The sequence below is a fragment of the Christiangramia echinicola DSM 19838 genome, assembly GCF_000423065.1.
GTDB lineage: Bacteria > Bacteroidota > Bacteroidia > Flavobacteriales > Flavobacteriaceae > Christiangramia > Christiangramia echinicola.
Window position 1 is genome coordinate 1 of record NZ_AUHG01000012.1, and the last position, 115,343, is coordinate 115,343.

The 115,343-nt window shown below is 35.6% G+C and carries 105 protein-coding genes, 3 tRNA genes and 1 pseudogene (1 of these 109 running past the window's edge); 58 read left to right on the top strand and 51 right to left on the bottom strand.

What is annotated here, in order from left to right:
• Positions 1–243, top strand: a pseudogene (locus G530_RS0109255) (IS110 family transposase); the annotation flags it as partial.
• Positions 244–456: 213 nt separating this feature from the next.
• On the opposite strand, the gene G530_RS17620 reads toward G530_RS0109255, so the two are convergent.
• From G530_RS17620 to G530_RS0109325, 13 genes are all read right to left on the bottom strand, one after another.
• Positions 457–612: a hypothetical protein gene (locus tag G530_RS17620; RefSeq protein WP_156888617.1), complete on the bottom strand. Its 156-nt coding sequence runs from the start codon at positions 610–612 to the stop codon at positions 457–459.
• Positions 605–778 carry a hypothetical protein gene (locus G530_RS17625; RefSeq protein ID WP_156888618.1) on the bottom strand — a complete coding sequence of 58 codons (174 nt, stop codon included), beginning with the start codon at positions 776–778 and terminating at the stop codon, positions 605–607. Before G530_RS17625 ends, G530_RS17620 begins: the two co-directional genes overlap by 8 nt.
• Positions 779–835: 57 nt before the next feature.
• Positions 836–1,255: a hypothetical protein gene (locus G530_RS0109270; protein WP_026934266.1), complete on the bottom strand. Its 420-nt coding sequence runs from the start codon at positions 1,253–1,255 to the stop codon at positions 836–838.
• Between the two features lie 538 nt (positions 1,256–1,793).
• Positions 1,794–2,183, bottom strand: a complete 390-nt coding sequence (locus G530_RS0109275; protein WP_026934267.1) for a hypothetical protein — start codon at positions 2,181–2,183, stop codon at positions 1,794–1,796.
• Positions 2,184–2,354: 171 nt separating this feature from the next.
• Complete coding sequence (locus G530_RS0109280) at positions 2,355–3,164, bottom strand: PhzF family phenazine biosynthesis protein (RefSeq protein ID WP_026934268.1); 810 nt, start codon at positions 3,162–3,164, stop codon at positions 2,355–2,357.
• 3 nt (positions 3,165–3,167) lie between these two features.
• Positions 3,168–3,635, bottom strand: coding sequence for a RidA family protein (locus tag G530_RS0109285; protein WP_026934269.1), 468 nt, complete (start codon positions 3,633–3,635; stop codon positions 3,168–3,170).
• Between the two features lie 188 nt (positions 3,636–3,823).
• Positions 3,824–4,258, bottom strand: a complete 435-nt coding sequence (locus G530_RS0109290) for a hypothetical protein (RefSeq protein ID WP_026934270.1) — start codon at positions 4,256–4,258, stop codon at positions 3,824–3,826.
• Between the two features lie 364 nt (positions 4,259–4,622).
• Complete coding sequence (locus tag G530_RS0109295) at positions 4,623–5,156, bottom strand: hypothetical protein (RefSeq protein ID WP_026934271.1); 534 nt, start codon at positions 5,154–5,156, stop codon at positions 4,623–4,625.
• A 152-nt stretch (positions 5,157–5,308) separates the two neighbouring features.
• Complete coding sequence (locus G530_RS0109300; protein ID WP_026934272.1) at positions 5,309–6,037, bottom strand: hypothetical protein; 729 nt, start codon at positions 6,035–6,037, stop codon at positions 5,309–5,311.
• A gap of 169 nt (positions 6,038–6,206) precedes the next feature.
• Positions 6,207–7,157 (bottom strand): leucine-rich repeat domain-containing protein, encoded by a 951-nt coding sequence (locus tag G530_RS0109305; protein ID WP_026934273.1) that lies wholly within the window; start codon positions 7,155–7,157, stop codon positions 6,207–6,209.
• 213 nt (positions 7,158–7,370) lie between these two features.
• Positions 7,371–8,648 carry a DUF2130 domain-containing protein gene (locus tag G530_RS0109310; RefSeq protein ID WP_026934274.1) on the bottom strand — a complete coding sequence of 426 codons (1,278 nt, stop codon included), beginning with the start codon at positions 8,646–8,648 and terminating at the stop codon, positions 7,371–7,373.
• Positions 8,649–8,825: 177 nt separating this feature from the next.
• A complete protein-coding gene (locus G530_RS0109315) occupies positions 8,826–9,566 on the bottom strand; it encodes a hypothetical protein (RefSeq protein ID WP_026934275.1) in 741 nt (246 codons plus the stop codon).
• A 752-nt stretch (positions 9,567–10,318) separates the two neighbouring features.
• Positions 10,319–11,062: a TlpA family protein disulfide reductase gene (locus G530_RS0109325; protein ID WP_026934277.1), complete on the bottom strand. Its 744-nt coding sequence runs from the start codon at positions 11,060–11,062 to the stop codon at positions 10,319–10,321.
• 271 nt (positions 11,063–11,333) lie between these two features.
• On the opposite strand from G530_RS0109325, the gene G530_RS0109330 reads away from it, so the two are divergent.
• Positions 11,334–13,001: a leucine-rich repeat domain-containing protein gene (locus G530_RS0109330; RefSeq protein ID WP_026934278.1), complete on the top strand. Its 1,668-nt coding sequence runs from the start codon at positions 11,334–11,336 to the stop codon at positions 12,999–13,001.
• A 128-nt stretch (positions 13,002–13,129) separates the two neighbouring features.
• Here the strand turns inward: G530_RS0109330 and G530_RS0109335 are convergent, their stop codons facing one another.
• The 8 genes from G530_RS0109335 to G530_RS0109370 form a co-directional block, all read right to left on the bottom strand.
• Positions 13,130–13,978, bottom strand: a complete 849-nt coding sequence (locus tag G530_RS0109335; RefSeq protein ID WP_026934279.1) for a hypothetical protein — start codon at positions 13,976–13,978, stop codon at positions 13,130–13,132.
• 154 nt (positions 13,979–14,132) lie between these two features.
• On the bottom strand, positions 14,133–14,444 hold the full coding sequence (locus G530_RS0109340; protein WP_026934280.1) for a hypothetical protein: 312 nt from the start codon (positions 14,442–14,444) through the stop codon (positions 14,133–14,135).
• On the bottom strand, positions 14,431–16,572 hold the full coding sequence (locus G530_RS0109345; RefSeq protein ID WP_026934281.1) for a hypothetical protein: 2,142 nt from the start codon (positions 16,570–16,572) through the stop codon (positions 14,431–14,433). The genes G530_RS0109340 and G530_RS0109345 overlap by 14 nt, the downstream gene beginning before the upstream one ends.
• Before the next feature lie 386 nt (positions 16,573–16,958).
• Positions 16,959–17,032, bottom strand: a tRNA-Arg gene (locus tag G530_RS0109350).
• 108 nt (positions 17,033–17,140) lie between these two features.
• Entirely contained in the window at positions 17,141–19,336 is a 2,196-nt protein-coding gene (locus tag G530_RS0109355) for a xanthine dehydrogenase family protein molybdopterin-binding subunit (RefSeq protein ID WP_026934282.1), read from the bottom strand.
• Positions 19,337–19,340: 4 nt separating this feature from the next.
• Positions 19,341–20,321: an FAD binding domain-containing protein gene (locus G530_RS0109360; RefSeq protein ID WP_026934283.1), complete on the bottom strand. Its 981-nt coding sequence runs from the start codon at positions 20,319–20,321 to the stop codon at positions 19,341–19,343.
• Positions 20,318–20,908 (bottom strand): (2Fe-2S)-binding protein, encoded by a 591-nt coding sequence (locus G530_RS0109365; RefSeq protein WP_026934284.1) that lies wholly within the window; start codon positions 20,906–20,908, stop codon positions 20,318–20,320. Before G530_RS0109365 ends, G530_RS0109360 begins: the two co-directional genes overlap by 4 nt.
• Positions 20,909–21,158: 250 nt before the next feature.
• Positions 21,159–21,416 carry a hypothetical protein gene (locus tag G530_RS0109370; protein ID WP_026934285.1) on the bottom strand — a complete coding sequence of 86 codons (258 nt, stop codon included), beginning with the start codon at positions 21,414–21,416 and terminating at the stop codon, positions 21,159–21,161.
• Positions 21,417–21,677: 261 nt separating this feature from the next.
• Here G530_RS0109370 and G530_RS0109375 point away from each other — a divergent pair, with 261 nt between their 5' ends.
• The 3 genes from G530_RS0109375 to G530_RS0109385 are packed head-to-tail and all read left to right on the top strand — an operon-like array spanning position 21,678 to position 24,893.
• On the top strand, positions 21,678–22,304 hold the full coding sequence (locus G530_RS0109375; RefSeq protein ID WP_026934286.1) for a lipid-A-disaccharide synthase N-terminal domain-containing protein: 627 nt from the start codon (positions 21,678–21,680) through the stop codon (positions 22,302–22,304).
• A complete protein-coding gene (locus G530_RS0109380; protein WP_026934287.1) occupies positions 22,288–23,904 on the top strand; it encodes an ArnT family glycosyltransferase in 1,617 nt (538 codons plus the stop codon). The genes G530_RS0109375 and G530_RS0109380 overlap by 17 nt, the downstream gene beginning before the upstream one ends.
• A 17-nt stretch (positions 23,905–23,921) precedes the next feature.
• Entirely contained in the window at positions 23,922–24,893 is a 972-nt protein-coding gene (locus G530_RS0109385) for a type I phosphomannose isomerase catalytic subunit (protein ID WP_026934288.1), read from the top strand.
• Between the two features lie 22 nt (positions 24,894–24,915).
• On the opposite strand, the gene mgrA is transcribed toward G530_RS0109385, so the two are convergent.
• Both mgrA and G530_RS0109395 read right to left on the bottom strand, forming a co-directional pair.
• The gene (gene mgrA, locus G530_RS0109390; RefSeq protein ID WP_026934289.1) at positions 24,916–25,911 is read right to left on the bottom strand and encodes an L-glyceraldehyde 3-phosphate reductase; all 996 of its coding nucleotides are present in this window, start codon (positions 25,909–25,911) and stop codon (positions 24,916–24,918) included.
• A gap of 72 nt (positions 25,912–25,983) precedes the next feature.
• On the bottom strand, positions 25,984–26,442 hold the full coding sequence (locus G530_RS0109395) for a hypothetical protein (protein WP_026934290.1): 459 nt from the start codon (positions 26,440–26,442) through the stop codon (positions 25,984–25,986).
• A gap of 1,376 nt (positions 26,443–27,818) precedes the next feature.
• On the opposite strand from G530_RS0109395, the gene G530_RS0109410 reads away from it, so the two are divergent.
• The 6 genes from G530_RS0109410 (at position 27,819) to G530_RS17835 (ending at position 33,937) form a co-directional block, all read left to right on the top strand.
• Entirely contained in the window at positions 27,819–28,601 is a 783-nt protein-coding gene (locus tag G530_RS0109410) for a DUF1206 domain-containing protein (protein ID WP_026934292.1), read from the top strand.
• Between the two features lie 247 nt (positions 28,602–28,848).
• Positions 28,849–29,538 (top strand): TetR/AcrR family transcriptional regulator, encoded by a 690-nt coding sequence (locus G530_RS0109415; protein WP_026934293.1) that lies wholly within the window; start codon positions 28,849–28,851, stop codon positions 29,536–29,538.
• On the top strand, positions 29,525–31,192 hold the full coding sequence (locus G530_RS0109420; protein ID WP_026934294.1) for a peptidase domain-containing ABC transporter: 1,668 nt from the start codon (positions 29,525–29,527) through the stop codon (positions 31,190–31,192). The genes G530_RS0109415 and G530_RS0109420 overlap by 14 nt, the downstream gene beginning before the upstream one ends.
• A 1-nt stretch (position 31,193) precedes the next feature.
• Positions 31,194–32,540 (top strand): HlyD family secretion protein, encoded by a 1,347-nt coding sequence (locus tag G530_RS0109425; RefSeq protein WP_026934295.1) that lies wholly within the window; start codon positions 31,194–31,196, stop codon positions 32,538–32,540.
• Positions 32,537–33,229 carry a TolC family protein gene (locus tag G530_RS17830; RefSeq protein ID WP_051199751.1) on the top strand — a complete coding sequence of 231 codons (693 nt, stop codon included), beginning with the start codon at positions 32,537–32,539 and terminating at the stop codon, positions 33,227–33,229. Before G530_RS0109425 ends, G530_RS17830 begins: the two co-directional genes overlap by 4 nt.
• Before the next feature lie 51 nt (positions 33,230–33,280).
• Positions 33,281–33,937 (top strand): TolC family protein, encoded by a 657-nt coding sequence (locus G530_RS17835; RefSeq protein ID WP_051199752.1) that lies wholly within the window; start codon positions 33,281–33,283, stop codon positions 33,935–33,937.
• A gap of 985 nt (positions 33,938–34,922) precedes the next feature.
• On the opposite strand, the gene G530_RS0109435 is transcribed toward G530_RS17835, so the two are convergent.
• From G530_RS0109435 to G530_RS0109465, 7 genes are all read right to left on the bottom strand, one after another.
• The gene (locus G530_RS0109435; protein ID WP_156888619.1) at positions 34,923–35,582 is read right to left on the bottom strand and encodes a hypothetical protein; all 660 of its coding nucleotides are present in this window, start codon (positions 35,580–35,582) and stop codon (positions 34,923–34,925) included.
• A 1-nt stretch (position 35,583) separates the two neighbouring features.
• Positions 35,584–36,711, bottom strand: a complete 1,128-nt coding sequence (locus G530_RS0109440; protein WP_026934297.1) for a hypothetical protein — start codon at positions 36,709–36,711, stop codon at positions 35,584–35,586.
• Positions 36,712–36,801: 90 nt separating this feature from the next.
• Positions 36,802–37,200 carry a hypothetical protein gene (locus G530_RS0109445; RefSeq protein WP_026934298.1) on the bottom strand — a complete coding sequence of 133 codons (399 nt, stop codon included), beginning with the start codon at positions 37,198–37,200 and terminating at the stop codon, positions 36,802–36,804.
• Positions 37,201–37,364: 164 nt separating this feature from the next.
• Positions 37,365–38,570, bottom strand: coding sequence for a site-specific integrase (locus tag G530_RS0109450; protein WP_026934299.1), 1,206 nt, complete (start codon positions 38,568–38,570; stop codon positions 37,365–37,367).
• Positions 38,571–38,822: 252 nt separating this feature from the next.
• A tRNA-Pro gene (locus G530_RS0109455) sits at positions 38,823–38,897 on the bottom strand.
• A gap of 132 nt (positions 38,898–39,029) precedes the next feature.
• A tRNA-Ser gene (locus G530_RS0109460) sits at positions 39,030–39,111 on the bottom strand.
• A gap of 159 nt (positions 39,112–39,270) precedes the next feature.
• Positions 39,271–40,506, bottom strand: coding sequence for an NAD(P)/FAD-dependent oxidoreductase (locus G530_RS0109465; protein ID WP_026934300.1), 1,236 nt, complete (start codon positions 40,504–40,506; stop codon positions 39,271–39,273).
• Positions 40,507–40,904: 398 nt separating this feature from the next.
• Between G530_RS0109465 and flxA the strand changes: the two genes are divergently transcribed.
• The 17 genes from flxA (at position 40,905) to flxY (ending at position 58,120) form a co-directional block, all read left to right on the top strand.
• Entirely contained in the window at positions 40,905–42,437 is a 1,533-nt protein-coding gene (gene flxA, locus G530_RS0109470; protein ID WP_026934301.1) for a flexirubin biosynthesis tyrosine ammonia-lyase FlxA, read from the top strand.
• 2 nt (positions 42,438–42,439) lie between these two features.
• Entirely contained in the window at positions 42,440–43,171 is a 732-nt protein-coding gene (flxB, locus tag G530_RS0109475; RefSeq protein ID WP_026934302.1) for a flexirubin biosynthesis SDR family reductase FlxB, read from the top strand.
• 4 nt (positions 43,172–43,175) lie between these two features.
• Positions 43,176–44,054, top strand: coding sequence for an LpxL/LpxP family acyltransferase (locus tag G530_RS0109480; RefSeq protein WP_026934303.1), 879 nt, complete (start codon positions 43,176–43,178; stop codon positions 44,052–44,054).
• A 3-nt stretch (positions 44,055–44,057) separates the two neighbouring features.
• Complete coding sequence (locus G530_RS0109485; RefSeq protein ID WP_026934304.1) at positions 44,058–44,507, top strand: hotdog family protein; 450 nt, start codon at positions 44,058–44,060, stop codon at positions 44,505–44,507.
• The gene (locus G530_RS0109490; protein ID WP_026934305.1) at positions 44,504–44,920 is read left to right on the top strand and encodes an acyl-CoA thioesterase; all 417 of its coding nucleotides are present in this window, start codon (positions 44,504–44,506) and stop codon (positions 44,918–44,920) included. The genes G530_RS0109485 and G530_RS0109490 overlap by 4 nt, the downstream gene beginning before the upstream one ends.
• Positions 44,920–46,062, top strand: a complete 1,143-nt coding sequence (locus G530_RS0109495; protein ID WP_026934306.1) for a beta-ketoacyl synthase N-terminal-like domain-containing protein — start codon at positions 44,920–44,922, stop codon at positions 46,060–46,062. The genes G530_RS0109490 and G530_RS0109495 overlap by 1 nt, the downstream gene beginning before the upstream one ends.
• The gene (locus G530_RS0109500; protein ID WP_026934307.1) at positions 46,059–46,664 is read left to right on the top strand and encodes a hypothetical protein; all 606 of its coding nucleotides are present in this window, start codon (positions 46,059–46,061) and stop codon (positions 46,662–46,664) included. Before G530_RS0109495 ends, G530_RS0109500 begins: the two co-directional genes overlap by 4 nt.
• Positions 46,657–46,914, top strand: coding sequence for a phosphopantetheine-binding protein (locus tag G530_RS0109505; RefSeq protein WP_026934308.1), 258 nt, complete (start codon positions 46,657–46,659; stop codon positions 46,912–46,914). The genes G530_RS0109500 and G530_RS0109505 overlap by 8 nt, the downstream gene beginning before the upstream one ends.
• Before the next feature lie 3 nt (positions 46,915–46,917).
• On the top strand, positions 46,918–48,093 hold the full coding sequence (locus G530_RS0109510) for a beta-ketoacyl-[acyl-carrier-protein] synthase family protein (protein ID WP_026934309.1): 1,176 nt from the start codon (positions 46,918–46,920) through the stop codon (positions 48,091–48,093).
• A 1-nt stretch (position 48,094) separates the two neighbouring features.
• Positions 48,095–49,153, top strand: coding sequence for a beta-ketoacyl synthase chain length factor (locus tag G530_RS0109515; RefSeq protein ID WP_026934310.1), 1,059 nt, complete (start codon positions 48,095–48,097; stop codon positions 49,151–49,153).
• Positions 49,150–49,920 (top strand): polysaccharide deacetylase family protein, encoded by a 771-nt coding sequence (locus G530_RS0109520; RefSeq protein ID WP_035716203.1) that lies wholly within the window; start codon positions 49,150–49,152, stop codon positions 49,918–49,920. The genes G530_RS0109515 and G530_RS0109520 overlap by 4 nt, the downstream gene beginning before the upstream one ends.
• Before the next feature lie 28 nt (positions 49,921–49,948).
• A complete protein-coding gene (lolA2, locus tag G530_RS0109525; protein ID WP_240472144.1) occupies positions 49,949–50,530 on the top strand; it encodes a flexirubin biosynthesis/transport protein LolA2 in 582 nt (193 codons plus the stop codon).
• Between the two features lie 28 nt (positions 50,531–50,558).
• The gene (locus G530_RS0109530; protein WP_026934313.1) at positions 50,559–50,924 is read left to right on the top strand and encodes an ApeI family dehydratase; all 366 of its coding nucleotides are present in this window, start codon (positions 50,559–50,561) and stop codon (positions 50,922–50,924) included.
• Positions 50,925–50,986: 62 nt separating this feature from the next.
• Positions 50,987–52,192 (top strand): DUF2062 domain-containing protein, encoded by a 1,206-nt coding sequence (locus G530_RS0109535; protein WP_026934314.1) that lies wholly within the window; start codon positions 50,987–50,989, stop codon positions 52,190–52,192.
• Positions 52,192–55,182, top strand: a complete 2,991-nt coding sequence (locus tag G530_RS0109540; protein ID WP_026934315.1) for an MMPL family transporter — start codon at positions 52,192–52,194, stop codon at positions 55,180–55,182. Before G530_RS0109535 ends, G530_RS0109540 begins: the two co-directional genes overlap by 1 nt.
• On the top strand, positions 55,183–56,844 hold the full coding sequence (locus tag G530_RS0109545) for an acyl-CoA--6-aminopenicillanic acid acyl-transferase (protein WP_026934316.1): 1,662 nt from the start codon (positions 55,183–55,185) through the stop codon (positions 56,842–56,844). It abuts the gene before it with no gap.
• 1 nt (position 56,845) lies between these two features.
• Complete coding sequence (flxY, locus tag G530_RS0109550; protein WP_026934317.1) at positions 56,846–58,120, top strand: flexirubin biosynthesis putative acyl-CoA ligase FlxY; 1,275 nt, start codon at positions 56,846–56,848, stop codon at positions 58,118–58,120.
• Here flxY and G530_RS0109555 read toward each other — a convergent pair whose 3' ends face one another.
• Genes G530_RS0109555 through tsaD form a run of 6 tightly spaced genes read right to left on the bottom strand, consistent with a single transcriptional unit; the run spans position 58,121 to position 63,320 of the window.
• Positions 58,121–59,302 carry a class I SAM-dependent methyltransferase gene (locus G530_RS0109555; protein ID WP_205619196.1) on the bottom strand — a complete coding sequence of 394 codons (1,182 nt, stop codon included), beginning with the start codon at positions 59,300–59,302 and terminating at the stop codon, positions 58,121–58,123.
• Between the two features lie 6 nt (positions 59,303–59,308).
• Positions 59,309–60,397 (bottom strand): AI-2E family transporter, encoded by a 1,089-nt coding sequence (locus G530_RS0109560; RefSeq protein ID WP_026934319.1) that lies wholly within the window; start codon positions 60,395–60,397, stop codon positions 59,309–59,311.
• A 12-nt stretch (positions 60,398–60,409) separates the two neighbouring features.
• On the bottom strand, positions 60,410–60,931 hold the full coding sequence (locus G530_RS0109565) for a TrmH family RNA methyltransferase (RefSeq protein WP_026934320.1): 522 nt from the start codon (positions 60,929–60,931) through the stop codon (positions 60,410–60,412).
• Positions 60,931–61,581 carry a DUF4159 domain-containing protein gene (locus tag G530_RS0109570; RefSeq protein WP_026934321.1) on the bottom strand — a complete coding sequence of 217 codons (651 nt, stop codon included), beginning with the start codon at positions 61,579–61,581 and terminating at the stop codon, positions 60,931–60,933. The genes G530_RS0109565 and G530_RS0109570 overlap by 1 nt, the downstream gene beginning before the upstream one ends.
• 1 nt (position 61,582) lies before the next feature.
• Positions 61,583–62,296, bottom strand: a complete 714-nt coding sequence (locus G530_RS0109575) for a 16S rRNA (uracil(1498)-N(3))-methyltransferase (protein WP_026934322.1) — start codon at positions 62,294–62,296, stop codon at positions 61,583–61,585.
• 1 nt (position 62,297) lies between these two features.
• Positions 62,298–63,320, bottom strand: coding sequence for a tRNA (adenosine(37)-N6)-threonylcarbamoyltransferase complex transferase subunit TsaD (gene tsaD / locus G530_RS0109580; RefSeq protein WP_026934323.1), 1,023 nt, complete (start codon positions 63,318–63,320; stop codon positions 62,298–62,300).
• Positions 63,321–63,444: 124 nt separating this feature from the next.
• On the opposite strand from tsaD, the gene G530_RS0109585 reads away from it, so the two are divergent.
• The 3 genes from G530_RS0109585 to G530_RS0109595 all read left to right on the top strand — a co-directional run bounded on the left by G530_RS0109585 (position 63,445) and on the right by G530_RS0109595 (position 69,295).
• Positions 63,445–67,821, top strand: coding sequence for a translocation/assembly module TamB domain-containing protein (locus G530_RS0109585; RefSeq protein WP_240472145.1), 4,377 nt, complete (start codon positions 63,445–63,447; stop codon positions 67,819–67,821).
• Between the two features lie 117 nt (positions 67,822–67,938).
• Positions 67,939–68,925: a 6-phosphofructokinase gene (pfkA, locus tag G530_RS0109590; protein WP_026934325.1), complete on the top strand. Its 987-nt coding sequence runs from the start codon at positions 67,939–67,941 to the stop codon at positions 68,923–68,925.
• Between the two features lies 1 nt (position 68,926).
• Positions 68,927–69,295, top strand: coding sequence for a methylglyoxal synthase (locus G530_RS0109595; protein WP_026934326.1), 369 nt, complete (start codon positions 68,927–68,929; stop codon positions 69,293–69,295).
• On the opposite strand, the gene G530_RS0109600 is transcribed toward G530_RS0109595, so the two are convergent.
• Entirely contained in the window at positions 69,296–69,679 is a 384-nt protein-coding gene (locus tag G530_RS0109600) for a RidA family protein (protein ID WP_026934327.1), read from the bottom strand. It lies immediately after the preceding gene.
• Between the two features lie 132 nt (positions 69,680–69,811).
• Entirely contained in the window at positions 69,812–72,505 is a 2,694-nt protein-coding gene (locus G530_RS0109605) for a putative LPS assembly protein LptD (protein ID WP_051199753.1), read from the bottom strand.
• Between the two features lie 136 nt (positions 72,506–72,641).
• Between G530_RS0109605 and G530_RS0109610 the strand changes: the two genes are divergently transcribed.
• The 7 genes from G530_RS0109610 (at position 72,642) to bshA (ending at position 81,580) form a co-directional block, all read left to right on the top strand.
• Positions 72,642–73,766, top strand: a complete 1,125-nt coding sequence (locus G530_RS0109610; RefSeq protein ID WP_026934329.1) for an N-acetylmuramoyl-L-alanine amidase family protein — start codon at positions 72,642–72,644, stop codon at positions 73,764–73,766.
• A gap of 56 nt (positions 73,767–73,822) precedes the next feature.
• Positions 73,823–74,776 (top strand): MlaD family protein, encoded by a 954-nt coding sequence (locus tag G530_RS0109615; RefSeq protein ID WP_026934330.1) that lies wholly within the window; start codon positions 73,823–73,825, stop codon positions 74,774–74,776.
• Positions 74,777–74,782: 6 nt separating this feature from the next.
• Positions 74,783–76,123 carry a 4Fe-4S dicluster domain-containing protein gene (locus tag G530_RS0109620; protein ID WP_026934331.1) on the top strand — a complete coding sequence of 447 codons (1,341 nt, stop codon included), beginning with the start codon at positions 74,783–74,785 and terminating at the stop codon, positions 76,121–76,123.
• Between the two features lie 34 nt (positions 76,124–76,157).
• Complete coding sequence (locus G530_RS0109625; RefSeq protein ID WP_026934332.1) at positions 76,158–76,949, top strand: (Fe-S)-binding protein; 792 nt, start codon at positions 76,158–76,160, stop codon at positions 76,947–76,949.
• An 84-nt stretch (positions 76,950–77,033) separates the two neighbouring features.
• The gene (locus tag G530_RS0109630; RefSeq protein ID WP_026934333.1) at positions 77,034–77,519 is read left to right on the top strand and encodes a hypothetical protein; all 486 of its coding nucleotides are present in this window, start codon (positions 77,034–77,036) and stop codon (positions 77,517–77,519) included.
• Positions 77,519–80,446: a serine hydrolase domain-containing protein gene (locus tag G530_RS0109635; protein WP_026934334.1), complete on the top strand. Its 2,928-nt coding sequence runs from the start codon at positions 77,519–77,521 to the stop codon at positions 80,444–80,446. The genes G530_RS0109630 and G530_RS0109635 overlap by 1 nt, the downstream gene beginning before the upstream one ends.
• 3 nt (positions 80,447–80,449) lie before the next feature.
• The gene (bshA, locus tag G530_RS0109640; RefSeq protein ID WP_026934335.1) at positions 80,450–81,580 is read left to right on the top strand and encodes an N-acetyl-alpha-D-glucosaminyl L-malate synthase BshA; all 1,131 of its coding nucleotides are present in this window, start codon (positions 80,450–80,452) and stop codon (positions 81,578–81,580) included.
• Positions 81,581–81,639: 59 nt separating this feature from the next.
• On the opposite strand, the gene G530_RS0109645 is transcribed toward bshA, so the two are convergent.
• A complete protein-coding gene (locus G530_RS0109645; protein ID WP_026934336.1) occupies positions 81,640–82,140 on the bottom strand; it encodes a hypothetical protein in 501 nt (166 codons plus the stop codon).
• A gap of 133 nt (positions 82,141–82,273) precedes the next feature.
• Between G530_RS0109645 and G530_RS0109650 the strand changes: the two genes are divergently transcribed.
• The 5 genes from G530_RS0109650 to G530_RS0109670 all read left to right on the top strand — a co-directional run bounded on the left by G530_RS0109650 (position 82,274) and on the right by G530_RS0109670 (position 89,993).
• Positions 82,274–85,201: an FAD-binding and (Fe-S)-binding domain-containing protein gene (locus G530_RS0109650; protein ID WP_035716206.1), complete on the top strand. Its 2,928-nt coding sequence runs from the start codon at positions 82,274–82,276 to the stop codon at positions 85,199–85,201.
• A 94-nt stretch (positions 85,202–85,295) separates the two neighbouring features.
• Complete coding sequence (locus tag G530_RS0109655) at positions 85,296–86,870, top strand: ATP-binding protein (RefSeq protein WP_026934338.1); 1,575 nt, start codon at positions 85,296–85,298, stop codon at positions 86,868–86,870.
• Positions 86,871–86,873: 3 nt separating this feature from the next.
• Positions 86,874–87,245: a response regulator gene (locus tag G530_RS0109660; RefSeq protein ID WP_026934339.1), complete on the top strand. Its 372-nt coding sequence runs from the start codon at positions 86,874–86,876 to the stop codon at positions 87,243–87,245.
• 330 nt (positions 87,246–87,575) lie between these two features.
• Positions 87,576–88,640 carry a chorismate synthase gene (aroC, locus tag G530_RS0109665; protein ID WP_026934340.1) on the top strand — a complete coding sequence of 355 codons (1,065 nt, stop codon included), beginning with the start codon at positions 87,576–87,578 and terminating at the stop codon, positions 88,638–88,640.
• Between the two features lie 18 nt (positions 88,641–88,658).
• Positions 88,659–89,993: a dicarboxylate/amino acid:cation symporter gene (locus tag G530_RS0109670; protein ID WP_026934341.1), complete on the top strand. Its 1,335-nt coding sequence runs from the start codon at positions 88,659–88,661 to the stop codon at positions 89,991–89,993.
• Here G530_RS0109670 and G530_RS0109675 read toward each other — a convergent pair.
• Together G530_RS0109675 and G530_RS0109680 are read right to left on the bottom strand one after the other, a co-directional pair.
• Positions 89,990–90,406 (bottom strand): thiol-disulfide oxidoreductase DCC family protein, encoded by a 417-nt coding sequence (locus G530_RS0109675; RefSeq protein WP_026934342.1) that lies wholly within the window; start codon positions 90,404–90,406, stop codon positions 89,990–89,992. The genes G530_RS0109670 and G530_RS0109675 overlap by 4 nt on opposite strands.
• Before the next feature lie 3 nt (positions 90,407–90,409).
• Complete coding sequence (locus tag G530_RS0109680; protein ID WP_026934343.1) at positions 90,410–92,593, bottom strand: endonuclease MutS2; 2,184 nt, start codon at positions 92,591–92,593, stop codon at positions 90,410–90,412.
• A gap of 47 nt (positions 92,594–92,640) precedes the next feature.
• On the opposite strand from G530_RS0109680, the gene G530_RS0109685 reads away from it, so the two are divergent.
• Entirely contained in the window at positions 92,641–93,306 is a 666-nt protein-coding gene (locus tag G530_RS0109685; RefSeq protein ID WP_026934344.1) for a uracil-DNA glycosylase, read from the top strand.
• Here G530_RS0109685 and G530_RS0109690 read toward each other — a convergent pair whose 3' ends face one another.
• The 9 genes from G530_RS0109690 to G530_RS0109730 all read right to left on the bottom strand — a co-directional run bounded on the left by G530_RS0109690 (position 93,307) and on the right by G530_RS0109730 (position 103,371).
• The gene (locus tag G530_RS0109690; protein WP_026934345.1) at positions 93,307–93,876 is read right to left on the bottom strand and encodes a hypothetical protein; all 570 of its coding nucleotides are present in this window, start codon (positions 93,874–93,876) and stop codon (positions 93,307–93,309) included.
• 195 nt (positions 93,877–94,071) lie between these two features.
• Complete coding sequence (locus G530_RS0109695; protein WP_156888620.1) at positions 94,072–95,280, bottom strand: ScyD/ScyE family protein; 1,209 nt, start codon at positions 95,278–95,280, stop codon at positions 94,072–94,074.
• A gap of 49 nt (positions 95,281–95,329) precedes the next feature.
• Complete coding sequence (locus G530_RS0109700) at positions 95,330–97,006, bottom strand: hypothetical protein (protein ID WP_026934347.1); 1,677 nt, start codon at positions 97,004–97,006, stop codon at positions 95,330–95,332.
• Positions 97,007–97,257: 251 nt separating this feature from the next.
• Positions 97,258–98,109, bottom strand: a complete 852-nt coding sequence (locus tag G530_RS0109705) for a substrate-binding domain-containing protein (RefSeq protein WP_026934348.1) — start codon at positions 98,107–98,109, stop codon at positions 97,258–97,260.
• On the bottom strand, positions 98,106–100,160 hold the full coding sequence (gene ppk1 / locus G530_RS0109710) for a polyphosphate kinase 1 (protein ID WP_026934349.1): 2,055 nt from the start codon (positions 100,158–100,160) through the stop codon (positions 98,106–98,108). The genes G530_RS0109705 and ppk1 overlap by 4 nt, the downstream gene beginning before the upstream one ends.
• A 73-nt stretch (positions 100,161–100,233) precedes the next feature.
• Entirely contained in the window at positions 100,234–101,103 is an 870-nt protein-coding gene (locus G530_RS0109715) for a nucleoside phosphorylase (protein ID WP_026934350.1), read from the bottom strand.
• A gap of 1 nt (position 101,104) precedes the next feature.
• On the bottom strand, positions 101,105–102,034 hold the full coding sequence (locus G530_RS0109720) for a DUF1835 domain-containing protein (RefSeq protein WP_026934351.1): 930 nt from the start codon (positions 102,032–102,034) through the stop codon (positions 101,105–101,107).
• A gap of 27 nt (positions 102,035–102,061) precedes the next feature.
• On the bottom strand, positions 102,062–102,418 hold the full coding sequence (locus tag G530_RS0109725; protein ID WP_026934352.1) for a translation initiation factor: 357 nt from the start codon (positions 102,416–102,418) through the stop codon (positions 102,062–102,064).
• Positions 102,419–102,420: 2 nt separating this feature from the next.
• On the bottom strand, positions 102,421–103,371 hold the full coding sequence (locus G530_RS0109730; protein WP_026934353.1) for an isopenicillin N synthase family dioxygenase: 951 nt from the start codon (positions 103,369–103,371) through the stop codon (positions 102,421–102,423).
• A 128-nt stretch (positions 103,372–103,499) separates the two neighbouring features.
• On the opposite strand from G530_RS0109730, the gene G530_RS0109735 reads away from it, so the two are divergent.
• The 13 genes from G530_RS0109735 to G530_RS0109795 all read left to right on the top strand — a co-directional run bounded on the left by G530_RS0109735 (position 103,500) and on the right by G530_RS0109795 (position 114,194).
• A complete protein-coding gene (locus G530_RS0109735) occupies positions 103,500–105,506 on the top strand; it encodes an alpha-ketoacid dehydrogenase subunit alpha/beta (protein WP_051199754.1) in 2,007 nt (668 codons plus the stop codon).
• A gap of 132 nt (positions 105,507–105,638) precedes the next feature.
• On the top strand, positions 105,639–105,800 hold the full coding sequence (locus tag G530_RS17520) for a DUF1328 family protein (protein ID WP_026934355.1): 162 nt from the start codon (positions 105,639–105,641) through the stop codon (positions 105,798–105,800).
• Between the two features lie 81 nt (positions 105,801–105,881).
• Positions 105,882–106,361, top strand: coding sequence for a lipocalin family protein (locus G530_RS0109745; RefSeq protein ID WP_026934356.1), 480 nt, complete (start codon positions 105,882–105,884; stop codon positions 106,359–106,361).
• Positions 106,362–106,380: 19 nt separating this feature from the next.
• Positions 106,381–107,085 carry a YiaD family glycine zipper/OmpA-like lipoprotein gene (locus G530_RS0109750; protein WP_026934357.1) on the top strand — a complete coding sequence of 235 codons (705 nt, stop codon included), beginning with the start codon at positions 106,381–106,383 and terminating at the stop codon, positions 107,083–107,085.
• Positions 107,086–107,164: 79 nt separating this feature from the next.
• Positions 107,165–108,292, top strand: coding sequence for an NAD(P)/FAD-dependent oxidoreductase (locus G530_RS0109755; protein ID WP_026934358.1), 1,128 nt, complete (start codon positions 107,165–107,167; stop codon positions 108,290–108,292).
• Positions 108,285–109,013, top strand: coding sequence for a methyltransferase domain-containing protein (locus G530_RS0109760; RefSeq protein ID WP_026934359.1), 729 nt, complete (start codon positions 108,285–108,287; stop codon positions 109,011–109,013). Before G530_RS0109755 ends, G530_RS0109760 begins: the two co-directional genes overlap by 8 nt.
• A complete protein-coding gene (locus G530_RS0109765; protein ID WP_026934360.1) occupies positions 109,010–110,062 on the top strand; it encodes a type III polyketide synthase in 1,053 nt (350 codons plus the stop codon). Before G530_RS0109760 ends, G530_RS0109765 begins: the two co-directional genes overlap by 4 nt.
• A complete protein-coding gene (locus G530_RS0109770; RefSeq protein ID WP_026934361.1) occupies positions 110,056–110,850 on the top strand; it encodes an enoyl-ACP reductase FabI in 795 nt (264 codons plus the stop codon). The genes G530_RS0109765 and G530_RS0109770 overlap by 7 nt, the downstream gene beginning before the upstream one ends.
• Entirely contained in the window at positions 110,851–111,297 is a 447-nt protein-coding gene (locus tag G530_RS0109775) for a 3-hydroxyacyl-ACP dehydratase FabZ family protein (RefSeq protein ID WP_026934362.1), read from the top strand.
• Entirely contained in the window at positions 111,298–112,572 is a 1,275-nt protein-coding gene (locus G530_RS0109780) for a beta-ketoacyl-[acyl-carrier-protein] synthase family protein (RefSeq protein ID WP_026934363.1), read from the top strand. It begins immediately after the preceding gene.
• A gap of 10 nt (positions 112,573–112,582) precedes the next feature.
• Positions 112,583–112,837, top strand: a complete 255-nt coding sequence (locus G530_RS0109785) for an acyl carrier protein (protein ID WP_026934364.1) — start codon at positions 112,583–112,585, stop codon at positions 112,835–112,837.
• Positions 112,834–113,394 carry a 4'-phosphopantetheinyl transferase superfamily protein gene (locus G530_RS17350; protein WP_026934365.1) on the top strand — a complete coding sequence of 187 codons (561 nt, stop codon included), beginning with the start codon at positions 112,834–112,836 and terminating at the stop codon, positions 113,392–113,394. Before G530_RS0109785 ends, G530_RS17350 begins: the two co-directional genes overlap by 4 nt.
• A gap of 83 nt (positions 113,395–113,477) precedes the next feature.
• Positions 113,478–114,194, top strand: coding sequence for a hypothetical protein (locus G530_RS0109795; RefSeq protein WP_026934366.1), 717 nt, complete (start codon positions 113,478–113,480; stop codon positions 114,192–114,194).
• Between the two features lie 128 nt (positions 114,195–114,322).
• Here G530_RS0109795 and G530_RS0109800 read toward each other — a convergent pair whose 3' ends face one another.
• The gene (locus G530_RS0109800) at positions 114,323–114,892 is read right to left on the bottom strand and encodes a hypothetical protein (RefSeq protein WP_026934367.1); all 570 of its coding nucleotides are present in this window, start codon (positions 114,890–114,892) and stop codon (positions 114,323–114,325) included.
• 161 nt (positions 114,893–115,053) lie between these two features.
• Here G530_RS0109800 and G530_RS0109805 point away from each other — a divergent pair, with 161 nt between their 5' ends.
• On the top strand, positions 115,054–115,343 hold the beginning of the coding sequence (locus G530_RS0109805) for an aconitate hydratase (protein ID WP_026934368.1). It continues 1,699 nt past the right edge of the window; only the first 290 of its 1,989 coding nucleotides appear in the window; its start codon is at positions 115,054–115,056; its stop codon lies beyond the right edge, outside the window.

Consider the following 115,343-nt stretch of genomic DNA (forward strand, 5'->3'; position numbering starts at 1 on the left):
GTATTCAAACGAGCTAAAGGTCATCCCATGAGTGATCGGAAGATGAAAAGTCTGCTGAGCATGGCCAGTGTATCAGCCATTCAGCATGATGGTGAATTACGAGAATATTACCAACGAAAAGTAGCTGAAGGTAAACCTAAGATGGTAGCTTTAAATAACGTGCGAAACAAGTTGTTATCCAGAGTATTTGCAGTGATCAAAAGACAAACACCATACGTAGATCTATGTAAATATGCCGCCTAAAATTTTATTGAAAATGGTTTGTTTTTGATCTTGGAATACGGTTATCGCCAGTTGGCGGAGTAAGGGACGCGGATTTGTCGGCTTAGTATTGGTTTGTTGGTCAAGTTAATTATTTTCTTTCTAACGCTGCCGGCTATTGGCGATTAACCGTTGTTACCTGCCGTAGCGACCTGCTGGATTACCTTAGAAATGTATTATTTCTAATTTCTAAGTTTACCACACTTTTTTAATTTTTCCTGTTATAATAAGTGCAATTCCAAATCCCATTATTGCCCCAATCCAAAATCCTCTAAACTCTTTGTCTAAGAAATAATGGCAAGCAATTCCAATAAGAAGTATTAGAACTCCAATAAGTCTTACTTTATTCATCTTTTTTCTCTTTTGTTTTATAGGTCAATGATGCTGAAATAATAAATGCAGGCATTATAAAAATTGAAATTACCAATTTTGGTTCTATCCATTCATACTGTGCAATGATTATAGCAGAAAACAGTAATAAATTTAAAATATGATATCCTATTTTATTGATTTTCATTTCTGAATTTTCGAGTTTTCAATTTTACGTATTTTTTTAAAGTAAAGACTAGTTTAGTTAGCCTAAATAAATATATAGCATTCTAAGTATAACAAACATCAACCCACCAAAAAGTGCTATACTAATAATATATCCTGTGAAATACCTTTTTAATTTTTTTGGATTTTTAGTTTCACCATTAGGAGAGTATTCAAGATTAGGTTTCAAGTAAACTTTTGAAAAGTATATAAATCCAATTATTATAAATCCTAATCCTAAATACAGATAGTAAATTGGAAAATCGGATCTTTTAATTCTGAAGTCAGTAATAAATAAGTCAATCAATGATTGAATAAATATGATAGAAAAAAATAAGAGAACTCCAATTGTGTTTCGAATTGCAGTGTATGCTAATTCTTTTGATATATCAAGATCTTTATTTTGAGTGATATTATAAACTAGAACTAGTTTTGTGTAAATTCTATTTATTATCTGCATTTAGGGTTAATTAATCTTCAAAATATTTTGGGAGCTATTGCAGGTAACGTCCCCGATTAACGCAAGTCGCGGGAGTAGAAACTCGGCTTTGTCGGCTTAATTGTTTAATAATTGATCTCTAAAATAGCAATTTTCGGCATACACCCGCTATTTGGCGTTAATCGTTGTTATTAAAAGTGCCGACTTCTTAAAGCAGGATAGAAAAATTCATATTTTAAAGTTCTAAATTTTTCATTTTTAAATTGTCTTTTTTTAGAAGGCGTTTTAAAGAGAATCTTGAAATTCAGTTTTTCTCATGTTTTTACTTTTCATGATCTAACCTGAGAATTGTCAGTTTGACAAGGATTTTGTTTGAAAGTTATGTGAAGAACAAAAACACTAAATAGGAGGCATTTTTTATAACGGTCTTGGCTATGGTTTCGTTGCGGAATGATTCGGCAGAATTATTCCGCCGTAAACCAAAGTTAGCAAACACGCAGGAATTTCCGAGAGGAAATTCCGCCGCAATGAACTATAGCCGTTGTTGTGTACAGTATTTTTATTTTTTGTATTTATAATATTCAGTTTCTTTTCCGTCTGTTATCAAAATCAGTTTGTTAGAATTCAAGTATTTCAATTCCGAAATCCAATTTTCGTAAGGATAAGTGAATTTAATTTTAAATCCATCGTCATATTTAATTATTTCCACAAATGGTTGGACTTCGAGTTCAATTAATTCGTCTCCATTCTCGGCAATCTCTATTTCCGATAAATGACCTTTCCCATTTTCAAACCAATATTCATAAACAGTATTAGATTCGTCATTTTTTTCTTTCCACTTTCCACTCAAATATTTTTCCACTTCTTTTTCAGATTCGCAACATTTTAAATGCTGTCCGAATGAAATAAATGGTAAAATAGTAAATATTAAAATCAGTATTTTTTTCATTTCGAGCGTTTTGTGGATATTGTACACAACGGTCTCGGTTATCGCCAGTTGGCGGAGTAAGGGACGCGGATTTGTCGGCTTAGTATTGGTTTGTTGAACAAGTTAATCATTTTTCTTTCTAGCGCTACCGCTTATTGGCGATGAACCGTTGTTAGCGGTTGTTTTTTCTATTTATTTCAAATTCATTATTCCTGAAGTAAATATTACCGCATTACTTTCAATAGCAACTGAATCATCTAATATTTCAACCTCCATTTTTCCAGTTCGTTCTGAACTTTGAAAAGCTTTCATCTTTCGTTTCTTAAGTTTTTTAGACCAATATTTAGCTAAAAAACTTTGCACTCCACCGGTAACTGGATCTTCATCGGCACCTGACCAAGGAAAAAAATAACGATATTCATAATCAATATTTTCATTTTCAGATTTAGCAGTGACTAGGACGCCACTAATTGAAGTTTTAATGTTTCTTAATATAGAAAAATCAGGTTTCAGATTTCTTAGTTTTTCGCTGCCTTCTATTTCTAACAATAGCATATTGTGAAATGAATTGTATCTGGAATTTAAAATTTCATTAATTCCTAATGCATCTTTTATTTCCTCGTTATATTGAGAAGGTTCTGTATCGTGCAAAGGAAATTTCATTTCTATTCGATCACCTTTCTGATTTATTTCTAATGTGTCTCCAAAATGGGTGTGAAAAGTGATTTTTGATAGATTAACATACTCTGTAAAAAGAGCTTTTGAAGAAGCTATAGTAGCGTGACCACATAAAGGTATTTCTTGTACTGGGGAAAAGTAACGGATGGAAAAAGTATCTATATCTTTTTTTAAGATAAAAGCTGTTTCCGAAAAGCCAAACTCTTTTGCAATACTAAGCATCGTCTTTTCATCTAAGGCATTTTCGAGCAAACAAACTGCTGCCTGATTTCCTTTGAAAATCTCCGTTGTAAAAGCATCAATTATATATGTTTTTATACTCATTTGTTAATCTTCTATTTCAACAATTACTTCCACTTCTACTGCAAAATTTAATGGTAAAGCGTGCATACTTACAGCACTTCTAGCGTGACGTCCTTTCTCACCAAAAACCGAAAACATTAAATCGCTATATCCATTAATAACTTTTGCCTGGTCAACGAAATCGCTTGTACAATTTACCATTCCAAAAGCTTTTACTATTCTTTTCACTCTGGTCAAGTCTCCTAATTCGTCTTTTAAAACTGCAATATGATCTATTGCGACTAAGCGTGCAGCATCATTTCCCTCATCAATAGTTAAGTCTTTACCTACTTTTCCTGTTACATAAGTTTTATCTTTTTTTAAGGGACCTTTTCCTGATAAGTACAACAAATTACCTGTTCTTACACAATTTACGTAGCTGGCAATTGGTTGTGAAACTTCATTCAATTCAATTGAAAGATCTTTTAATTTTTGTTCTGGACTGGTATTCATTTTTTTGTTTTTAATATAGTCGAAATTTTGTTTAAAAAATAACCGCTAACGGTTGCGGTTATCGCAAGTTGCGGGAGTAGGGACGCGGACTTGTCAGCTTACCGTTTTGTTTCTTGGTTTCTAAAATTACACTTTTTTCCACATCACCCGTAATTTGAGATGAACCGCTGTTGCCCACAGTATTAGTACTATTTGAACATTTCTTTATATTCGTTTCTAAATTTATATTCTTTAGTCCCTAGATTTTTAATCTTTTTTTCAATTATAGGTTTTATTGTTTTATAATTTCTTAGGTAAAATTTTGATAGGCAGGCTATTCTTTTTCCTTTCTGAATTATAAAAATATATTCATAATCTCTATATTCAAAATCTCCATAGGTATTGGGTTGTGAAGAATAATAAAAGCCATCTACGTCTTTAATCTTATAAATTTTTTCTTTTCCAAGTCCGAAATATTCTCTTTTTAGAATTTTATCGTTTAAAATTTCAATTCTATGTGCTCTTGTTCTGAATTCAGTGAGCCAAAAATAAATTACGAATGTTAGGTATAAAGAAGGTAGAATTAGATTTACATCGGGATATTTTATTATTAAGTATAAAAGTCCGAAGGCAGATAATGTCATGAATAGACATACGAAAATTGAAAGAAAAGAAAATTTTGACTTTAGATTCATTTACGAATTTTTATAGATATTGTGGGCAACGGTCTCGGTTATCGCCAGTTGGCGGAGTAGGGGACGCGGATTTGTCGGCTTAGTATTGGTTTCTTGGTCAAGTTAATTGTTTTCTTTCTAACGCTACCGCTTATTGGCGATTAACCGTTGTTGTTGCGCGTTTAAATTTTACGTGATCTTTATTCAAAAACTATTTTCCATAGACTTAGAATAACAGCAATTATCAAAAGTATTGCAGCTATTAATATTTTAAATCGCATATAGTTTGAAATAGTATTCCAAAAAGAATTTTTCTTCATTTAGTTTAATTTTTTTACCAATCATTGTCTTTTGAACTCTTCTCAATCTTTGTCAATTTTGAGAAGGTGAAATCAATTACTTTACTAGGTTTTTTAAGAAAGGATTTTTTTAGTTCCGCATCTTTATTTTTCAATGCAAAGTCTTCTATGTTGGTCAATTCTCCTTCGTCACTAAGTGCATCTTTATACTGCTTAACTAACTTTATATTTTTAATAGTTACTCTATATTTATTATCCTTGAACTCGAATAAAATAAATCCGGTTATATCGTTACTAGCTATATAAATTGGAATTGTGGAATTTGATTCTCCTACTTCTACAAATTTTAATTCCCTTCTTGTAATATTAGCCGAAATTTTATCTCCGAAACTCTCTATTTCTTGAAAATTACCCGAAGCTTTAATTTCATTCAATAATTCATCTTGGTTTAACTCAGTTTCATAAACCTTCTGCCAAATTAATTTACCTTCATCAATACTGAAATTATCATTATTGTTCTGAGAATTTATTAGAAATAAGGAAATAAAAATTAGGTATAAATGTTTCATTCTCTTTCGAATTTAAATGCGCTACAACTGTCTCGATTATCGCAAGTTGGCGGAGTAGGGAACGCGGCGTTGTCAGATTAGACCTGGTTTGTTGGTGAATTTAATTATTTTCTTTCTAACGGTGCCGGCTATTTGCGATGAATCGTTGTTGGCTACTGTTTTAAATTAATCCTTTCTAATTTTGAAGTTGGAATTATCAGACTTGATTCATCTATTTTATCGAAAATAAAAATGTAATTATTTGATTTACCTAAATAAGAATATTCTTGATTTGTATAAGTATGATTTACGGTCTTAATTTTAAAAATTTGCTTTGTTATACCAGATTTTATTTTTTCTGCCTCTAGAAATGATTCACTTATTAGAAATCCTGCAATTAAGAGTCCAGAATACAGTATAAGAGCAGAGTTAAGGTTTTTTAACCAATTCTTATGTGCGGAGTATAGTAATCCTACTGAAAGGAAAGTGAGAATATTTATCTTTATTAGATCAATTTTTATATATAATTCAAAAGTTGATAAAATTACCATTGTAGACAATCCGAAAAAAACAAATATGGCGAGTCCTGCCATTATATTCATATGTCTATTCCATAATTTTTTAGCTTTAGGATCTGACGGAAAATTAAATGTTTGTGGTTCTTTCGAAAGACTGAAATTTGAATAACTTTTTAGTAGTAAGTAAATAATTAATAATACAGATAATAACAATAAATAATATAAAATATCGTCGAAGAAAAGTGTGATTATCTCATTTAGCTCAATGAAATCAAAAATCTTTATATTAAACTGAGAGTAATATATTGACAGCTTTATACCACTAATTATAGTTAAGAATATTGTTCCTAATGGTACGAATTTTATAAATCTTTCTATTTTCATTTTTAAAATTGTAGCCAACGGTCTCGATTATCGCAAGTCACGGGAGTGAGGACGCGGATTTGTCGGCTTACCGTTTTTCTTTATTGGTTTTCTAAATTACACTTTTTCCGGTAGTACCCGTTATTTGTGATGAATCGTTGTTGGCAGCCGTATTTTGTATCTAACTTATCTAAAAAGTACAATCACTAATCACATTTGTATTTTCACCAACCAATGGTGCAATTTGATCTCGTTCTACTTGATTATTATCAATACATATAGTGTTAGGAAATGGATAAAACCATCCTTCACTTCCTGTAGTCTTGTAGATAAATGTTTCAAGAACTGATGAATTCTTGAGTATTAAAGTTTCTACTTGGTTTTCGGCGATATTTAGCCATTTTAAATTCGTTAGGCAATGAAAATCAAAAGGGTCAGGCTCTCCACCTTCTAAGTATTCCATATTTAATTTTTCTAATGACGGTATTTGACAAAAATCTATTGAAAAAAAACTGTTAGTAATATTTAGTTCTTTCAAGTTGGAACATCCATTTAAATCTAAATTTATGAGTTGATTTTCATAATCTCCCTCATAATTAATTGGCCTATTTTGGGATAAGTCTAATGTTGTTAATTCATTAAGTCCAGAAAGGTCTATGTTGTCAAAATGTTCTGTAGCTAAATATTCTATTGATAAATTCTCTAATTTTTCTAAATTTCTAAAGTCATAAGAAATGTTTTCTGTGTTTATGACCTGATCAAAATTTGTCTCGTCTCCACCAATTCCAGAAATATCTAAGTATTTAATATTTATAAAATTTTCTATTCCTTCGAGATCGACAAATTTTATTGGTGCTCCGTAATCAAAATCTAGTATTAATGCTTCTACCTTTTCTGCTTCTGATCTCTGAATTTTATCATCGTTGTTTAGATCTATATTCCTATCAGGAATTAAATCATTATTTGAATCTATACAATCTTCATTTAGTAAGGTATTCCTGAAATTTTCATCGGGAATAAATATGATATCTTCTTCTATAGGATTATCATCTGTTTTATCTGGTTGGTTGTCAGTTGTACACGATAAATTAAATAATACTACAGTGGTGATAAAGAAGATCCTTTTAGTGAATGCAATCATATTATTATAGTATTTATTGTTTATAATGCAATTAAAAATTCTTTTCTAGGAGCATCTTTCAAAATATTGCTGCCAACGGTTACGGTTATCGCAAGTTGCGGGAGTAGGGACGCGGACTTGTCGGATTAACTATTTTCCTTCCTGGTTTCTAAAATTACACTTTTTCGATTAAACCCGTTATTTGCGATGAACCGATGTTGTGGTGTCGTTTTTTTAATCCTCATTATTCTTTAAATCATCAAATTTTGACTTCATGGTTGGATTTCCATAAGTCAATTTTTTAATAGTTAAATCGTCCGCTTTATTATTGGCTAATCTTAAATTGTTCTCTGAAGATAATAAAGCTTGTTTAGTTTTATTCAAATGATTGATTGTTTTGTCAATTTCCTCAATAGCAGTTTTGAATTTTCGACTTGCTAAATCATAGTTATATGCGAATCCTTTTCTAAAAGCGTCTATTTTCTCCTCAAAATTAGTGATGTCGATATTTTGATTTCTCATCAAATTGAGTTCGGCTTTATATTTTAATGAGTTGATCGCAGCATTTCGTAAGAGCGTAATAATTGGAATAAAAAATTGTGGTCTGACTACATACATTTTTTTGAATTTGTGAGAAACATCAACAATTCCAGTATTATAGAATTCATTTTCAGGTTCTAGTAGAGAAACCAAGACTGCATACTCACAATTTTTATCATTACGATCTTTATCAAGTTTGGCGAAAAAATCTTCATTTCTCTTTTTTGTTGCTGTTTCATCATTCTCATTTTTCATTTCAAACATTATGGAAACGATTTCATTTCCCTCGTCATCTGTTTCCTTAAAAATAAAATCACCTTTAGTACCACCTTTAGCATCATTGTCCTTTTCGAAATAAGCATTTTGAAAAGCTGTCGCTCTAATTTTATTAAACTCAGTCTCACAATGTTGTTCCAGAGTTTCACCAACCATTTTTGTTGAGAGCTTTTGCTTAAAATCTTTTAATCTAGCAATCTCATCATCTTTCATTTTTATGGTTTCATCCTTTACTCCAAGTTGATTTCTAAATTGTTCCCTAATCGATTTTTCAAGTAATTGCGTTTCTGTTTCCTTAATTCTTAAATCATTAGCTAAATTATCTCTTTCCTTTTCGATCAATTTGACAGCTTCGGAAACATCTAGTTTTTTCTGAGTTTCTGCATTTTGAATTTGAGATTTCATATCGGCTATTTCTGAATCTTTTTTGGCCAATTGTTCAGCCAGATCTGATGTTGATTTAGCCTTTAGTTCAGTAAGCTCCCTATCTTTTTTTGCTAATTCCTCTTGTAGAGAATTCCTTGTATTGGCTTTGGCAAGTTCTACAGCACTTTCTTTATCCTTCTCCGCTAAAGCAAGACGATTATTAAGTTCTTCTTCAAATTGATGATCCCGAACTTGTTTTAATATATCAGCAAAACCTGCTTCGTCAACCTTAAATGCTTTTTTACAATTTGGACAAATTATTTCATTCATGATTTTAATTTTAAAAGTTCGGAGTTATCTGAAAAATGCACCACAACGGTCTCGGTTATCGCAAGTTGCGGGAGTAAAGACGCGGATTTGTCGGCTTAGTTGTTTTAATAATTGGTTTCTAAAATTACACTTTTTCGGCAATACCCGTTATTTGCGATGAGCCGTTGTTGGCAGCTGTTATAAATCGTTAACAGCTTTAATTAATCCTATGACACTTATTGTACTAATAACGCAAATTTCGGCAAAATGCTTTTGAGCATCCAATTTATGTGTAGTAACGTTCATTAGATCAATTGATTTTTCTGCAAATTCGATAGAAGCAATAGAAAACTTTCTTAATTCTTTATTACTAGAGCCACCTAAATTATGTTTTATATATGTATGCAGTTGATTTTTGAAATTCCCACTACTTACTTTAATATTATCGGGTGCTATGTGAATTTCTTTGTCAAAAATAGTTATTGCTAATTTATTCATAATCGTTCTAGCAGAATTACCAATATTTTGAAAATCTATGGAATTGCTAGCAATCTTCATATTTTCAATAAGATTCTTCTGTAAATTATTTAATTCCGACCATTTAGTTTCTACTATTGAAATTTGAGAATTTAAAACAGTTATTTTATCGTAGTCGGGTTTAATTTCAACATCAGTAATGTTAGTTTCATCTTTATCTTCAACCTTTTGGAAAAGATATAATAACACCCCACTTATTCTGTTTAATTGATCTTCATTTTTTAAATAAAATGTTGGATTTACTTTGAACTTTAATCGGCACTTGATTGCCGAAGATGGCGAAGCGTTTACTGTTGTATAGTAACTTGTGTCTAATTCTGAATTTTCTAAAATTTCAATAGAAGCAATATCATTATTTTTCTTACAAATCTCTGTAACTAAATATTTAAGTTTTTCAATCATTCACAAAATTTATAATTGCTGCCAACGGTCTCGGTTATCGCCAGTTGGCGGAGTAGGGGACGCGGATTTGTCGGCTTAGTATTGGTTTGTTGGTCAAGTTAATTATTTTCTTTCTAACGCTGCCGCTTATTGGCGATGAACCGTTGTTGTGTGCTGCCTTTATCGATTAGCTTACTTGTTAAGGGGTTTTTTGTTTGGTATATATCTTATACAGTAAAAGCAATGTAATAGTAGCTAGAAACGAGAATAAATAAACCCATAAATTTAAGTTTTGAATAAAACCTTCGAAAGGGTTTTCAAACGGATTAGCTTCATTAAAAATTAATATAATTATATAAATTATTTGATAGAGTAAAATAGATCTAGGAATAGTCAAATTATATACCTTTTTAAAAATTATATAAAATACTGAACTAATTATTAATCCAATTAAGGAATAGTATAATATTAAAAATGGTACCATTCCAGTTTCTCCGCCAGGCAAATTTGTAAAGCTTAAATAGAAAATTGAAAGTACAAAGTTGATAACTCCAATTACGATGAAAAGTAAAAATCTTTTTAAAAATTCTATTATTAGTCAGATTTTCTTCTAGTTAATCTCTTTCTGAAGGTTGCATACAACGGTCTCGGCTATCGCCAGTTGCGGGAGTTTGGACGCGGAGTTGTCGGCTTATTTGTTTTATTTCCTGGTTTCTAAGATTACACTTTTTCGATGATACCCGTTATTGGCGATGAGCCGTTGTTAGCTATAGTTATTTTGCAACCAAATCTCTCAATTGTTCTTCTATTTCCTCGACGGAATGTTTCACATTGTCAGATTCTGAATCATCTTCTTTAATTCCATTTGAAATGAAACTTATTTTACCTGATTTATCTACAATTAGAATTTTTGGATAGCTACTAACTTTAAAACCTTCTTTCAAAAGGTTCATTTGATCATAGGCAATTTCGAAGTCGAATGGTTTTCTTTCAATGAAATCCAGAACTTTTTCTTTAGGATCAAATGTTACAGCTATGAAATTTACTTTTTCTCCAAACTCTTTTTTTATCTCATTAAGTTTAGGTATTTCTTTTAAACAGGGCGCACAATTAACAAACCATAAGTTTATAAAGGTTACTTTTCCTTGGATGAATTTATTGTCAATCTTATTTCCTTTTAATGTAACAAATTCTATTGCTGGTAGTTGTTTGTCTTTAAGTTCAAATATTTCTTCTCTTTTGTAATCAACTTTTTGCAAATCAAGACTTAATTGGACCCAAGTAATGGTTGAATCATTTCTTTGAAAAGTTTCTAACAAATTATAGCTTACACTATTGGCAATGTACCCGTATTTTTCAACAGATGTTTTATTGTACCTGTTTTTTACAGTATTCAAATATGGTTGAATAGAATCTTTAGAGGTTAAAATTTTTTCTGTTCCTTGAATGTGGTAATAATCTTGACTACTAGCAATCGTAGTAATAAGTAAAAATAAAATAATTGTAGTTTTTCTCATGATAAAATAATTATAGCTAACTGTCTCGGTTATCGCCAGTTGGCGGAGTAGGGGACGCGGATTTGTCGGCTTAGTATTGGTTTGTTGGTCAAGTTAATTATTTTCTAACTAACGGTGCCGCTTATTGGCGATTAACCGTTGTTGGCAGCTGTTTCTTAACAAAATAATTATATACATTATATATCAAAAGTTGAACTTTTATCGAAAAAAATTTACTGTTAACCGTTTGATATTTAAATAAGTAGTATTTTACTTGTTTAAATTTATTCAGATGAAAATTTTTACCAAATGTTTAATATTAATCTTGATTTGTTTCTATTCCTGTTCCAAAGATAATCCGGAAGCAGAGGAACCAAAACCTAAGAAAGTATTTGAATTGAGTAGTAAGATTATTGGTAAATGGGATGTGGGGCAAGATTCTCGAAATTCACAATTAATTTTTTCAAAGCAAAGTACTGATCCAGGTTGTTTTATCTATTCGTTAGTCTTTCGTTCCGATAATAGTTTTAGAATAAATACTAGGCAGGGAACGGTCGAAGGAAATTATGAAGTAATTAGTGAAACTGAAATTATTTTGACGAACGAAGGAACTATAGGAGAAGTTAGATTTATTGGCGGAGGCTTATCTTTTTATATTGCTCTTGAAGACATTTGTTCTATTCAATTAAATTGTTTTCGTGACCCTGATTATTCTCCCGGAACCTGTTCAAGTTTTCTTGAATGTAATGATCAGGAAATTTGGAAACGGGAAGAGGATGGCATAATTACATTTATTAAGTTCTTCAATCATTTTAATGGCACTTGGTACCGAAAATTTGATTTTTATGAAAATCAAAATTGTTATTATGCTCAAAGTAATCAATTGGAAACCGGTACCTTATTATTAGTAGTTAATGATATAAATGAGCTAGAATTTATAGATAATACAGGTGAAAATAATGATATATATAACTACTCGATAGGTTCTAATAACAATTTAAAATTAACGATCGACTCAAATTCCAATACTACAATTAAACAATTCACTCCTACAAGTCAGGAGGAGTTAGATAACCTATTGAATAAACCTGAATGTGGAGAAAAAACTTACGTTCCAGATGATGGCTTTGAAGAATTCTTAATAGATTCAGGATTTGACCATGTGATGGATGATTATGTGTTATCAGAAAATATTTACTCCGTAGAATACCTTTACATGGAAGACTATTACTATGGCAGTTTCAACGATATGACTGGTATTGAGGATTTTAAAAGCTTAAAATTTTTACAGATTATAGGTTATCATTCTGATAATCTTAGATCTATTGACCTTTCTGGAAATACAAATTTGGAGGGAATTTATTTCGAAATCCCAACACTTGAAGCTATAGACTTATCTCAAAATGATAAACTAGATTATGTTTTTATTCAGGAGGCAAAATTTGAAACAATAGATTTCTCGAAAAATCCACTCTTAAGAGCCTTCGAGTTTAATGGAGGTTCCATAAAAACTATTGATCTATCTTCCAATAAAAAATTAGAAGGATTTCAAATTAATGATAATCCATTAGAATCAATAATGTTAGGAGGAAATGACAAGCTAAGAGAAGTACGCATATATGGACATTCAGCTCCACCTGGTGAATTATCTAAAATTTTATTAGATAATATTGACGTAACAAATTTACCGAATTTAGACCTGTTACACATAACTAATTCAAATATTGAGTCTATTGATCTATCTGGTAATCCAGAATTATACGATCTTATATTGATGGATAATGAATTAAGTAACCTTGATATTTCCAATAATGAAAAATTAAGAGAATTTGATGCCACGGTAAACTCCAATTTAAGTTGCATACAAGTGTCAGAAATTATTTTAGATGAAATTTCGGAATTCCCAAATTCCTGGTCTATAGATGAATCAGCTGAATTTTCTTTGAATTGTAATAATTAAATAGAATAACTATTACTGTAGAAATTGCTGCCAACGGTTCTGGCTATGGCAAGTGCGAGATTTTGAAACCGAATCTTTGTCCGCCAGACCGAATGCTATTTAGTTGTTATATCTTCGTTTTTAAGACGTCAGCCCGCATTTGCTATAGCCGATGTTGGCGTGTCGTGCTTTTTTCTATTTAATTCTCCAATCAGTTTCGGTAAATAATAAAGGTTCAGTCCGTAATGAAAAACCTGAAAATAAATTGCGATAATGAAAACCAATGGAAGTAACCATTCTTGTTTTAAAAGATAAATTGGATAAAACAAAAGTGAAATTCCAAGCTCAATCAATATCTTTTGCTTGATGTTCTTTTTAATGTCCGATATCTCAGATAAGTCTTCATATTCTTTCAAGTAGCTCGAAACTCGATATTGATACCACCAAGTCTCATAAAGTTCAAATAGGATTATGAAAATTGTCGTTGAGATTAGGAATTCTTCTATTTGAATGGCTATCAGCATATAGGCAACCATAATCGAAAATCTTCCTATTGCTGGAAGTATATCTGTTTTTATCCAAATTCTGTCTCTTGTACTTGCAAAAGCTGTTTGTGTCCACCAACCGTCAATTCTGCTTGTGTCAAAGTCTGTAGAAGCCAATTCATTAAAAAGTCGTTTGGAATGGTCATATTTTCTATTGTGATGAAGTCCACGACCAAGTTCAAATTTCACTTCATTTAAATTATCGGAATGTTCAAGTTTATTTTCTATCGGCTGAAATCCTGCTTTGTATAAGTAATAAACAGCAGAATACTTTTCTAGGTCATTGAGCGATTTTGCAAGTCTGTAAATGATATTGGTTGCCGTCTCAAAGTTTGAGTCAGCACTTTTCAACGTTTTCAAAATTCTGATTTGTCGGTTATCCCAATAGCTTAAAACTTGAGCGTCTGTGGTCAAGTCTTTTAAGTCCATCCATATTTTGTCAACTCTGTTCATTGTATGTTTTGCATGCACGCCAACGGTCTCGGTTATCGCCAGTTGGCGGAGTGCGGGACGCGGATTTGTCGGCTTTGTATTGGTTTGTTGGTCAAGTTAATTATTTTCTTACTAACGGTGCCGCTTATTGGCGATTAACCGTTGTTGGGCACAGTTATTCTTCCTCATCAATGTCTTGTAATTCTAATAATTCATAATCTTCAAGTTCATTATAAACATTAGATAATTCTGAATTTAATTGAGATATATATTCCGAACTTATATGATAAAATAAATCTTCATTTGAGTCATCCAATTCGAAATTGAATTCTCCTTTCTTTAGCTCTAAAAGAAGGTGATTAAAAACACTTTTTACTTCGTTAGGTTTATCCTCCGTCAAAACTATTTCTAGAACTTGATCATTAATTGAAAAACAAAGGCTTGTTTTAGGTTCTGTTCGTTGAATTGTTGCTTTATGTATTTCCATATATTTTTCCTCTTTCTCCGAAGGCTTCTTTACCTCCTTCTAATGTTTTCATACTTATTTCTTTCCAGTCTTTATTTTCTTTTGAACCGTAATTGCAAATTAGGCTATTTGAAAATGGATTTCCTTGATAAGTGTAATACCCGTTTATATCATGTTCCCTATAAATTGAATTATATGGTAAAGTTCTTACTGCAATATTAGCGTCATGAGTAGCAATTATAACTTTTTTTCCATTTTGAGCTTTTTCCTTAAGCATCGGTACAATTACTCCACTTATATAATCGTTACCTAAACTTTTTTCTGGTTCATCAATTATATAAATCTCTTTATCTTCTAAAAGCTCATTGTGTAATAATATCATTGATGATTCACCAGTAGAAGGGACGTAAACTTTATCATTTATAGAGAAGTGCCTATGGAAAATAAGTAAATCGCTAAGTCCATTAATATTTTCGGAACCCTCAATTTGAATTAATTCTGTAATTTTCTCAAAAAGTGTATTTTCATATAGATGCTTTGAAATTGATTCAAGACTTGTTGCAAAGTTTCGTTGAGGGTTTTTAGTCACATTTTTAACGGGTGAATAATCACTATTAACAAATTTACCATCTTGAATAATCAAATTGGTTTGGAAATATAGTTCTCCTTTTTCTCCCAGATTTCCCACATACGCAATTTCAGGATCAATCTTCTTAGAAATATTTGCCAATACCTTTTTTAAATCTTTTTCAATTTTTATTCTATTACTTCCATAGCTACTGAAACCAGTCGAGATTGGCTTTTGAGGTTGCCCAGTTTTTTTTGCTATCTGTTCAATAAATACATTTACTATTTGATTAAAAAGAGTTATGCTTCTTAAATCAATAATTCGCTTTTCAGATTCCTTTTTTAATTTTAAATGAATTTTTTCAAGAATCTGTTCAAGTTCTGAAAATAGTTCTTGACCAATAACTTCTTTTAATGTTTCATCAGATTCTAAATTTTCCTTAAAATCCTTTATTAGATCGAAACTCTCAGCAATATTTTCGAAATTCCTTTCAGATGCAGCTTCATCAAGAGGAGTGGAATTCTTTATTTTAAGTTTTTTGGAAATTTTATTTCTTTCATCTACAGAAAAATATCTTTTATAAGAACTCAAACTAGTGATATTATTTTCACTAGAGTTTTTGATATTTTTCAATTCTTGAGAACATTCATCAATGTCATACTCTCCAACATCCGTATTATAATGATGTCCTTTAATATCGTAGGTAGCGTCAAGTTTATTTGAATTGGATTCATAAACCTTGTTTTTAAACCCCAGATCGTTATAATATTTAGATAAAGATTTAAGTATGTCAGATTTCCCTGTGCCCTTGGATCCAAAAAGTATATTAATATCATTATAAATATTAATATCAATCACTTCCGCTGCATTGAAAGGGTTTAATTGTATTTCTTCGTTTGTTTTTTGATCTAAGATTGTGTTGATGGTAGTGTTATCTTTTTCAAGTAATAAACAAAATTGATCAAAAGACTCAACAGGCAATCTCAAATCTGGTAACTCCTCAGAAATTTTTTGATAATCATTCCAATTATGTACATCGGAACCATAAATTGAATTATGACCGTGACTTATATAAATTCCTGCTGAAATTGAATTAGTGGCTTCTTTTATAACTCTTTTTTTATTATTTACCAGAGATATTAGTTCTTCAATATCTTGATCCGAAAGATCTGGTTTTTTTGCATGATAATGACCTATATAAATAGGATCTAAATTATCGAATTGGTTAACGGTTTCGTCTATCGTTATGCTAAAGTTGTCTGCAGTTTTTCCTTCAAGTAACTTTTCAACTATTTGATTAAACTCCTCTACTTTTGAAGGACAGACTATGACAATTAAATGAGCTCTACTTTCTCCTTTATCAATATCAAGCTCAATTCCTGGCCAAATTTGGCAAGTATCTTCAACTTTATCTTGAAATTCTCGATACTGATCGATATCAAAATGATTATGGTTTGTAATGGCTAATATCTTAACTTCTGTACGCCTTATAATTTCATCAAACTTTTCTGAATCAATATTTCGATGTTCGGAATCACCTTGTTTGCATTTTTTTGTGTGAACATGGATGTCAATTTTCATCTGAATTTTTCTTAAATAATTGTGCCCAACTAGTTATATCAATCCAAATATATACGTTTAACCGAAAATATTACGGGATAACCGCAGGTTTTTATTGTTTAATAAACTATCTGAAAATTAGGAATTATGAGTAAAAGGGATATTGAATCCTTTATTACCAATCTCTATCAAAAATTATTAAATTATTGTTAAAATGGTAAAACTATGCACAAACTATGCATAATATGGAAATTAGGCATTGTAAATCGATTAGAAATTGATAGAAGTTATAAGTGAAATAATTAAAATTTGTGATCAAAAAAAATATACAGAATAGGGAGAACTTCTTGATCAGCGGGTGTTCCAAGAGATAAACAAAAAAGCCTTCCATGAAGGAAGGCTTTTCGTGATGGCACCAGGATTCGAACCTGGGACCGCCTGCTTAGAAGGCAGGTGCTCTATCCAGCTGAGCTATGCCACCGTTTTGCGGTTGCAAATATAAGCCACTTTATAAATAAAACAATGCTTTTTTTAAAAAACTACTAGTTGTTTTTTGAGCAGACTAAATAAAAATCTGAATCCTAATCATTTAGGCCATTAAAATTTTATCTGGAGTTACGGGTAAATCCCGCATTCTTTTGCCTGTGGCGTTATAAATGGCATTTGTAATGGCTGCGGCACAGCCAATAATGCCAACTTCTCCTAAACCTTTTGCTCCAGCCGGATTTCGGTTATAATCTGGTTTGTCTATAAATGATACATCTATCATTGGTGCATCTGCATTACAGGGAAAATGATAACCAGCCAAATCGTTACCAATTAACCTTCCATGATTATTATCAAATTTCTGTTCTTCCATCAAAGCCATTCCTATTCCTCCAATAGCGGCGCCTATAATCTGGTTAGCTGCTGCCTTATTGTTAATTATCTTCCCTCCATCGGCTACACTAACCATTTCAAGTACTTTAATATCTCCTGTGAGTTGGTTTACTTTGACCTTTACGTAATGAGCTGCTGAAGAGCAAAAACCATATTCTTCAGCTTCTTTACCTGGAGAGGAAGATTCTTCAATATTAATTACCTGTATATTATTCTGGCTGAAAATAGATTCGTAAGATACTGGTTCTAGACTATCATCTTCCATACGAATGCCTTTAGCATCTAGTTTTAGAAGTTTTAGATTTCCCTGGCCCTTTATAAATTTTGAGCCATACGCATAATCTGCCAGCTTTGTTTTCAGAGATTTGCAGGCAGCAGCAACTCCACCGCTTAAAGAGGATAATCCCCAACTACCACCTTGAGTTGGAGCATATGGTAAGTCTGAATTACCCAATTCTATAGAAATTTTTTCCTTTGGTAGACCAAGAAAAGTGTGGGCCATATTTTGCATGGCCGTTCCAGTACCTGTACCAATATCTGTCATCGCCGATCGAACGACTATACTACCATCAGGTTTCATTTCTATGGCTGCGTCTGAATCCTTCCTTCCGGCATTCCAGAATCCTACAGCCATTCCATAACCAATATTCCAGTTTCCTTCTTTGATTTCTCCCGGAATAGATTTGCGGTTTTGTTTCCAATTAATCCTTTCTGCGCCTATTTGCAAACATTCATTTAAATAATTAGTAGACCATGGCTTCCCATACATATCTGTTTTTGAAAGATTTTTCAATCTTAGGTCTACAGGGTCCATATTAAGTTTTTCGCTCAATTCATCTACGGCACTTTCAATTGCAAAGGCGCCAGAGGCATCACCGGGACCGCGCATCCAGGTTGGTTTTGAAATATTTAATTGTATTTGAGCCTGTTCGGTTTTAATATTTGGAAAACTATAATGTTTTCTGGTTAAACCGGTGATATTATCGGTATGACCCGTATGACTTGAGGTAGCATGTTTCGCTTGGTGAAAAGCACCAAGAAATTTTCCGTTTTCATCTGCACCTATTTTAAAGCGCTGCCAGGATTCAGGTCTATAGCCAACATTAGTAAACATCTGTGGCCTGGTTAAAACGATCTTTACAGGGCGGTTTAAATGTTTTGATGCCATCGCTGCAGCTATTGTATTTGGCCAAACCAGTAGTCCGGAGCCGAATCCGCCACCTACAAATTCTGAGATCACCCGAATTTTATCTGGATCTATATTGAATATTTTAGCAACCTGACTTTGTACCCCGTAAACGTTCTGACTCTTATCATAAAGTGTTAATTCATCATCTTTCCAATTGGCAATGGTTGCATGTGGTTCCATTGGGTTATGAACCTCCATGGCAATCTTGAATTCCTGGTCCACAATAAATTCTGCTTTTTCCCAGCTTTCGAGGGAGCCTTTTTCAGCCATAATATCTTCAGGCTCTTGAGAATCCTTAGTTTTATGAAAATTGGTATTGAAATTGGATTCAGAATATTCTGCTTTTACAAAGGTTGCAGCATAAGTCGCATCTTCTAATGTTTCGGCGAGTACTAAGGCGATAGGTTGATCATCAAAGAAGATATTATCTGTATGAAAGAGCTTAAACATAAATTTCGCATCATCACCTTTTAAACCAGGTACTTCAGGTCTGTTCTGATGCGTAATGATATCTATCACGCCAGGTATACTTTTAGCTTCCTCAAGATCTAAGCTTACAATCTTCCCTGACGGAATTGTACTTCCAACAAATACTCCATGTACCAGATTAGGAAAATCATATTCAGCTGAATATTTTCCTTTCCCGGTAACTTTTTCTTCAGCTTCAACACGCCTTGTGGCGAAATTAGCGATTGGTTTATCAAAAAAGTAATCCATAGCTTTAATTATTAGAGAGGCAATTTAGCAACGCCTGCTGTATGGCTCCTGTAAGCATTGGAGCTTTAAATTTATTATCTTTAAGTGGTGTGATATCTGCTACCGCAATTTCTGCAGCCTGTCGGAAATTTTCTTCCGTAGCTTCTTTATTTTTTAGAAAGCTTTCCGCTTTACTCCATCTCCATGGTTTATGAGCGACTCCTCCCGAAGCTAATCTTGCATCTTTGATCGTATTCCCAGACAATACTAAAGCAGCTGCTACTGAGATCAGAGCAAAAGCATAGGATTCCCTATCTCGTATTTTCAAATATTCGAAATTTGAATTAAATGAATTCCTCGGAATTTCAATTGCGGTAATAATAGCTCCTTCGGGCAGATTATTGTCCTTTTGCGGTGTGTCCCCAGGCAAACGATGAAAATTTATAAAATCGATTATTTCAGTCTCACCAGTTGTATTCAAAATCTCAACTTTTGCATCGAGAGCGACCAAAGCAACACACATATCTGAAGGATGTACAGCTACACAATGGTTTGAATAACCTATGACAGCAGACATTCTACTGAAGCCTTTAATCGCGCTGCAACCACTACCCGGATTACGCTTATTACACGGCATGGTGGTGTCGTAGAAATAAGGGCACCTGGTTCTTTGTAATAAATTTCCTCCGGTTGAGGCCATATTTCTAATTTGTGGAGAAGCTCCTTTAAGTATAGCTTTCGATAATAGGGGATAATCAGTTTTAATATTCTCATTCTCGGCCAGGGCTGTATTACTTAGCATTGCACCGATCCTGGCTCCATTTTTTTCAACAGTAATTTCAGAAGATATGGCTTCAGTAAGATCCACCAGTTTATCTGGTTCGTGAATATGCTTTTTCATGAGATCCACTAGATTGGTACCTCCAGAAATATACATTGTAGTTTTTCCCGCCAATTCTATGGCGTTCTTTTTATTTTGGGGTTTGTGATATTCGAATGGCTTCATGTCGCTATTTGTTGAATAGATTTGGTAATTCCGTTATAGGCAGCGCAGCGACAAAGATTCCCGCTCATGTATTCTTTGATCTCTTCAACAGAACCTGTGTGACCTTCTTTGACACAAGCCACTGCAGACATGATTTGTCCCGGAGTACAATATCCGCATTGAAAACCATCATTTTCAATAAACGCTTCCTGCATAGGATGCAGTTTATCACCATCTGCCAGACCTTCTATCGTAGTGATCTCTCTTCCCGGGAGCATAACTGCCAGGGTTAGACAACTTAAGTTTCGGTCACCATCTATATGAACTGTACATGCCCCGCATTGTCCATGGTCACAACCTTTTTTAGTGCCGGTGAGACCAATATTTTCTCTTAGCAGGTCGAGTAGGGTAGTACGCGTATCTACTTCAAGCTGATATTCTTTTTTATTGATTGAAACCGAAAGTGGGATCTTTTGCTTTTTAACAAAGTATTTCTCTTTCACTTCGTTAAAAAAGCTCCGTACGGTTAACGGAATAAAAGCTAATGCCGCAAATGCTGAAGAAGATTTTATAAAAAACCTCCTTGAATAGGAGTGGTTAATTTTCATATCAGAATAAAATGTTTCCGATATTAAGATAACTGATTTTTGGCAATTAAAGGATTTGAAATATTCGGAACTTACAGATTACAAGATTGATAACAAGCAAATTAGTTTTAGATGTCATTTATTTTCCACCTGTTTTGTGGAAATAAACCAAATCTTTAAAAATTTATTGATAGCCTAGATAGATTAGATCTGAAACGAAAAAACTTCCCGAAGGAAGTTTTGTGATTATGAGTAAATAGTACTTTTTAGTTTAACAGTTTTCCTGCACTAATTCTATTTCCAGTCCCCTTGCCGTGATCATTAATTGATTAACCAGGCTTGGTGAACTATCGTTATTTTCAAAAACTTCAGAGTAGAGTTTATTAAAACGACGAATAAGTTCCAGGGTTCTAAGGGATAAATTGAAAAAAGATCCAGTCTCATGAATATTTTGTATCCAATTCTTGACAGAATTGATTTGCTGATATTCTTCCTCAGTATTTAAAATGTAGTCCTGTGTTTGCAGCATAACCAAGTGTTTTTCAGTTAGCTAAGCAGGAATTATAATAGATTGGGCATGGTAAATATATAACGAAAATTGAGTTGGTTGTTATGGATGACAGAATTTTCTTCAAATTGCAGTAATTATCGGTAAAGGAACTCTATTTCGGTTTGTGAAATAATTTTAATTTAGCCAAAAACTGGCTCGCTTTAAATATGACTATTTCAATTAGCTTTTTAGAAGCTTTAAATTTCACTATTAACTCTATCCATAAAATTGGTTTATCTAATGAATAGCTGGTTAGTTTATTCTCTAGGATTTATAGCGCAATTACTATTCTCCGGTCGTATGATCCTGCAATGGGTCCTTTCAGAAAAAAGTAAGAAAGTGATCACTCCAATCATATTCTGGCATTTAAGTTTGCTGGCCTCATTCCTGCTATTCCTTTATGGATATTTCCGGGATGATTTTGCAATAATGATGGGACAAACCCTGACTTATTTTATTTATATTAGAAATCTTCAATTGCAGGGAGAATGGAATAGGATACCACGGTTTTTTAGAATATTTCTTTGGATCTTCCCGCTGTTGATAGTTATCTATGGTTTTAATAATAATCAATATGATGCTGCTAAATTGTTCAGGAATGAAGCTATCCCTTTTTGGATGATCGTTTTAGGATCTTTAGGGCAGATTATTTTTACTCTAAGATTTATTTATCAATGGGTATATTCGGAAAGAAAGAAAGCTTCCAGTCTTCCCCTTGGTTTTTGGTTGCTTAGCTTATTGGGATCTGGTATTATCATCGTTTATGCGATCTTTAGAGAAGACCCGGTTTTGCTGGCAGGACATGGGTTTGGACTTATAATGTATATTAGAAATATTTTTATTCAAAAGAATGAAGTTAAAGGATAATTATCTTCTTTTATTGATCCTGGTTTGTTTTGCGATCTTCTTCGTAAACCTTGATGCTATCTATGTGAATATCATGGAAGCAAGAAATTTTGCCACTGCCAGGGAAATGATAAACCTTGACCACTGGATATTTACTACGCTTAATGATGAGCCCAGATATGAGAAGCCACCGCTACCAACATGGATGACGGCTATTTCTATGTTGTTATTCGGGATGAAGAGTATGTTTGCCTTACGTTTACCGGCAGCGATTATGGGAACTTTGACGGTGGTGTTTATCTACAAACTAGGCCTGAAGTTTACTATGCATAGAAAATATGCATTTATCTCAGGTTTAATAGCCGCAACTTCATTTTATATATTGTACTCAGGTCGCGATGGACAGTGGGATATACATACTCATGCCTGGATGATCATGGCTATATATAGTATTTATAAGATCTTCACTCAGGAATCTTCAAAATACTTGCACGGCCTATTGGCAGGTATTTTTATTGGTTGTTCATTTTTAAGTAAAGGGCCGGTTTCGATGTACGCTTTACTTTTACCATTCTTAATTGCCTATGGTGTAGTTTATAAGTATAGAAATTTTAAGTCAAACTGGTTGGCATTAATTTTAATGTTGATCACAGCAACGGCTATTTCAGCTTCCTGGAGCCTTTATGTATATTATTTTGATACTAATGCGGTTGCAAAGATCACAGACAGGGAAACTGGTAGATGGCTGGATTATAATGTGAGGCCATTCTATTATTACTGGAGTTTTGTTATACAAAGCGGAATCTGGACTATACCGGCGTTTGTAGGGCTTCTATATCCTTATTTAAAGAATCGTGTTTTTAATAAACCAGGCTATAAATTCACCCTGTGGTGGACCCTGGGGGCCTTGGTCTTATTATCTATAATTCCGGAAAAGAAATCCAGGTACTTAATGCCGGTTTTGATACCATTAGCTCTTAATACTGCATTTTATATTGAATATCTCTTCCGAAGATTCGATATGATTCCGAAAAAAGAGAAATGGGTGGTTTATTTTAATTTTGGACTTATAGCGTTTATCGGACTTATATTTCCTATAGCCGGATTAATATATTTTAATGAATTACTGGCTATAATTTGGCCCTGGTTCCTAATGACCTCGATTTGCCTTATAGGAATAGGTTTTTTAATGCTCTATTATTTAAGGAAGAACAAAATAAAGCCGGTCTTTTACCTGACTATCTGGTTTATTATAAGTGTCATTTTCTTCGGTTTACCTATTGCGAAGAAAATTGAACCTAATCCTTCATATAAAAGTGTAGTTGCAGTAGATAAATACCGAGAAAACAATTCTATGCAGGTTTATGAATTTAAATCTTTTACTCCTGAAATTATCTGGGAGTATGGAAGCCCTATAAAGGTTTTATGGAATGGGAATGGGTTTGAAAAACCTTCAGAAGAAAAGTTCTTATTGCTTAATACTCCGAGTGAATTTGAAGCCATGCAAGATGAATTTTCAGATCATAAAATAGAGAAAATAGAAGAAATTGATATGAATCCGGTGGGAAACACCCATAAAGAAAGATTATACAGGGACTTATATTTAATTTCGAAAAACTAGTTTATAGAAATATTACCATGACTAACTATCCAATTAAATTTATACCTATACTCCAGAATAAGATATGGGGAGGAAGTAAATTAAAAGATATTCTTGATAAGAATACCATAAATGATAAAGTAGGAGAGAGCTGGGAAATATCAGGTGTTGAGGGCAATATCTCTATAGTAGAGAATGGACCGGAAAAGGGTAAAACATTAATAGATCTTATTAAAGAGTATAAAGGCCAAATAGTAGGTGAAAATATCTATGCGAAATTTGGGAATGATTTTCCATTACTCATAAAATTTATCGATGCTAGAACAGACCTTTCAGTACAGTTGCATCCCAATGATAAGCTTGCTAAGCAAAGGCATAACTCGTTTGGAAAAACTGAAATGTGGTTTGTAATGCAGGCCGACAAAGGATCTAAATTGAATATTGGTTTTAAGAAAGATTTGGATAAGCGTGAATATCTGGAATATCTAGAAAATGGGAAGATCACCGAGCTTTTAAACTTTGAAGAAGTTAAAAAAGGAGATTCGGTCTTTATAAATACTGGAAAAGTCCATGCTATTGGAGGAGGAGTCCTTCTGGCTGAAATTCAGCAAACATCAGATATTACTTACAGAATTTACGATTGGGATAGGGTAGATGAAGATGGACAGGGCAGAGAATTACACACTGCACTAGCATTGGATGCCATCGATTTTGAGAAGAAAGATGATTATAAACTTGATTATAAGAAAGAAGTAAATACGTCCTCAGAAATAGCTTCCTGTGAGTATTTCACTACAAATTTCCTTCCGGTGAAAGGATCTTTAGAGAAAGATTATTTAAATCTGGATTCCTTTGTGATCTACATGTGTGTTGACGGGAAGGCTAAAATATCTATAGATGCTAATTCAGAATCAATTCACAAAGGTGAGAGTGTATTAATTCCGGCTTCGGCAGGTAAGGTTCAGATAGAAGCGAATAATGCCGAACTGCTTGAAGTTTATATAAATTAACCTCACGCAGTTCGGTTAGGATTTAGTTATTTAGGATTGAATTAATCTTTTGCAATTCTTCCTGGGTAAAAGATGTATTCTTAATAGCTTCTATATTATCTTCCAGTTGGGAGACTTTACTTACCCCAACAAGAACAGAAGTTACCCTGGCATCTTTTAAAAGCCAGGCTACAGCCATTTGAGCAAGACTTTGATTTCTTGCAATTGCTATTTTATTTAATTCCTGAATATGTTTAACGACTTTATCTGTTATTTGAGACCTATCGAGGTAACTTCCCTCTGTTGCAGCTCTGGAACCTTCAGGAATTCCGTGTAAATATTTAGATGTTAAAATCCCCTGTTCAAGAGGAGAAAAAACGATACTTCCAATCCCTACTTTTTCTAAGGTTTCCAGCAGGCCATCTTCAACCCATCTATCCATCATATTATACCGGGGCTGATGTATTAAAAATGGGGTTCCCTGACTTTTGAGAATTTCAGCTGCTCTGGCAGTATCTTCGGCATTATATTGAGAAATTCCCACATATAAGGCTTTACCTTGTCTTACAATTTGATCTAAAGCTCCCATGGTTTCTTCTAAAGGAGTTTCAGGATCGGGACGGTGATGATAAAAGATATCTACATAATCCAGCCCCATTCTTTTTAAAGATTGATCCAGACTGGCTATTAAGTATTTTCTCGATCCAAAATTACCGTAAGGTCCCGGCCACATATCCCAGCCAGCTTTGGTAGAAATGATTAATTCATCCCGGTATTTTTTGAAATCTTCCTGAAAAAATTTGCCGAAGTTCATTTCGGCAGAGCCGTAAGGAGGGCCATAGTTATTTGCCAGGTCAAAATGGGTAATTCCATTATCAAAAGCAGTACGCAGGATAGTCCGGGCATTGTTCAGGTCATCGTTATCTCCGAAATTATGCCAGAGACCCAGGGATAAAAGAGGTAATTTAATACCACTTTTACCACAACGCCTGTATTGCATTTTTTCGTAACGAGATTCAGAAGCTATATATGGATCCATAAATTCTTATTCAAATTTTGAATGCGAATTTAATAAAATAAAAGGTCAGGATATCAACTTATCCAGAATGAACTAATTCCTACTGAAGATCAGTAAAGCAGTGGTTCCGTTTGCATTTTCACCCAGATTAAGTTTTATCTCGTTATTAGTAGCGGCGATCACATCATAATTATTCGCTAACTCTCCCAACTTACCTGTAGAGCTGAAAAATATATGAAAATCTACATCATCATAAGGATCAAATTCGTCACCAGAATCATTACTTACTCTCCAGGTTCCGCTTACTTCGTCTATAGTAGAGATTGCCGATAGAGTATTGGCATCGTCGAACAGGAATACATAATCTGTGTAATCTGCAGTATTCTGTACATTGTTAAGAGTGAAATTGGAAATTTTCCATTCTCCTTGCTGCGCTATAAGGTTTAATTCATTGGCTTCAGCCTGAGAAAGGTCTATATCATCTCTGTCTTTGTCACAGGCAAGAACTAGGCTTACCATTAGAACTACTAGCACAATCTTCAATCTTTTCATAGGGTATAAGATCTTTTTGTTTGGTATAGTGGGAACGTAAAGCTAAAAAACCTATTGTATTTATTTAAGGAAAAATTAAGAATTAACATTTAATTTCTGGTGAAGCAGGAATGTTAAGTGCTTATGAATGAACATTATAATTTTTATAGCTTGTTTTTAAAAGCCGAAGTAAATCATAATAATTATTTAAAACGGTCGTAAAGATTACAATATCAGCATATAAGATGGCGTCTCGTTTTAAATTAATAATAAAATGTTTACCTTTTTCTTTGCAGACTTAAGGGGCAAAGTCACAATCTTGAATCTTTCGATGTTGAAAACTTCAGATTCTTAAAATCATATTTCAGGTTATTAATAGCCTATTGTATGGGAAAATCTTAACTCTATTTTAAATATTGTTATGTACTGAAGATGATAACTTGCCGCCCGAATAAAAGTGTAACTATATTGAAGTAAAGTTGTGATATTTGACTTTACATGTCTCAGTATAGCTGAATATTATAAGTAGGTAGGAAAATGAAGATGGTTAGTATTTCAAAAGCTGAAGGTTCTTATAAGGTCAAGGCCTTACATCCTTTTAAAATTTTCGGAATTCAAATAATGGCAACAGAAAAATTCTATAAATTGTCTGATGATCATACCTCTTGGTACAGATTAGACTCAGGTAAGAAAGCATCTCATAATAAGCAGATAAAATTAAATAAATGGCTCAAGGATCATCAAAAGTTTATTGAGAAAAAATGATTTTTACATTTTATTAAATTAATGTATATTTAAATTGTTGTTACTTGATAATCAATATTAGGACAACTTTCTCCCTACAATTCCAGTCCCCTGCTTAAGACATTTTTAATTTAAAATTCATGTTTATGAATTCTCAGGCAAAAAGAGAAGATCAGGTGAGAGTTGTAATATTTATCATCAGTATACTTCTAATAATTTTTATAACGATCTTTGAATAGAAATAATTAGCTCTGTAAAGTTCTATTATGAAATCCTCATTCATAAAGAGGTTCAATAGGTATTAATTAGACTTCCAAACGGGATTCCTCCTCGACCAAAACATTCTCATATTTAATAATAATCTGGTTCGATTTTAAATTATTTAGATTTCAACGTTTATTTTTTTAAAGAAATTTGATTTGATTGAAAACATAAGAAACTACTCATATTTTAACGCTCTAAAGGATCATTATATCGAATGAATATCATATAAACGTTTGATTTAGTGTGGTTTAAAATACGTAAAATTGGTTAGCGATTTTATTATATATTAGTTTTTAAGCTAAAGTTAGTATAAAGTTTTTCTAATTTTTTAGGTAAAAAATATAAACCCACTAACTTTAAATTTAATTAACTAACCAAAATACAATAAAATGAGTAATAAAAAAGAAAATTTTGCGCGCTTTGGTATGGCTGCGAAAGGAGCGGTTTATTCTTTAATTGGTGTTTTAACAGCTATGGCAGCTTTTGGACAGGGAGGACAACAATCTGGAGGTAAAGGAGCCATGCAATATTTAGCGCAACAATCTTATGGCCAAATAATGCTGGCAATTCTGGGTCTTGGGCTATTAGGATATGTATTCTGGAGAATGTACCAGGTTTTCGCTAATCCAAAGGGTTTCGATGATGATGTAAAGGGATATGGTAAAAGAGTAGCATTCTTTATTAGTGGACTTATATATGCTGGTTTCTCTTTTTATGCATTTAAGCTGGCTTTTGGAAGCAGTTCGGGTAGTTCAGGCGGAATGATGGGTTCATTAATGTCTGGCTCCAATGGCGATACAATAGCTATAATAATTGGAATTGGAATGGCGATTAAAGCTATTTATGACCTTTATAGAGCATATTCTAATAAATTCAGGGAAGAGGTTGAAGAAGCTGGAATGGATAGGAAAGAACAAAAAACCTTGATAAATGCCGGTAAAGTTGGTCATACAGCAAGAGGAGCGGTTATTGGTTTAATGGCTTATCTAACTTTAAGGTCCGGGTTATCTAGCGGTAATAAAATTAGTACAACAACGGATGCTTTTAGTTACATTCAGAGTGAATTTGGATCTATTGTATTAGGTATTGTAGCTATAGGTTTTGTTGCATACGGAGTTTACATGTTTATCAAAGCTAAATATCCTGCTATAACCGTAGCAAGTTTGAGATAGTTAAATCATAAGTATTTATTAAAAAGCCTGTTGATGTTCAATCAACAGGCTTATTTTTTATCTGTTGTTTAAGTTTCTAATTGATTTGGAAATTCATTCTCATTCTTTCGATGCTTAAATTCACTGCACTTAATCATAATTCTATGATTAATTTCAATTCAAACATAAATCAAATCTTTGTTAAAACTAATAGTAATACTATTATGTAATACTGTAACACTATTATATTTGGCTAAAATTTGGTGGAATGAAATATCTTCTTCAGGATATAAAAATATCGGTAAGTGAAAATATTTATTTAAAAGATCCGGAGTCTACCGCTCTGGGCAAACGTATTGTGGAGCAAGGAATTCTCTTGATAAATGACGTTGGTTTTGAAAGTTTTACCTTCCGTAAACTCGGTAAGAAGATCAAATCTAATGAAAGCTCTATTTATAGATATTTTGAAAATAAACATAAATTTCTGGTCTATCTAACATCCTGGTATTGGGGGTGGAAGGAATATCAACTTGTATTTGCGACAAATAGCATGTCAGATAATTACCTGAAACTTGAGAAAGCCATAGAAATCATCACTAAACCCGTAGAAGAAGATTCTGAATTTGGTCATATTAATGAAGTGGCGTTGAATACTATAATCATCAATGAATCTTCAAAATCTTTCTTAACAAAGGATGTGGATATAGAAAATATGGATGGCTATTTTTCTGTATATAAGCGACTCGTGAAGCGCCTTACAGAAATGATCAAAGATGTAAATAAGGATTATCCATTTCCTTCAAGTTTGGCAAGTACTGTAATAGAGGGTACTCTGCATCAATATTTCCTTAAAGATCATTTCAGTTCATTAACAGATTGTGATGAGTCTGTGACACCATCAGAATTTTTTAAGCAAATGGTGAAAACCCTTGTAAATAATACACATGAAGGAAAATAATTATACTCCCTGGCAGAGATTTGTTGGTATTTTAAAACTGGAAAAGAAAGATTTTTTACAGATTTTCTATTACGCTATATTCTCTGGATTAGTAAGCTTGTCGGTCCCACTAGGGATCCAGGCAATCGTAAACCTTTTACAGGGGGCCAGGATCTCAACCTCCTGGGTGGTACTGGTAATTCTGGTAACGCTGGGAGTAGCTTTTGTTGGTGTATTGCAATTAATGCAGTTCAGGATTCTAGAGAATATTCAGCAGAAGATTTTTACCCGGGCCTCCTTCGAATTTATCTATCGCTTCCCGAAGATCAAAATGGAAGAGTTGAAGAATTTCTATCCTCCAGAGTTAGCGAATAGATTTTTTGATGTTCTCACCATTCAGAAAGGATTATCAAAAGTTATGTTAGATTTTCCTGCTGCTTTAACTCAGGTAGTATTTGGGTTGATCTTATTATCTCTTTACCATCCATTTTTTATTATATACGGTCTGCTACTGGTTGTTTTGATCTATGTAGTTTTCAAGATCACCGCTCAAAAAGGTCTGGATACAAGTATTGTAGAATCTAAATATAAATATAAGATCGCACACTGGATCCAGGAGGTAGCCAGAACTTTAATTAGTTTTAAAGTTTCTGGTAGGACTAATATGGCAATTTCCAAAAATGATAAAATGGTGAGTGATTATCTGGATGCTAGAGAAGGTCATTTCCAGGTTTTGAAACTTCAATTCATTCAAATGATCGGCTTTAAGGTTCTGGTTACCGCAGGTCTCCTTGTAATTGGTGGTGTCCTTGTACTGAGTCAGGAAATGAATATTGGTCAGTTTGTGGCGGCAGAGATCATTATTCTATTGATCATAGGTTCTGTTGAAAAAATGATCCTTGGACTTGAATCTTTTTATGATGTACTTACTTCTTTAGAAAAGCTTGGTCAGGTCGTAGATAAAGAACTGGAAGATCAGGATGGAGATCAACCTTTTACTAATAACGATGCGCTGAATATAGAGTTAGAGAATGTTTCTTATCAGGGCTTTAACGGGAAAAATATCATCAATGGGATAGACCTCAATATAAAACCTGGTGATAAAATTCTTCTGCTTGGTAGTAATGGAGCTGGAAAATCTACCCTCTTGAAGTTGATTGCGGGTCTTATACAACCTACCGGTGGTGAGATCTTTGTAAATGAAAACTCCATTAAGAGTATAAAGCTGAACCACTATAGGTCTTTGCTTGGACAATCTTTATCTGAAGAATCTCCTTTTGAAGGCACTCTACTGGAAAATATAACCTTTGGCGACAGTAACATCACTCAGCAGGATATTCGATGGGCACTGGAGAAAACCGGTTTATCTGAATTCGTCAAACAACAACCTAAAGGACTCAATACAATTATTCATCCAGAAGGAATACAGATCCCGTATTCTGTTGCCAGAAAGATCATATTGGCCAGGAGTATCGTTAGAAAACCATCTTTATTGATTCTGAACGACCCTCTGGATCAGTTAGACCCCGATGAGGAAGATAAGATCCTTGAATTTATTTTTAGCCCTGAAAATAACTGGTCTGTTATTGTTACGAGTAAGGATGCAAAATGGAAAAAATACTGCGACAGGATATTGCATATTGAGCAGGGGAAACTTGTAAATTATAACGCATAAGATGCTAAATATCACTAAAAATAAATTACACGAAAAGGTAGATATAGGCCAGTTTGAAGCCGGTAGGAAGGTGCTAAAGGATACGCATTTCAAATATTTTAATCGATTTTTGAAATATTTTGCGCTATTTCTGGTAGTGGTTCTTTTTCTTCCGTGGACGCAAACTGTTTCTGGGTCTGGAGCCGTAACAACTTTAACACCCGAACAACGGCCGCAAACCATACAATCTCCCATTCCAGGTAGAATAGAAAAGTGGCATGTAAATGAAGGAGATTTTGTAGAGAAAGGAGATACTATTCTTTTTATTTCTGAAATCAAAAATGAATATTTTGATCCTCAACTGGCAGAAAGAACTGGAGACCAGGTCAATTCAAAAAAGAGATCTATGGATTCTTATGAAAATAAGATCAGTTCCCTTGGGGGGCAGATCAATGCCCTGGAATCTGAAAGGGGTTTAAAGCTTCAGCAGGCTAGGAATAAATTAAAACAAAATATTCTTAAGATGCGTAGTGATAGTATAGACCTGGAAGCATTTAAAACAAACCTTGAGATAGCAGAAAACCAATTCGATCGTATTCAGCAATTAAATGAAGAAGGGCTGAAGTCCAAGACAGATCTTGAGGAGAAGAGATTAAAGCTTCAGGAAAGTCAGGCGAAATTGATCTCACAGGAGAATAAACTAATTAATAGTAGAAACGAGATAATTAATTCTGAACTGGAAATTAATCGTATTAATGCAGAATATAGTGAGAAGATCTCCAAAGCCAGAAGTGACAGATCTACAGCAGAAAGTGACCTGTTTCAAACCGAGGCAGATGTTTCCAAACTAGAGAGTTCCTATACAAATTATCAAATGCGAAATGAGCTTTATTATATCAGGGCACCGCAACCAGGTTATATAAACAAGGCGATTAAGTCTGGGCTTGGGGAGACTTTTAAAGAAGGAGAACCTTTAGTTGGTATTATGCCATCTGAGTATGATCTCGCTGTAGAAACTTATGTAGATCCAATTGACCTTCCATTATTACATATTGGAGAAAAGATGAGGATAAGGTTTGATGGATGGCCGGCAATTGTATTTAGTGGATGGCCTAATGTCTCTTATGGTACTTACGGAGCTGAAATTGTAGCTATTGAAAACTTTATTAGCAGTAATGGGAAGTATAGGGTTTTACTTTCTCAAACTAAGGATGATGAACCCTGGCCAGAAGCAATTAGAGTAGGTTCTGGAGCTACAACCCTGGCATTGTTAGAAGATGTGCCAATATGGTATGAAATCTGGCGACAACTTAATGGTTTTCCTCAAAACTACTATGCACCTGGAAGTAAAGATAAAGCTGAAAAATGAAACAGATTTTAATCATTCTAGCATTTATTTTAACGTCTTACTCTGGATCTTCACAGATAGCAGATAGCATTCCCCTTGGTTTTACTGAATACTTGGCCATGGTAAAGAAATATCATCCTCTGGTAAAACAGGCTGATCTGATACTTGATGAAGGTGAGATAAAACTTTTAAAGGCCAGGGGAAGTTTTGATCCTAAGATCGAAGCAGATTATTCATCTAAGAATTATACCGGTACAGAATATTATAACAATTTTAATTCAGCGTTTAAGATTCCTACCTGGTATGGCCTGGAGTTGAACGCAAAATATGAGGATAATTCTGGAGTTTATTTAAATCCGCAGAATACAGTACCTGATGATGGACTTTATTTAGCTGGAATATCCTTAAATGTTGGAGAAGGTCTTTTTATGAGTGAAAGAATGGCCTCTTTAAAACAAGCGAAAATTTACAGAGATCAATCTCAGCTTAAAAGACAGTTACAGGTTACAGAGGTACTTTACAATGCATCTATAGCTTATTTTGAGTGGTATACAGCGTATCAACAATATTATCTCTTTGAGAGCTTTCTGGATAATGCTGAAATTAGGTTCCAGGGTGTTTCCAGTGAATATGAGGTAGGAGAGAAGCCAGCGATAGATACCTTGGAGGCAGGTTTAAGTATACAAAGCCGAAAGCTGGATCTACAATAAAGTAAACTTGAATTAATAAATGCCAGACTGGACCTCTCTAACTTTCTTTGGATGGAAGGGAATGTGCCGCTGGAATTGACTCCTGAGGTGGTTCCAGTCGAAGAAATTCAAGAGGAGTTAACCGAAACTCTCAATATTGACGAATTACTCTTCAGTATCGACCTGGAAGATCATCCTAAGCTTAGGTCTCTCTCTTTTGAAGTTGATATATTAGAAGTTGAAAAACGGCTAAGAGCCAATAAATTATTACCGAAATTGGATCTGGAGTATAATTTTCTCACCAGTAATCCCGAGGATCTAAACACTATTAATAATCGTAATTATAAGATGGGTGTGAAATTCAGTTTTCCGTTGTTCCTAAGAAAAGAAAGAGGAGAGCTGCAATTGTCCAAATTAGCGTTAGAAAACGCCGAACTGGATCTGGTGAACGCAAGATTGAAATTGAAGAATGACCTCAAATCTTTACAAAATCAAATTATTGCCTTAAAGGAGCAAAATAGTTTGATGAACCAGCTTGTTCGCGATTATACCTCAATGGTAAGTGCTGAAGAGCGTAAATTTGAATTGGGAGAGAGTTCGCTTTTCTTGATCAACAGTCGGGAGAATAAGTTGATTTCGGCCAGGTTAAAGGAAATTGAAATGAACTTTAAACTACTTAAGAGTAAAGCAGAATTATTTAAAACTCTTGCCGAGATAGTGAAATTTTAAAACTTTTCACTATTTAAAAATAATCAGAAACCAAAAAAGCCTGTTAATCAAATGATCAACAGGCTTTTGTCGGGGTGGCAGAACGCTTTTAAAGCTCTGAAACACCCAGTATTTATATAGTTTCACGTAATCCCAAGTTTTAAAACTCACGATTAACTCACAATATCCATAGAACGTATTGAAGTGATTTGATACTTCTGTACTGGTGAAAGGTACAAATTTTTTGGCTGGGTGTGGTTCCCCTATATGCTCATGATATTAAAAATACATAATATTAATTACCTAATTACCCTAAGAGCTCCGATTACCTACTATCAGTGCATTCAAATTGGGGTAATTAAAAACTTAAATATAATACCCCTTGATTACTCAATCTGAACTTTTAGATAATTAGAGAATAAATCAAATTATGATCTAAACATCTACACTTACGGGGCTGAATAATTGACTATGAGTATTTTGAATTTTTAAAACTTTTCAAAGTAGATTTCCAAGGTTGGTGATGGGAATTTAATTCTGGATCTAAATAATTGAGTAGAGTAGATCTTCTTTTTTTCTCAACAGCAATAATTTCTATTTCATAATTCCAAAAAAGAAAAATAATGCAAGATGTGTGTCTGTGGACACAATCTTGATTACTCCCGATGGTCGCAATGAAAAAAGAGATGTTTATGTAGAAAACAGAATCATGTATAATAGCGGACTTAAAGCCCCATATCTATCGAACTAATACTATGAAATTTTAGGGGTGTTCATCAGTTGATTCTAAATTAAAAGAGGGAAATACGCTGTTACCGGTACTTCCCTCTTTATCATTTTCAATAGAACTGTAAAAATGACTATTCTAATTTATTAAAAATAATTCCGAAGTTAAATCTTTTTAGAACTTTGCAACCTTCGGGCGTAAAGCAAGATTGTCATGACAATGACACATCTTGCTTTACCAATAATAAGAATCCAGTACCTACATCAACATAGTGGTTAATTATTCTTTAATACGGAGAAATTCAATATTATGTTTACCTAAAGGATTCTTTAAGTGTAATTTTTTATGGGTACTCTCAATAATCTTATAAACATAAAGCGTGTCCGAAATTATTCGTGGTTTTGCCTTATGTAGGGTAACCAGCAACTCCTTATTTTTTTTCGGAGTAAAACTAAAACTATAACTTTCTAGTACATCTAGTGGCTCCACCTGAATTTCTATTTGTTTTTTACCCTTGGGAATATCTTCTATTTTTACTATCCCATTAATATCTGCATAGTTTTTCCTATCAGGATATTTATCTAAGGTAATCAGTGCATTGGGAGAAGGCATTTTCTGTTCATTTACCACCTTGATTACCAGTGAAATATTATTGTTTTTCGTTACCTCTGTATTAAGTACTTCGACCGTACTTTCATAATTTAAAGAATCCTTTTTAAATTTCAGATAAAGTTTTTCGTTTCTTATCTCATAGGAACCTTTGCCAATGGTGGGAGGACCAAAATCAGTATTCGTTTTCCAGTTAAAATTGTTCTTTTTATCAAAACTAATACAAGTTCCTCCACTATCACTAGCTACTTGACAATATTTTCCTCTATTGACTTTTGTCGCACAACTATAATAAGTTATTATTAAAAACAGTAGGATTATTTTTCTCATATTATTGGCAGTCGTTTTTGTTACCATTCTGACTGGAATCAGAATAGTTACTATTTTCACTCATAATGACATCCTCAATTCGATTTCTAATTTGATTTTTTAAACTACCGTCTCCACCAAGATCAGATACTTTTTCATCCAAATAATTATTAAATTCGTCATAATATGATCCTGGATTATCAGGATCTTTTGTCATTCCTCCCCAGGCCATATCCTGATAATATTGCCAGCCTAAAGTTCCACCAGTTCCATGCTCCGCGTCCCACTGTTGTAGCTGGTATGCCATAGCATTAACAAATTGGGACATAAAATTATGGTGCAGGTTATTGTTGACAGTATGAGGTAAATTATTATCCTTAATATATGCCATTAATGCTTCTATCATGTTTCCGGTGGGCTCACCTTTCATTGTATAAACAAGATAAGCATGAACAGATTCGTGAATCATAGTTCTAGCCATACTAAGATCTGTGGCATCATCAAAGTAGTTAGGATTAAAACTGGTGGAAACATCCCAACTTTCTGTAATGGAATTATATGTTGCTGACGAGTCAGTTTTTGCATTTGAATTTATTAAAGTACTGTCTTCATTCAAATCATAATTTAATTTATCAGATTTGTTGAATAAATTCATTATATCATCAGAAAACTCAAGGTCAGTTTCCAAACCATTTATTGCATCATAAGAAACGTTTGGAGGAAGATCATTGTTCGCTGATAACAAAGTTAACTGATTGAAGATTATTGAAGCACAGGGATCTTCTAAATTATTATCTATGTTATCATCTAAAAAGTCCCTGTCTAAAATTGGAGTAGAATTTATTTCATCATCTCCAGAACTATCTCCACTAGAGCTACCACTTCCGCCCGTAGAGGTATTACCATCCCATGTTGAACCTTCATATTCAGATGTATTAATTGTTTCTCCTCCCGGTGTGCTATCACCTCCACTGGATACAACATTAGAACACTCTAATTCATATTTAAATAAACAAACATCACCTGTACAGATAAACCCTTTATATTCATAAATACATTCTTCTTCAACTTCCAAAGCCTTTGTTAAATTTTCATTAATAATAGGCTCACCATCTGCTAATTCTATATTACCCAGAGCATCTCCTTCCAAATTGAAAATTTTTATTGTTCCACTGTAATGGCGAATATCCCTATTATTTAAATAAAACCAATTCTCAGTCGGCACATATCGTATGATGAATTATTTTTGGCCGCCATCCTCTAATTCCTTAACCACATAATTATCAAAATACAAACTATTATTAATATTTGATTTTGTTTGTTTTGATTTGCTCAAGGCAATTGTATAGGTGTATCTTCCATATTTATTTTTAACCTTCAAGGCTGGAATATCGGTTTTAGCCTTACCTATCCTAATAGAAACATTTTTTTGATTGGAAGTTTGTTTTATAAAGTTCCTATCGTCAAATTTTTGACGGATTGTTACCGGCAAATCTTTAAACTCAATATTTTGAATAGGCCCTTCCTCTTTTTCAAGTTCTTCTTGTATACCTTCAACTGGTATAGGAGCAGAAATTTCATCTTTTTGACAACCGCTGATTATTAGAACTAGAAAAAAGCACAAGTAGATTTTTTTCATATTGAAATTTTTAAAATTAAAAAATCTTCAAAAAAGGTAGGGCAGGATTGAAGTAGATTGCGAATATTAAAGAAATATCATAAAAAACCAAATAATATTAAAAACTATTCATGTTTAGTGATATTTCATTATCGAAAAATAAATCCACCCCTATCATGATAAAATTATGTATTAAGTTTTCTTCTTAGTAAATTAATATCACTAGAAATTTTAGTGTCTATTACTCGCGCATAAATCTGAGTTGTTGCTATTTTAGTATGTCCTAATAATTTTGAGACCGTTTCTATCGGCACCCCATTTGCCAGTGTGACGGTAGTGGCAAAAGTATGCCTGGCCGTATGAAAGCTCAATTTCTTATTAATTTTTGCTTTTTTGGCAATTTCCTTTAGGTAATGATTCGTTTTCTGGTTTGAGTATACTGGGAGCAACCTATTATTTTGTTCTGCTTTGGGATGATCCTTATATCGGTCTAATATTTTTTCTGCTTCTCCTAAGAGTGGAATTCTAACAGGGGTATTTGTTTTGCTTCTACGTGTATAAATCCATTTCTTCCCATCTATGCCGAATTGTAAGTGGTTTTTAGTTAATGCTTTTACATCAGCATAGGCTAGTCCTGTATAACATGCAAAAACAAAAATATCCCGGTTTAACCTTAAAGTAGGATTCTCCAGCTGTTGTGTTTTCAATTTCTCCAACTCGATTTTTGATAGGTATACCATATCCACCGAATCAAAACGGAGTTTAAATCTTTTAGTTGGATTTTTCTCAATCCAGTCAAGATGTTCTGCAAGTCTCATGAGCTTTTTAAAGCGCTCCATGTGTTTCATTAAGCCATTGTTCCGTAATCCATCCAGATTTCGCAGATAGCTCTCAAAACCAAGTGTAAACTGATAGTCGATATGCTTTAAATAAATATCATTTGTCCGTTGTTGTTCCTTTAGATAGTCTTTTAAATATGTACCGGTAGTTGTATAATTTTTCATTGTTCCGTATTTCAATACCTTACCCATATTCTTCTCATGGTAGACAATTAAATGAGACAAGGTTTTATGGTCCTGATCAGTTCCCAGAAATCTTGATTTTACAAGATCTACGGTAATTACTTTTTCTTCTTTTTGTAGAGCATCATTGATCTTAAATAAGTGGCTCCTGGTATCATTGATCTTCCTATTAATCTGGAAACTCTCAGGGCTGTTTCCCATCATTTTGGTAGAAGCCTGATTCCATTTATCAACAGGAATCGTTCTCTTTAAACTAATTTCCAGCTTTTTACCATTGATGGTAATTCGGGCATAGAGGATGGCTGATTCAGGTTGATTTTTCTTTTTGCGGGTGAAAAAAGAAATAGAAAAGGTTTGAGTAGTGCGCATAACGATTTGACTTTAATGAAACAAAATTGCTTGTACGAAAGTCAAATCAACAATACATGGATGGGATTCATCCAAATTCTATCAAGATACAAAAAATAAGCTCGCGATTGACTCACGATCTACTCACGAACTCACTAAAAACTCACTTTTTATTAGTCTAAAATTGTGTTAATTTAATCCATAAAAAAAGGGTAACTACATGTTTTTCATATAATTACCCTGTTGTTTACTCCTTAATGATATGTTAAAAAGTCGGGGTGGCAGGATTCGAACCTGCGGCCTCCTGCTCCCAAAGCAGGCGCGATAACCGGGCTACGCTACACCCCGTAATAAATAATCATTATTTTTAGTCTTTTCCGTTCCAAATCACTTTTAAAAAAGTAGCCGGGAATCGGAGGAAATTTATCCCAATTTTTCCGGTCGAAAAAGAGAATAAAAAACCACAGACTAAAAATCTAGCGGAGAGACCGGGATTCGAACCCGGGCATCCCGAAGGATGACAGCTTAGCAGGCTGCTGCATTACCACTCTGCCACCTCTCCGTTATTTAAGAACTTCGCAAGTATTTTTGCGGTTGCAAATGTAACTTTTACTTATAAACCATACAAGCCTTTTAAATCTTTTTTCGGTTTAATTTACAAGGAAAAACACTTCATTTAATTTAAGATACTTGACTTCAGGCTTATAAGTCCGAAAAAAAATTACGTGATTTTTTCTTTCTGAATGAGTGTATGAAGATTTTCAAGAATTCTGGCGTGATTTCTTACAAATGGATTTTTATTATCCCAAACATAGCCAGCTAAAACTGCACAAATTTGTTCTTTGATCTTTGGGTTTGGAAAAGGATGAAAAAAGATATCCTGAAGTTTTCCGCTGTACCATTCTTTCACATAGGTGGAGAAAACATTCACTCCCTTCTTTATATAATCTGAATACTCTACTTCCCAGTTTATTTTTTCACCATTAATTTCCCTTAAAGCGAGTTTGGCTGCTAATAAACCAGACTCTGTAGCGAAGGCTACTCCAGATGAGAACACGGGATCCAGGAATTCCGCAGAATTTCCGGTAAGGGCAAATCCCTCCCCATGAATATACTTAACGTTCTTAGATATATTATTGATCTTTACTGGTCTGAAATTGAATTGATAATTATCAAATCTACCCTGATAAAATTTTGTTTCCCGGAGCATGTTCTTAAAAGCTACATTGTTATTCTCGTTAGAATTTTCTATCCAGGAATTAGGACCTACAAACCCAAGACTCGATACTCCATTTGAAAATGGTATATACCAGAACCAGGTTTCAGTATTTAAAACTTCAAAAGTAATTTGATTACCTTCAATGTCTTCTGGTCTATTTGTTTCTTTAATATGAGTAAAAATAGAGGAGTGGTCATAGATCTTCGGTGGTGCTTCAAGGTCTAATTGTCTGGCTAATACACGTCCATTACCACTGGAATCTATTATAAACTTTGATGTTATTTCTGATACTTTTCCATTCTGGTTTCTGGTCATTATGGTCCAGAATTTATCGCGATATGAAACTGAGGTTACTTCGGTTTCAAATCTTATATCTACGCCTCGCAAACTAAGTTCGTCGGTAAGAACTTTATCAAAATCGGCTCGTGGAACCTGCCAGGTCCAGTTCCAGCCTTCTCCAAATTTTTTACTGAAATCGAATTCAGCAGTTTTATTTTCTTTTATAAATCGAGCACCAAATTTTTTCTGAAAACCCTGAGACTTCAGAATTTCCAAAAAGCCGGCTTCTTCAAAATTATCCATGCACTTTGGGATAAGGCTTTCACCGATGGTAAACCTCGGGAATTTTTGTTTCTCCAGGATCATTACTGAAGCATCATGTTTTTCCAGATATCCGGCGGCGATACTTCCAGACGGTCCGGCCCCAATAATTACAATATCTCTGAATTCTTTCTTCATAAAAAACTAAATCTACTCCAGGCAAACTTAACCAGAAACTGTGAATTGAAGTAATTTAGAAATTGAAAAAAGCCCTAACAGGTTTGCCAGGGCTTTCTTTGAGATATAAGCAAAAGACTGGTTCAATTGGAAATTGTTTGCCAGTCCATATTCAAATGTATATCATGTTCTATTACTTATAGAATATTATCCTAACATCTAACCTTTATTTAAAATCTAATGGTATGTGGTAAGATTAAATTTATCTTGCCTTAAGATAACCCGGCATATCGTATATTTTATCTGAAAAAATTAAAATAACCGGCTACTGTTTCTTTAGGGTTTTCTATTAATTATGCTACATTTGTTAAAAGCTTTAACAGCGATCCCAAACCTATAATTACTAGCAGAATCGGTATATGCTGAATTTAGATAATGCACTTGAATTTACTGACTTTTACCACGTTCTTTTTGAAAATGAGAAGATTGAATTAGGTGAAGATTCCCAAAAAAGACTGGAAGAAAGTTTTGATTTTCTTAAAAATTTCTCTCAAAATAAGATTATTTACGGTGTAAATACCGGATTCGGGCCTATGGCTCAGTATAAGATCAATGATGAGGATAAGATCAAATTGCAACTAAATCTTATTAGAAGTCATTCATCCGGGGCCGGAGCTGTAATGCAGCCAGTTTATGTAAAAGCTTTAATGCTAGCCCGCCTCAATACTTTATGCCTTGGAAAATCTGGAATTCATCGTTCCATCGCCGATACCCTGATTCAATTAATAAATAATGATATAACTCCGGTTATTTTCGAACATGGTGGAGTAGGAGCATCTGGAGATCTTGTGCAACTCGCACATCTAGCTTTAGTATTAATTGGAGAAGGTGAAGTTATTTTTAAAGGTGAACTCAGAAATACCGCAACAGTTTTTGAAGAGCTAGAGATCAAACCTGCTAAAATAAAAATAAGGGAAGGTCTTGCGGTAATGAATGGAACTTCTGCCATGACCGGAATTGGCATTGTAAATCTTATTTACTCAAAAAGATTATTGAACTGGGCTGTATTTTGTAGTTCAGTCATCAATGAGATTGTTGAAGCTTATGACGATCATCTTTCAGAAGAATTAAACTCTTCAAAGCTGCATATTGGTCAGCAGAATATCGCTAGAAAGATGAGAGATCATCTTGCAGATTCAAAGCTTACCCGTGACCGTAATGACCATTTATATTCTAATGGCGCAAATGAGAATACTTTTTTCAAGGAAAAAGTTCAGGAATATTACAGTTTAAGATGTGTTCCGCAAATATTAGGTCCTGTTTCAGACACATTAGAAAACTCTTTGAGGATATTGATCGAGGAGGTTAATTCAGCAAACGATAACCCTATAATAGACGTAAAGACAGAACATGTATATCACGGCGGAAATTTTCATGGTGATTACGTTTCTCTTGAAATGGATAAACTTCGACTAGCCATAACTAAAACTTCGATGCTAGCCGAAAGACAATTGAATTACTTACTGAATTCTAAACTGAATGATATTCTTCCTCCATTTGTGAATATGGGAAAATTGGGATTGAATTTCGGAATGCAGGGAGCTCAATTCACAGCCGTTTCAACTACTGCTGAAAACCAAATGCTTTCAAATTCAATGTACGTGCACAGTATTCCGAATAATAATGACAATCAGGATATTGTGAGTATGGGAGCGAATTCTGCCAATATCACTAAAAAGGTTATAGACAATAGCTTTGAAGTTATTTCTACTGAATTGGCAACTATAATCCAGGCATTATATTTTCTGGATTTTGATGATAAATTATCCTCAGCTACAAGGTCTAAACTGGATAAATTAAGACTTATTATTCCGAAGATCATAGAAGACAGGCCTTTGTACGAAGAGATCGGGGAATTAAAGGAGTATTTAAAAAACAACGAAGCTTACTAAATATGAAGTACGCATTGGTTACAGGAGGATCCAGGGGTATTGGCAAAGCAGTTTGCTTGAAATTAGCTCAAGATCTCGATTATAATATCCTTCTAAATTATCATTCTAATACTGAAGCCGCTGAAGCAACCCAAACTGAAATTGAGCAGTTAGGTGTAAAATGTGATATTTTGAAGTTTGATGTTTCAGATGATGATGCTGCACAAATATCACTTGATACCTGGAAGTCTGAAAATCCAAATGCGAAAATTGAAGTTCTGGTAAATAACGCCGGCATTACCAAAGATGGTTTATTTATCTTCACTAACAAGGAAGCCTGGAATTCGGTTATAGACACCAGTCTTAATGGATTTTATAATGTTACACATTCTGTTTTAAAAGATATGCTGAGAAGCCGCTATGGCAGAGTCATCAATATTGTATCGCTTTCAGGTTTAAAAGGAAATCCAGGCCAGGTTAATTACTCTGCGGCAAAAGGTGCAATGATCGCAGCGACAAAAGCACTTGCGCAGGAAATTGGTAAAAGAAAGGTAACCGTAAATGCGGTAGCACCCGGATTTATCCAGTCTGATATGACCAAAGACTTTGATGAAAATGAGCTTAAAAAACATATTCCATTGAATCGATTTGGGGAAGCTGAAGAAGTTGCGAACCTGGTAAGTTTTCTTGCGTCAGATAGATCTTCTTATATTACCGGGGAAGTGATCAATATTAACGGCGGATTATATTCCTAGATCTATGGCTACCTGGAAAGGAAAATCTCGAGGTACGCTATTAGGCTTCAGGATCTATGTACAAATAATCAAAAAGACCGGGCTGTATTCTGCCTATTTTGTACTACTGTTCGTTGCTTTATATTTTATTTTTTTCTCGTTTACTTCCACAAAAAGCACCTATTATCTATTCAGGAAAAGATTGGGTTATTCACCAGTCAGGTCTGCTTTTAATGTATACCGAAATTATTTCACTTTTGGAAGGATTCAATTAGACAGGGTTGCCATCACCAGCGGATTAAAGCATAAATTCACTTTCGAATTTGACGGCGTGGAGCATATTGATGCTTTACTGAAGCAAAACAAAGGCGGAATTTTACTTACCGCACATATTGGTAATTTCAATTTAGCCAAGCATTTTTTTGAAGAAAGACATTCAGAAGCGGTGGTTAATCTGGTAGTTACAGATTTTGAACATCGGCAGATCAAGAATTACCTTGAATCGGTTACCGGAACTTCAGAAGTGAAGATCATTGTGCTAAAAGAAGATTTGAGTCATATATTTCATATGAAGGAGGCTTTAGGGAATAATGAACTTCTAGTTTTTGCAGCCGACAGGTATTTAAAACATTCCAAAACATATAAGGCTGAATTCCTGGGGGAAATGGTTAAGTTTCCGCAAGGACCTTTTAAACTGGCCACAAGAAATAAAATACCTGTACTATTTGTGCATTTGATGCGGGAAAAAAATTTTCATTATCATTTTTACGCCAGGCCATACAATCCTGAAGAATTTACGGCTCAGGAATTATTAAAATCATATCTTGACGATCTGGAAAAAATGGTAAAAAAATATCCTCATCAGTGGTATAATTATTACGATTACTGGAACGACTTTAGTTAAAAAATGGCAGAAAATCTTTTACATCATCCAATCACATCCCATCAGGAGATTATTAATTTAATTCCGCAGAAAGAACCTTTCGTTTTTGTAGATACTCTTTATGAATATACCGCTCTAACCGGGGTTACTGGTTTTACTGTACCTGGGGATAGTGTGCTGCTGGATGAAAATAAGCTTGCTGAAAGCGGACTCATCGAACATATGGCTCAAAGTATGTCTTTACACAGAGGGTACCAGGGCTCGCTGAGCGGACAAACAAAACCGAAAACAGGTTTTATTGGGGTGATAAAAACTGTGGAGATATTTGGTTTACCAGAAGTTGGTGAGACCCTTAAAACTTATGTGGAGATACTTCATGAGATCATGAATGTGACCTCAGTTTCTGCCAGGACCGAAAATGAAAATGGGATCGTAATCGCAACTTCAGAAATGAAAACGGTGACGGTAGAATGAGTGAAGTTTTACAGAATAGTATTAAAATGCATGTTTGTTTCCATGAGTGTGATCCTCTCCAGATCGTATGGCATGGAAATTATTTCAAATATTTTGAAGAAGGAAGGGAAGATTTCTGTAAAAAACATGGAATATCTTATCTCGACGCAAAAAGAAACGGTTTTGCAACCCCTATTGTCAAGACGGAATGTGAGCACAAACTTCCCCTGAAATATGGTGATGAGTTTGAGGTCGAAACCAATTTTATAAACTCTGATGCTGCTAAGCTCATTTTCGCGTATAAAATTATCTCTTCAGGGAAATTGATCTGTACCGGTGAAACCACCCAGGTTTTTCTAGATAAAAACTCAGAATTAGTACTTACGAATCCACTGTTTTTCTTAGATTGGAAAAAGAAAATGGGATTGATTTAATGAGCAGGAACTACCTTTTAAGTGATTCAATAATTTCTCCTTTAGGTTTTGGAACTTTAGAAAACCTGAAAGCTATTCAGAATTTTGATTCTGCATTAAAACATCATAACAATTCTAAATTTTTCAAGAATGGCTATTACGCCGGCTTGATAGATATTGAGCGGATAAATGATGAATTTAGTAAGCATGCTGATCCAGTTAAATATACCAAACTTGAAAAGCTGCTTATTTTATCAATAAAACAGGTTTTTGATCAATCAAACTCTGTTGATCTTAATGCTACAGGATTAATTATTTCTACAACAAAAGGAAATATTGATCTATTAGGTACAGGTGAGTTTTCCTCAGATAGAATATATCTTTGGAAAATGGCCAAAATTGTAGCTGAATTTTTTGGCTTAAAGCATAAACCAATTATTGTTTCGAATGCATGTATTTCAGGAGCCCTGGCAATTAAAACTGCGAATGACCTTATTGAAGCAAGAAGATTTAGTAATGCGATCGTAGCCGGTGGTGATCTGGTTTCAGAATTTGTACTTTCTGGATTTCAATCTTTTCAGGCAATTAGTCCGAAACCATGCAGGCCTTTTTCAAATGACAGGGAAGGAGTAAGCCTGGGCGAAGCTGCCGCGGCGGTTTTAATAGGGCCAGACTTCTCAAAAGATCAGGGAAAGATTCAATATATCGATGCGGTTACCGCTAACGATGCAAATCATATTTCCGGGCCAAGCAGGACAGGAGAAGGATTGTTTAAAAGTATAAATAGATTATTTGAACGAAATAATATTGAGTCTTCACAAATAGATTATTTATCGGCGCATGGCACAGCCACTAATTATAATGATGCGATGGAAGCGATTGCTTTTGATCGTGCGGGTCTAAATAATACACCGGTTAATAGCCTTAAAGGTTATTATGGCCATACTTTGGGAACTTCAGCCCTTATAGAGAGTATCATAACAAAACATAGCCTACTGAAGGATAAGCTGTATGCCTCCCTTAATTTTACTGCCTCTGGTGTTTCTAAAGATTTAAATATTATTCAGGATCACGAAAACAGGGAATTATCGCTGGCCTTAAAAACAGCCTCCGGTTTTGGGGGATGTAACCTGGCGATGTTGCTTAAAAAGGAAAGAATATGAGTATTGAACTTTCCATAATAAATTCAGTGACCATTAGAGATTCCAAAGTTTATAAGAACGGACAGCTCATTTTTAAATCTGAACCAGACCTGGTTATTTCAAAGTTTTTAAAAGGTATATATAGGGATCAAAATCTGAAATATCCTAAATTCTTTAAAATGGATAGTCTGTCCAAATTTGGATATTTAGGGGTTGAAATTCTAACAAATGCAAATATTCAGGATAAGGAAACGGCCCTTATCTTTGCTAATTCGGCATCAAGCCTGGAAACAGATGAAGCTTATGCCAGAACTATGGCAGAATTTCCATCCCCTTCACTTTTCGTTTATACGCTGCCGAATATTATGCTTGGAGAAATAAGTATAAGGCATCAGTTAAGATCTGAGAATATTTTTTTAGTTTCCGAAGCATTTGATCCGGCTTTGTTTATTGATTATTCCAGGGGTTTGTTTCAACAGGAAAAGGCTGATAAAGTGCTTTGTGGCTGGGTAAACTTGCACAATAATGAATATGATGTATTTTTGTGGGAAATTGCCCGAAGCGGTGGAATTGATTTTAACGAAGAGGAGCTAAAGAAATTATACTTACCTACACATGAGTGACCTGCATACCGAACTTAAAAAAAGCATTATAGAGCAACTCAACCTTGAAGATATGGAGGTTAGCGAGATCGAAAATGATGAACATCTTTTTGGAGATGGCCTTGGACTTGATAGTATAGATGCGCTTGAATTGATCGTGCTTTTAGAAAAAGATTACGGGATTAAATTAACCGATCCCAACCAGGGAAAGGAGATCTTTAATTCTATTAATACCATGGCAGATTTTATTGAGAAAAACAGGGTCAGGTAACCTATGGAAGGCGTTGCCGTCACCGGGATGGGGATTATTTCTGCTATAGGCAGGGATGTAGAAGAAGCTCATTTCTCTCTAAAAATTGGAAAAGACGGAATTTCATATCCTGATATTTTATCTACAATTCATCAAAATTTACCGGTAGGAGAGATCAAACTTAGTAATTCTGAGTTAAGCGAAATTCTGAATTTACCAGAAGATCATGCTTATACCCGGGCAGCGCTTCTGGGAGTTTATGCGATCAGGGAATTACTTGAAAATTCAGGAATGGAAAGGTTCCCTGGTGACACAGGATTTATATCGGGAACCAGTGTAGGCGGAATTGATAAAACTGAAGAGCATTTTTATAATTACAAAGAAAATGTAGCTGATCGAAAATATATACAGGCGCAACATCCTGGATTTACTACTGAAAAAATTGCGGAGTATTTTGGGATTAATGGAATGGTAACAACCATAAGTACAGCCTGTTCCTCATCTGCGAATGCAATAATGATGGGCGCTCAAATGATAGAATCTGGTAAACTGAAGCGCGTTATCGTTGGAGGTAGTGACTGTCTTACAAAATTCACTTTAAACGGATTTAATTCCTTGAAGATCCTGTCTGAAAATAAAAGTAGGCCATTCGATAATGAGCGTGAAGGCTTAAACCTTGGAGAAGCCGCAGGATATTTACTATTAGAAGCCGAAGATCAAATGGCTGGTGAAAATATACTTGGTAGGGTTGTGGGTTATGGGAATGCTAATGATGCATTTCATCAAACAGCTTCATCTGAAAATGGGGAAGGAGCTTTTAATGCCATTTCCAGGGCACTAAAAAAAGCCGGTTTATCTGCTTCAGAGGTAGATTATATCAATACGCATGGTACAGGAACCAGGAATAATGACCTATCTGAAAGTGTTGCTTTAAAACGAGTTTTTGGTGATCACATTCCTGAATTCAGTTCTACCAAAGGTTACACCGGGCATACCCTTGGAGCAGCTGGAGCTATAGAAGCGATATTTAGTCTGCTTTCAATTCAAAACGGGAAGATCTTTCCTAATTTGAATTTCAGCAATAAAATGGCTGAAACAAATCTGGCTCCGGTCACAGAAATAAAATCGAAGCACATAGAAACAGTGCTTTCTAATTCTCTTGGATTTGGGGGTAATTGTACTTCATTAATATTTCAATAAGATGAGTAAGGTCTACATCAACGGGGTATCATCTGTTTCTCCACAGTCTGAGGAAATCTTTGAGAATCAAAGCTCAAAGAGTTATTACCAGCATATTCTTCCTGCATTAGACCAGGATTATAAGTCTATGATAAAACCGATGATGCTTAGAAGAATGTCCAAAGCAGTTAAGATGGGATTATTCTGTTCTAAAAAAGCCTTGCTTGAAGCTGAAATTGAAAAGCCTGATGCTATTCTGGTAGGAACAGGTCAGGGGTGTATGCAGGATACGGAGAAGTTTATGAACAATATGCTGGAATCCAAGGAGGGTCTGTTAAGTCCTACTTCTTTTATTCAGTCTACGCATAATACCGTAGGTGGCCAGATCGCGCTGGATCTTAAATGCAAGGGTCACAATATGACTTTCACCCAGAATTCTGTTTCTTTTGAAAGTGCATTGATAGATGCGATGCTTCAATTTCAGAATGATGACATAAATAACATTCTTGTTGGTGGTGTTGACGAAACTTCCTATGAATTTACAGGTTTTCAGAAACTGGATGGGCAGATAAAAACTGAGCCCGTTAATAATCTGGAACTTTTAGATTCTAAAACTTCAGGAACTATTATATCAGAATCTGCGGCTTTCTTCACTCTAGGAACAGAAAAAACAACCAAATCTTATGCTGAATTAAAGGATATCGAGATCTTTAATTCTATAGCGCTTGAAAATCTTGAAGAAGAAATAGAAGACTTTCTGAATAAGAATAATACTTCAGTGTTAGATATTGATGCTGTATTACTAGGTAAAAACGGAGATGTAAGATTTGATCATTATTATAAGGAATTACAGGAAGGAATATTTTCAGATAAATGCCAGGTTGGATTCAAGCATTTGGTAGGAGAAAATAATGCCGTAACCTCATATGCTTTCTGGCTGGCTTCTAAAATTCTGAAAGAAAAGAAGATTCCTGAGATCTTTAAGCTGAATGCATTACATTGCAAGGAGCCCGGGAAAATATTAATCTATAATCAATATCTGGGAAAAAATCACGGACTAATTCTTTTACACAGCCTTTGATCTTTAAACTGATTAAAACTTTCTTTGCAGTTGCGGCAATTTTCGCGATCGCACTTTACTATCAGGAGGTTTGGCCTTTCTGGCCGGTACTTGTGATCGCTGTGCTCTATATGCTATTGATACTTGTACTCTCTACCAACGTTCAGTTTAATTTTTTCCTCAAAGCATACAATAGAAATCCAGATTTTCCTGATAATTCTGTGGCACTCAGCTTCGATGATGGCCCTGTGGAAGGCACTTTAGAAATTCTTGAAATATTGGATCGCTATGATACAAAAGCTGCATTTTTCTGTATTGGAAGAAACATTCAGGAATACCCGGAGATATTTAAAGAGATCATTAAAAGAGGACATATAGTAGGTAATCACACTTATTCCCATACTAGGAAAATTGGCTTTCTCCCTAGTACTGTTATCGTAAAAGAGATTGAAAAATGTAACAAAATTGCGAAAGAAATAGGAGGAGTAGAAATGAATCTTTTTCGGCCTCCATTCGGAATCATTAATCCCAAAACACAAAGGGCTGTAAAGAAAACGGGGCATCAGGTTATTGGATGGAACGTTAGGCCTTATGATGCGGTTACTAAATCTCCTGAAAAGATCATTCACAGGATCACGAAAGATCTTAATAGGGGCGACCTTATTCTCTTACACGATAATATGCCTAATACAGCTCCTATATTGGAACAGTTATTGGTTATTCTAGAACAACGTAAATTCAGTACCGTAAGGCCTGATAAATTATTTAATATTCATGCGTATAATTAAAATTTGCATTTTCTTTTTCAGCCTAAATATGCTTGCTCAAAACGGCCCTTTAAGTAATTCTGAAAAACAGAATTTTAAAGCGAATGTTTTAGAAAAATCTAATGATATCAATAGTTTTTCTGCAGACTTTTCCCAGACCAAGCAAATGAAAATGATGAATGGAAGTCCTGAAAGTCATGGTAAGGTATATTATAAGTCCCCTAATACTTTGAAGTGGGAATACTCAAAACCTTATGATTACCAGTTACTTTTCAAAGATTCAAAACTGTTTATTGTGGAAGATGGTCAGTTATCTGAAGTTGATCTATCTTCTAATAAACTTTTCGATAAGATGGGGGAGTTGGTAGCCGGTAGCGTTAATGGTAAAATCCTGATGGCAGATAAAGACTTCGATATCACCTACCATCAGGCTGGAGAAAATGTAAGAGCACTGATCATTCCTAAAGATCCAGGCCTAAAAGGTATGTTTGAGGAGATCTGGATCAACTTTAATTCTCAGTATTTAATTAGGTCTGTGAGACTTATAGATCCGTCTGGTGATTATACAGAGATCTCCATGAAGAATATCAAAATTAATCAACCTATTCCACCTTCAGTTTTTCAAAACTAAAGTATCTTGGTCTTTCTAAAATAAATGTATGGTTCTAGAAGACTTTTATAAGGTTTCCAATACTTCCCTGGCAGGTGATGATGCCGTCACCAGCTTAAAAGTTAATAAGGAGCATGAGATCTATAAAGGTCATTTTCCGGGAAGACCTGTTACTCCGGGAGTAGTTTTGATGCAGCTTTTTAAGGAAGAAGCAGAAAGGATCTTCGACAAGAAACTTCAGTTAGTTAGAGCCGATAATGTGAAATTTACAGCCGTCTTTGATCCTACTCAGGATGCAGAACTTATTCTTGAATCCAATCTCACCGAAACCGGTGAATTCATTAAACTTAAAGGAGTAGCTAAGAATAATCAGGGTATCGTTTTAAAAATTAGCTCGTTATATAAGGCCTGCTAATAATTCACTTCTATTATGTTACTCTCTGAATAAATAATACTTTTGCATTAAATTATTTCAGAGTGAAAAAGGAGCCTGTTTTTCAAGGTAGATTTGTAGATCTTAATTGCTGCGTAATTGTACCAACCTACAATAACGCTCATTCTCTAGGTAGTTTTTTAAATGATCTTAAGCTCTATACAAATAGAATTATTATCATTAACGATGGTTCTACCGATTCTACGCATGATATCCTTAAAAATTATCCTGAATTCCATCATAAAGTTCATCCCGAAAACAGGGGGAAAGGTATAGCCTTAAAGACTGGTTTTAGCTATGCTGAAGAATTAGGCTATGATTATGCGATCACCATAGATTCAGATGGTCAGCATTATCCAGATGATCTTGATGTATTTTTGACCGAACTGGAATCGCGTAAAAAAAATGATCCGGAATTATTGCTCGTTGGTGATCGAAATATGGGTCGCGACGGAATCCCGGGTAAAAGTAGTACAGGAAATAGATTCTCTAATTTCTGGTTTCTCGTGGTCACCGGAATCGAACTTCACGATACACAAAGTGGTTATAGGTTATATCCGGTTAAGCTAATTAATTCCTTAAAGCTCATAACCTGGAAATTTGAACTGGAAATCGAGGTTCTTGTAAAGGCAGCATGGAAAAAAGCCGAAGTAAAGAACATCCCGATAAAGGTGTTTTATCAGGAAGGGGAACGGGTAACGCATTTCAGACCATTCTGGGATATTGTTAGAATTGTGCTTCTTTATATGTGGTTTGTACTGGTGAGTTTCTTTTATATACATCCACGCAATAAATATCAGGACTTTAAGAACAAAGGCTTCAAAAGATTCTGGAAAGAGGATATTATAAAAAGTCAGGAACCGCCTCATAAAAAGGCGGCTGCGATCGCGCTAGGAATTTTTGTGGGAATATCTCCATTCTGGGGGATTCATACCCTGCTTGTTTTTACATTAGCCGCGGTTTTTAAATTAAATAAGGTTATAGCCTTCTTATTCTCGAATATAAGTATACCGCCTTTAATTCCGATTATCGTCTATGCCAGTTATCAAACTGGTTCCTTGATCACGGGAAAAGGATTCGACTGGGATCTAAAACTTCATGAATTCAATACGGGAACAGATGTTATTATGGGAGTGTGGCAGTATATTATGGGAAGTTTCGCCCTGGCAATTGTTATGGCCGTAAGCCTATGGATTGTATTTTATTTTTTATTTTCGGTCTTTAACCAAAAGCAGGTGGTAAAACCTTAATGCGTAAAGCTTTCTCTAATATTCACAATTATTTGAAGAACCATAAAATAATTGGTTTTTCAATCCTCATATTGTATGCAGCATTAATCTCTTTTTTCGCATGGAATATTACTTTGGAAGAAGATATTACCAGGCTTATTCCATCTGGTGAAAAACAGGAATTACTTAAAAAGATCCTGAAAGAAGCTGATTTTTCTGATAAATTGATCGTGAGTATTTCTGCAGAATCTGAAACTGTAAACCCGGATTCTTTAGTGGTTTATGCCAATGAATTAACTAATATTCTAGAAAATGATTTCTCGGAATATATCCTGGAAATAAAAGGTAAGGTCCCTGAAAAGGATATCAATCAGGTATATAGTTTCGTCTTTGCCAACCTGCCAATATTTCTTAATGAAAACGACTACCAGGAAATTGAAAATAGGTTATATCAGGATAGTATTAAAAATCGGATAAGTTCTGGTTACCGTCAATTAATGTCTCCTACAGGATTTGTTACCAAAGATTATTTTCTAAATGATCCTTTGAATTTTACAAATCTGGGATTAGCGAAACTTCAGGAATTACAGGTTGGCGATAATTTCAGCATCTATAAAAATTACCTGATCACCAAGGATAAAAAGAATATCATCTTGTTTTTAGATCCGGCCTATCCAGCTTCAGAAACTAATAAAAATGAGATTTTCATTAGTTCCCTGGAAGAAAAAGTTAGGGTTCTAAATTCGAATCATGCTTCTGTAGAGGCCAGCTATTTTGGAGGAGTGCTTTATTCCTTGGCGAATGCTAATCGCATCAAAAAGGATATTCAGTTAACGATGGGGATCGCCATGGGGCTTCTGTTATTGCTTCTTATATTTTTCTACCGAAAGGTCTATGTACCAATATTACTTTTTCTGCCCAGTTTCCTGGCGGGAATTTCAGCTATTGCAGCGATAAGTATTTTTAAGGGAAGCGTCTCTGCCATATCATTGGGAATAGGAGCAATATTACTCGGAGTAACACTGGATTATGCCTTGCATATTTTAACCCATTTCAGAAATAATCGGGATGTGGATCAATTATACCGTGATATCACGAAGCCGGTCCTAATGAGCAGTGTAACGACGGCTATCGCGTTTTTATGTCTCATATTTGTAAGAAGTGAAGCACTTAATGATCTTGGAGTGTTTGCCGCTATAAGCGTAATTCTGTCCTCGATTTTTGCTTTGATCTTAATACCATTATTTTACAGTCCGGGGAATGAATATTCTAAAAAATCTACTTTTCTGGATAGGATAGCTTCTGTAGATTATTCAAAAGTAAAACCTTTAGTGATCGCCGTCATTGCGGTATTTTCCATCTCTCTCTTCTTTTTTAATAAGGTAGATTTCAATAATGATCTCTCGAAATTGAACTACCAGCCTGCAGTGATCAAAGACGTGGAAGAAAAGGTTGAAGATCTGGCCGGTAGATCTGGAAAGAGTGTCTATATGGTTACTTATGGGAATACAGTAGATGAGGCTCTTCAGCAAAATAGTAAGTTATATCATAAACTTCAGGATTTTGAAGCTGAAGGTTTAATTGAGAATTTCAGCAGTATTGGAGGGGTGATTCATTCCACAACTACTCAAACTGAAAAGATCGGCAACTGGAATACATTCTGGACAACGTCAAAGAAAGACAGTGTAAGATCAGATCTCATAAGCGTTTCTTCTAAATATGGTTTTCGCCCGGAAACATTTGGGAACTTCTATAAGCAGTTAGATACAGATTTTAAAACAATTGGCCTCAATGATTATAAAAATGCCGGCTCCCTTTACCTAAGCGATTTTATTTCGGAAGGGGAAGAATTGGCTACGGTTACTAGTACCGTGAGTCTTCAGGAAGAAAATACTGAAGAATTCCTGTCTTATTTTGAAGATGAACCAGGAGTTTTTGCACTGGATCGAAAAGCTATGAACCAGAATTTTCTTGGAAATTTAAAATCAGATTTCAATAAACTTATCCTGATATCATTAATTGCTGTTTTCATCGTTCTGCTAATATCTTACCGAAACCTGGAGTTAAGTCTGTTTACCTTGCTGCCTATTTCAGTAACCTGGATTTGCGCATTGGGAATAATGGCTATTCTGGATATTGAATTCAATATTCTTAATATTATCATTTCCACCTTTATTTTCGGACTTGGTCTAGATTATAGCATTTTTATCACCAACGCCTGCTTACATGAGTATGAAACCGGAAAGTCCGAATTAAGAACCTATCAAACTTCAATTTTGATATCTGTTATTACAACCTTATTAGGAATGGGCGCTTTGATATTTGCACAGCATCCGGCTTTAAGATCTATTTCTGTGATTTCAATAATTGGTGTGATCACGGCAGTTGCCGTAAGTTTTATTTTGCAAAGAGCAGTTTTTAGAAAATTCATTATTAACAGAGCAGAAGCTGGAAAAGCACCGATCTATTTAAAACGCTTAGGAGACTTTAGAGGGAGGATCGCCAATAGCGAAAGCGAAAAATTATATCGCAAACGAGCAGTTCTTGATAATTACCGTTATAAATCGATTTATCCGGAAATTAAGAAGAAATTCAGAAATGTGCGAGAAAAGAATTTACGCATAAGCAGGTATATTGAGGAAGGGGAGAGTATTACGGTGATCAATTCAGGATATGGGATCATTCCGTTATTTCTTTCTTATAAATTTGAAACTTCTGAAATTCATGCGCTGGAAAATGATAAGCCAACCCTGGATATTTTAAAAGGAACTGCCAGGGCTAGATCTGCCAGTATATTATTTTATTCTGAAATTGAAAAGGTTCCTGAAACTAGCGTCTATGTGATCCACGGGAATTACGATGAAGAAAAAGCCTTAAAAGAACTGATTGGGGAAAATGCGAAAAAAGTGATCTTTATAGATTCAGATCTCTCAAACAGATGGTTGCTGGACCTTAATTTTGAGATCATATACCGTCAGAATAATATTCTTGTTTATAGAAAAGTTGATTAAATGAATTACAGGTTCTTACTTGCAATAATGATCTTTATTTGCCTTGCTTCCTGTGGGGTAAAAAGATCTTTAGAGCAAAGACCGGATATTACAGGAATTAAGGAAATTGATACGTCCAGGATTAAACACAGTGATACTCATTATAGTTTAGGTAGCAATCAACTTTTTAAGAATGAACAGGGCGTCTGGGAGCTATATCTTGAAGGGAATGCTCTGGAAAGGGGTGTTGCTAATGGAAGTCTAACCCGCGAACTCATCCATCATCAGGAAATTGCCTTTATGAATAAACTGGAAGCAATGGTGCCTTCAGAAAATTATCGCGGCTTCCTAAAATCTTTTATATCTTATTTCAATCGTAAGCTATATCTGCATGTACCAGAGGAGTATAAGCAGGAGATCTATGGTGTTTCCCGTTATGGGCTGGAGCGCTATGATGATTTTGCTCCAGGGTACATTAGAATGCTTTATTTTCACGGAGCCCACGATATTGGACATGCTTTGCAGGATCTAATGCTTGTTGGATGTACTTCCTTCGCCGCCTGGGATGATAAAACTGAGGATGGTCAGCTTCTTCTAGGTAGGAATTTTGATTTCTATGCTGGTGACGAATTTGGAGAACAAAAGATCGCAGCCTTCATAAACCCTGACCAAGGGCATAAATTCATGATGTATACCTGGGGAGGGATGATTGGCGCGGTTAGCGGAATGAATGAACAAGGAATTACCGTGACCATTAATGCCGGGAAATCCAAAATGCCTTTCAAGGCGAAAACTCCAATTAGTCTGGTAGCCAGGGAAATTCTGCAGTACGCTTCAAATACTTCAGAAGCGATCGAGATTGCTAAAAAAAGAGAGGTTTTTGTGTCTGAATCTATAATGGTGGGCAGCGGAGACGAAAAAAAGGCTATTCTAATTGAGGTTTCTCCATCCAATTTTGGAGTCTATGAGGTTGAAAATTCAAATGAATTGATCTGCAGTAATCATTTTCAAAGTGATTCATACTCAGATGATAAAAGGAATTTGAATGCCATCGAAGAAAGTCATTCTAAGTATCGTTTTGACAGAATGCATGAATTGGTTTCAGAAACAGAAAAGATCAATCCAGAGAAGGCTGTTGCTATCTTGCGTAATATGAAAGGTTTAGACGATAAAGAGATCGGTTATGGGAATGAAAAAGCGATCAATCAGTTACTAGCTCATCATGGCATCGTTTTTAAACCTGAAGAAAGGAAGGTCTGGGTATCTTCAAATCCTTATCAGATGGGAGAGTTTATTGCCTATGATCTGGATGATGTTTTTGCAAAATTTGAAAATGGACTTGTAGATCATTCTGTCGCAACAGTTGTAGATAATATTCCGCAAAGTAATTTTATTCAGACTAAAGCATTTCAGGATTATGAGCAATTCAGGAAACTGGAAAATGAAGTGAAAGATCAGCTTTCAAAGGAAGTGGAAATTTCTGTAGAAACAGCAAAAGAATTAGTAAGTCTGAATTCTGATTTCTGGGAAGCCTGGTTTTTGGCTGGCAAAATATATTATAATACTGAAGATTATAAGAATGCTGTAATTCATTTTAAACAGGCTAAAAAGCGTGAAGTCACAACTTTACCGGATGTAGAATTGATCGAAAAAATGATTAGAAAAAGCTACCGAAAACTTTAATATGAACAATAACTCATTTAAAGATGTTGAAACAATACATGCAGAACAATGGAAATTGTTCAAAAAGCAACTGAAATATATTTCTGCCGAATCTCCTTATTATAAGAAGCTTTTCAAAGAGCGCAATATTTTAATTGAAGAAATAGACTCTTTTGAAGACCTGCATAAAATACCTGTAACCTCTAAAGAAGAACTTCAACGATTCAATTCAGATTTTATTGCGGTGCCTGAGGGTGATATTATTGATTTTGTAACCACTTCAGGAACTCTTGGAAGTCCGGTTAATTTTGCACTGAACGATGCAGACCTGGATCGCCTGGCCGAGAATGAATATCGATCCTTTAAAATGGCGGGACTAAAGAAATCTGATAAAGTACAGATCACTACAACTCTGGATAGAAGGTTCATGGCAGGTCTGGCTTATTTTCTTGGTTTAAGAAAACTTGGAGCAGGAATTATTAGGACCGGCAGCGGATTACCTCAATTGCAGTGGGAAAGTATCGAAAGATTCAAACCAAATTACCTTGTCGCTGTGCCTTCATTTTTACTGAAAATGATCCAGTATGCCGAGGATAATAATATCGATTATAAAAATTCTTCTATCAAGGCGGCCATTTGTATCGGTGAGCCTTTGCGAGATCAGAATTTTGAACTTAATGCTTTGGGACAACGAATAAAAGACCTTTGGGATATCGAATTGTTTTCAACCTACGCTTCCACGGAGATGTCTACAGCTTTTACTGAGTGCTCCGAGCATAAAGGTAATCATGTATTGACGGATCTTATATATACTGAAATTCTTGATGATCAGGGAAAACAGGTGCAACCGGGAGAAATTGGAGAATTGGTGGTAACACCTTTAGGCACTGAAACCATGCCTCTACTAAGATTTGCTACGGGCGATATGCTTACTTATACTAAAGAAAAGTGCAATTGCGGCAGGAATACTCCTCGTTTAAGTCCGGTAATAGGTAGAAAGCAACAAAAGATCAAACTTAAGGGTACCAGTTTATATCCCCAGCATATTATTGAGGTTCTTAATAGCTATGGAAAGATCAGAACCTTCATTATTGAAGCCAGTCTGGATGATCTGGGGAATGATAACCTAAAGATTCTAGTTCCAGATTCTTTTGAAAAGATAGAAGAGCTTAAAGAAAACTTCAAATCTCACTTGAATGTTACTCCTGAAATTGAGCGACTGGATGTAGAGCAGATCTCAAAATTGAAATTTCCTAAAGGGAGTAGAAAACCTCAAATTTTCAGGGATCTTAGGTAGCTATACTTTTTTGCAAATGATCACGATCTTTTCATCGTTCTTGTTAGTTGTAAAGAAAATATAATCTGTCCCACCGTCTTTGATCTTAAATTTCTTGCGAATACTTTCTACAGATTCAGGGAAATTCCTGGTGGTGATATTCGCTTTTTTTGACTTAAAGTATCGCTTTAGATCACTAGGTTTATATTCTTTAATTTCAGTTATATTAAATATCCTTCCAGGAAAATTCATTAATTCTCTAGAGGTATATAGATGAGAATGCTGATGTAGTTTCCTTGTTTGAGTTTTTACAGCAACCAGATCGAATAATCCGCTTTTCATAATAGCGGCATTTGGCTCATATAAATACGATTGGGGCAAACAAAATTCAACCTGTGGATGATTTTTCTCAAACTTCCCAGACAACTCCTGAATCTTGTCTTTTTCGAAATTGATAGTTTTTACTACCGGAGTGCCTGATAGATCTTTATTCAAGATCCATAATAATTCCTTGACTTCATTTTTAACTGCGATTATATGAACTTCCTTTACAAATCTTAATTCCTGGATTCCGGCAGTAATATCCAGAATGGGGGAACTCTTAACCATTAAGTTATCAGAATTCTGAAAGATCATTTTTAAGTGCTTCGGGATATTTGGCTCACAATCTTCAAATTTATAAACCTTGCCGCCATGATCATCTCTTCTGGCAGGATCTGCATAAGTCCAGTCAAAATTCTTTTCAGACTCTTTAAGGACCTTTAACCCGTCATCTGGATACACGGTGATATTTTGAGAGTTAAGGGCCTGGAAATTATGTTCAGCGATCTCTGCAAGGCTCTTATTTAGTTCACAATAGTATAGATCATCGAAATTCTTCGAAATAAAGTAAGAGTCTATGCCCAATCCGCCAGTTATATCTATTCCTGTTCTACCATTTATAAGCGAGGACTTGTACTTTGCTGTAATTTCAGAAGACGTCTGTTCCAGGTTTAGCTGTGGAGGATAGATGATATCAGGATTCTTATAAAGTTCCGGAAATTTCTTTTCAGCTACCTTCAATCCTTTGATCTGTGTTGCTATTTCCTGGATGCTCACATTTTCAAACGGACTTCCTTTTAAAATAAGAGAAGGTAAATCTTTCTTAAGATTCTCTTTGATGAATTTTGAAACTTCAGCAGAAAGGAAAGCCTTGTTCAGCATAAGGAATTACAGGTCTCTGGTTAACCTTTTAACGATCTTATATTCGCTCAGGGATTCCTTTGCGATAACTTTCAAAGCAGTATAGAAAGGTACTGCCACTACCATACCGGTGATGCCGAACATCAACCCGGAAATAAGAATAATAAGAAATATTTCCAGGGGATGTGATTTTACACTGGCACCAAAGATCATTGGCTGAGAAATGAAATTATCTATCAACTGGCAAATTCCATAACCTAACATGACATATATAAGCCGCGGCAAAATAATACTGCTAAAATCGGCTCCAAGAAAGCTGGATATAACAAATAAAGCCATTAGAATTCCCGCTATTAATGGCCCCAGGTAAGGAACCAGGTTTAAAAATGCACATATAAAAGCGATGGCAATTGGATTATTTATTTCGAAAACAGAAAGCAATATGGCGTATAAAACAAAGAGTACAGATATTTGCATAGTTAAACCAACAAAATACCTGGATAGCAACACCTTGATCTTATTGAAAACTCGCTGAAATTTCTGTTCCTCACCACGATTGGCGAATACTAGAATACTATTTAGCATGAGCTTACTATCCTTCAAAAAGAAGAATGAAATAAAGATAATAGAGAAAACAGCAACCAGGGTAGCACCTAAAATTCCAAATACATTGTTTAAAAACTGGGGGATAAGTGCAATATCAAAGTTTTTCACGAATTCACTTCTTGCTAAACCGTCGACTATATTAATTTCTTCTACACCTAAATAATTATTTATTTGATCATTCAGGTCATTTAGATCACTCTTAAAGGCTTCAATGTCTATCTGGCCAAGATATTTACTCTGTTCAATAACAATAGGCACAAAAACAAAAATGATTCCAACGAAAATTGCCAGCACTAACACCAGTACGGTTATAACTGCTAATTGATTGGGAAGCCGCAATTTATTTCTAAGAAAGATCACAATAGGTCGGCCAATAAGCGCGATTACCCCGGCCACAGCCACATAGACTATTACCGATTGAATTTCCCATAAAAAATAGAGCAGGAGAACGATACCAATCATGATACCTGTTGCTCTTAGTATTCCGTTTGCAAAATCATGTGCTTTCACGGCGTAAATATATTATTTCTTATGAAACTTGTTCATTTCTTTAGTGATTTCGTATAACGCGATTCCAATAGATTGTGCCACGTTCATACTGCTGTTCTCTCCAAACATTTCAATATGAAGTTGTTGGTTACAAATTTCTAAAACCTCATCGCTCACACCGTGTCTTTCATTTCCAGCGATTAAAATCAGCTTTTCTTCTTTATTTAAATTGAGATTTTGCAAGGGAATACTTTCTGAAGTGATTTCTATGGCCAGGGATCTATATCCTTCCTGATGCAACTTTTTAATTGTTTCTACGGAATCTTCCTGAAATTCGAAATTCACCGTTTTCCAGGTATTTCTCGCGGTACGTTTAAGTCTGTTGCTATTAAGATTTGGTTCGCTGCCACAGAATATTACTTTCTGAATTCCGAAAGCATCTGCCAGGCGGAAAAGACTTCCCAGGTTAGCTTCTCCCGTAATGTTATCCAGTAGTAGGATGATGGGGAATTCTGTTTTCTGAAAGGTAGTTTGAGTGTGGGTGAGTTGATCCATTAGTTTTCGAAGGCATATTTTATAATATTAGCTCCCATTTTTAATGCCTTTAAGCGAACCTCCTCGGGATCGTTATGAACTTCAGGACTTTCCCAGCCATCGCCCAGATCACTTTCAAAAGTAAAAAGGAGCACAAGTCTATCATTTTCAAAGATCCCCAATGCCTGTGGAGGGAGGGCATCATGTTCATGTATCTTCGGCAGGCCATTTGGAAAACTGAAGGCATTAGCAAAAATCGGGTGGGTGACAGGAACTTCTTTAAGTTCCTTATCTGGAAATAACCTTTTTATCTCTTTCCTAACATACTTACTCATTCCGTAATTATCGTCAATATGAAGAAATCCACCACTAAGAAGATAATTTCTTAAATTTTCAATTTCAACATCGCTGAAGATCACATTTCCATGTCCCGTCATATGCACGAACGGAAACTGAAAAATATCAGTACTTCCCGGTTCGACCGTTGCAGGTTTAAGATCTATTTGGGTATTGATATTAGAATTGCAGAATTTGATCAAATTGGGAAGGGCAGTTGGGTTAGAGTACCAGTCGCCACCGCCGCTATATTTTAGCACTGCTATTTCCTGCGCAGTTCCTGTAAAAAACAGGCAAAATATAGTGAGTAGTGTAAAAAGCGAAGGTATTCTCATATTATAATTCCTGATTTTTCATGGCAACCGTATGGCAGGCTACAATTGCCGCGGTTTCTGTCCTTAATCTATTATCTCCTAAACTAATCTGATTCCAGCCATTTTCTAGCGCAATTTCAATTTCATCTTTACTGAAATCACCTTCAGGGCCAATTAAAATATTTGCAGATTGTCTTGAATGAATCTTTTTTTGAAGGTATGGTTTTTCATTTACATCTTCGCAATGAGCAATTAACCTAGACCCCTTCAAATCTTTATTCATAAATTCCTTGAAAGTGATAGGTTCGTTTAATTTTGGGAAGCTTAAATGCAGGGATTGTTTCATAGCGCTTAACAAAACTCTTTCATATCGTTCAAGCTTCACCACTTTTCTTTCACTATGATCACAAATTATCGGGGTGATTTCATGTACACCAATTTCCATTGCTTTTTCCAGGAACCATTCATACCTGTCGTTCATCTTCGTTGGAGCCACGATCATGTGAAGGTAATAGGGTGGGGCAGGCTGTTTTTCAAAAGAAGTGATCTTAACTATACATTGCTTGATATCTGCCTGAATAATCTCAGCAGTAAATAATAAGCCTTTCCCATTGGTAATATTAAGAATCTCCCCCTCATTTTTCCGAAGAACCTTTACAATATGCTTGCTTTCATCTCTGGGGAACGTGACCAATTCATCTTTTTCAGTAATATCGGGATTAAAAAAGAGCTGCATATTAAATTTTATATCTGGATTGTGCGGTGATAGAAAAATCTGAAAAATCTTTTTTAAGGTATTTATGATACCCGGCGATTCCTATCATAGCCGCATTATCTGTGGTATATTCAAATTTAGGGATATAACATTTCCAGCCCCATTTCTTTTCGGCATCTCTAAGCGCCTGCCTGATTCCCGAATTTGCAGACACACCGCCTCCAATTGCCACCTGGTTAATACCGGTTTCCTTTACCGCTTTTTTCAATTTATCTATTAAGATCCCGATGATTGTGTATTGAATAGAAGCGCAGATGTCTTTAAGATTTTTATCTATAAATTCAGGATCGTTCTTTGTTTCTCTTTGAACAAAATATAGCACCGCAGTTTTAAAGCCACTAAAACTAAAATTAAGTCCATCTACTTTCGGTTTAGGGAATTTAAAGGCCTTTGGGTCCCCTTCCTGAGCATATTTATCTATCAATGGGCCTCCCGGATAAGAAATTCCAAGGATCTTAGCGCTTTTATCGAATGCTTCGCCAACCGCGTCATCTATCGTTTCTCCAATGACCTCCATTTTAAAATAATCGGTCACTTTTACTATTTGAGTATGCCCGCCACTAATGGTCATAGCGAGAAAAGGGAATTCAGGTTTCTGAAAATCAGGTTCTTCTATAAAGTGGGCTAGAATATGAGCCTGCATATGGTTCACTTCAATTAGAGGGATCTTTAAACCCATGGCAAGTGACTTGGCGAAAGAGGTACCTACAAGTAGAGATCCCATCAATCCCGGACCTCTTGTAAAAGCAATTGCAGAAACATCTTTTTTATCGATATTTGCCTTCACCAATGCCTGATGGATCACTGGAACAATGTTCTGTTGGTGTGCTCTAGAGGCTAGTTCTGGAACTACTCCACCATATTGTTGATGCACTTCCTGGGTGGCAACAATATTAGAAAGGATTTTTCCGTTGCAAAGTACAGCAGCAGCCGTGTCATCACAAGAAGATTCAATAGCGAGAATGTTGATTTTTTGGTCTGGCATCAGAAATTATTGGACATAGAAGTTGTAAATTAGTCGCAAAGTTAAAACATATTAACGTATCAAAAAACTCTGGAAAATACTAACTAAAACGCTGGTTGCCCTCGTTTTGTTATTCATTATTTTATTGATAGTATTTTCTATTCCTGCAATACAAACATCTGTAGCTAAAAGACTTACCGATTCCCTTCGTGAAAAGAATAATGTTAATATTTCTATAGGCAGGGTGTCGCTTAGTTATTTCGGGGATATAAAACTCAATGAAATATATGTAGAGGATCATCATGAAGATACCTTATTAACGGCAAAAGAGATACGTTCTTCTATTATAAGCTTCACGAATGTTATTAACAATTCTCCTAATTTAGGTGCCACCCGCATTGAAGGACTTGATATGAGAATGCGGCGATATGAGAATGAAGACCTGGATAATCTTGGCATTCTTATCGAGAAACTCAAGAAAGAACCTACGGGAAATAATTCTAATTTTGAATTGCATGCAGAAAATGTTCAAATTTCAAATAGCAGATATAGCTATATCGATGAAAATCTGGATGCACGGGACGTTGTGATCGTAGATAGCCTGAATATCTATGCAGATGAATTACAAATAGACGGCTCCAATATAGACATAGATATTGGGATGTTGCGAGGGTATGAGCATAGAGGGATTGAAATTGATAATCTTTCTACTCAATTTCATTATGATCCTAATAAGATGAACCTGGTTGATATGCAGTTGCAAACTCCAGGCTCTTTAATTAACGCCGACCTGTATTTTAATTATGAGCTGTCAGATTTTAAGGATTTTGAAAATCTGGTTCAGGTGAATGCTGAATTCCGGGAGAGTGTCTTGTCTAGTAATGACCTTCAGGCATTTTATGACGGTTTTGGAGATGACCAGATACTCAATTTTAAAACTAAACTTAACGGAACTTTAAATGATTTTGCCCTGAAGGGTTTTGCCTTACAGGGATTGGATAGAACAGAGATCTATGGAGATTTTCAAATAAAAGGTTCTTTCAAAAAAGAACCAGATACATTTAGTATGGATGGAAGCTTTTCAGATTTCTATACTAATTATTATGATATGGTGAATTTCCTTCCGGGACCCTTATTGGGGAAATTACCAGAAAATTTAAGGGACTTTGGCAATGTAAACCTCAAAGGAAACACCTATGTCACTAATTCTTCACTGGACGCAGATGTTTACTTAACGAGTCAGTTAGGTTCTGCAGATGCAGATTTTGTGTTGAATAATTTTAATAATTCAGCGTCCTCCACCTATAAAGGGAAACTGATCTTTAAAGATATTAACCTGGGCAGGCTTATTAAGAACGAGCAGCTTGGTAAAACCAGTTTCAATATAGATTTTGATGGTGGAGGATTTAGCCCAGAAGACCTGAATACTCAGTTAAAAGGAGCTATTTCTAAGATTACATATAATAATTATACTTACCGGGATATTAGGATCATCGGGAATCTTAGAAATCCTCTATTTAATGGTTATTTTGTTTCAGATGACCCAAATCTTCAGATGGAATTTAATGGTCTTATAGATGTTTCAGAAGATATCAATGTATACGATTTTGAAGCTTCTGTGGATTATGCAGATCTAAATACCCTTAATTTTGTTAGCAGGGATAGTATTTCAGTATTTAAAGGCGATGTTATCATGAATATGAAAGGAACCAATGTAGATAATGCATTTGGGGATATTCTGCTTTTAAATACCTCCTATAAGAACCAGAACGATCTCTATTATTTCGATGATCTTAATATCACTTCTAGTTTTGAAGGTGAAGTAAGAACTATTACCATCAATTCTCCAGATGTTATTAATGGGGAAGTTACCGGTGTATTTAAAGTAAATGAAGTTGGTTCTTTAGTAGAAAACTCCATTGGTAGTATCTATACTAATTATAAACCCAAGACGATCACCACGAATCAGTATATGGAATTTGATTTCGATATCTATAATCAGATCGTTGAAGTATTCTTTCCGGAAATCGAACTAGCTCCAAACACTTTTATTCGCGGCAGAGTAGAGTCTGATGAGTCTGAATTTCGCCTGACCTTTAAGTCACCAAGAATTGATGTTTTTGATAATATGATCGAAGAGATCAACTTGCAGGTAGACAACACCAACCCGATCTATAATACATTCTTTGAAGCAGATAGTGTAGCCACAGATATTTATAATTTTTCAGAATTCAGCTTTATTAATGTAACTCAAAGGGATACGCTTTTCATTCGGTCTGAATTCAAAGGAGGTAAGGGAAATAATGATGTTTTTAACCTAAACCTATTCCATACCATTAACGAGGATAATAAATCTGTAGTGGGAATCCAGAGATCAGATTTTAAATTCAAAGAAAAGGTCTGGTATCTAAATGAGCAAAGTGACAGAAGCAATAAGATCGTTTTCGATAATAATTTCAGGGATCTGGAAATAGATTCTCTCGTATTAAGTCATCGTGACGAGGAAATAAGGCTAAGCGGAGCAATGCGCGACTCTACATATAAGAATTTCAAAATGAAGTTCAATAATGTTGATATTGGTAAGATCACTCCAGAAATTGACAGTCTTGACCTTGCCGGGACTTTAAATGGAAACTTTAATTTACTGCAGGAAAGTGGCGCTTATTTTCCAACTACAAATTTAAAAATAGATTCCCTCCAGGTTAATGATACCCATATGGGTAATCTTGATTTAAAGGTTGAAGGGAACCAGGATTTAACTAATTATTCGGTATACGCTCTTCTAAAGAAAGAAGGCCTGGAGTCGCTATCATCTATTGGAGATATAAATGTTGCCGGAAATGAACCATTAATAGATCTAGAAGTGAATCTGAACAGGCTGAATATGTCAATATTCACTGCCTTAGGAGCAGATGTTCTTACAGATATTAGGGGTTTTGCCTCGGGTAGGGCATTTGTTACCGGGAATTATAAAAATCCCGATTTCTCCGGAAGTTTAAGGCTTAACAAAGCAGGTTTGAGAATACCTTACTTAAATGTTGATATTGACTTTAAGGATGAAGCAAGGGTAGACCTCACTAAGCAGCAATTCGTTTTTAATAATTTAGATATAGTAGATACTAAGTATGATACTCAGGGGGTTCTCGACGGAACTATTTCTCATCGCAATTTCTCTGAATGGTTTCTTGATCTTTCCCTGAATTCAGATAGAATGCTTGTGTTGGATACTGAAGCAGATGAAGATGCTTTGTATTATGGAACGGCATTTATTGATGGTGAAGCAACAATAAAAGGACCAACAGATGAACTGGTGATAGATGTTACCGCTGCTACCGAAAGAGGTACTGTATTTAAAATTCCTTTAAGCGATAACGAATCTGTGGGGGATAATTCATTTATCAGGTTTTTAAGTCCTGAAGAAAAGGCGGCAAGACTTGCCGGTGAAGAGATCGAAATCCCTGAAGTAAAAGGGATTGAATTAATTTTTGACCTGGATGTTACTAATGCAGCTGAAGTTGAAGTGGTAGTAGACAAAACCAGTGGGAGTACGCTAAGAGGTCGTGGATCTGGAAACCTGCTGCTCGAAATTAATACCAATGGTAAATTCAATATGTGGGGTGATTTTATCGTCTATGAAGGAGTTTATAATTTTAAATATGCCGGACTAGTTCAGAAGGTTTTTACAGTTGAATCTGGTGGAAGTATAAACTGGGATGGAGATCCTACAGCCGCACAACTGGATGTTAGTGCAGTATATTCTTTGAATGCGAATCCGGCAGTTTTACTAGAGAATCCTTCAGTTAATAGAAAGATCCCGGTAGAAGTGGTGATTAATCTTCAGGGAGATATCGAGCAACCAGAAATTGGTTTTGAAATTGACTTTCCTAGCGCCAGTTCTACAGTGAAATCTGAATTACAGTATAGAATCGATGACCGGGCAAGTACAGAATTACAGGCTTTGTTCCTGGTAACCCAGGGAACTTTTTATAGTGAATTCGGTTTGCGTGGAGCCGCCATTTATGGAACTTTAGCTGAAAGAGCCTCAAGTATCGTAAATGATATTTTTGCAGATGATAACGGTAAATTTCAGGTTGGAGTAAATTATGTGCAGGGTGATCGTACTCCAGATCAACAAACTGTAGATAGATTCGGGTTAACCCTTTCCACTCAAATATCAGACAGAGTGATAATTAATGGCCAGGTTGGTGTGCCCATTGGTGGAGTTACAGAATCTGTGATTATTGGTGATCTTGAGATAGAATTTCTTTTGAATGAAGAAGGAACCCTTAGAGCAAAAGTCTTTAATCGTGAAAATAATATTCAATTTATAGGTGAAGAAATAGGATTCACACAGGGGGTTGGATTATCTTATAACGTAGACTTCGACACCTTCAAAGAGCTTATAAGGAAAATAGCAAATACCGAGATTGTTAAAAATAATGAGGAAAATCAGAAAATAGAGTCTGCTAAATCCTTGGCTCCAGATTATATAAACTTCCCGGAAGAAGGAGAAAATCCGTAAAATTTAATATTAATTTAGAATGGAATATCTTCCATCCCTTTAAATTTGGAAGAAGTAGAGATCTATGCTTTAATCTTAAAATATAGTTTGTAGATTTAATTTTCAATTTCACTGTTTATGAGTAAAAAAGTAAGACGAATTGGAGTGATGACTTCTGGTGGTGATTCTCCAGGAATGAATGCTGCAATTAGAGCCGTAGTAAGAACCTGTGCCTATTATCATACAGATTGCGTGGGATACTATCAGGGCTTTCAGGGAATGATAAATGGAGACTCTACAAATTTAAATGCACGTAGTGTTCGTAATACGGTAAATCAAGGAGGGACCATCCTTCAATCTGCACGATCCAAAGAGTTTTTAACCAAAGAAGGGAGAGCAAAGGCAGCTAAAAACTTGAAAGATGCCGAGGTAGATGCCATGGTCTTAATAGGAGGAGATGGTACTTTTCGCGGCGGACAGGTATTTAGCAAGGAACATGGAATTCCTGTAATAGGTGTTCCGGGGACTATAGATAATGATATCTATGGAACACATTATACCATAGGATACGATACCGCACTTAATACAGTGGTTGAAGCTATAGATAAGATCAGGGATACTGCTAGTTCTCACAACAGGTTATTTTTTGTTGAAGTAATGGGCAGGGATGCCGGATTTATCGCTTTAAATAGTGGTATTGGAGCCGGAGCTGAAGAGATTCTGATACCGGAAGAAGATCTTGGACTGGAAAGATTGCTGGATTCTCTCGAAAGAAGTAGAAGAGCAGGTAAGACCTCCAGTATTGTGGTGGTATCTGAAGGGGATAAGATTGGTAAGAATGTATTTGAGCTTGCTGAATATGTTAAGAAAAATCTGCCTTATTATGATGCTCGGGTTACCGTTTTGGGCCATATTCAAAGAGGAGGAAGGCCAAGTTGTTTTGATCGCGTGCTTGCCAGTCGACTTTCTGTTAAGGCTGTGGAACTTCTGTTAGATGGCAAAAGAGACCTTATGGTTGGAATGCTGAATAATGAAATTGAATCATGTAGTCTGGATCAGGCTTTAAAGGGAAAACATAATATCAATAAAGACTTATTGAGGATCTCTGAAATTTTATCTACCTAATATGAAAACTATTGCAATCATTGCTCATGATGGGAAAAAGCCAGAAATGGTTCAATTTCTTAATGAGTTTAGAGAAACCCTGAATTCCAACCAGATAAAGATCATCGCAACTGGCACAACAGGTTCTAAAACTGAAGCTGCCGGGTATAAAGTTGAAAAATTACTTTCTGGTCCCCTAGGTGGTGACGCTCAGATTGCCGCAAGAATTGCTGAGGGACTTGTAGATATGGTTATTTTTTTCCGGGATCCAATGGATAAACATCCGCATGAACCAGACATTTTCATGCTCATGCGATTATGTGATGTTCATAATGTACCCTTGGCAACCAATCCCGCCACAGCAAGGTTATTGATTAGAGGATTTGCGTAATTAAAATTTTACTGCGATAGCACTGATCTCCACATTTACAAATTTCGGAAGATTCGCAACTTCTACCGTCTCTCTTGCAGGCGCACTTTCAGAATCGAAGTAACGAGAATAAACATCATTTATTTTTCCGAAGTTATTCATGTCACTTATAAAGATGGAGGTTTTTACCACATGATTCAAATTTAAACCAGCTTCTGTAAGAATAGCTTTTAAATTCTCTAATACAAGAGTCGTCTCCTCTTCAAGATCATTTATCTTTAGGTCGCCACTTTTAGGATCTATCGCGATCTGTCCTGAAATATATAATGTATTTCCAGATAATATTGCCTGGTTATACGGGCCTATAGGAGCCGGAGCATTGTTTGTTTTTATGATCTTTTTCATATTAGGTAATAATTTAATTATTGAAAATATAAAATTATATAGTCAATTGTCATCAAAGAACGAAAATTAAGATATAATTTTTCGCATTGAATATGAAGAAAGAAAAATGTGAATATTTAGAAAGAATGATATTTAAAGCCTTCTGTCTGGAGCTCTTCTTTTGTCGTACTTGATATCACTAAGCACATTCGCTTTAATTCTAATAAGGAAATTCCATGATTTTCTATTTCCAAATGGCACCCAGCTAAAGCTCATCATCCAGCTATTTAGATCTCTTTGAAATCTAAGCTGCGTGGGGGTAACTCCATTATTTACAATATCGTAACCAGAACTTACACCAAGTTGCCATTTAGGGGCTAGTTCTACATTTCCATTAAACATAATGGAATGTGCTGAGATCTCGTTCTGTCTGGTTCTATTTGTGTAATTCATAGAATAGGCCAGCCTTACATCCCAGGGTATTTTGTAATTATACCAGGAGCTTTCATTTTCTTCTTCTCTACCTTCAAAAGGATCTTCATCAAAAAGTTCTCCGTCTGGACCAACACCTTTTCCAAAAAGGTCATCTGGTCTACCACCGTTCCTGAATGTTTCATTTTCCAGTTCATCTGTTTCCTCTTCATCACCACCTTCAAAATCTTTGCTTGAGAAAGCATAACCAAAATTCACACTACCGTTGGTGAGCCTGAAAAGACTTCCGCCATTTTCAATATTTAACTTGTCAATTCTACGATTATTATTATCCAGTGCATATACATCAAGATTAGCTCCGAAATTGATATCCAGCTTATTCTTTACGATTGGTATGGAACCTCTAAGGGCGATAGGTGATAACCTCAGGGAGTCACCAGCGAGGTTATAACTAGTACTTAAGCTAAAGTTATTTAAAAGAGTGATCTTTTTAGGTTCTAAAGCCGTGCTGTCTCTATCTCTAACCTTTGCTTCGAATGTATTACTAAGGCTAAGCCCAATAGAACTTGAAAAATTTCTTCCTGGTGCTCCATATAAAGTACCGTCAAACCTTGAGTAATCTACCAGCTCAATTTGATCTGTAGTGGTAGGATCGTCTCGCTCATATGCATCGTAATACCTGTCAAATCCAGGATTGATATTATAACTAACAGACGGTCTCATTACGTGCCTGATTGCCTGGATCTTTTTATCTTTTCCAAAATTCTTAAGACCGTAAACTGTAGTACCTATACTTGCATTAAAATTATAAGTTCGGTAGGAATCAAAGCCGCTAATGGTATCTATTACCACATCATCTATAACAGGATCATAAGATCTTTCAAAAGTTTTAGACACCCAGGTTTCCTCGTAACTGGTTCCTGTGCTAACGCTTAAAAATTTGAATATCTTAAAGTTTGTAGATAATGGAATTGAATGCTGTGCTCCAAGCCTGGCGTCTCTAAACATTTCAGGTTTAAAAAACAATGAATCTACGGTATTCATTTGATTCTCTGCACGTAGACTGTACTGCAGATTCACATTCTGGATCATCCCTTTTTTAGCGCCTCCTTTTGGTGCGAAAGGATAGATCCTGGACATGCTTAATTGTAATGTTGGTAAGCTTAAATTTATTTGCTGGGTTCTGGTGTTTTGTGAATGCCTTGCTGCTAAACTCAAGTTAACCTGGGGCTCACCCGGGAATGTTTTACTGTATGAAACCGAGGAACTAAGTGTGTTGTTTAGGTAATTCCCCTGGTTGGCCTGGTTTATAGATTCTGCATAATATTCACTACTACCAAGGTTTACCGAAGCAGAGAACCTTGAACTTGGGTTTGCTTTTGCATCCTGACTATGACTCCACTGGATATTATAAGAAGAACGTTCGCTAAAATCTGGGAAACCGCGTTCACTATTAAATAGTTTTTCATATCTAACCCTGGCGTTACCTCTGTATTTATATCTATTAGCGTAATTTGATGAAAATTCGAAGGTATATGAGCCGTTCGTGTAGTAGCTACCTAAAGTAAGTAGATCTACATAATCACTAATTGCAAAATAATAACCTCCATTTTGCAGGTTATAACCGTACTGGCTGTCACCAAAAGAAGGAATTATAAACCCGGAAGTTTCTTCATCTGTAAGAGGGAAATATCCGAAAGGCAAGCCTAATGGAGTAGGTACATCTGCTATGTACATGTTCACCAGTCCGGAAACGATCTTCTTACCAGGAACAAATTTGATCCTACGGGCATAAAAGAAATATTCGGGATCGTCTACATCTTCAGAAGTTGTAAATCTTACATTCTTCATGAAATAAACCGAGTCGTTCTCTCGCTTAGTAACCATACCCTTAACATTGAACTCAGCCTCCTGGGTTCTGGAATTATAGACCAGGGCCCTTTGAGAGTCAAAATTGAATCTTATTGAATCGGGTTCTACTTTTCTTTGTGCCTGGGTGAAGATTGGAGTTTGAGAATAGTTTCCTATGGAATCTTCTATACCATAGGCATAAACCTCATTTTTTTCATTATCAATAACGATTAGTCCGGCCTCAATAGTCATATCTCCATAAACGATCTGTGCCTCATTGTATAGATACATTTTATTATCTCTGGGACTCAGCCGCATATAATCTTTGGCAGTATAATCTACGATGTCTGTCAGGAACTGTGGTTTTTTCACAGTGTCGGTTTTGGTGGAATCCTGTTCCTGAAGTTGAGTTAGGATCTCTTCAGAATCTATAGCAGGTGCTATGGAATCCTTTTCTGATCTTACAGGAATTGAATTTGTTTCAACCTCCTGAGAATGAAGAACAACTGAAAAGAACAGCGTGAAAACGAAGCAAAAAAGAGTATTGGGGATATTTGTTTGCAATGCTTTAAGTGCTATTTTTGTACGGATTGGCTTGCTTTTTGCAAATTCAAAATTACATATATTTTTTCAGCTGAGTTTTGAGTGTGCAGGAAAAATACTAATTAAAATATTCAACCTACTTAAGCGTTAGCTTTTTATGAGAACGAACTTACTTAAACTTTTCGTATTCACAATTTTTATATTCAGCCTTTCTAATTCAGTAATTTCAGCAGAAATGCCACCAGATAAGGATGAATTTGTCGTAGTCCTGGATGCAGGTCACGGGGGTAAAGATCCTGGAAACATGGGGAATGGATTCAAGGAAAAAGACATCGCCTTGAGTATCATTTTGAAAATAGGTAAGGAGCTAGAAAAATATGAAGGGGTAAAGGTGGTTTACACCAGAAAAACTGATGTATTTGTTGAATTATTCGAAAGAGGTAGAATTGCCAACGAAGCGAATGCCGACCTTTTTGTATCGGTTCATTGTAATTCTCATAACTCCCAGGCCTCTGGTACTGAAACTTTCGTTCTTGGTTTAAACAGAAATGACACCAATTTTGAAGTGGCGAAAAAAGAGAATTCAGTAATCTACCTGGAGGAAAATTATGAAGTTACCTATGAAGGTTATGACCCTAATTCTCCCGAATCATTTATTGGTTTGACCATAATGCAGGAAGAATATCTGGATCAAAGCATATTATTGGCAGATCTGGTTCAGAAGGAATTCACCAATGATCTTAAGCGAAAGAATAGAGGAGTGAAGCAAATGAGGTTAATTGTTTTACATCAAACATATATGCCAAGTGTATTGGTAGAAACAGGATTTTTAACCAATAATCAGGAAGGTCCCTATTTAAATAGCAAAAGGGGGCAGGATGATATGGCTCGCGCAATAACCGAAGCAATAGTTCAATATAGCAAAACCATTAATTTAAATCTATTAGAAACTATAGCCAAAGATCATCCTGCAGATGAAAGAGTGGTTCCAGTTTCTAACTCTTCTGAGATCTATAAAGACGTTACATTCAAGGTGCAATTAGCAGCAGGTTCTAAAAAGATAGACACAAAGCCTTATAATTTTAAAGGTTTAAAAAATATTGATAGAACCAAAGAAGGTGGTTTATATAAGTATTATTACGGTGAAACCTCAGATTATTTAAAAATTCAGCAATTACATCAGGAAGCTATAAAGAAGGGATATCCAACAAGTTATATTGTAGCGTTTAAGAATGACCATAAAATAACGGTTAACGACGCGTTAAAATCTAAGCTTAAATAAAGCTGCTTTTATATATTTATTTCTAAATTTGTGCGTATCCACTAAAATACTTGCTTTTGAAATATTCCAGAGAGGTCAAAACTGCCCTGCTAGCTATTATCGCAATAGTGATTTTAATTTTCGGTTATAGTTTTCTTAAAGGGGAAAATCTACTGGACAATAGTCGAACCTTTTATGCCGTATATGATGATGTGGAAGGTTTATCCCCATCTTCTGAAGTTACCATCAATGGTCTTAAGGTAGGACAGATCACAGGAATCAACTTTCTTAATAAAGAAGGGGATCTACTTGTAACGTTTACGGTTAAAAATAATTTTCAATTTTCTAAGAATTCTGAAGCCAATATATATGGTGGAGGTATCATTGGCGGTAAGTCTCTGGCGATCGTTCCAAAGTATGAAGCCTCAATTGGTATGGCCGAATCTGGTGATACTCTTAAAGGCTCAAAGGAAGAAGGAATCATGGAGTTAGTGAACGACAGGCTTACACCTCTTCAGAAAAAGCTGGAGAATACTATAGTAAGTGCAGACTCAATGCTCACGGCTGTCACTCAGATCCTGGATGATTCTACACGTAACAATATTAGAGGGACATTTAAAAATCTTGATGCAACGGTTTCTTCATTTCAGATAACCGCAAATGAATTACAGGGAATTGTGCAGGGTAATTCAGAGAAGCTAGATAGAACTTTCACTAACCTGGATGAAATGTCTGGGAACTTCAATAAATTTTCTGATACACTTACTCAAATGAATATTAGTAAGATCACCTCAGATCTTGAGAAAGTGATCGCAGATTTTGAAGGTATTTCAAATAAATTAAATAGCAAAGAGGGGACAGCTGGAAAACTTCTAAATGACGATGCTGTATATAATAACCTGGACAGGGCAACCAGACAACTGGAAGAGCTGCTTCAGGATGTTAAATTAAATCCTAAGCGTTATGTTCATTTTTCAGTATTTGGTAAAAATCCTGGTCCTTACGACGCTCCGAAAGATTCTTTAAAATAACCAACCATGCAGATTATTGCGCAAATCTTATTTGTAATTGCCCTGGTGGCAGGAATTGGCTTTTTTGCCAGGAACATAAAACGAGTAATTCGAAATGTAAAACTTGGTAAAAAGGTAGATCGCTCTGATAGACCTGGCGAAAGATTCGCAAAAATGGCAAGAGTGGCTTTGGGCCAAAGTAAAATGGTAAAAAGACCCATTGCCGGTTTGCTACATATTGTGGTATATGTTGGTTTTATCATTATTAATATTGAAGTGCTGGAGATCATTATCGACGGAATTTTTGGAACTCACCGAATCTTTTCCTTTTTAGGTGGTTTCTATGATGTGCTCATTTTTAGTTTTGAGATCCTGGCATTCCTGGTTTTCGTGGGAGTTGTTCTATTCTGGATTAGAAGAAATACTATAAACATTAAAAGATTTTTAAGTAGAGAATTAAAAGGCTGGCCAAAGAATGATGCCAATTATATTCTTTATTTTGAAATGATCTTGATGATACTTTTCATTACCATGAATGCTGCAGATTATCAGCTTCAGCTGAATGGAGCAGATCATTATGCCTCAGAAGCTGGTATTATGGGTAGCTTTCCAATTAGCCAGTATTTGCTTCCTTTACTGGATGGAATGAGTAATGCAACTTTAATAATTATAGAAAGAGCAGCCTGGTGGCTACACATTCTGGGGATCCTTTTCTTCCTTAATTACCTCTATTATTCAAAACATTTACATATCATTCTCGCATTTCCAAACGTATATCTTTCTAAATTAACCCGAATGGGGAAAATGGATAATCTTGAAGCAGTTCAGAAAGAGGTGCAATTAATGATGGATCCTAATGCTGATCCTTTTGCAGCTCCTGCTGAAGGCGAAGATGAAGGTGAGCCGGAGAAGTTTGGTGCTTCAGATATCTTTGACCTAAATCAGGTTCAGCTTTTAAATTCATATACCTGTACCGAATGTGGTCGCTGTACTTCAGAATGTCCTGCTAACCAGACGGGTAAAAAATTGTCGCCTAGAAAGATCATGATGGATACCCGTGATAGGGTAGAAGAAGTAGGTGAGATCATTAATAAGAACGGTAAATTTGAGGATGACGGTAAGCAATTGCTTGACGATTATATTTTACGAGAAGAACTTTGGGCTTGTACTACCTGTAACGCTTGTGTAGAAGCTTGCCCTATAGGGATAGATCCGCTTTCTATTATTTTAGATATGAGAAGATATCTTGTGATGGAACAAAGCGCAGCTCCGAACGAATTGGCAATTGCAATGACCAATATCGAAAATAACGGAGCACCATGGCCTTACAATCAAATGGATCGTTTGAACTGGGCTGAAGAAAAATAATTTAAAAATAAAAAATTAGATAAAGAACAGCAATATGGCAGAAGCACTAAAGGTTCCAACAATGGCCGAATATATGGCAGAAGGTAAAAAACCGGAAGTTTTATTCTGGGTTGGATGTGCGGGAAGTTTTGATGACCGCGCAAAAAAGATCACGAAAGCCTTTGTGAAATTATTACACCAGGCAGGAGTAGATTTTGCTGTGCTAGGAACTGAAGAAACCTGTACAGGTGATCCTGCGAAAAGAGCAGGGAACGAATTTCTTTTTCAGATGCAGGCAGCTACGAATATAGAAGTGCTTAATGGTTATGAAATAAAGAAAGTGGTTACGGCTTGTCCGCACTGTTTTAATACCCTTAAAAATGAATACCCTGCTCTTGGAGGTGATTATGATGTGATGCATCATACACAGTTCCTTAAAGCGTTACTAAGCGAGGGAAGACTTAAAGTAGAAGGCGGTAAATTTAAAGGGAAGAAGATCACTTTTCATGATCCCTGTTATTTAGGTAGAGCAAATGGCGAATACGAAGCTCCAAGAGACCTTTTGAGAAAACTTGAAGTAGAGCTTGTAGAAATGCGTAAATGCAAAAAGAACGGGCTTTGTTGTGGTGCTGGTGGTGGACAAATGTTTAAAGAACCAGAACCAGGGAATAAAGATGTAAATATAGAAAGAACTGAACAGGCTCTGGAAACTCAGCCAGAGATCATTGCTGCCGGATGTCCTTTTTGTAACACCATGATGACAGATGGTGTGAAGAATAAAGAAAAGGAAGACAGCGTGGCAGTTATGGACGTTGCAGAACTTATTGCCAACGCTGACGATCTATAGAAAATATCAAAAGTTAAATCCCGGTACTATATTTGACCTGATGGCTAAATAAATTAGATTTGTAACAATTCAATTTTAGCCTATATGTTAGTACCTTTTGAAAGCCTTGCCGATAGCTCCAGAGTGTGGATTTATCAGGCCAACAGGTCTTTTACGGAAGAAGAAATTCAGGAGATTTCAAATAAACTGAATATTTTTATTGAGAAATGGACCGCTCACGGTGCAGATCTTAAAGCTTCTTACGAGATTAAATATAAACGTTTTATCACTATAGCCCTGGACCAGCAATTAAATGCTGCTTCTGGTTGCTCTATAGATGCCTCTGTTCAATTCATCCAGCAATTGGAGCAGGAGTATAATGTAGATCTACTAGATAAAATGAATGTTTCTTATAAACAGGGTGAATTCATTGCTTATAAAAGTCTTACCGATTTCAGAAAAATGGCTAAGCAAAAAGCAGTTTCATCAAATACCATAGTTTTTAATAATCTAGTAAATAATAAAGCCGAATATCTTTCAGACTGGGAAGTACCGGCATCTGAAAGCTGGCATAAACGTTTTATGAATTAATGAAGTTGAAGAAGCCCCTAGCGTTTTTCTCGATATTATTTTTCCTACTTATTTCTACTAATGGATCTGCACAGGTCAAAAACCCTTTGTTTGCAGAAGATCACCTCTCGCAAAAAGCCTGGGTTGATAGCATCTATGATTCCATGAATTTGAAACAGAAAGTGGGTCAGTTATTTATGGCCAGCATCTGGTCAAAAAATGCAAATGAGGCAGATACCATCAGAAAGCTGATTGAGGAAAATCATATTGGAGGTTTGATCTTTTCTAAAGGTGGCCCGGTCCAGCAAGCACATCTTACTAATGAATTTCAGGAAATGTCTGATATTCCTTTACTAGTAGGTATGGATGCCGAATGGGGATTAGCTATGCGTCTGGATAGCACCTACGCTTTACCGTGGAATATGACCCTGGGAGCGATTCAGGATAATAAACTTATAGAAGAAGCTGGAGCTGCAATTTCAAGACATACTAGAAGATTAGGAGTTCACTTTAATTTTGCGCCAGTAGTAGATATTAATACCAATCCAGATAATCCTATAATAGGGAATAGATCTTTTGGGGAGGATAAAATGAATGTCACCAGCAAAGCGCTTGCTTTTATGAGCGGTATGCATAAAGAAGGTGTTCTAAGTAGCGCTAAACATTTCCCGGGTCATGGAGATACAGATTCAGATTCCCATAAAACCTTACCTACTATTAATTTTTCTTCAGAAAGGATTAGCGAAGTTGAGCTGTATCCCTATAAAGAATTGATTCCGGAAGGTTTAAGTAGTATCATGGTGGCCCATTTAAATGTACCAGACCTTGAACCTTTAGACGGTAAACCGGCCTCTTTATCTGAAACTATTATCACCGATATACTTAAAAAGAATATGGGTTTTAACGGTTTGATTTTTACCGATGCTCTTGATATGAAAGGGGCTTCCAGGAATAAAAAACCGGGAGAGGTAGATCTTGATGCTTTTAAAGCAGGGAACGACGTGCTCTTAATGAGTGAAGATGTAGGTAAAGCATCAGAAAGTATTATAGAAGCCGTAAATACTGGAGAAATTACAGAAGCCAGACTTGAACTTTCAGTTAAAAAGATTCTTTATGCAAAGTATAAAGCAGGACTTAATAATTTTAAGCCAGTCAAAACAAACTTCTTAATAGAAGAACTTAATACAGTACGGGACCAGGCTTTGCTCGAAGATTTATTTGAAAATGCAATTACGCTTCTCAAGAATAATAAAGCAGTAGTTCCAGTTAAGAAACTGGAAAAGCAGAAAATCGCTTATGTTAATTTTGGTGATGATGATGGTAGTCCATTCCTTGAGCAAATGAAGAAGTATACTCAGGTTGATTGGGTAAAGGCTGAAAAACTTTCAGAGCTTCTTGATAAGCTGGATAACTACAATTATGTGGTTGTGGGTTTCCATAAATCTAACAGCAGTCCATGGGCATCATATAAATTCAGCGATAAAGAAATGGTATGGCTACATGAGATCGCCAGGAAAAATAAAACGGTACTTTCTTTATTTGCCAGGCCTTATGCACTTCTGGATATCAAAAGTTTTGCGAACCTGGAAGGCATTATAGTAGGTTATCAAAATCATCCTGTGGCCCAGCAAAAGGTAGCTCAGGTTTTATTTGGTGCTTTAGACGCTAAAGGTAGATTACCGGTTAGCATCCAGAATGAATTTCCAGTTGGGACCGGCTTCAATACAAATAATATTAATAGACTGGCCTACGGAACTCCTGAGACGGTTGGAATGAATACAGCCAAACTCAGTAAAATTGATAGTATCATTAACTATGCAATTGATGAAAAAATGACTCCGGGAGCTCAGATCCTGGTAGCTAGAAAAGGAAAAGTCGTTTATCAGAAGAATTTTGGTTATCAAACTTATGATAAAGAAATTCCGGTTACAGACACAACGGTTTACGACCTGGCTTCGTTAACCAAAATCCTTGCAACCTTACCAATGGTAATGGAGCTAGACGAAAAGGAGGTTTTAAGTTTTGATTCAAAATTGGGAGACTTATTGCCGGTATTCAAGGATTCTGATAAAAAGAATATCAGGCTTCAGGATATGTTAATGCATTATGCTCGTTTACAGGCCTGGATCCCTTTTTATATTTCTACTATAGATCCTAAAACAAAAAATCTTTCTGAAAATTATTACAGGAATACAGCATCTGAAGATTTTAATACCCAGGTAGCGAATGGAATGTTTATTCGGAAGGATATTGGAGATACTATCGTTGATATCATAAAAAAGAGTGACCTGGAACGCAGGTTAGCTTACAAATACAGCGATCTTCCTTATTACCTTTTGAAATATTATCTTGAATCGTATTACGGTTCAACTTTACAAAATATCACTCAGGAACATCTTTATAAACCTTTAGGGGCAAGTTATACCGGATATATGCCTCTTACACGTTTTGATAGCCTACAAATTGCGCCTACTGAAGATGACAGGCTATGGAGAAAGCAGGTTGTTCGTGGTTATGTGCATGATCAGGGAGCAGCTATGCAGGGAGGAATTGGCGGTCACGCCGGTTTATTCAGTACAGCGAATGATGTTGCTAAGATTATGCAGACATTTGTGAATGGTGGAACCTACGGCAGCGACAAATTCCTGAATAAAGAAACTATCGATAAATATAACACCTGTTATTATTGCGAAGATGATGTAAGGCGTGGTGTAGGATTCGACAAACCACAACTGGGTAAATCTGGACCTACCTGTAATTGTGTCTCTATGATGAGTTTTGGTCATAGCGGTTTTACCGGCACTTTTGCCTGGGCCGATCCCGAGGAAGATATTGTTTATGTATTTTTGTCTAACAGGACTTTTCCTGATTCTAATAATCGTAAACTAATTAGGGAAGATATTAGGTCTGAGATCCAGAAAGTAATTTACGAATCTATAGATTTTTAACCGATGAAAATTGCCATTGTTTGTTATCCGACATTCGGAGGAAGTGGAGTAGTAGCAACCGAGTTAGGCCTGGCGCTTTCCCGAAGAGGACATGAGGTTCATTTTGTAACCTACAAACAACCGGTTAGATTGGAAACTATCTCCAGCCATATCAGGTTTCATGAAGTGAATGTACCTGAATATCCACTTTTCCATTATCAGCCATATGAACTTGCATTAAGCAGTAAGTTGGTGAATGTGGTAAAGAATTATGGTATTGAACTTTTACATGTACACTATGCTATTCCCCATGCTTATGCGGGATATATGGCTAAAAAGATGCTTGAAGAGGAAGGAATTAACATACCAATGGTAACGACTCTTCACGGGACAGATATTACCCTTGTTGGAAATCACCCTTTCTATAAGCCAGCTGTTACTTTTAGTATTAATAATAGTGATCTGGTAACTTCTGTTTCTGATAGTCTGAAAGAAGATACTTTGAAATTCTTTGATATTCGAAAAGAAATTGAAGTGATCCCTAATTTTATTGATGTATCTAAATTTGAAAAGAAAGCTTTTACCGATTGTCAAAGGGAGTTAATGGCTCATGATGATGAAAAGATCATAACTCATGTTAGCAACTTTAGAAAAGTTAAGCGGGTAGAAGATGTTGTGAAGATTTTCTTTGAAGTTCAAAAGAATTTGAAGGCCAGATTGATGATGGTAGGGGAAGGACCAGAAAGAGTAGTTGCAGAAAAACTTGTTAGAGATCTTAAAATTCAGGACAGGGTTTTATTTCTGGGTCAGAGTAATGAGATAGATAAGATACTTTGCTTTTCAGATCTGTTCTTATTGCCATCTGAGACTGAAAGTTTCGGTTTGGCAGCACTTGAAGCAATGGTTCAATCGGTTCCTGTAATATCTTCAAACACAGGCGGTTTACCAGAAGTAAATGTAGGTGGTTTTTCTGGTTATCTACATGATGTTGGAGATGTAGATGGAATGTCCAGGAGTGCTATTTCTATACTTGAAAATCAGGATAAATTAATGAAATTTAAAAAGCAGGCCAGAGAAGCTGCTGAAAAATTTGATATTAATAATATAGTTCCTATGTATGAGGAGCTTTATCAAAAAGCACTGATCAACGCATAAAAAAAGTGGAGACTTTTAAATCTCCACCTTTCCCATTTCTTAAACCTATTTAAGAAAATCTAAAACTGATATCTTATTCCAAGAGCGATGTCTGGTCCAAAATCCTTACTTTCTGAGTAACCAGAAAAAGTTATTTCTGGTCTAAAGTCAAGGGATAGAAGGAGTGGGAAATCAAAATTATATTCAATACCAACATCTCCTGCAATTAAAGCGAATAAACCATCATCGTAGTCTATCTCATCTCTTCTATTATCATCATAACTACCTAAACCTGCACCGGCACCAACGTACCAATTGAATCCGCCTTCAATATTCCATACCCATTGGTAAACCCCGACCAGCTTTATGGCGTCATAATTCCTATTATCTCTCCATCCGAGGTCAAGTTCCAGACGATTATTATCACCGCCCATCGCTCTTTGATAAGAGATTTCGGTTCCAACACCGTTGTTGTCTCCAATTCTCAGACCTATTGCATTGTCTGAAATTAGCTGAGCATTAACGTTGCTAAAAAAAACAGCTCCAAATGTAAAAGCTGCCAGTAGGACTAATTTTTTCATGTTTGATCGTTTTATTTGATAGCGACAAATTTATGTTGAATACTATTACAACAACGCCTATACTAGCAAATGTATTGTTAATATTAATTAAAAAACTGTTAAGCAGAATTATATAATCTTACTAAATTTGGGTATGGAAAAGAAGGAAGCTTTGGTCGATTTGTCCTCTCAATTGGCCGGGAAATTATATTACGATGATTTATGGAAAAGTATTTACGCCACTGATGCCTCGGTTTACCGCGAAATTCCGCTGGCCGTTTGTATCCCTGAAAATGAGCAGGACCTACTTCTGTTAATCAAATTTGCTAATAAACATAAAACTTCACTTATTCCCAGAACTGCTGGTACTTCTTTGGCCGGGCAATGTACTGGAAATGGGATCGTGGTAGATGTTTCAAAATATTTCACAGACATCATTAAAATTGATGTGAAAAAGAAAACAGTGACTCTGCAGCCGGGAGTAATTCGAGATGACCTAAACCGAAACCTTGAAAAGCATGGTTTATTCTTCGGGCCTAATACATCCACCTCGAACAGATGTATGATAGGAGGGATGGTAGGTAATAACTCAAGTGGTACAACCTCTATAAAATACGGTACTACAAGAGATAAGCTTGTTTCATTAAAAGTTATTTTAAGTGACGGTTCCCATGCAGAATTTAAGGACCTGTCTCAAAAAGAATTTGATGAAAAGTTAAAACTTGACAATCTTGAAGGGCATATTTACAGATCAATCAATGATCAGCTAGGTAAGGAAAATAATCAGGAAGAAATTTTAAAAAATTATCCTCCTGCAGAATTACATCGTAGAAATACCGGTTATGCATTAGATGAATTGCTTAATGCGGGAATATATACTCCTGGAGCTTCAAGCTTTAATTTTTCAAAATTAATGGCGGGGAGTGAAGGAACACTGGCTTTTATAACTGAGATCACGCTGCAGTTAGACCAATTACCTCCAAAATATACAGCGATGGTCGCTGGGCATTATACAACTATAGATTCCTGTATGCAGGCTGTGGTTCCAGCGATGCAACATTCGCTTTATACCTGCGAGATGATGGATAAAGTGATCCTTGATTGTACCAAAGAAAGTCTGAAGTATAGAGATAACCGCTTTTTTATTCAGGGAGATCCTCAGGGAATTCTCATGCTGGAATTAAGAAGTGATTCTGAAGAGGATCTTCAAAATCAGGTTGAAGAACTTCTGGGAACCTTAAAAGAATCAGGTCTGGGTTATGCTTTCCCTGTTTTATATGGGGAACAAATAGACCTGGCTCTGGAACTTAGAAAAGCTGGTCTTGGTCTTTTGGGGAATATGAAAGGAGATAAGAAAGCTGTTGCCTGTATAGAAGATACGGCAGTAGCTCTTCCAGTATTGGCTAATTATATTTCAGATTTCAGTAAGATTATGAAATCCTATGATCAGCAAGCAGTGTATTATGCTCATGCTGGTGCCGGTGAAATTCATTTAAGGCCAATTCTTAATTTAAAAGTATCTGAAGATGTATCTCTTTTCAGAAATATAACAAGAGAGGTTGCAGAACTGGTGAAAAAATATAACGGTTCTTTAAGTGGCGAACATGGCGATGGTCGGGTAAGAGCTGAATTTATAGAACTTATGTTCGGTAAGCATATTTATGAAATGCTTAAAGGAGTTAAATATGCATTTGATCCTGATAACATATTTAATCCGGGAAAAATAGTGGACGCTCCGGCCATGGATTCTTCTTTAAGATATACACCAGACCGGGAGGAACCTGTGATCGAAACCATTATGGATTTTTCAGATGCTGATGGAGTCTTAAGATTGGCAGAAAAATGTAACGGCAGTGGGGATTGCAGAAAATCTGTGGAAGCTGGAGGCACAATGTGTCCTAGTTATCGTGCAACTAAAGATGAAAAGGATACTACAAGGGCCAGGGCCAACGCATTGCGGGAATTCCTAACCCATTCAGACAAACCCAATAAATTTGATCATAAGGAACTTAAAGAGGTACTGGATCTTTGTATAAGTTGTAAAGGTTGTAAAAGTGAATGCCCATCTAATGTTGATATGGCTGCCATGAAAGCCGAATTTCAGCATCAGTATCATAAGAGTCATAAACCTAGTTTCAGGGAAAAAGCTTTTGCGAACATTACGCAGCAAAATGAAAAAGCTTCAAAATTCCCTGGTATTTCGAGGTTTTTCCTAACTAATAAAATCACCTCTGGATTAGTGAAGAATGCATTGGGAGTAGCTTCACAAAGGGATTTACCAGTAGTTGCTAAAACCACCTTAAGAAAATACTATTTAAAGAACCGAGAGAAGTTCGATATAAAGAATCCCATAAAGACTGTTTATCTCTTTAATGATGAGTTTACAAATTACCTCGATGTGCAGGTTGGGAAAGATGCCTTGAATCTTCTTTCTAAACTAGGTTACCAGGTTATCATTGTAGATCACCCTGAAAGTGGCAGGAGCCAGATATCTAAAGGGTTTCTGGATAATGCGAAAAAACTAGCCAATGAAAATATCAATATTTTCAAAGATCTAATATCAAATGAAAGCCCATTGATTGGTGTAGAACCTTCTGCGATACTTAGTTTTAGAGACGAATACTTGAGGTTGGCAGATGATAAGGATTCAGCCAAAAAGCTTGCAGAAAACTGTTTTATCATCGAAGAGTTTCTGAAACAGGAGATTTCTGAAGGAAATATTAAGGCTGAACAGTTCACGAATAAAAATGCTACTATTAAAATTCACGGGCATTGTCATCAAAAGGCACTTTCTAATACTTCAAGAACCTTTGATATACTAAATCTTCCTGAAAATTATAAGGTTACAATAATTCCCTCTGGATGTTGTGGTATGGCTGGATCGTTCGGTTATGAAAAAGAGCACTATGAGATCAGCATGAGAATAGGTGAAAACTCCCTTTTTCCAGCAATTCGAAAAAGTGATGAATCGGTAATTATATCGGCTAATGGAACTAGCTGCAGGCATCAAATTAAGGATGGAACTGGCAGACTCGCCCAGCACCCTGTAACAATCTTAAGGGCGGCACTTAAAAAGTCATAATTCAATGTTAATACTTTTTTAAATAGGATTGATCAATAATACAAAGCCTTAACTTTAGCCATCCGAAAATTTACCTAAGAGTGTACATTTATTTATGAAGAGTGAAGACCTGCGTATTGAACAGCTGGAGCGGGAAATAGAAGATAAGAAAAGAGAGATCAATAGACTGCAAGCTGAAAATATACATCTTCAGGAGACGGTTAGGGGTTTAGATAGTGAAGCTCATAAATTTAAAGATCTGGTATATTCCTCTAAGTTTCTATTTGCTATTTTCATGGGCGAGAACCACGTTATCGATATAGCAAATGAATCTATAAAAGAAGTTTGGGGAAAAGGCGATGATGTTATAGGTAAGCCATTATTGGAGGTGTTGCCTGAATTAAAAGGCCAGGGAATTAAAGAATTACTGGACAATGTTTATCATACTGGTGAATCTTATCACGCAGATGAAGTGCCAATTGAATTGGTAATAAAGGGTAAACCCGAATTAAGGTATTTTGACTTTACCTATCAGCCACAAAAAAATACCAAAGGGGAAATAATTGGAGTAGCAGATATTGCCACAGATGTTACTAAACAAGCACTTTTAAACAAAAAAATCAAGAAGAGCGAGAGAGAATTTCGAAAACTCGTGAATTTTATGCCTCATAAGATCAGCCTGGCTAATGCCGAAGGGGATACCATTTTTTACAATCAAAATTGGTTAGACTACGTTGGCAAGGATCTGGAGGATTTTATAGGTGAACCGTGGACCAATATCCTGCATCCAGATGAAAAGGAAGAAGTAGAACAGGTAGTCGCAGAATGCTTAACAGAAGGTAAGAATCTGGATAAAGAAATTCAATTAAGAGATCGTAATGGAGATTACAAGTGGCATATATGCAGGGCTACCGCGGTAAAAAATGACGAAGGTGAAATTACTTCCTGGATTAGTTCCAGTACAGAAATTCAGAACCTAAAAATTGAAGAGAAGCGTAATGAAGATTTTCTCAAATTAATAAGCCACGAACTAAAGACCCCGGTTACTTCAATTAAAGGTTATGTCCAGTTGTTACTTTCTTTATTACCATCAGATAATAAGGAAGTTGATAAAAAATTGATCATGAAGCCATATTTAAACCGGATAGAAACTCAGGTGGAAAGGCTAATACGATTGATCTCTGAAATGCTGGATATGTCAAGGATTGAGCAGAATGAATTAGACTTGAAAAAAGAACAATTCAATCTTAATCAACATGCAGAAGAAATTATAGAAGATCTTACCTACTCCAATAAGGATATTCAATTAGAACTTGAAAATAATTTTAATTGTAATGTAGTGGCAGACAAAGATAGAATTGGGCAGGTTTTGATAAATTTTGTTACTAATGCAGTAAAATATTCACCAACTGGTAATCTTGTTCACATAAAAATACATAAGCATAATTCTGAAATGGCCGCGGTCACAGTAAAGGATTTTGGAATTGGTATAGAAGAGAAAGAACAAACACAGATCTTTAAAAGATTCTATCGTATTTCAGGTGAGAAAGCAGATACCTATGCCGGCTTCGGAATAGGATTGTTTTTGTCTAAAGAGATTATTGAAAGGCATAATGGAAAAATTTTTGTAAAAAGTGAGGTTGGTAAAGGATCTGAGTTTACTTTTACAATTCCCTTAAATCATACTTAATAAATGGCTAAGATTTTAATTGTTGACGACGACCACACCATTGGTTTAATGCTAAAAGATATTCTGGAATTCAGTGATCATGTGATTACTGTTTCACAGGAGCCCAGGAAAACTAAAGAGAATATTCTGGAAAATGAGATAGAACTAATTCTTTTAGATAAATTGATTTCTGGGGTGGATGGGACAGATGTGTGTAAGTCACTTAAAGAGGATGACGATGTAGCACACGTACCCGTAATTATGATGTCTGCTCTTCATAATGTTGATGAGATCTGTAAGGATGCTGGAGCCGTTGATTTCCTTTCAAAACCTTTTGATATGGAAACTTTGAACTCTAAGATAGATAATGTTCTAAAACAAAAAGTAGATAGATAATATTTTAATTCTACTATTAGATTAATTATAGAAGCGCTTTCATTTTCTAAAATCAAGGAAATTGGAATGGTGCACATCAGCCTATTCCATTTTGAGCAGATGATAATTTCTTTCCACCTTAAGAATTAGAATAATATTTGTCTTTAGATTCGACCGAATCTCTCCCTGGATCAGATTTTCGAACAATAAATGCATTCATTTCTTCCAGGAACGTAATCGAAAATTAGATAATATGTGTTAATCATGTTAGTATTCTATTATAGTAACATTATATAGGATTCCATTTTCAAATATGTTCTTAAAAAATTACATTTGTTCAAAATCGTTCTGATGGCAGGAAATTCCTTTGGTAAAATGTTTAAGCTAACCACTTTTGGCGAATCGCATGGTGTAGCTATAGGTGGTGTAATAGACGGGTGTCCTGCCGGTCTGGAAATAGATATTGAAAAAGTTCAGGATGATCTTAATCGTAGGCGCCCGGGACAATCGGCTATCGTTACTCAAAGGAAAGAACCCGACACGGTAGAATTCTTATCTGGAATCTTTGAAGGCAGATCTACAGGGACTCCTATTGGGTTTGTGATTAAAAACGCGAATCAGAAGTCTAAGGATTACTCTCACATAAAAGATTCTTACCGGCCATCTCACGCAGATTATACCTATGATGAAAAATATGGTGTTCGCGATTATCGTGGTGGGGGAAGATCTTCAGCCAGGGAAACTGCCTGTAGGGTAGTGGCTGGAAGTGTTGCAAAACAGTTACTCCAAAATGTTGAGATAAATGCTTTTGTATCTTCAGTTGGTAAGATTGAATTAACAAAACATTACTCTGAACTCGATTTTTCTGAAATTGAAAAAAACCCGGTACGTTGTCCAGATCCTCAGTTAGCGGCTGAAATGGAAGCTTACATAAAAGAAATTAGGGCAGATGGTGATACCGTAGGCGGTACCGTACAATGTGTTATTAAAAATGTACCTAAAGGATTGGGAGAGCCTGTATTTGATAAATTACATGCCGACTTGGGTAAAGCCATGTTGTCTATCAATGCCGTTAAAGGTTTTGAATACGGAAGTGGTTTTGAAGGAACCAAAATGAGAGGAAGTGAGCATAATGACCATTTTAATACCGACGGTTCTACCAGGACCAACTTAAGTGGTGGTATACAGGGAGGTATTTCCAATGGAATGGATATTTACTTCAAAGTGGCTTTTAAACCCGTTGCTACCCTAATGCAAAAACAGAAAACCATTAATTCTAAAGGGGAAGAGGTAGAAATGCAAGGAAAAGGAAGACATGATCCTTGTGTGGTGCCAAGAGCGGTGCCTATCGTGGAGTCTATGGCAGCTCTGGTAATTGCCGACTTTTTACTTCAGAATAAATCATCGAAAATCTAAATTTAGAAAAACTATAGCATGAAAAAACTTGCACTGCATTGGCAGATTTTATTAGGAATGGCAGCAGGGGTTATCTTTGCTCTTATCTTGACTAATTTCAGTTGGGGAGCAGATTTTGTTAGCGATTGGATCAAACCATTCGGTAATATCTTTATAAACGCTCTTAAATTGATCGCAGTGCCTTTGATCCTTGCATCTTTGATAAAGGGAATATCAGATCTTAAGGATATCTCCAAGCTTTCTAAAATGGGTACCCGAACCATTGCTACATATATTATTACAACGGTTATTGCGGTTACCATAGGTTTGGTCATGGTTAATGTTATAGCACCAGGTAAAACAATTTCAGATGAAACCAGAACAGATCTAATTACCAGCTACGAAGGTGATGCCTCGGTTAGAATTTCAGATGCTCAGAAACAAAAAGATGCTGGACCACTACAGGCGCTGGAAGATCTCGTGCCAAGTAATATTTTTGGTGCCGCCAGTGATAATGGTAATATGTTACAGGTTATATTTTTCGCTATCTTCTTCGGAATAGGATTGATCCTCATCCCTGAAAAGACGGCTAAGCCTGTTAAGGATTTCTTTGATGGATTTAACGAGGTGATCTTAAAGATGATCGACCTTATTATGCTTACTGCACCCTATGGTGTTTTTGCCTTACTAGCCGCGTTAGTGGTAGAATCTCCAAGTACAGATCTTTTCGCCGCGCTGGCTTTGTATGCTTTAACCGTATTAATCGGATTGGCCCTGATGATTGGAGTTTATATTCTATTAGTTTGGATTTTTACGAAGAACAAACCATCGTTCTTTATTAATGGGATTGCACCTGCTCAGCTACTGGCTTTTTCAACCAGCTCAAGTGCAGCAACACTTCCTGTAACTATGGAGAGGGTAGAGGAGCACATGGGAGTTCATAAAGAAGTCACCAGTTTTGTATTACCAATTGGAGCTACAATTAATATGGATGGTACTAGTTTATACCAGGCCGTTGCCGCAGTTTTTATCGCCCAGGCATTTGGTATGGATCTTAGTATTGGTGCTCAATTAGGTATTATTGCTACAGCTACCTTGGCATCTATAGGTTCAGCAGCGGTTCCTGGTGCAGGAATGGTAATGCTGGTAATAGTACTCGCACAGGCCGGAATTCCTGAAGCTGGACTAGCATTAATATTTGCGGTAGACAGGCCGTTAGATATGTGCAGAACTACAGTAAACGTTACCGGGGATGCAGCAGTATCTTTAATGGTGGCGAAATCTGTAGATATGATGGGGCCTCCCAATGTAAAGGAATGGAACGATAATTATAATACAGAAACTAAAACTGTTTCTGAAACCGAAAAAGTTTAATCTAAAAATTTGGCTTTAAGTTCGGGAGTGGGGATCATACATTGTTCCTTTTTCCCGAACCATTTATAGCGGTTATTGGCTATAAAATCATAGATTCCATCCCTAAGAGATTCCGGAATAAATAGGAAATTTTTAAGTAAGGAATATCCTCCTGAAAGATCCCTCGAAATTTCCAGTGCCGCAGTTGATTTTTTGTAATAAGCGACTCCCGGATCTATTAAGATGATCGAATCTAATTCTTCTGGATCAAGACCTCTCTCTGCAACCAGTTCTTTTCCAAAATCACTCTGAAGGGATGCAAACCTGAAAATATCTTTCCTGTCATGTTTAATGATTCGCTGCACTGCACCGTCACAGAGGTTACAAACTCCATCAAAAAGCACTATTTTCTTATGTTCAGGAATCTTATTCATAGTTTATTTTTTTGCAGCCTGAACAAGTTCTAATTGTTCTAATCCAACCGAAGTGGTAAACATACCATAATTTACGATTGCTTTTCCTTTTTCTATATTATCTATAGAACCAACTGCCTTTCCATCTTCAAGACGAACACGATCACCAATTTTTAATTTGGCCTTCGGCTTGTTGGCTTCCTGCTTTTTGATCTCTTCTTCTTTCTTTTTTTCTTCTTTTTTCTTCTCGCGGATAGGCTTTATTTTCTTCTGAACCTCTTGTTTTAGTTGTCGTTCCTTGGCCTTTTTTCTTTTCTGCTCTTTTACATCTTCTTTCTTTCTCTTGGAATTTTCAATTTCCACGATTTTAATGAATTCCCCGATGAGCTCTTTCTTCTTTTTATTGTTGAAATATTTTTCACTGAGATCATTCACCTTCTGGCCTAAATAGATCAAACGTTGATTAGAATCATATAGCTCCTGGTAATTCTCTAGTTTCTGCTGAACTCGTAAATTGATCTCTTCAAGCTTTTCTTTCTCTGCTGCAGCTCTATCTTCTTTTGTCTTTAGAGAATCGGTAGTTTTTCTTAAAACAGATCGTTCTTTCTGAAGTTTTGCGATACTTCTGTCAAACCTGATTTTGCCCTTTTCTACCTTCTTTTTAGACCTGTTTATAAGACTATACGGTATGCCATTCTTCTGAGCAACTTCAAAGGTAAATGAACTTCCAGCTTCACCAACCTGCAGCTTATATATTGGCTCCAGAGTATGATTATCAAACATCATATTCGCATTGCTCATATCTGGCAATTCATTTGCCAGTTTCTTCAAATTGGCATAATGGGTGGTTAGAATTCCATAAGATCCTTTTTCGTAAAATACTTCCAGAAACGTTTCAGCTAAAGCTCCACCCAATTCAGGATCACTTCCAGTTCCAAATTCATCTATCAGGAATAATGTCTTATCATCACATTTCCTGAGGAAATAATTCATATTCTTAAGCCTGTAGCTATATGTACTTAAATGATTTTCAATAGACTGATTGTCGCCAATATCTGTAAGAACTTTGGAGAATAAACACATTCTGCTATACTCATGAACCGGAATAAGGATCCCACTCTGAATCATAACCTGGAGTAATCCTACAGTTTTTAATGTGATACTTTTTCCACCCGCATTTGGACCTGAGATAACCATAATGCGATTATCGGGCATCAGTTCAATACTTTGAGGAAAGGTCTTATCACCTTTCTTTTTATTGTTTAAATAAAGTAATGGGTGATAGGCCTCCATTAGATGAAGTTCTCTTTCTTTAGTGATCTTCGGAAGGATACCATTTATTTTTTCGGCATATTTAGATTTTGCAGAAATAACATCCAGATCACTGAGTAGATCCTGGTATTCTATAAGCACTTCACGATAAGGCCTGGTAAATTCGGTTAGTTCCCTAAGAATTCGTTTTACCTCTTCTTTTTCCTCATATTCAAGGTTATTCAATTCCCTGGTATATCTAAAGGTAGTCTCCGGCTGAATATAAACAATACTTCCGGTTTTGGAATTACCCATAATTCCACCTTTCACCTTTCTCCTGTACATCGCCTTAACAGCAAGGACTCGTACATTCTCAACTACACTTTCCTTGATCTCATCAAGATAGCCATAAGATTGATAATTAGTTAACGCTGAATTGAAACTTGAATTTATTTTTCCGCGAATACTATTAATAGATCTTCTTAGATCCTGAAGCAGGGGAGAAGCATCGTCTTTCATCTCTCCAAAGCGGTCTATGATTCCGTCTATCCTATCTGTAAGGCTTTTATCATATTCGATGTGCGAAACCGTTTCAGACAAGGCAGGATATATTTCACTATACTTTCTGAAAAATTTGAGATGGGTATTTACAATCTCACTTATAGAAGATATTTTTCTAAAACCAGTGATCTCTATAACAGATCCCTCAATACCTAATAATTTAATTTCAGATTGAATAGAATCGAAACCATGATTTGGTATAGGCTGATCCTGGGTTTTAGAATTGAAATATTCATTGGTTTGATCGAGACCAAAAACTGTTTTTTTATAATTTGGATAAGGTTGTATGCTAAGAGCTTTTTCTTTTCCCTGCCCGGTTATGCATAATTCGCTTATCTGCTCACATACTACCGGAAACTCAAGATCATCAAGACTCCTGGAACTAATTTTTATCATATCAATTTTTCCCTACTTTTGAGGCACTGCAAAGTTACTTAATTCTCATGAACGTAAGAATACACGAAAGCTGGAAAAAAGAGCTCAATCAAGAATTTGAAGAAGATTATTTCAAAAACCTTATCAATTTTGTTAAAGAGGAATATACCGAGCATAAATGTTTTCCGCCGGGGAATGAAATATTTTCGGCATTTGATCATTCTACATTTGAAGACACCAAAGTAGTTATTCTCGGTCAGGACCCTTACCACGGTAATGGGCAGGCGAATGGGTTATGTTTTTCAGTGCGGGATGAAGTAAAATTACCGCCATCATTGATAAACATTTTTAAGGAAATAGAGAGTGACCTTAAAAAGCCAATCCCCGCCACTGGAAATTTAGAAAGATGGGCAGACCAGGGAGTTTTGTTATTAAATGCAACACTTACCGTTAGGGCCCACCAGGCAGGTTCTCACCAGAAAAAAGGTTGGGAGGAATTTACAGATAACGTCCTTAAACTGATCTCTGATAAAAAAGAAAATGTTGTTTTTATGCTATGGGGAGGATATGCCAAAAAGAAACTCAGATTAATTGATGACTCGAAACATCTAATATTAACAACAGGTCACCCTTCTCCTTTAAGTGCAAACCGAGGATACTGGTTTGGGAACAAACACTTTAGTAAGACCAACGAGTACTTAAAAGAAAAGGGAGCACAGCCAATTGATTGGTAATTAGAATCTATATCCCAGATTAATCATAAACTGACCAACTATAGTAGGTGAGTTGTCACTGAATAAATTTCTTCCTATACCTGCATTCAGGTCTAGAAGAAATCCTCCTTGAGATACGAATTTTCCACCTAAACCAAAGCCGATGGCAAAATCTGTATAATTTTCAGTTTTATATACATAATTTCCAGATTGTTGATCCAGATAATAATCAACATCATATTCTCCATTAGAGAGCATCCCGAATCCATTTACATAAAAGCCACGGGCATAAGTAGAACTAAAGAAATGCTTATACTTTCCTGTTACAGATGAATTCTTAAAAAAGCCATCACCGTAATAATCATCATTATTAGGATATAGATATCCCTCCACAGCCCAGGTAGAATTTTCATCGATCACTCTTTCGTAGGCAATATCAATGATCCCAAAGGCCACTAGATTAAATGCATTTATGCTTAATTCATTTTTATTGATGTCTCTGCTATCTGGAATGGAATCTTTAGAAGTTTCCTGAGCATAAGATAAAGTAGTTACTAATATCAGGATACTAGCAATAAATAGGTTTTTCATGAAGGGGGTTGATTAAATTGGCCCCGAAAGTAAATATATTCTTTAAACTATAATACGGTTAGGTCTATTTTTTTTTGAAATCTTCAAAATCATACATGAATATCATTAGCTAAACCTTATAAAATTTCAAAAAAAAGGAAGACTAACAAATTGTTTGACTTCCTTTTTTTTTATTTAATACTCCGTTCTTAAGAATTAGTAATCCAACATTCTTACGATCGCAGACTCACCTATAAATAGTTTATTCTCCAATACCCAAAGATTACCTTTTTTATCAAAAGTAATTGCCCCAGGGTAAACGAGTTCGGAAGCAATTTCTTTTTCAACCTCTCCGGTTTCAGTATTGTAAGCCGTGATAGAACCACCTCCCCATGGAATATCTGGTACCACAGACGACAGCCAGCTGTTGGAGTCAAATTGAACCACATATAGAAGTCCGTCAGGTCCCATTTCCAGATCTATAACTGAAGTTAAACCGTTGATCAGGACATTGCATTCTGAAGGTCCGTCTAATTCAGAACACACAAAATTAGTACCATCTGCGGGCATTTTCCAAACCCTCGAAAGGCCAGTTGGAAGTCCTTCAGGGGTTGCACCTGTTAATTCACCTACATAAATATATCCATCATTTCCAATGGCAACTGAAGTTGCTACTGGTTGAACATAACAAGTGATATCATTACTACCATCGGTAGTTTCAAAGAGTTGCATCCATTCGCCTGCCGCATTTAATGGAGGCGTTAAAATGGCCTTCCAGTCTATTTCTCCCTCGGTAGTCGCCTGTAGAACTGTATTACCTGCGGCATCTGCTATTAAAGCTGTTTCTCCGTCGAATGCAGTAACCTTATATGGGTTGTTTTGAGGCCCCGCGTTAAAAACTAAATCTCCATTATCGGTGAATTCTTCTTCACATTGCTGATTTTTCCATTGCGGACCTTCATTGGCATCAGGATCATTATCCCTTTCAAATTTAGCCAGGTCTGCTACCATTCTAACTTTTCCCTGAGAAGCCCTGTATAATTCCCCGTTTGCTGCAAGGTTTGTTCCTGCTGTGGTGAAAAATGCATTACCTGCCCCAATGGACTCTATACCCTGAATATCTGTTTCTGTATCCAGACCAATCATGGTAGTAATTTTTCCATTTTTTATAAGCTGAATACTTCGGTTACCAGAAAATTCATTCAACCCAACCATGATACTTCCATCTGGTGTTGCTGAAATGTCAAATACAATAGCTCCCGGAAATTCGTATGGACCTGCATCCATTGCCTTATTTATTTTAAGATCAGATACTTCCGCCGGGAGCTCATTGATCTCTTTTTCACATGCTGTTACAAAGAGCATTAAGAGGCTGAAAAATAAAAGTTTCCAGCCAGGATTCATTCGTTGAATTTTAGATTTCATAATTATAATTTTGGCTAATAAGTGATTTTTATTTTGTGGGTGGATACATTTAATTCTTATTAGATTTAAGCTGACCCATAAAGCTCATATTCTGGTATTCATTTGTATGTATTGAGGTTTTTAACTGGTTCAAAGACTGTCCGGTTAATACGACATTGTTCCTGGACTTCTTTTTATCTATATAATGCATCTCTGTGACCAATCCTTCCGAAAATTGTTTGAGCAGCCTGGGATCAATGTCGGGCATATTCATGTCCATAGGTCCTGAAAAATTAAATAGATTGCTCATCTCGATAGGAGCTTCGGTAGTATGATATACCTGAACAATAAATTCATCATTTTCAATCTCCATCCCTTTACTGTTATACCCCATGATAGTTTTATCTGGTAATTTTCTTATTTCTAATTCACCAATATCATCAGCTTTTTTTGGTTTTTGCATTGGATGTATCTGAAGGAACTTACTACCTCCAGATTCTATGAACATAACCAGGGCATTTATGGTTAAATCAAACACCATCATCGCTCCATCCAGGCTACCAGAATTCATATTTTCTACTGAGATTCCCTGATAATTTGTATTCTTCCTGAGTAGAACCACGAGGTCAAATGGATCTTTTTTTTGATTTTCCATTTCCATTTTTAATCTATATTTCCAATCAAACTCATAGGTTGCAGGTAGATCTTCTGTGCCAAGATCACTGTTTTCCAGGTTTTTTGTCATAGAGTCCATGCTCTTATGAGATATACCTGCAGAATCATTATCAACGTTCTCACCACTATCTATTCCCTGATCTCTACTATTTTCTCCCGGAGGCGTAGCATCCGCACCGGCCAGAAACAGGTCTTGAAATGGCATTTTCACCTCTACGGCATCTGGTAAACTAACCGAGACGGGTTGGTAGGTGAACTTATAACTTCCATCTCCCTGAGTTTGCTGTGTATTTACATTTGCATAGATTTCAGATAGGCGTCCCTGGCTATCAAAAAGTACCCAGGACCCCTTATATTCAGGATCTGTATAAATAAATTTAGGGCAGTCACCGCCATCAGGGCAGGGGGCTGTAGTTTCCTCATAATCTTCAGATCTAAAATGTTCAGGTTTGTAGATAAAAGCCCATTCAACAATCTGGAAAGTATTCATATTTAATCCCTGCTCCTTAAGTTTTTTTGAAGCATTCAAAGATGGTTCGGCAGGAAGCTTTAGAATTCCCATAGACATCATTGGCATCATGAAAGACATCGCGTCAGACTTCATTAGTCCAGTTTTTTCCCAGCGATTTTCACCTTCATTAAATCCATATTGAAAGCCTTCACTGTCTATGAAGATGGGTTTGTCGCTATTGGGAGCTACACCACGCGCAGCGATTTCATCACTATCAAAATAATATTCACTCCCTTTTCCCTTACTATCAGACGTTTTTACTATCACATCTGAGGTGTAAAAAGCTTGCTTGGCATGTGTATTAATTAACTTAGCCTCATTCTTACTTTTAGAATAACTAGTTGGACTATTTTCTTTAACATTGTTAGAGTTTTTATCATTACCAGTAATTCCATCTATAGATCCTTCTACTGTTTTCTCGGTTTGTTGTTCGGTTTTTTTCAGGAGAACCTTTTCAGTAGTTTTTTCTACCTTCTTCTTAAGCTTTTTTAGTATCTGTGAATCTGCAGTATGACCTGCAAATAAGAAACATAATGCTACTAGAATATACTTCGCTTTCATGACATCTACATTTTGGTTTCACACAAAAGCATAGATTAAAAGGCTATAATAGCAAGGTGAATGGGGAAAATAAAGGGGGGGGAGTTGGGAGAATTCGGGTAAATTATATCACTGATATTTCAGTCAGAAACAAATATACAAAGTAAATGTTTCAATTTCAATAAATTGATTATCAATTAAATAACACTTTATTTCAGGGCTATTAGTAATGACTGAATGGCATTTATATTGAGTTTACACCTATTTAAAATTTATAGATCGTGAGTTAAATTTTCTATAGCTACTTTTTTATTGATAAGATTCAGGTCAATTAAATTTTTCTGAACTATTTCAAGATCTTCTTCGCTAATTTGCGTCTGGCTCCATCTGGTAAGATCCAGCCACTTTCTGATATCTTCTAATTTCTGCTGATACCTTTCGGATAACTGAATATCGATATTTTTTTGAAGTTTGAAGTTTTCGGTTTCAGCATTAAGGACCTGAAGCATCAAATTTAAAGCTTCAGATTCATTTTTAATACATTCATCTGTAGCAGCTATCACAAAGCATGGCCATGGGGTAGGGCAGTCTGCAACAAGCCTGAAGGTACAATCATCTACCAGAGGTTTTGTTGTAAAATGTTCCCACATGAAGTACTGAGCATCATCATTTTTTAAAGCCTTTATTGCTCCCTCTAGATTATTAATGATCTCGAAGTCCAGTTTATTTAAATCCCAGTTCTTGTGTTGTGCATTCACATAAGCCATTAAATGAGAACCACTACCTTCTCTACTTATAGCAGCTTTAGTTCCCTCAAGGTCCTGGATATCTTTATATTTTGAACGGGCATCTACATGAATTCCCCAAATTAAAGGGCTGGCAATATATGTCTGGATGATCTTGCTTGGGTTACTATTAATAATATCTCTAATAACGCCTTCGGTTAATATCACTGCTACATCAATTTCTCCAGATCTAAGAGCCTTACACATGGCACCAGTTCCTTCCGGAAAATCTTTCCAGATCACATTGACACCTGCATTTTTAAACTTATCATTTTCAATACATAGGTGCCAGGGAAGATTAAAATGTTCCGGAACACCACCAACTCTTATTGTTTTCATGATGTATGTTTTTCTTTTAGATATTCGTAGATCTCATATTGTGATCGAATCTTCTTTTCTCCTTTTTTCCTTTCCACATATTGATTGGTCTCCTCAGGATCTTGAATTCTTGCCTTTACATTATCGCTAAGTTGAATTTCCAGTATATCCTTAAATTCTTTCTTTACATCTTCATCAAGTACAGGGGAGATAACTTCAATTCTTCTGTCAAGATTCCTGTTCATCCAATCTGCGCTACCATAATACATTAGCTCGTTACCGTCATTTTCAAAAAGATAGATCCTGCCATGCTCCAAATATCTATCAACTACACTAGTTATATAGATATTTTCACTCAAGCCCTTCACACCTGGAATTAAACAGGTGAATCCGCGTATTAGCATTCTCACCTCTACACCGGCATCACTTGCCTTATACAAAAGTTCAATCATTTCCTGGTCCTCAAGACTATTCATCTTGGCTGTGATCCTGGCCTTTTTACCAGCTCTGGCGTTTTCAATCTCGTTGTAAATGAGTTTAATAAATTCCTGTCTGGTTGAAAATGGAGAGATCAATAGGTTCTTTTCCCGGGGGATAATTAATTCGCCTTCAAGAACTTTAAAAAGTCTCTCGAGCTCCTTAGTAATATTACTGTTAGCTGTGAAAATAGCATGATCACAATAGATCTCTGAAGTTTCACTATTAAAATTACCTGTTCCAATATAGGCGTAACGCATCTTCCTGTCACCTTCCTGTCTGGTAATTAGCATTATTTTGGAGTGAACTTTTACTTTAGGATAACTGTAAATTACATTCGCCCCCTTTTCTTCAAATTTTCGCCCCCAGCTTATGTTATTTTCTTCATCAAATCTAGCCTTAGCTTCAACAAAGACGGTTACACGCTTGCCATTTTCAACGGCTTTCATCAAAGAATTGGTAAGATCAGATTCATCTGCGACGCGATATAAGGAAATACTAATCTCGGTCACCTGGTCATCTTCTGCGGCCATCTTCACAAATTTTTCAACATAAGAAAAGGACATGAATGGAAAATGTAAAGACTGATCTTTCTTAGCGATGTCCTTAAAGTAATTTGTGCTTTTGTCCAGAACTTTATGTGGTAAGGCAGGTAATTCTTTAAAGTGTAATTTTTTATTATCAGTAGGATTAGGGAAGGAGAAGAAATCCTTAAAATTATGATATTGCCCGCCTGGCATCATATCTATTTTCCCAAGTTTCAGTAATTTCCTGATCTTCTTTTGAACCTCTTTGGGCATATTTGCGTCGTAAAGCAACCTGGTTGGCTGTCCATCTGTACGCTGCTCTAGAGAGCTATAAATTTTCTCCGCGAGAACACCTTCGTATATATCATCAATGTACAGTTCAGCATCTCGGGATAATTTAATCTCATAAATTCCATTAATATCATCTTCCGGAAATATCTTATAGGCTTCATTCCTTATAATTTCATCCAGGTAAGTGATTTCATGGTTATTATCATCTTTATTTAAAGTAACGAATCTACCGCAATCCTCTACGGGAATGTTTACTACGGCAATATTATCCTCGTTCTTAAAGGTAATAAGGAAATATAGAACTGAATTCTCTAAAAAGAGCTCGTTTTCCTTTTTAAGATTAAGCCTTATAGGTTTTAAGTGCTTTTCAATTTTAGTATTAAAGAATGAACTTAGAAATTCCTTATGTTCAGATTTAAAATGATTGGCATCTAAAATGTGAATCCCATTTGCAGCAAGTTCTGGAATGATCTCTTTGTGATAAATATCACCAAATCTATCTTGCTGATCTTTAACCTTTTCAATGATCTGTTTAGTGATCCTGGAAGGTCTGAGAGCTAGTTTTTTACGTATGCTCTTTTTTACCCTTTTCATCTGTCGAAGCTGGGAAACTCTAACCCTGAAATATTCGTCCAGATTTGAAGAGAAAATAGCCAGGAATTTGATCCTTTCGTATAAAGGATTTATCTTATCCGTGGCCTCCTGAAGAACCCTCTCATTAAAACTCAACCAGTTCAGATCTCGGTGTCTGAATCGGTCATCATTAGGTTGCTGCATGGATCTAGATTTGTTTAATCAAAAATACAAAGTACTCCATGCTTTGCTTTTAATATATTGTTAAATAAGACAGCTATGTTACGATCTTTTCCAGGCAGTATTTTATTAGTTTATCCATCATTTCCTTTGCGTTTTCAGCAAATTCTCCAGAGGCACGGTTTGCCAATACAAGGTTCATAGAAACTGCATTGTGTCCTAGTAATTTTGCCATTCCGTAGATTCCAGATGTTTCCATTTCCAGGTTGGTAATTGAATAACCTTTATAAATGAAATCGCTTATTTTATTATTCATTTCCCTGTCTGGAACATCAGCTCTTAATATCCTGGCCTGCGGACCGTAAAAACCAACATTGGTGCCAGTAAACCCTTTGATTGTAGAACTGGAACTTAGTCTTTCAATAAGTTCCTTTCCGCCTTCTACCACATAAGGCATGGCTTTTTTAGCAGACCATCCTGTTTGTTCTACAAAAGCTTCAGCAATATCATTTTTCAGAAAGCTATCGTCCTTATAATAATGCATAAGACCATCAAAACCTAAGGCCATTTCACTAATGATAAACGCGTCTACAGGAATTTCTTTTCTAATAGACCCGGTAGTACCAATTCTAATAATATCAAGGCTGGACAATTCATCTTTGATCTTCTTAGCTTTCAGATCTATATTTACTAAGGCATCAAGTTCTGTTAAGGCAATATCGATATTATCTGTTCCCATTCCCGTTGACATTACGGTAATTCGTTTCCCTTTATAAGTACCTGTATGGGTGTTGAACTCTCTTTTTTCTTTTTTAAGTTCTATAGTATCAAAATGATCACTTACGGTAGAAACTCTTCCCGGATCGCCTACAGTTATAACGGTGTTGGCTATATCTCCAGGTAAAAGCCCGAGGTGGTATATAGACCCGTCTTCATTCAGGATTAGTTCAGATGCTTTTAAACTCATTTTATAATTTTAATAATCGGTGAGATTCGGCTTCATAAAGGAAATCATACATTTTGGCACCTCCAAAATATTCTTCATTATTCAGATCTCTGTAAAAATTCTTTTTATTGGCGAGTACCAGTTCTCCCTTTTCAGAAAGAATAAGCTTTTCTCCATCATCCTTATAGAAAATTTCAAGTTTATCCAGAAGTCTTTTCATCTGGTTATCACTGTATCCATAGTAACCCTGGTATTGCAAAGCATAACCAAGAAGATGGTTTTGATTCTTAATATTTTGATTTTCTATAAGTTTAAGGATATTTCTTTCTAGAGTATTTATACCCGTTATACTATTGGGAAACCTCTCGATATGTGCCCTGATACAACTGGATAAATATTCAAAATTAGTGGTGACTTTTATCTGAGGCTTAAGTTTCAATGGATTGTCTCCGCAATAAAGTTCCCAGATCAACAAAGCAGCTTCAATATCTTCGGTATTTAGCTTAATACTGTTCTGATAGTGATTTTTTAGTTCTTTTGGACCGAGTTGAGATAAAGGTTGAAACTCTTTTTCACCCTTCAATTTTTTACTGCAAACCAGAGAGATAGGTACTGGTTTATTCTTTTTGTCCAGACAACTAATAGCCGCCAGCATATTAATATGGCAAAACAGGTCAAATTCAAACCATAGAACTACTTCATCATAGTCTTGAAAAGTCTTCAACTTTTTTACTTCGGCTATAAACCTTTCCTCATAATTCTCTGATGAGATATCATAGGTTTTGCGTAGAAATTTCTTTCTGATTTTAAAAAATTCAGAATTAATATCTTGCCGGGTAGGTCCTTCACAAAGTAATTCTCTCCATATGATAAGCTCGCCAGGCAAATTTAATTCCTGCATCTGCTCTGCCAAACTATCACCATTTACAATGTGTAGGATCCTTTTATCCATTTTTATGTATTAAAAAAGCGTGTTAGATTAACCTCCAACACGCTTTACATTATAACCTTCTTTTTTCAGGATCTGCATTATTTTTTCCCGGTCATCACCCTGAATAATAATTTCACCTTCTTTGGTAGAACCACCAACACCACACTTTTTCTTCAACATTTTGCCCAGTGAAATAAGTTCTTCTTCAGGACCTTGAAAACCTTTGATAATAGTTACGGTTTTTCCTCCACGTCCTTTATTACTAAAATGAGCTTCGAGTTCCTGTTCTCCCGGCGAAAGTTCTTCCTGTGACTGACCATTAGAATATTCAGATTCATCAAAATCATCGTTTGTAGAAAAAACAAAACCCCCGAGATCTTCCAGACCTAATTTCTTTTTTGCCATATTTATTTTTTAGCCAGTCCTATTTCTATAAGGCGCTGATTCAAAAATTCACCGGCAGTGATATCTTCATATTGTTTTGGGTGATCTTCATCTATACATTCTTCAAGACAATCCAGTTTCATTTCACTACGTGGATGCATAAAGAAAGGGATAGAATATCTAGGTTTTCCCCATTCCTCCTTTGGCGGGTTAATCACTCTGTGAATTGTTGACCTTAACTTATTATTGGTGTGTCTTTCTAACATATCACCAACGTTAATAACCAGTTCATCTTCCTGAGGAATAGCGTCGATCCATTCTCCATCTTTTCTTAATACCTGAAGTCCACCTGTAGAAGCACCCATTAATAAGGTAATAAGGTTTATATCTCCATGAGCTCCAGCTCTAACCGCTCCTTTAGGCTCTTCCTGAATAGGAGGGTAATGGATAGGTCTTAAAATGCTGTTTCCGTTGCTAGCCCAATGATCAAAGTAAAATTCATCAAGGCCAATATATAAGGCAAGAGCTCTTAGTACATAGATACCAGTTTTTTCAAGCATTCTATATGCTTCCATTCCGGTATGATTAAAATCTTTTAATTCCTCAACCTTTACATTGTCTGGATATTCTTCAGTAAGATTAGCGTCTTCTGAAGGTTCCTGACCAAAATGCCAGAATTCCTTAAGATCTCCTTCTTTTTTACCTTTTGCATGTTCCTTTCCAAAAGAAATATATCCTCTCTGGCCAGCAAGACCTTCGATCTCATATTTCTGTTTAGTTTCTAAAGGAAGTTCAAAAAATGATTTTACTTCTTTGTACAATTCTTCAACAAGCTCATCACTTAAAAAGTGATTTTTTAATGCCACGAAGCCTATTTCTTCATAAGCTTTACCAATCTCGTTTACAAATTTCTCTTTGCGTTTAGGATCGTCAGATAGAAAATCTGCAAGATTCACGCTTGGGATATTATTCATTGCCATTTTTAGAAGTATTTAAATTTATGGTAACAGGCAAAGTTAAGTAAAATTAGGCGATATGCTTATTCTTTATATTTTTCTTAGCAAATGGAAATTTAATTACATTTGATTCATAAACTTATTTTATGGTCTCCAATAAACCCCATTCTCAGTCAATCATTTTCAATGATTATGGCTATTCCCAGGAAAAATTATTAGATCTGTATTCTTCAATGCTGAAGCCCAGAATGATAGAAGAGAAAATGCTAATTCTTTTAAGACAGGGAAAGATTTCCAAATGGTTTAGCGGGATTGGACAGGAAGCTATTTCTGTTGGAGTCACCAAAGCTATGCAGGAAGATGAATATATACTCCCCATGCATAGAAATCTTGGCGTATTCACGAGTAGAAATATACCTTTAAATCGCCTGTTTTCTCAATGGCAAGGGAAAGCTTCCGGCTTCACAAAAGGTAGGGATCGTAGTTTTCATTTTGGAACTCAGGAATTTAAAATAGTTGGTATGATCTCTCACCTTGGACCTCAAATGGGTGTTGCAGATGGTATTGCTCTAGGGCATATATTAAAAAACGAACAAAAGGTTTCAGCTGTGTTTACAGGAGAAGGAGGTACCAGTGAAGGAGATTTTCACGAGGCTTTGAATATTGCTTCGGTATGGGATCTTCCGGTTCTATTTTGCATAGAAAATAACGGCTACGGATTATCCACTCCAACGACAGAACAATTCCGCTGTAAGGACCTTGCAGATAGAGGTGCTGGATATGGTATGGAATCCCATATTATTGATGGGAATAACATCCTCGAAGTATATGAGAAGATTTCAGGAATAACCGAAAGCATGAGGGTAGATCCACGACCTGTCTTAATTGAATTTAAGACCTTCAGAATGCGTGGGCATGAAGAGGCTAGTGGTACCAAATATGTTCCTCAGAAATTAATGGATGAGTGGGAACAAAAAGATCCCATCATGAATTTTCAACAGCATCTTTATGATAAGGGAATTCTTAATGATGAATTATTGAATGAAATAAGAAAGGATATACAAGCTGAAATTGATGAAAACCTTCAACTTGCTTTTTCTGAAAATTCTATTGAATCTAATTCAACTAAAGAATTGAATGATGTGTTCGAAAAATTTGTATACCAGGAAGTTAGTGCTGATTCAGAAAAGGAAAACATACGCTATGTAGATGCAATTTCCAGGGCATTAAAAGAATCTGTGCAGCGCCATGATAATCTGGTGCTCATGGGTCAGGATATCGCCGATTACGGAGGTGTTTTTAAGATTACCGAAGGTTTTTCAGAAGAATTTGGAAAAGACCGAATTAGAAATACTCCTATTTGCGAGTCTGCTATTGTTGGAACAGCCATGGGGCTTTCTATTAATGGCATGAAGGCGATGGTAGAAATGCAGTTCAGCGATTTTGTAAGTTCTGGTTTCAACCCTATTGTAAATTACCTGGCGAAAATTAAATACAGATGGGATCAGAATGCTGATGTCGTAATAAGAATGCCTTGTGGTGGTGGAGTAGGAGCAGGTCCATTCCACAGCCAGACGAATGAAGCATGGTTTACCAAAATACCTGGATTAAAAGTTGTTTATCCTGCTTTCCCTTACGATGCGAAAGGTTTATTAAATACGGCCTTTAATGATCCTAACCCGGTACTTTTCTTTGAGCATAAGGCATTATACAGGAGTATCAGGCAGGATGTGCCTGTAGATTACTATACGCTGCCATTTGGTAAAGCTTCAATAATAAAAGAAGGTTCTCAGGCAAGTATTATTACTTATGGTGCCGGTGTTCACTGGGCATTAGAGATTATTGAAGAAATGGGCTATAATAATGTAGAACTCATTGACCTTAGAAGTTTACAGCCTTTAGATGTAAATAGTATTTGTGAATCTGTGACCAAAACTGGAAAAGCGATCATTTTAACTGAAGATTCATTATTTGGAAGTTTAGCCTCAGAAATAGCTGCGCTAATATCTGAAAATTGTTTTGAGAGTCTTGATGCTCCTGTAATGAGAGTAGGTAGTCTTGAAACTCCAATCCCATTTGCTCAAAACCTTGAGAAAGAATATCTACCTAAAGATAGGTTCAGAGATAAACTACAGGATTTAATAGAATATTAATAAGCTTTATTATTAAACCACGATTAATTAAGAACCCTTAACAAAACCACTGTTAAATTATTAATAATCTTTTGTTGAAGGTGAGTTGCTACTGTAATTTAGATTTGACTAATCAATTAAAACATATTAATTATGGTACGTTTAATCGTTATTTTTCTGATTATCGCAATCATTGCCGCAATCTTTGGTTTCGGTGGAGTTGCTGAAGGAGCAGCAGATATTGCGAAGATTATATTTTATATTTTCTTGGTTCTGTTAGTGATTTCACTTCTAAGCAGACTATTCAGAAGATAGAAAACAATCATTTAATACAATCCAATGTGTTTTATGCATACCATAATACACATTGGATTTTTATTTTAAATCAAATCTACAATGAAGAAGTATTTAATTTTATTTGCCGTAGCTGCTTTAATAGCCTCATGTGGCGGAACCAGTAAAGTGGCCAAAGAAGCTCGAAAAACTTTCGACGGTGACTGGACATTAACCAGTATTACCTATCCTAGTAATCCTGGGGATTTTAATGTAACTCTATTCAATGAGGCTTCGGCTTCCTGTTTTGAGAATAGTACCTGGGATTTTGTGTCGAATAACAATCGTGGCACATATACTGTAAGTGGTGTAGGGTGTGATGGAAATACAAATTATTTCATCTGGTCTATTGATGAAGAAAACACACCAACAGGTGTTTATGATTTTCTTTTGAAACCTACGAACGATGATTATAAATCTACCACAGGTAATCAGGGATTCAGGATGAATCTTAAAAGTTTAACTGATACAAATATGGTATGGGAGCAGACTGTAAGTTTAGATGGATCTCCATTTACTATAAGAATGAATTTTTCAAAATAATAAATAAATCAAACAAGCTATGAAGACAATTTTCAATAAAATGTTCGCAATACTGGTAGTATCCAGCCTTTTATTTGGTTGTGAAGCGACTAAGAATGCGAATAATAAACAAAAAGGAGCCGTGATTGGCGCAACTGGTGGAGCCGTGATAGGTGGTGTTATTGGTAATAATACCGGTGACGGAAATACTGCCTTAGGATCTATTATAGGAGGTGTTGTAGGTGGTGCTGCCGGTGCGATCATTGGTGATCGTATGGATAAGCAGGCTAAGCAAATCGAAGAAGAGATCCCTGGAGCTGAAGTAGAGCGTGTAGGTGAAGGTATTAATGTAACTTTTGATGAATCCAGTGGTGTATATTTTGATACGGAGAAATACAATATCAACTCCAAGTCTCAAGCTACACTTAATAAACTGGCCGATATATTTAAAGAATATCCTAATTCTAACGTATTGGTAGAAGGTCATACAGATAATACCGGTAGTGATAGTTATAACCTCACTCTTTCAAAAAACAGAGCACAGGCCGTAACCGGTTATCTTGTAGATGCTGGAATAGATAAAAGCAGGTTTACTACAAAGTGGTATGGTGAAACTCAGGCAAAATATGATAATTCTACTGCAGAAGGTCGTTCAAAGAACCGTAGAGTGGAACTTGCTATTGTTGCTAATGAGGAGCTTAAGGAGCAAGCTAAGAAAGAAGCTGAACAGAAAGAAGAGAATTAAAAAAGTCAACTTTGTGAACTTTAATTTAAATCCCGGAACTATTCCGGGATTTTTTTATTCTTTTAAGTAAATTGATAAGGTGAAAAAGACCCAGGTTATAATTATTGGAGGTGGACTTGCAGGATTAACTGCGGCGATTGACCTACGCCTAAAAGGAGTTGAAGTAACCTTATTCGAAAAAAATGAATATCCGCATCATAAAGTTTGTGGCGAATATTTATCGAATGAAGTCCAGCCTTATCTAAACTCCCTGGGAATCGAATTAAGTTGTTTAGCTGCTCCCAAAATAAATAAACTGGAATATTCTTCATGCCCTGGTAATCTTATTAATTGTGATCTGGATATGGGCGGTATCGGAATTAGTAGATTTGGATTAGATCAACATCTATATAAAAAAGCGATCGGCCTAGGTTGTACAATTGTTTTTTCCGCCGTTAATGAGGTGATCTTCACTGAAAATAACTTTAGGGTGAACTGTGGAAATAATGAAGAATATCACTCAGATTTTGTATTAGGAGCTTTTGGTAAACGGTCTAATATAGATAAAAAGCTGGAGCGTGATTTCTTCAAAAACCAGGCGGGATGGCTCGCGGTAAAAGCTCACTACAAAAATTCAAAATATCCGGAAGAACTGGTTTCCCTGCATAATTTTAAGGGAGGCTACTGTGGTCTTTCCAGGACTGAGATGAATTCTATTAATGTATGTTATCTGGCTACTTATTCTAGTTTTAAGAGGTACAAAAATACGGTTGACTATAAGAATGAAGTATTAATGAGAAATCCACGTCTAAAAGAATTCTTTGAAAATTCTGAAATGATATTTGATAAAGAATTGACTATAGCCCAGGTGAATTTCGAAAAGAAGACCTTGATAGATGATCATATCATTATGATAGGAGATTCGGCCGGACTCATTCATCCTTTATGTGGTAATGGTATGGCGATGGCTATTCACAGTGCGAAAATGGCAGCTAACGAAATCGATCAATATTATAAGAACAAATCTTTTAGTAGATTGGATGTAGAAAATAATTACCAGGTTGGCTGGGGTAAAAATTTCAATAAACGAATAAAAGCCGGCAGGATTTTACAAAGAGTTTTGCTAAATGATTCATTATCAAACTTATCACAAAGCATTATTCGTCGGTTCCCGGGAGTAATACCCCATATTATTAAAAGTACGCACGGAAAACCTGTTTATGTTTAAGATAGATACTTCTAAGAGAACCGATGAAAGCGAGATCATGGATGATTTCGACTTACAGGGCGAAGAACTTGGTAGGACGCTTAATGATCTCGATAACATTAATTCCTGGTTAGGAGGAAATAAGATCACCATTAAAGGAGTGGAAAAACTTCTTCAAAAGGGATCGCCAAAAAATACTATTAGCATCGCCGATATTGGTTGTGGTAATGGTACAATTCTCAGGAAACTTGCAGATTGGGGAAGAAAAAATGGATATAATCTGGAACTGGTTGGGATCGATGCAAACACCCATGCCATAGCAATTGCTGAAGATCTTTCAGCAGAATATTCTGAAATTAGCTTCAGAAGCCTGAACATTTTTAGTGAAGAATTTCGAAAACTGAATTTCGATATAATCCTTTGTACCTTAACCTTGCACCATTTTAAGGATTCACAGATCATCAATCTATTAAATCAATTATACGTTCAATCAAATACAGGAGTAATAATTAATGATCTTCATCGCAGCAGTGCAGCCTATATATTATTCAAAGCCTTTTGTGGAGTATTTGTAGATAATGAGATTGCCAGGAAAGATGGCCTTATTTCTATTTTAAGAGGTTTCAAGAGAGCTGATCTTAACAGATATAAAAAACAAATTCTGGCGAAAAACCACTCTATAAGGTGGAAATGGGCATTTAGATATCAATGGATCATAGAAAAAGAACCTAATAACTTATGAGTGTAAAAATTGTAAAGGTCGAAAAAGAATTACCTCAATATTCCAGAGAAACCAGGGATATTCTTCCTTTTGTAGAGCAATGGTTAGATGGGCAGGAAGAAAGATTCCGGCGAAAGATCCTTAAGATCTTTGAGAGCGCAGGAGTTGATAAGAGATATTCTATAATGTCACCAGAGGAAGTATTTACCAATACTTCATTTGAGGATAAAAACAATATATATATAAGGGAAGTCAAAAAATTAGGTAATAACGTTCTAAAAAAGGCTTTAAATAATTCTAACTGGAAACCAGATTCTCTGGACTATATAATTACGGTGAGTTGCACCGGTATAATGATACCATCCTTAGATGCGTATCTAATCAATGAACTTGATCTTAGACAGGATATCACACGCCTTCCTGTAACCGAGATGGGTTGTGCTGCAGGAATATCAGGAATGATCTATGCTTATAATTTTTTAAAAGCCAATCCTGGAAAACGTGCTGCGGTAATAGCCGTTGAAAGCCCTTCAGCAACTTTTCAACTGGATGATTACAGTATGGCAAACATGGTGAGTGCAGCAATTTTCGGTGATGGCGCAGCTTGCGTTCTAATGTCTTCAGAAGAGAATATTCAGGGTCCTAAAATAATTGGAGAGGAAATGTACCATTTTTATAACGCTACCCATATGATGGGATTCGATCTAAAAAATAGTGGTTTACAAATGATCTTGGATCCAGAAGTTCCTTCAACGATTTCAGAACATTTTCCTGAGATCATACATCCATTTTTAAGAAGGCATAATACTTCAATAGAAAACGTGGAGCATTTGATATTTCATCCAGGAGGTCGGAAAATTGTACAGACGGTTTCTGATCTTTTTGGTAACTTAGGAAAGAATATTGACGATACCCGGGAAGTATTGCGTTTATATGGCAATATGAGTAGTGCAACAGTTCTGTATGTACTCGAGCGATTTCTTGATAAAGATATTCCGAAAGGAGAGCAGGGGATAATGCTCAGTTTTGGTCCGGGATTTTCAGCACAAAGAATTTTAATAGAATGGTAGCAGAATTTAAAGATCAGAATTACTGGGCACTTATTCTTGGCGGAAGTAGTGGTCTGGGGTATGCCAGTGCAAAGAAACTCGCCAAACATGGTATGAATATCATCATAATTCACCGGGATCGAAGAAGTGAAGTTCCGGATATTGAAGAGGCTTTTGATGAAATTCGTGAATCTGGAGTGCAATTTGAAAGTTTTAATGCCGATGCAGTTAGAAAGGAAAGCAGAGAAGAATTAGTAGGTAAAATAAAGAATCTCCTTGGTGAAAATGGGAAAATAAGAACCCTTTTGCATAGTATAGCGAAAGGAAACCTTAAACCAATGTTAGGCGAAGAAGGCATTCTAGAAAATATAGATTTCCAGTTAACTATAGACGCCATGGCAATAAGCTTATACGACTGGACTCAGGCGATATTTAGAAATGATCTTTTTACTAAAGATGCCCGGGTAATTTCATTCACCAGCGACGGAAATAAAAAAGCATGGAAAAATTATGCGGCGGTATCTGCTGCAAAGGTTACCCTGGAAGCACTTACTAGAAGTATGGCTTTAGAGTTTGCCAGGCATGGGATTAGAGCAAACTGTATACAGGCGGGAATAACGGTTACCAGGTCTTTCCAGATGATCCCCGGAAATGAAACTCTTAGGGTTCATGCCTTGAAGCACAATCCGTTTAGAAGACTCACCGTACCCGATGATGTAGCTAACGTAGTTTATCTTTTAAGTAAAGATGAAGCTGGCTGGATCACCGGAACTATTATTCCTGTAAATGGTGGAGAACACTTAATGTAAATGCAGGAAATACTTGAACAATTACCTTATTCTGATCCTTTTCTTTTTGTGGATGAGATCCTTAAAATAGATGCTGATTCTATAGAGGGATCATATACTTTTTCTGCAAATTCAGAATTTTATAAAGGTCATTTCAAAAATCACCCAGTAACTCCGGGAGTTATTTTAACTGAATGCATGGCTCAAATTGGGGTAGTATGCCTTGGTATTCATCTTCTAAATAAAGAAGACGATGATAAAAGAAAAGCTAAGATCGCCTTGACTTCAACAGACATGGAGTTTCTAAAACCTGTTTATCCCGGAGAAAAAGTAAAGGTAGTTTCAACTAAACAGTATTTTAGATTCAATAAACTAAAATGTCGCGTTGAAATGTTCAATTCAGAAGATTCCCTGGTTTGTAGAGGAACAATCTCAGGAATGATCCTGAAAAATAAATACGAAGAATAAATGCCAAAACGAGTTGTTATAACTGGAATGGGCGTTGCAGCACCCAATGCCGTAGGTCTTTCAAATTTCAATAATGCATTGAAGCAAATGAAAAGCGGTATTCGTTTTTTCCCCCAGTTACAAGACTTGAATTTTAGTTGCCAGATAGCAGGCAAACCAGAGATTTCTAAAGAACTATTGAACAAATACTTTACCCCTTTACAACTTCGTGGATTAAATAGTAGCGGGATTGTTTATGGGGTGATTTCAGGGGTAGATGCGTGGAATGATGCTGGCCTGGATATATTGGAAACCGAATCTCCAGACTGGGATTCCGGGATTATATTTGGAACTGGTATCCTTGGTGTGGATAAATTCCGTGAGGCCATACATCTAATAGATGAAGGGAAAACCAGACGACTTGGAAGTACCAGTGTGATGCAAACCATGGCTAGCGGAATTAGTGCCTATCTCGGAGGTATTCTTGGTTGCGGGAACCAGGTGACAACCAATTCCTCAGCCTGTACCACAGGAACAGAAGCTCTTTTGATGGGGTTTGAAAGGATCCAGTCTGGAAAAGCAAAACGTATGCTGGTTGGAAGCTGCAGCGATCACGGCCCATATATATGGGGAGGTTTTGACGCAATGAGGATATTACCGAATAAATATAATGATGATCCTGAAAAAGCTTCCAGGCCCATGAGCGAGAGTGCTTCAGGATTTGTTCCGGGTAGTGGAGCAGGAGCTCTGGTGTTGGAAGATCTTGATTCAGCTTTAGAAAGAGGGGCAAGGATATATTGTGAAGTATTAGGAGGCGAAGTAAATAGTGGAGGTCAAAGGGCAGAAGGAAGCATGACCGCTGCAAATAATGAAGCTGTTATCAGGTGTATTCAAAATGCATTGAAAAATTCTGATGTCGATCCTAACGAGATCGATTCTATTAATGGACATTTAACGGCAACAACAAGAGATTCAGTAGAAATTGACAATTGGACCAGAGCCTTAAATCGCAGGGGTGAAGATTTCCCCTATATTAATTCTCTTAAAGGTATGACAGGCCATTGTTTGAGTGCTTCAGGTTCCATAGAATGCATTGCCTCGGTACTTGAAATCTATAATGAGTATATATTCGGGAATTTAAATGGTGAGGATAAACATCCTGATATTTTAAAATTGATCGATGCTGAAAGTATTCCTGATGCTAAAATTGAAAGAAAAATTAATATTTTGGCCAAGGCCAGTTTTGGTTTCGGAGATGTGAATGCCGTGACCATATTTAAAAGATATATTACTTAATTATTTTGCTATGAGTGATAAAGAGATCATTAATAAAATTAAAAAGATCGTGGAGCCTTATGTACAAAGGCTGGAAGGTTTAAAGAATTTTCAGGAAGAGACTGATTTTCTAAACGATCTCCAGATCAATTCAGCAAACCTGGTAGATGTTGTGTTAGATGTGGAAGACGAATTCGATATTGAGATCGATAATGACTCTATGGAAGGTATGCTGACGGTGGGAGACGCAAAATCCATTATTGAAAGGAAATTGATGACCAGATGATTGGTAATGATATCATAGATCTGAAAATTGCCAGAGCCGAGGGGAAGTCTGATGATACTAGATTTATAGATAAGGTATTCACCGAATTTGAGAGATCTCTAATTCTCAATTCTCAGGATCCTGAACTACATTTATGGATCTTATGGTCCATGAAAGAAGCGGCTTATAAAGCGCATCAGAGAATATATGATCTTCCACGAAAATTGAATCCCAGATCATATGAATGTCAATATTTTCATCAAGAAAATTCTGGTAAGGTAAGTATAGGATCATTTGAATATAGTATTGATGTTCAAACCACTTCTGAATATATTCATAGTATTACTTCCAGTGGGGCGTTAATCCAGATGGCCTTTTTCAATGGGCAGACTTCAAGATCTGAGCTACTCGCTAGATTTTTATCCATAAATTCAATTGAAATGGATGAGATTAAACTCTATAAAGACTTTAATGGAGTTCCTTCTATTCCCTTAAAAAACTCACCAAAAAAATTACCAATTTCACTAAGTCATCACGGGAATTTTACAGCTTTTGCCATTCCGTTAATTAACTCCTAAAAGCAGTTAAACATTTAAAAACTAGTTTGACCTCTCGTGCCTTGTTTTGTATCTTCAATCATCAATTAAAAAATCATTTATATATGAAGACAGTAGATAAGATGGAGGTGATTCATAGCCAGTCGGCTGAGTTTATTCAACAAGGTGAAACAGGTAAATTTTTAAAATTGATCCCTGATACTTTTGTAATAAAAGGAGAAAAAGAAAATGGTGTTTTTAATCAGGGATATGCAATTAGACACCTTAACCGAAGAGATATGCTGCTAATAGATGTTGTAGAGAAATCTACAAAAGATGCAGTAAAGAAATTAGTAGAAGAAGGATATAATATTAAAGGTATTTTGATTACCTGTGATGCAGTTTTAAAATCTGCATATGCAGATCTCAAAACCATTTCTGAAGATGCCGGAGGTGCTCCGATCTTTGCTCATCCAAGAAACAATTTCAAAGACGATTTTAAAACAAAAGATATCACAGGAAAAGATAAATCCCTGGATAGTTTTGATATTAATATTTTTGACCTTCCAGGTAACGAAGGTGCTTCGGTCGTGGTTTATACTGAAATCAATGACGGAATGCTATTTCCAGGTGAAGATGCCGTAGGTTCTGACTATGATTCTGAACTAAACACTTTTATTCGTCCTGAAAAGAAAAATGAGAATAACGATTTTGGACTGGCTGAGAGCTGGGCTGCTTTTGATACTCCATTTAGTTTCTTATTTCCAAGAAAAGGAAAACCAGGCTTTAACCTTGAAGAAGGAGAGCAGATAGATATTTTAAATAAATTAGGTAAAAGTTAATTTACGCAGAAAATAATTTTCCCGAAAGGGCTGTTTCGGAAGAGTATTTTTGACCATGATTGCCTTGAATTCAGCAAATCCGTCAAAAGAATTTCTTTCAAAACGCCCTTTTCACTTTTTCAGGAATTTCATTCTTGTTTTCTTTTTTCTTCCATTTCATTTTCCTTTTTCTCTGCTTCCTTAGCGTCTTCAGAAGAGATTAAAGGATGATCCTTTATATTCAGTCCTACAATTAAAATGACATTTGTTATCGTACCATATAGCATCATAACAACCGCTATAAATCCTCCTCCTAACAGGGATGCCATTCCCAGACTTATATAATAGATAGTATCATACCAGGCAGAGTCCACGCCTTCAGATTCCCGTATTGGTAGATTTAGCATTAGAAATGTTATTACAGCAGCAACAATTAATATAGTATCAGATTTTGCTATCATAAGCACATCCTTGTAATGCCTGTCTGTTAATCTTGATTCTGATGATCTGCTTAGACCGAGCAAGGTTAACATAAGTGCAAGAATAGTGGTAGACCCAAGTATCACAGTATTGCATAACATATTGATGCCAGACATGGAATTCTTAAGTAACTCCATAGCCTTATATCCTGAAATCTGTCCTAGAATAAAAGTTCCCGCTGCCATAACCAGGGTAGATACAACACCTCCTACTATGGCTCTTTTTACAATAGTATTCATTTTTGGTTTGGTTAGTTGAAATTTAAATATAATACATATAAATCATATCTGAATCCTGACTTTCAAAGAGACTGAAATTCTACTTAATTAGGCTAAGGTTCTGTTAAATGGAATAAATCTTCTTACAAAAGTTGGTAATTTAAGGCTTAAAACTTCCAACAATGTCAAATCTTAATGTAACACAAAAACTTATTAAAGAACACCTTCTAAAAGGGGAGATGGAACCTGGAAAGGAAATAGGTATAAAGATAGATCAGGCGCTATTGCAGGATGCTACAGGTACTTTGGTCCAGCTCGAACTGGAAGCCATGGGATTGAAAAAAGCCCAGACTGAAGTTGCTGTTCAATACGTAGATCATAACCTCCTGCAAACAGATTTTAAAAATGCTGATGACCATCTATTTTTACATTCAGCAGCACAACGTTTCGGACTATGGTATAGCCGTCCTGG

Coding starts and splice junctions, on each gene's coding strand:
- G530_RS17620 (WP_156888617.1), bottom strand. CDS start 612: ATGAATAAAGTAAGACTTATTGGAGTTCTAATACTTCTTATTGGAATT.
- G530_RS17625 (WP_156888618.1), bottom strand. CDS start 778: ATGAAAATCAATAAAATAGGATATCATATTTTAAATTTATTACTGTTT.
- G530_RS0109270 (WP_026934266.1), bottom strand. CDS start 1,255: ATGCAGATAATAAATAGAATTTACACAAAACTAGTTCTAGTTTATAAT.
- G530_RS0109275 (WP_026934267.1), bottom strand. CDS start 2,183: ATGAAAAAAATACTGATTTTAATATTTACTATTTTACCATTTATTTCA.
- G530_RS0109280 (WP_026934268.1), bottom strand. CDS start 3,164: ATGAGTATAAAAACATATATAATTGATGCTTTTACAACGGAGATTTTC.
- G530_RS0109285 (WP_026934269.1), bottom strand. CDS start 3,635: ATGAATACCAGTCCAGAACAAAAATTAAAAGATCTTTCAATTGAATTG.
- G530_RS0109290 (WP_026934270.1), bottom strand. CDS start 4,258: ATGACATTATCTGCCTTCGGACTTTTATACTTAATAATAAAATATCCC.
- G530_RS0109295 (WP_026934271.1), bottom strand. CDS start 5,156: ATGAAACATTTATACCTAATTTTTATTTCCTTATTTCTAATAAATTCT.
- G530_RS0109300 (WP_026934272.1), bottom strand. CDS start 6,037: ATGAAAATAGAAAGATTTATAAAATTCGTACCATTAGGAACAATATTC.
- G530_RS0109305 (WP_026934273.1), bottom strand. CDS start 7,157: ATGATTGCATTCACTAAAAGGATCTTCTTTATCACCACTGTAGTATTA.
- G530_RS0109310 (WP_026934274.1), bottom strand. CDS start 8,648: ATGAATGAAATAATTTGTCCAAATTGTAAAAAAGCATTTAAGGTTGAC.
- G530_RS0109315 (WP_026934275.1), bottom strand. CDS start 9,566: ATGATTGAAAAACTTAAATATTTAGTTACAGAGATTTGTAAGAAAAAT.
- G530_RS0109325 (WP_026934277.1), bottom strand. CDS start 11,062: ATGAGAAAAACTACAATTATTTTATTTTTACTTATTACTACGATTGCT.
- G530_RS0109330 (WP_026934278.1), top strand. CDS start 11,334: ATGAAAATTTTTACCAAATGTTTAATATTAATCTTGATTTGTTTCTAT.
- G530_RS0109335 (WP_026934279.1), bottom strand. CDS start 13,978: ATGAACAGAGTTGACAAAATATGGATGGACTTAAAAGACTTGACCACA.
- G530_RS0109340 (WP_026934280.1), bottom strand. CDS start 14,444: ATGGAAATACATAAAGCAACAATTCAACGAACAGAACCTAAAACAAGC.
- G530_RS0109345 (WP_026934281.1), bottom strand. CDS start 16,572: ATGAAAATTGACATCCATGTTCACACAAAAAAATGCAAACAAGGTGAT.
- G530_RS0109355 (WP_026934282.1), bottom strand. CDS start 19,336: ATGGATTACTTTTTTGATAAACCAATCGCTAATTTCGCCACAAGGCGT.
- G530_RS0109360 (WP_026934283.1), bottom strand. CDS start 20,321: ATGAAGCCATTCGAATATCACAAACCCCAAAATAAAAAGAACGCCATA.
- G530_RS0109365 (WP_026934284.1), bottom strand. CDS start 20,908: ATGAAAATTAACCACTCCTATTCAAGGAGGTTTTTTATAAAATCTTCT.
- G530_RS0109370 (WP_026934285.1), bottom strand. CDS start 21,416: ATGCTGCAAACACAGGACTACATTTTAAATACTGAGGAAGAATATCAG.
- G530_RS0109375 (WP_026934286.1), top strand. CDS start 21,678: ATGAATAGCTGGTTAGTTTATTCTCTAGGATTTATAGCGCAATTACTA.
- G530_RS0109380 (WP_026934287.1), top strand. CDS start 22,288: ATGAAGTTAAAGGATAATTATCTTCTTTTATTGATCCTGGTTTGTTTT.
- G530_RS0109385 (WP_026934288.1), top strand. CDS start 23,922: ATGACTAACTATCCAATTAAATTTATACCTATACTCCAGAATAAGATA.
- mgrA (WP_026934289.1), bottom strand. CDS start 25,911: ATGGATCCATATATAGCTTCTGAATCTCGTTACGAAAAAATGCAATAC.
- G530_RS0109395 (WP_026934290.1), bottom strand. CDS start 26,442: ATGAAAAGATTGAAGATTGTGCTAGTAGTTCTAATGGTAAGCCTAGTT.
- G530_RS0109410 (WP_026934292.1), top strand. CDS start 27,819: ATGAGTAATAAAAAAGAAAATTTTGCGCGCTTTGGTATGGCTGCGAAA.
- G530_RS0109415 (WP_026934293.1), top strand. CDS start 28,849: ATGAAATATCTTCTTCAGGATATAAAAATATCGGTAAGTGAAAATATT.
- G530_RS0109420 (WP_026934294.1), top strand. CDS start 29,525: ATGAAGGAAAATAATTATACTCCCTGGCAGAGATTTGTTGGTATTTTA.
- G530_RS0109425 (WP_026934295.1), top strand. CDS start 31,194: ATGCTAAATATCACTAAAAATAAATTACACGAAAAGGTAGATATAGGC.
- G530_RS17830 (WP_051199751.1), top strand. CDS start 32,537: ATGAAACAGATTTTAATCATTCTAGCATTTATTTTAACGTCTTACTCT.
- G530_RS17835 (WP_051199752.1), top strand. CDS start 33,281: ATGGAAGGGAATGTGCCGCTGGAATTGACTCCTGAGGTGGTTCCAGTC.
- G530_RS0109435 (WP_156888619.1), bottom strand. CDS start 35,582: ATGAGAAAAATAATCCTACTGTTTTTAATAATAACTTATTATAGTTGT.
- G530_RS0109445 (WP_026934298.1), bottom strand. CDS start 37,200: ATGAAAAAAATCTACTTGTGCTTTTTTCTAGTTCTAATAATCAGCGGT.
- G530_RS0109450 (WP_026934299.1), bottom strand. CDS start 38,570: ATGCGCACTACTCAAACCTTTTCTATTTCTTTTTTCACCCGCAAAAAG.
- G530_RS0109465 (WP_026934300.1), bottom strand. CDS start 40,506: ATGAAGAAAGAATTCAGAGATATTGTAATTATTGGGGCCGGACCGTCT.
- flxA (WP_026934301.1), top strand. CDS start 40,905: ATGCTGAATTTAGATAATGCACTTGAATTTACTGACTTTTACCACGTT.
- flxB (WP_026934302.1), top strand. CDS start 42,440: ATGAAGTACGCATTGGTTACAGGAGGATCCAGGGGTATTGGCAAAGCA.
- G530_RS0109480 (WP_026934303.1), top strand. CDS start 43,176: ATGGCTACCTGGAAAGGAAAATCTCGAGGTACGCTATTAGGCTTCAGG.
- G530_RS0109485 (WP_026934304.1), top strand. CDS start 44,058: ATGGCAGAAAATCTTTTACATCATCCAATCACATCCCATCAGGAGATT.
- G530_RS0109490 (WP_026934305.1), top strand. CDS start 44,504: ATGAGTGAAGTTTTACAGAATAGTATTAAAATGCATGTTTGTTTCCAT.
- G530_RS0109495 (WP_026934306.1), top strand. CDS start 44,920: ATGAGCAGGAACTACCTTTTAAGTGATTCAATAATTTCTCCTTTAGGT.
- G530_RS0109500 (WP_026934307.1), top strand. CDS start 46,059: ATGAGTATTGAACTTTCCATAATAAATTCAGTGACCATTAGAGATTCC.
- G530_RS0109505 (WP_026934308.1), top strand. CDS start 46,657: ATGAGTGACCTGCATACCGAACTTAAAAAAAGCATTATAGAGCAACTC.
- G530_RS0109510 (WP_026934309.1), top strand. CDS start 46,918: ATGGAAGGCGTTGCCGTCACCGGGATGGGGATTATTTCTGCTATAGGC.
- G530_RS0109515 (WP_026934310.1), top strand. CDS start 48,095: ATGAGTAAGGTCTACATCAACGGGGTATCATCTGTTTCTCCACAGTCT.
- lolA2 (WP_240472144.1), top strand. CDS start 49,949: ATGCTTGCTCAAAACGGCCCTTTAAGTAATTCTGAAAAACAGAATTTT.
- G530_RS0109530 (WP_026934313.1), top strand. CDS start 50,559: ATGGTTCTAGAAGACTTTTATAAGGTTTCCAATACTTCCCTGGCAGGT.
- G530_RS0109540 (WP_026934315.1), top strand. CDS start 52,192: ATGCGTAAAGCTTTCTCTAATATTCACAATTATTTGAAGAACCATAAA.
- G530_RS0109545 (WP_026934316.1), top strand. CDS start 55,183: ATGAATTACAGGTTCTTACTTGCAATAATGATCTTTATTTGCCTTGCT.
- flxY (WP_026934317.1), top strand. CDS start 56,846: ATGAACAATAACTCATTTAAAGATGTTGAAACAATACATGCAGAACAA.
- G530_RS0109555 (WP_205619196.1), bottom strand. CDS start 59,302: ATGCTGAACAAGGCTTTCCTTTCTGCTGAAGTTTCAAAATTCATCAAA.
- G530_RS0109565 (WP_026934320.1), bottom strand. CDS start 60,931: ATGGATCAACTCACCCACACTCAAACTACCTTTCAGAAAACAGAATTC.
- G530_RS0109570 (WP_026934321.1), bottom strand. CDS start 61,581: ATGAGAATACCTTCGCTTTTTACACTACTCACTATATTTTGCCTGTTT.
- G530_RS0109575 (WP_026934322.1), bottom strand. CDS start 62,296: ATGCAGCTCTTTTTTAATCCCGATATTACTGAAAAAGATGAATTGGTC.
- tsaD (WP_026934323.1), bottom strand. CDS start 63,320: ATGCCAGACCAAAAAATCAACATTCTCGCTATTGAATCTTCTTGTGAT.
- pfkA (WP_026934325.1), top strand. CDS start 67,939: ATGAGTAAAAAAGTAAGACGAATTGGAGTGATGACTTCTGGTGGTGAT.
- G530_RS0109595 (WP_026934326.1), top strand. CDS start 68,927: ATGAAAACTATTGCAATCATTGCTCATGATGGGAAAAAGCCAGAAATG.
- G530_RS0109600 (WP_026934327.1), bottom strand. CDS start 69,679: ATGAAAAAGATCATAAAAACAAACAATGCTCCGGCTCCTATAGGCCCG.
- G530_RS0109610 (WP_026934329.1), top strand. CDS start 72,642: ATGAGAACGAACTTACTTAAACTTTTCGTATTCACAATTTTTATATTC.
- G530_RS0109620 (WP_026934331.1), top strand. CDS start 74,783: ATGCAGATTATTGCGCAAATCTTATTTGTAATTGCCCTGGTGGCAGGA.
- G530_RS0109625 (WP_026934332.1), top strand. CDS start 76,158: ATGGCAGAAGCACTAAAGGTTCCAACAATGGCCGAATATATGGCAGAA.
- G530_RS0109630 (WP_026934333.1), top strand. CDS start 77,034: ATGTTAGTACCTTTTGAAAGCCTTGCCGATAGCTCCAGAGTGTGGATT.
- G530_RS0109635 (WP_026934334.1), top strand. CDS start 77,519: ATGAAGTTGAAGAAGCCCCTAGCGTTTTTCTCGATATTATTTTTCCTA.
- bshA (WP_026934335.1), top strand. CDS start 80,450: ATGAAAATTGCCATTGTTTGTTATCCGACATTCGGAGGAAGTGGAGTA.
- G530_RS0109645 (WP_026934336.1), bottom strand. CDS start 82,140: ATGAAAAAATTAGTCCTACTGGCAGCTTTTACATTTGGAGCTGTTTTT.
- G530_RS0109650 (WP_035716206.1), top strand. CDS start 82,274: ATGGAAAAGAAGGAAGCTTTGGTCGATTTGTCCTCTCAATTGGCCGGG.
- G530_RS0109655 (WP_026934338.1), top strand. CDS start 85,296: ATGAAGAGTGAAGACCTGCGTATTGAACAGCTGGAGCGGGAAATAGAA.
- G530_RS0109660 (WP_026934339.1), top strand. CDS start 86,874: ATGGCTAAGATTTTAATTGTTGACGACGACCACACCATTGGTTTAATG.
- aroC (WP_026934340.1), top strand. CDS start 87,576: ATGGCAGGAAATTCCTTTGGTAAAATGTTTAAGCTAACCACTTTTGGC.
- G530_RS0109670 (WP_026934341.1), top strand. CDS start 88,659: ATGAAAAAACTTGCACTGCATTGGCAGATTTTATTAGGAATGGCAGCA.
- G530_RS0109675 (WP_026934342.1), bottom strand. CDS start 90,406: ATGAATAAGATTCCTGAACATAAGAAAATAGTGCTTTTTGATGGAGTT.
- G530_RS0109680 (WP_026934343.1), bottom strand. CDS start 92,593: ATGATAAAAATTAGTTCCAGGAGTCTTGATGATCTTGAGTTTCCGGTA.
- G530_RS0109685 (WP_026934344.1), top strand. CDS start 92,641: ATGAACGTAAGAATACACGAAAGCTGGAAAAAAGAGCTCAATCAAGAA.
- G530_RS0109690 (WP_026934345.1), bottom strand. CDS start 93,876: ATGAAAAACCTATTTATTGCTAGTATCCTGATATTAGTAACTACTTTA.
- G530_RS0109695 (WP_156888620.1), bottom strand. CDS start 95,280: ATGAAATCTAAAATTCAACGAATGAATCCTGGCTGGAAACTTTTATTT.
- G530_RS0109700 (WP_026934347.1), bottom strand. CDS start 97,006: ATGAAAGCGAAGTATATTCTAGTAGCATTATGTTTCTTATTTGCAGGT.
- G530_RS0109705 (WP_026934348.1), bottom strand. CDS start 98,109: ATGAAAACAATAAGAGTTGGTGGTGTTCCGGAACATTTTAATCTTCCC.
- ppk1 (WP_026934349.1), bottom strand. CDS start 100,160: ATGCAGCAACCTAATGATGACCGATTCAGACACCGAGATCTGAACTGG.
- G530_RS0109715 (WP_026934350.1), bottom strand. CDS start 101,103: ATGAGTTTAAAAGCATCTGAACTAATCCTGAATGAAGACGGGTCTATA.
- G530_RS0109720 (WP_026934351.1), bottom strand. CDS start 102,034: ATGGATAAAAGGATCCTACACATTGTAAATGGTGATAGTTTGGCAGAG.
- G530_RS0109725 (WP_026934352.1), bottom strand. CDS start 102,418: ATGGCAAAAAAGAAATTAGGTCTGGAAGATCTCGGGGGTTTTGTTTTT.
- G530_RS0109730 (WP_026934353.1), bottom strand. CDS start 103,371: ATGAATAATATCCCAAGCGTGAATCTTGCAGATTTTCTATCTGACGAT.
- G530_RS0109735 (WP_051199754.1), top strand. CDS start 103,500: ATGGTCTCCAATAAACCCCATTCTCAGTCAATCATTTTCAATGATTAT.
- G530_RS17520 (WP_026934355.1), top strand. CDS start 105,639: ATGGTACGTTTAATCGTTATTTTTCTGATTATCGCAATCATTGCCGCA.
- G530_RS0109745 (WP_026934356.1), top strand. CDS start 105,882: ATGAAGAAGTATTTAATTTTATTTGCCGTAGCTGCTTTAATAGCCTCA.
- G530_RS0109750 (WP_026934357.1), top strand. CDS start 106,381: ATGAAGACAATTTTCAATAAAATGTTCGCAATACTGGTAGTATCCAGC.
- G530_RS0109760 (WP_026934359.1), top strand. CDS start 108,285: ATGTTTAAGATAGATACTTCTAAGAGAACCGATGAAAGCGAGATCATG.
- G530_RS0109765 (WP_026934360.1), top strand. CDS start 109,010: ATGAGTGTAAAAATTGTAAAGGTCGAAAAAGAATTACCTCAATATTCC.
- G530_RS0109770 (WP_026934361.1), top strand. CDS start 110,056: ATGGTAGCAGAATTTAAAGATCAGAATTACTGGGCACTTATTCTTGGC.
- G530_RS0109775 (WP_026934362.1), top strand. CDS start 110,851: ATGCAGGAAATACTTGAACAATTACCTTATTCTGATCCTTTTCTTTTT.
- G530_RS0109780 (WP_026934363.1), top strand. CDS start 111,298: ATGCCAAAACGAGTTGTTATAACTGGAATGGGCGTTGCAGCACCCAAT.
- G530_RS0109785 (WP_026934364.1), top strand. CDS start 112,583: ATGAGTGATAAAGAGATCATTAATAAAATTAAAAAGATCGTGGAGCCT.
- G530_RS17350 (WP_026934365.1), top strand. CDS start 112,834: ATGATTGGTAATGATATCATAGATCTGAAAATTGCCAGAGCCGAGGGG.
- G530_RS0109795 (WP_026934366.1), top strand. CDS start 113,478: ATGAAGACAGTAGATAAGATGGAGGTGATTCATAGCCAGTCGGCTGAG.
- G530_RS0109800 (WP_026934367.1), bottom strand. CDS start 114,892: ATGAATACTATTGTAAAAAGAGCCATAGTAGGAGGTGTTGTATCTACC.